A 115,343-nucleotide genomic window follows, 5' to 3' on the forward strand; every position below is an offset into this window, starting at 1 on the left:
CAGTCCTTATAATCAAAAATCTGTTGCGGTTATTTTATTTATATTTCTCAAAAAGCCTTAAAAAACAACGTATCTATCAAAGTATTTCGCTTTGCTATAAGCGGTAATACCAAAGTCTCATTTTTGTTTTGCTGATAAGGTCTATTGTATTGGTAACAGTATTTTTACACATTTGATATTTTTCAACGGAGGCAACTATCATGTCAGCCAGTAAAGTTTATCCGGTACCAGAATCTTACAAAAAGAATGGTTTACTCTCTCAAGAGCAATACAATGAAATGTATGCCCAGTCTATCAGTGATCCTGAAGGCTTTTGGAAAGAGCATATGTCGTCGGTCGACTGGTACAAGCAGCCAAGTATAATCAAAAATACATCGTTTGATTCCAGTAATTTATCGATTAAGTGGTTTGAAGATGGCGAGTTGAATGTAAGTTACAATTGTATCGACCGCCATTTAGCAACTCGTGCAAAGAAAACGGCATTATTTTGGGAAGGTGATAATCCCGAACACTCTGAAAAAGTGACTTATCAAGAGTTACACTACGAAGTATGCAAAATTGCAAATGGCCTCAAAAAGTTAGGTGTTAAAAAAGGTGACCGCGTCGCGCTGTATATGCCAATGGTACCGCATGCCGCGTATGCTATGTTGGCTTGTGCCCGTATCGGTGCTATCCACTCGGTAATCTTCGGTGGTTTTTCTCCTAATGCAATTGCGGATCGTATCAATGATAGTGAAGCTAAGGTCATTATCACGTGTGATGAAGGTCGTCGTGCAGGGAAAGCTGTTCCACTCAAAGCAAACGTTGATCAGGCGCTTGCTAATGGAGCCTGCCCATCAATTGAAGCAGTCGTCGTACATCGATTAACCGGTGGTGATGTAGCGTTTAACGAGGTAGATGTGTGGTGGCATGAGCTTATAGATGATTGTTCTGCTCAATGTGAGCCCGAAGTGATGAATGCTGAAGATCCGCTTTTCATTCTTTACACATCTGGTTCGACAGGTCAACCGAAGGGGGTTGTGCACACCACAGGCGGATACTTGTTGTATACCTCAATGACATTCAAATACGCGTTTGACTATCGTGAAGAGGATATCTATTGGTGTTCGGCTGATGTAGGGTGGATAACTGGCCATAGCTACATGGTTTATGGACCTCTTAGCAATGGTGCTTCACAGGTATTCTTTGAAGGTGTCCCAACATACCCGGACGTTCGTCGAATTGCACAGATAGTCGAAAAATACAGTGTGAATTCGCTTTACACTGCACCTACCGCAATAAGAGCATTAATGGCCCACGGCGATAAACCTGTTGAGGGATGTGACCTGAGTTCTTTGCGTGTATTAGGTTCAGTAGGTGAGCCGATCAACCCAGAAGCGTGGGAGTGGTATTATCGTGTAATTGGACAAAGTAAGTGCCCGATTATCGATACATGGTGGCAAACTGAAACTGGCGGCATGATGATTTGTCCTTTGCCATCGGTTACTGATTTGAAACCAGGTTCTGCTTCACGTCCAATGTTTGGAATTCAACCTGCTTTGTTCGATGCTGATGGCGATGAACTACAAGGCGCAGTTGATGGAAATCTAGTAATAAAGGATAGCTGGCCTAGCCAAGCTCGCACTGTTTACGGAGACCATAAACGCTTCATCGAAACTTACTTTAGTGCATATGAAGGCGTTTATTTTACTGGTGATGGCGCACGACGCGATGAAGATGATTATTTTTGGATCACTGGTCGTGTTGATGATGTGCTGAATGTATCCGGCCATAGATTGGGAACCGCCGAGATAGAAAGTGCGTTGGTTGCTCACAATAATGTCGCTGAGGCTGCAGTGGTTGGTTTTCCTCATGACATAAAAGGGCAGGGCATATACGTTTATGTAACCCCAAATGAGGGAGTTGAAACAGACGAAGAACTCACTGCTGAAATTCGCAAATGGGTGCGTACTGAGTTAAGTCCGATTGCGACACCAGACATGATCCAGTGGACGAGAGGTTTACCTAAAACGCGTTCAGGTAAAATCATGCGTCGTATACTGCGTAAAATAGCCGCAAACGAACATGATCAGCTTGGCGATACCTCTACATTGGCAGACCCCTCTGTTGTTGACGTATTGATTGAAGAAAGACTCAATAAGTAACTGACTTAGCTAGTTGCTTGTCTCTTGCAGGCAACTAGTAGTTATTGCTAAACTACGTTAATAAATTGTTAAATGAGTAAGTAAGGAAGCTAAATGGTCACGTTGCTAATAGCCGACGATCATCCTTTGTATCGAGATGCACTAAAAGGTGCATTGAATATGGCGTTTGATGAATTAAAGATACTTGAATCAGGTGATCTCAACACGACTGTTCAAGTGTTGGAATCTCATGATATTGACTTGCTTTTACTTGACCTTCATATGCCTGGCAGCAGTGACTTATTTGGCTTGTTACACATACAAAAAACCTTTCCTGATATTCCAATTGCCGTGGTATCTGGTACGGAAGATGCGGCTTTGATATCTAAAATAGTCGGTTTAGGCGCTATGGGATTTATTCCTAAAACGGCTGGAGCACAAGATATAAACGACGCAGTGCATGCGATGTTAGAAGGTGAGGTTTGGGTGCCTGAGTCCGTTCGTCAACAAATCGAACAAGTCGATGAGACTTTTTCAGAACTTGCAGAGAACGTTGCTTCACTTACGCCCTCGCAATACAAGGTGCTTTGTTTCATGCGGGATGGATTATTGAATAAGCAAATTGGATATAATCTGGATATCGCAGAGGCGACTGTAAAAGCACACGTGACCGCAATCTTCCGTAAATTAGGCATTAATAATCGCACTCAAGCTGTCTTAATCGCTTCAGAGTTACAACTAGAGCCACCACCAACAGAAAAAGCTTAATGATAATGATTGTTATTTAGCTTTGGGTGTTCTATAGTTGTGACGTCGAGTATCTGAAAGGCATTTATTTGACAACTGTGTGTTTAATGCGAGCTCTTGCCTGGGCTCGCATTTTTTATTCCATTGTTGAAAAAAATGCCATTTGTTTAGTCATTCCCTCTGCTTGCTCACTCAATTGGTGGCTCGATTCAGTTGCATGTTCAACCATGGCTGTATTTTGTTGATTGACTTGCTGCAATGAATCAACAGCTTTTTGCACTTCGGTAATTCCAGCACTCTGCTGCTCGGTAGCTGTTGAAATATCAGAAACGATAAGGCTCACGTTTTCAACTTGTTTAATTATATCGGTAAGGGTTTTACCTGAGTCACTAACCAATTGAGAACCCACTTTTACCTTCGTGACACTATCGTCAATAAGCGTTTTTATTTGTTTTGCTGCATTTGCACTTCGGCCGGCTAGATTCCTGACTTCACTTGCAACGACAGCAAAGCCTTTACCTTGCTCACCAGCTCTCGCTGCCTCGACAGCTGCGTTGAGTGCAAGTAGATTAGTTTGAAATGCAATTGCGTCAATCACACTAATGATGTCAGCTATTTTTTCACTCGATTGGTTAATTTCCCCCATTGCTTCAATTGCCTCATTGACAATCGCTCCCCCTTTTTGTGCTTCGTCGCGCGCACTTACTGCGATTTCTTTGGCATGACTGGCGTTATCGGCAGTATGCTTAACTGCTGTTGTCATTTCGTCCATGCTAGCAGCTGTTCTTTCTAGTTCTGTCGCTTGCTTTTCTGTGCGTTGATTCAACTCAAAGTTACCGTTTGTAATTTCATCGGTACTAACCCTGACCGACTGAGCAGCCTGTTGAATTTCATTTACGACTTGAGTCAATTTTGAAATAGTGGTGTTGACATTGACTTTTAATGCGTTGAAATTTCCTGGAAATTGTTTTGAAATGTTGTTGTACAACTGACCTTCGGCAAGGCTCTGGAGCACTACCTGAGTTTCCTCGAAAATCAGTTGAACAGCGCTGACAGAAGAGTTAATGTTGGCTTTGATACTGCCTAGTTGTCCAGGTAAATCGCTAGTGACACGCGCATCTAATTCACCACTTGCAAGCTTATACATGACTGTTTCTATTTCGGTTAATGCAATATCTATTGCATCTGTCGCTTGGTCTGCTTGTTTTACAATTTCGCCATATTCGCCAGGTAAATCACTCGGTGGTTTAAACTTAAAATCACCTTTCTTCATACTGCCCATTAAGTTTTGAATCGTTTGCAGAGAGGTGGCTATCGCCGTGACAGACTCATTCACACCCTGTTTAAGTGTTTCTAAGTCACCTTGCAAGTTTTTATCAATGCTTTGGTTAACATCACCTAATGCTATGGCATTGACGACACTTGTTACTGCTTGGATAGCTTCTTGAATTGACTCTGCTGAACGGTTTACTCCGAGCTTTAGCTCAAGTAAGTCACCTCTTAAATCAGATTTGATACGTTGACTAAAATCACCGTTTGACATAGCTGAGACGACAGTATTAGTCTCGTTTATTGACACTTCAACTCTGTCCAACAGTGTATTGAAACTTGTTATTGAATCACCAATTTCGTCATTTTTTTGCACCTCTACACGATAACTAAAATCAGTATTGTCAGCTACCTTGGCCATCCCAAGTCTCATCGATTCAATTGGGTTTAAAATTTTGTTGCTCATTTTCATTGCTGTATAAACCAGGATTGCTATCGCCAAAACACACACCAATAGCATGATTAATTGAAGCCTTTGCACCGATGCATAGGCTTCACTGGTTTCTAATTCAGCAATTAACGCCCACTTTAAGTTACCAAACTTGATTGGTATGAAACCGGACAGCACATTTTCGCCCATGTAGTTTTGAGACTCAATCACGCCTGACTCGCCGTTAAATGCATTTGCGACAGATTCGGTTTCAATTTTCTTATTATCTCTAAACGAGCGATTAACAGTGTAATGAGTGGGGTATTTATGTGAATCCGAGCGCAATAACATATCTTGGCCCACAAGGTAGCTTTCCCCTGTTTCACCAAGGCCACTTCGTTCAGACATTACTGTTGTAATAGCGTCCAAAGGCATCTGAAAAATTAATGCTCCCATTCTCTCTCCATTTCTAAAAATTGGAGAAGCAATAAAGCTAGCAGGCGCTTCATAAGAAGGCGAATACTGGGCAAAATCAATCAGTGCATATTCTTGGGGGGATACGCTTAAAGAGGCCTTAAAGGCATCGGCCAAACCTGTATTTGAATAGGGTCCTGAATAAAGGTTTGTCGCAAAATCTAGTTCTTTGTACACAGAATAGATGACGTCACCATTATTATTAACCAAAAATATGTCGTAATAGGCAAAGCGATTTAGAAAGTCACTTAAGGTGGCGTGAACCAATTCATGTGCATCATCATAAGTACTGTCTAATGATGAGCGCTCCATACTATCTTTATTTCCCAGTGGCGCGGGGTTTTCATATATATAGGCATGCTGAAGAACCACTGCGCTTTCTGATAATCCACTTAGTAGTTGACGTGTGTCGATCGTCTCACCATTATTGGAGGCTTGATACTGTTTTAAAAACTCTTGAGTATAGTAATTAGATAAACGTTTTCGTTGCTCATTTACAGAAAAGCTGTCTTCGTTGGACGTGACTGCTTCTGACAATATGGAATCAAAACCTGCGCTCAAGATTTGCAGATTGATCGCTAAGTTTGGGTCATTAGAACTGGTGACGACTTGATCCGCGATTTGCTTGCCATATGCTTCTATTGCAACCAATTTGTTGGCTTTGAGTGAGTTAAGGTTTTGGTTGACTAATTTAGTTGCCATATTGCTGGTCAACATAATGGAAATTAAACTTGCAACGGTGAGTGGAATTAGACCAACCGCTAAAAACGTGTAAGCAATTTGCCTTTTTAATGTTTCTTTATCACCAACAACTCTATTTAAAACTGATTGTACATTGCGCCAACGGTCTAACATCTTAATGCCTTTTGTTTTTATCCAACAACTGCGAGTGTGTTCCACACATTCCTTTATCAAGTCATCGGCAGGCCAATACTAATTTTTAGCGCTTACCAGTTTATTTATGCAAAGCTTTGGAAACACTAACTTAATAAAAAATGATAATAGTTCTCATTAAGAGTTAGATCTCAATCAATATTCATGTATACTTTCGCCAAAATTTAAAAACACAATTATTTGGATGTGTTGCTAGTAATTGATTGGATTTTTATAAAACTAACCAATTCAATGAATAAAGACACGCCTAATTAAGCACATAAATTGGAGACACCACGTTGAAGTTTAAACTCACTAACATTGCAAGCGCATTGCTGCTAAGCCAATTAACCTTAAGTCAAACAGCTTTAGCAGAAGATGTAGATGATATTGAAAGAATTGTTGTTGAATCTAAATACCTTTCAATTAGTGAATCGAACTCAGTTAAATCACCTACGCCAATCATTGATGTTCCACAGAGTTTATCGATCTTCACTGCCGAGCAAATTACAGCTCGAGGAATAACAAGTATTGGTCAAATGATTGACTACACGCCTGGAGTAAATACCTCGCAAGGCGAAGGTCACCGAGACTCAGTTGTTTTTCGTGGTGTACGTTCAACAGCTGATTTTTACTTAGACGGCAACCGCGATGATGTGCAGTACTATCGCAGCTTATACAATGTAGAACAGGTTGAAATTCTTCGAGGACCTAATGCGCTTTTATTCGGTCGTGGCGGAACAGGCGGCGTCCTTAACCGTGTATCGAAAAAAGCTGAGCTAGGTCAACAGTATACTGGTTACCAAGCATCATTGAATTCTTTTGGCGGATTTAATACGCAAATTGACAGTAATTTTGAAACTGGCGACGATTCAGCTGTGCGCATTAATGCTATGTATGAGAGCTTAGAAAATCATCGTGATTTCTACGACGGTGACCGTTACGGTTTTAATCCAACAGTACGCTTTGAATTGAATGAAGATAGTATCCTAGATTTGTCTTACGAATACGCCAATCACGAACGCTTCATCGACCGCGGTATCGTGACAGGCGCCAATCAAAAGCCAGTAGAAGCATTTGAAGACATAGTATTTGGCGACCCAGAAAACAACTTCCATACATTAGAAGCCCATGTGTTTAGAGCAACCCTACAGCAAACCTTCGGTGAGCATTTAAAAGGTAACTTTAATGCTTTCTATGGTGACTATGACAAGGTTTATTCAAACTTTTATGCAAGTGACTTCGACCAAGCTAATAATGAAGTTGAGTTAGACGGATATATCGACAACACCCAACGAGACAGTTTGATTCTTTCTGGAAACCTAGTTGGAGATTTCAAGACAGGTGAATTTGGACATACTTTGATCTTTGGTGCGGAATATATCAAAACTAACTCAGACCAAGACCGCTTCAATCCTGAGTTTGATGGTATTGCAGACCAAGATACTCAGTGGTTCGCGATTGATCGTCCACTTAACTTTAGTGGTTTAACAGGTGTCAGTGGCGCGATCAACTCTACTGGAGCGGCGACAACAACTGCATTTAGCGACATAAATGATGATACACACGTAAACTTAAGTGTATTTTCTTTTTATATCCAAGACGAAATCGAAATCTCTGAGCATTTAGACATCGTCATCGGTGCGCGTTTTGATAGTTTCGATATTGAAGTGTTTAATGTTGTCGCGCAAGAAACAAGAAGCCGTAAAGATTCAGAAGTTTCGCCTCGCGCGGGTATTGTGTATAAACCACAAGAAAACATCTCGTTGTATGCAAGTTACAGCGAATCATTTTTACCAAGAAGTGGTGAGCAGTATGCAAACATAAATGGTAATAACAACCAGCTAGATCCTGATACTTTTACCAACCAAGAAATTGGTTTGAAGTGGGACTTTGCACAAGACTTAAGCTTTACTGCGGCTATCTTTGAAAACGAACAGAGTTCACCGCAAGTTGCAGATAGCGATCCTTCAACGCTTGATGTGATTGATTCTGAAATTTCAGGTTATGAATTCCAACTGAAAGGCTATGTCACCGAAGACTGGTCTGTTTCTGTAAACTACAGCAATCTTGATGGTGAAATTGTTGATCGAAATGGCCCAACAGGCAGAACACCAAGAGAGTTACCAGAAAATACTTTCTCTATTTGGAATGCTTATCAAGTCAACGACGTGTTAGCGATTGGTATTGGTGCTACGTATCAAGATGAAAGCTTTATCAATACGTCTAATAGCGCAATCTTGCCAAGTTACACGCGCTTTGATGCATCAGCTTCGTACGATGTTTCAGATTCACTTCGTGTTCAGCTTAATATCGAAAACTTAACTGACGAGCTTTACTTCCCTAATGCTCATTCCACTCATCAAGCAACAGTGGCCGCGCCGCTTAATGCAATGTTGAGTGTGATTGGCTCTTTTTAGTTTGATAAAATAAATACCCTGCTTGCGCACAAGCAGGGTATTTTTGTTTACTCCGCTTTTGTTTTGACCTTAGCGTTTCTAATATACTTCGTCATACTTTGAATCAGCGTTCTGAGCTTGGCAGGTTTCAGTGGTTTGTTCATAAAGTTCACACCATGCTCTCGACACTGTGCGACTAAATCATCATCGCGTTTAGCGGTGACAAGACAGGCCGGCAAAATGGTATTTGATTGTTGTCTGAGCGCTTCGATAATATCGAGACCGTTCGGCCCTTTACCTAATTGATAATCAACCAATAGAATCTGTGGATCGAAGTCTTTTGCAACTTCCAGTGCACTTTCATAATTTGTGGCAGTATCTACTTCCACCCCCCATTTAGTTAATAGTATATACATAGCATCCAAGTTTTCTTGCTGATCATCTACGCATAATACTTTTAGGCCGCTAAACACAGAATGGCTAGCATTGACTATAACTTTAGGAGCCTCTGGCGGATCTACTCGGTCGATCAACAAGGTAAACGTACTGCCTTTTCCCTCTTCAGAATCGACCTTAACGCTGCAATCCATTTGTGCGGTCAGTCTTTTAACGACGCCCAGCCCGAGACCGATTCCTTGTTCTGAGTTATTGTCTACGCGATAAAAATCACTGAATATAGCTGCTTGTTGTATCTTGGGTATACCGATGCCCGTATCCCTCACTTGAATACTGGCTTTTCCCTTTTGCTTGCGAACGGTGAGTAGGACTTTTCCTTTCTCGGTGTATTTCACTGCATTGGAAACGAAGTTTTGCAATACTCGGTATAAATAAGTTCTATCTGCACTTACCCAAACGTCTTGAATGTAGCTTCTAAAAATAAGCCCCTTTTCGCTAGCTTTCATGCTCATTTCATTAATGATAGGGGTGGCTAACTCTCTGACATTAACTGTTTCTATAAATGGCTTTAACTCACCTTGGTCAAGACGGGATATATCTAAAATCGTGCTGATTAGTGCTTCACTTGATACGACCGAATCATTGAGCTTCTTGATAATATTAGCTGTGTCGGGTGCGTGCTCGCTTTCTTGGAGTGCTGAGAGGTATAACTTAGCTGCGTTTAAAGGCTGCAACACATCATGACTTGCTAGTGCTAGAAAACGCGTCTTACTGGCGTTGGCGTCTTCGGCTTCTCGACGCGCTCTTATCAGTTCTTTTTCAGCCCCGTTGCGTTTTTCTATTTCTAGACGAAGTTCTGCGTTGATCGAGTGAACTTCTTCAGTTCTTTTTCGAATCCTCTGCTCTAAGTCAATATTTGATTCTTCAAGCGCTTGTTGAATCTCGACGTGACCAGTGATGTCGTGAAAACTTGTCACAAAGCCCCCGCCGGGCAGTGGATTGCCTATCATTTCTATTACTCTTCCGTCATCACGCTGACGGATAAACTTATGGGGTGTTCCCTCGCGAAGATGGAGTAAGCGCTTTTGCACTTCGTTTTCGACTTCACCAGGCCCGCAATCGCCTCGTAAGACGTTATACCTAATAAGTGCTTCTATCGGCGAGCCAATGGTCACTAGTTCATCTGGAAAATTAAACAAATCGATGTATTTTTTGTTCCAAGCGACTAGATTGAGGTTTTTATCTACGACACTAATACCTTGATCAATATTTTCAAGTGAGGTCATCAACGCACTCATATTAAATTGCATAGCTTGCGCTGTGTCGTCAAAGAAATTAACGACCTCTGTAATATCCAATTTTTTACCGCGCACTACACTGTCTAACAATGCTTTACTGCTAGAAGAGCCAACCACACCGCCCAGAGCCCTTTCGCAAAAAGCGATAAACTGCTCATCTACACTGTCTTGGTGATTTATGACCACGTTATTCTGTGCTCCATATTCATTGAATAACTGGTCGCACCGTTGTTCTCCTGTGAATTTAGAAATTAAAGTGTGTAAATCCCCGACAACCACAGGGACATTCAGTTTTTCGCGAATATCAGACTGCCCCACATTTGGTGAGACAAAAGCTTCTGCTTGAATTCGATCTATTAGTCTGGACTGCGACAACCAAGAAAAACCGACAAACGCCAAGGTATTTGCGAACAGACTTATCATTGCTCCTTGGCTAATTAAATCAGTTTGCTGTAAACCGTTTGCGCTGCCACCTAAAACTGGCAACATCAACCACATTGTCCATGTGATGAGTCCAGCAACCAATCCAGCATACACACCATGAGCGTGAGCCTTTTTCCAATATAGTCCACCAACAATAGAGGGTAGCAGGTGTATCACTAACGAAAATGCTATCAATCCAATAGATGCTAAGGAAGTTTGATGCGCCATTTGTTGCTGATACAAAAAAGCCAATCCTAAAATACCCAATATCACTAATCGACGCGTGGTTTTGATGCGTAGGATTTTGTTCATTTGGTCGGGGGCTTTGTCAGTAATTAAGCGAGGCAAAATTACATCGTTGGTGATCATGGTACTCAATGTCAGTGTTGCGACGATTATCATGGCGATAGCAGCCGACAAACCGCCAAAGAAAACAATGATTTGCAGTAAAAAAGAGTCTGATAGCTTAGCTAAAGCAAGCACATAACTGTCTGGTTGAGTAGGCGTACCTTGAAAAATACTGTTACCTGCAGCCGCGATAATAGGAATGGTCATTGCCATGACGATCAAATACAAGGGAAACACCCAACGTGCGGTTTTGACATGATCCAAGCTTAAGTTATCCACAACCGCAACGTGAAACTGTCGTGGTAAACAAATTACAGCGGCGGCAGCCATAAGGGTCTGTGCCCAAAATGAAAATGAAGTAAAAGTAGAAAACGAGTTTGCAGCACTGTATGCATTAAAAAAAGAACGCTCACTGGTGCCTTGCCAATAAGTAAATGCGACGAGGGCGACGAGAATTAATGCGAATAGTTTGATAATCGATTCAAACGAAATAGCCAGCATTAGGCCTCTTCGATACTCGGTAACATCAGTGCTGCGAGTGCCAAAATACATCGCAAAAAACGCAACAAACAAAGAAGCGACAACCACAATAATTTGATTGTTTTCATGTTCTGTAACCGTTTCAAAAATAGACCCAATCGCTTTAAGTTGAAGCGCGATATAAGGAATAGTTGCTAGCAATGCGATAATGGTAACGAGTAATGCAACTACTTGGCGCTTGCCGTAGCGGGCGCTAATAAAGTCAGCAATAGTACTTATATGTTGCTTTTTACTGACATAAATCAGTTTGTAGATAAACTTGTAAAACAGTAAATAGACAAGGGCGGGGCCAAGTAGAATTGGCAGATACATCCAAGTATCACGACTTGCCTGACCTACTGCGCCGAAGAAGGTCCAGGCTGTGCAGTAGATACCCAGTGCCAAAGAGTAAACAAGTGGATGTGACGTTATCCAGCGTGAGGTAGGAGAGTTACGGTCTCCCCACTTGGCAACCCAAAACAAAAAACCTAAATATAAAAGGGCTAAAGCTAGCCATCCAAATGACATTTATTATCCTAACAAACTGTTTACATTCAATACTCTACCACACTATCAAAAAGGGTCTAAGACTACATACTCCTTCGTCGTAAGACCATGGTCTCATTTCCGATGCTTCGTGCACGCACTAAGCTATGTTACATCATTGTTAATGGATGCTTTCTTAGTTGTTGCACGTTGTTAAATTTTCAAAGTGAAAACCGATACAAAAGCAATTAAGAAAGCCTCCATCGACTTAATGAAATGTTAATAACATCTAAAAACACCTAACTGAGGACAAAAAGATGGCATTTAAAAACGAAGGAGACCAGAAGGCTTACTGGAATGAAAATCTTTCACTCTTGTTCAAACTTCTAATTGTATGGTTTGTTGTGTCTTTCGGCGCAGGGATCCTATTTGTTGAGCAACTTAACCAAATCCAATTTTTTGGCTTTAAGTTAGGTTTTTGGTTTGCGCAGCAAGGCGCAATATATGTGTTCGTAGCATTGATATTCATCTATATGAAATTAATGAACGACATGGACAAAAAATACGGCGTAGAAGAGGAGTAAGACCATGGATGTTCAAACGTTAACTTTTATCATCGTAGGTGCTTCTTTCCTACTTTATATCGGCATCGCCATTTGGGCGCGCGCCGGAACAACAAACGACTTTTACGTTGCTGGCGGTGGAGTTCCACCTGTTATGAATGGTATGGCAACTGCCGCCGATTGGATGTCAGCTGCATCATTTATTTCAATGGCGGGTCTTATTTCATTCATGGGCTATGACGGTGCGGTTTACCTATTAGGGTGGACTGGCGGTTACGTGCTACTAGCATTGTGTCTTGCGCCGTACTTACGCAAGTTTGGAAAGTTTACGGTTCCTGACTTTATTGGCGACCGTTACTACTCGCAAACTGCGCGCACGGTAGCTGTACTATGTGCAATTTTCGTTTGTTTCACTTACGTTGCGGGTCAAATGCGTGGTGTAGGTGTTGTATTCTCTCGTTTCTTAGAAGTTGATATCGTAACAGGTGTTGTCATCGGTATGTTCATCGTTTTCTTCTACACCGTATTAGGTGGAATGAAAGGGATTACGTATACACAAGTTGCTCAGTACTGCGTATTGATTTTTGCTTACCTTGTACCTGCAGTATTTATTTCAATGATGGTAACGGGTCACATCTTGCCGCAAACAGGCTTTGGTGCGACGCTTGTTGATGGCTCTGGGGTGTATCTGCTTGAAAAACTCGATGGCTTGTCCACCGAACTCGGGTTTAATCAATATACTGATGGCTCTAAGAGTATGATCGACGTATTCTGTATTACCTTTGCACTTATGGTCGGTACGGCAGGTCTTCCACACGTAATCGTGCGCTTCTTCACGGTACCTAAAGTACGTGATGCACGTAAGTCTGCTGGCTATGCGTTAGCGTTTATCGCTATTCTTTATACCACTGCTCCTTCGCTAGCTGCATTTGCTCGTGTCAACATGATTGAAACAATCAATGGCCCACAAGCAACGGGTACTTCGTATGCTGAAGCGCCAAGCTGGATTAAGAACTGGGAAAAAACAGGTCTCATTACGCATACAGATAAGAACGGCGACGGTAAAATGTTCTACTCTGGTGACGAGCGTAACGAGATGAAAATCGACCGCGACATCATGGTTCTTGCTAACCCAGAAATCGCTAACCTTCCTGCATGGGTGATTGCATTGGTCGCTGCCGGTGGTGTCGCTGCTGCATTATCAACATCTGCGGGTCTGTTATTAGTTGTTTCAACTTCTATTTCGCATGACTTGTTGAAGAAAACGCTGACGCCTGATATTTCAGATAAGGCCGAGTTGATGAGTGCCCGAGTAGCTGCTGCAGTAGCAATTGCAATTGCAGGTTACTTCGGTATCAATCCGCCCGGGTTTGTGGGGCAGGTAGTAGCATTTGCATTCGGCCTAGCCGCATCAAGCTTCTTCCCTGCAATCATCATGGGTATCTTTAGCAAGCGTATGAACGATAAAGGTGCTGTTGCCGGTATGATTTCTGGTATCGTATTCACAGCAGCGTATATTGTTTACTTCAAGTTTGTTAATCCTGCGGCTAACGTACCGGCTAACTGGTTCTTAGGTATATCGCCTGAAGGTATCGGTACAATTGGTATGGTGGTTAACTTTGCAGTTGCTTTCGCAGTGTTTAAAATGACTGACGAAGCACCAAAAGAAATCCAAGACTTAGTTGAAAGCATTCGTTTCCCTAAAGGTTCAGGCGAAGCATCTGCTCACTAAAATGAAATGCTAATTCAACCAATAGGCGCATCAACAATGAAGCGCATTGTTAGCCCGAACCTAGTTCGGGCTTTTTTATGTTAGGTAGTGCGTATGAACGTTATCCCAAATCAAATCATCGAATTTTTAAAGTCTTCCGGTCCATTTGATGAGCTTGAGCAAGAGGACTTACATGAAATAGCTCGGCACTCACGGATAGTGTATTTAACATCTGAAAATCAACAAGAAATGCTTGAGCAACATGCCAATTGTTTATATTTGATTCAAAGTGGGCAGTTTTCAGTAAAGGACTCAGATGGTGAATTACAGCATTTAAGTGAAGGCGATTATTTTAATTATGCAGCTCTACTGGATAAGGTGGCCTACAAGCTCGTCGTGACTGTCGAAAGCGCGGGTTTGATATTATGTCTACCTGCAAGAGAGTTTGAGTTGGCACTTACTAACTCTAAGGTTGCTCAGTTCTTTGCCGCTGCCAAAGAAAATGTATTACAACATGAAGCGGTAAATGACTCTAACTCAATGTGGCTACACAAACCATTGAGCGAAGTAGCTGAAATTAAACCCATCACTATTTCGCAAACCGACTCCATCCAGAGTGCAGGCGCGTTAATGAGTCAAAAGCGCATATCTTCAGTGTTGATCATCGAAAACAAACAATTATTAGGGATTGTGACTGACAGGGACTTGCGCAATAGAGTGGTTGCTCAAGGCCTGAATATGCAATTGCCCGTTAAACAAATAATGACTGAAACCCCGGCTTTTTTAACCAGCAACAGAACGCTGTTTGATGCAGTGTGTTTAATGAACGAGCGCACGATTAATCACTTACCAGTGCTTGATTTTAAAACCCGTGAGCCGGTTGGGATGATCACCGCAACTGATATTTTTAAGCAACAACGCAACAATGTTCTGTTCGTGATCAGTGATATTTCAAAAGCACAAAACCTTTATGAGTTGACTCGATGCGCATGGCAGTTACCGCACTACTTTGCATCAAGTGCAAAACGGTTGGGTGACTTTGATATCGTTGGCAAAGTGCTTTCTCAAGCAACTGATGTGATGACTCGTAGGTTGATTACTTTTTTTCAGCAACAACATGGCGAAGCCCCCATGCCTTATTGTTGGCTTGTGTATGGCTCGCAAGCGCGCGAAGACCAAACCATGGGGTCAGATCAAGATAACGCTTTATTACTTGCCTACAAACCTAATGAAGAGCAGGCTGAATATTTTGAAAAACTGGCTTCTTATGTCTGCTTGGGGTTGGGAAAATGCGGCATTAAATTGTGCGATGGCAATATAATGGCATCCAATCCAGAGTTGCGAAAAAGTGTCGATGAGGCGATAGACGAAGCAAAAGAATGGATACGGCAACCCACTCCCGAAGCAATTTTAAGCTTCAATATTTTCCTAGATGCTCGCGCAGCTGCAGGAGATAAAAGCTTATTCGAGCAACTTCAAAAAGCCCGACAATCAATGTTTAAGCAGTCTATGTTTTTAGCAGCTTTAGCAAGGGAAGCTAATCAAGTTAGCGTACCTTTGTCGATATTTCATAAATTTGTTTATGTCAAAGGCAGAAAAGAGAAGGATAGCATCGATATCAAAACAACCGCTGTCGCTATCGTGAATAGCCTTGTTCGTTTACATGCCCTGGCCAATGGCGTAAATGTACCTTCTACCGTTGCTCGTCTAAGGAACTTGCCCGAAGACTGCGGTATCAGTAAGGGTGATCGAAAGAATCTTGCTGATATTTGGATGTTTTTAAATCGTCTTAGGTGGCGTCATCAATTAAACAACAAAGTGCAAGATAACTTTGTTCGCATTAGCGATTTATCTTCTTTGGAGAAGCATCAACTAAAAGCGGCATTTAAAACAATTCATCGAGCGCAGCAAGCGGCAATATTGAAGTATTCAGGTGGAATCGGTTAATGAAGTCATTTATCTCAAAGTTGTTTAATCGCCCCATTTCACTTCCTCAAAAATGGCATCAGGTTGCTATTCAAGATATTGATCTTCTGTCGATTGACTTAGAGTTGACCTGCTTAGATCCTGCTATCTCAAAAGTGACCTCTGCTGGATGGGTACAAGGCAAAAATCAACAAATTAATATGAGTTCTTCTCGTTATTTTGTGACGCGGGCTGGTGGTGATTTACAGCAAAGTCCGGTAATTCATGGGCTAACAGAAAAAGACTTAGCCCAAGGTGCACATGTAAAAGAAGTGATAAATGAGCTTGTACCCTTAGTGCCTGACAATGTTTGGGTATTACATAATGCTAATTTAGATTTGGGTATTTTAAGCAGAGTAACAAAAGCACTCAATTTGCCAAAAATGACAGTCATCACTATTGATACCATGCAAATTGAGCTTTACTTGCAGCGAAAAGCCGATCAAGCAATTAAGCCCGATAGTGTCACCTTAGAAAACTGTCGACGCAGACATAAACTCCCACCTGTGCCCTGTCACAATGCTTTAGATGATGCAATGGCAACGCTTCAATTACTATTTGCGCAGTTGTATAGCTTAAGTAAAAAACAACCACTTATACTGAATGACTTATTGCATACTAATGCTGTTCAACAGTTCGAACTAGGCGAAAACGCGACGAATTAAGCGATAGTTTTTGCTTCCTTTAAAAACATTTATTAGCACTTAGAATGACGAACAATAATAAAAAGAGGTTGTTAATTTTGTGTTAATTAAGTTTGCGCGCTATTATTAAGGTTGGCAAAGGAGGCGACTATGCTTAAAAAGCCAATGTTATTAATATTCAGTATTTTAGGGCTAGCAGCGTGCAGCAGCACCCAAATTACAACTAACAAAATTGATCATGCTAGTTATTTATTGCCGACTGTTGCGGGTGATAAATCTACCCCTTTTCATCAAAGCAATCAGCATGCTCTCAACAAGGCGATTGAGATAGAAACCCCTGAACAAATCTTCGCTTTGAATGATGAAGCGATAGGATTTGTCACAAAAGTGGTTAATTCAGATCTCGATGATGACGGCAAAGTCAGAGCCTTAATTAATCATATTTTTGACCGGGCTGACCTAGAGATGCTCTATAGTGCAACTGCGAACACCAGTGCAGCAAAAACCTATGAAACAGGATATGCCAACTGTTTATCACTCACTATTTTGAGTTATGCAATGACGCAAAGAGCTGGGCTAAAAAGCCATTTTCAACGCGTAAATATCCCTGAGTTTTGGACCCGAAGAGAAGGAAGCTCACTGATAAATGGGCATATCAACCTGCGTGTCATGGTAGATAAGCAGTTTGGTATACAAAATATCCAGCAAAAAAATGTCATCGTTGATTTTGATACTCAGATTAGGCGACGAGGTTTTACAAGCACTGATGTGAGTAAAGAGCGCATTACCGCAATGTTTTACAACAACAAAGGGGCAGAGCTACTTTTAAAGAAAGATAACTACAATGCTTACCGGTTTTTAAGTGAGGCAGTAAAAACCGATACTATGTTCAGTGATGCATGGGTGAACTTAGGGCTTTTGTATCGGCGCTTGGGTGAATACAGTCTTGCTGAGTCTGTATATGAATTAGCTGCTCAACTCGATACAAAGAATTTAACTGCACTTGATAACCTTGCTTATTTATATGATTTTCAGGGTTTAAATAATAAGGCCGAAAAAGTCAGGTCTAAGTTACAATTTAGGCGGCAACGCAATCCGTTTTATCACATGATGTTGGGTGAAATAGCGTATGAAGAAAATCAATATGAACTAAGCATCAGACACTTTAATGATGCTATCTCAATAGACAGAGAGCAGCACTTGTTTTACTTCGGTTTGGCCAAAGCTCACTATGCCAGTGGAGATAAAAAGTTGGCGCAACGCTATTTGAAAAGGGCGAAGCGTAATTCGTTGGATGATGAGCTTAGTGATTTATATGCGAGCAAGCTACAGGCGATTAACTTAGGTACGCATTGATTCATATTGACTTCTTGGGTCGGTGCTTCGTAAGGTATATTCAGCTTTTGTCAGGGAAAGGCATTCTCTGACGCGCTGAATGTTCTTTAGTAATGTGTTCTCGATAGTTTGATTGAGTGTCTGAACAATCCACCCTTTACGAGTAAGTCCATTTCCGCTGATACCTTGATCACAGGTATTCCCTAACTAACCCTACAAAACGCCTAATTCAGTTAGTCTTTCATGCAAATATGTACCGGCTGTATGTCTTTCAGACAACTTAACGTCAGGGCGAGGGTGCAAAAACAGCGGTAATGAAATACGCGCTTTTGTTACATCGGTGCCTTCTGGGTTAATCACTCGGTGTGTAGTTGATGGGAAGTAATGACCAGAGGCTTCTTGCAGCATATCTCCGATATTAACGATCAAGTTACCGAAGTCACAAGGTACATCTAACCATGTTCCATCTTTTGCTTTTACTTGCAGACCGGGCTCGTTAGCTGCCGGTAGAAGGGTGATGAGATTTATATCTTCATGTGCTGCAGCGCGTATTGCATCTGGCTCTTCATCGCCCGCAAGCGGCGGATAATGCAGGACACGTAGGAGTGTTTGCTCACTGTCATCTATCATGCTTGAAAGCGGCATACTGTAATGCTTGCTAACTTCTTCTGGTGATTCGTTTTCAATCCATGAGAGTAATTCGGCAGCCAAGCTTGAGGTGTTTTTATAATACGTACTCAACTCTTCTCTAAGCGCATCTGGGCATTGACCCCATGGGTAATAGTGAAAATACTCTTTGATATCTTTTTTCTTAAAGCCTTTTGCTACTTCAGACACGCTTTGTGGAAAGAAGCCATCTTGTTTGTCTTTGTTATAGACAAACTTGTTCTTTTCATAGGTGTTAAAAAAGGCTTCCCAATTTTTATAGATACTGGCCACGCTTGACTGTTGTATCGGGTGGTTTTTTAATACACCAAAGCCTGTTTGTCTTAAAGACTCAACAAATTCTTGCGCCGCGTTAGGGGCATTGTAATCAACTGCTTTTAACTGCATAACACTCTCTTACTTCATTAATAATTTAATTAGCCAATGGATAAGAAGACGCCAGCCAGTGCTGCGCTCATTAAGTTCGCAAGCGTGGCTGCGAAAACGGCTTTTAAACCGAGTTTTGCAATCTCTTGCCTACGCGTGGGGGCAAGTGCGCCAATACCGCCAAGTAAGATGGCAATAGATGACAAGTTAGCAAACCCACATAAAGCAAACGTCACGATTGCCTGCGTTTGTGCTGATAAAGAATCTGCGTAATTAACAAAGTCTAAGTAAGCGACAAATTCATTGACCACAATTTTTTGTCCGATGAAGCTACCTGCTAAAAACGCTTCATCAAGCGGAATTCCGATTAACCAGGCTACAGGCATAAACACGTAGCCCAATATCATTTGAATCGACAGTTCGCTATATCCTGCAAGCCCGCCGAGATAACCTAATAAGCCGTTTAACAAAGCAATCAATGCGATAAAAGCAAGTAACATTGCACCTACATTTACCGCTAATTTCATACCTGAGGCGGCACCACTGGCTGCTGCGTCAAGTACGTTAGCATATTCTTCGGTATCAGCTTTGACGTCGGTCAAAGAATCGTTAGCTTTTTTTGTTTCAGGCTCTAACAGCTTTGCCATTAACAAACCGCCGGGTGCAGCCATAAAGCTTGCAGCCAATAAATATTTAAGTTCGACCCCAAGGCCTGCATATCCAGCCATTATCGAGCCTGCAATTGACGCGAGGCCGCCGACCATGACGGCAAAGAGTTCTGAACGTGTCATTTTAGGTAAAAACGGTTTGATGATAAGTGGGGCTTCAGTTTGACCAACAAATATATTAGCCGCTGCACTCATAGATTCGGGTTTGGACGTACCTAAAAGCTTTTGCAAGCCACCGCCGATAAATTTGATGACAACCGCCATAATGCCCAAATGATAGAGTACTGCAATCAAAGACGAGAAGAAGATAATGACAGGTAAAACATTGAAGGCAAATATAAAGCCTAATGACTGATTACCCACTTGCCCAAACAAAAAATCAATGCCTTGTTGGCTGTATGAGATTACTTCGCCGACAAATTCCGTTATCTTTAGTAAGACATGAGAACCCACGTCAGAATAGATAATGAACAAGCCAATAAGCGCTTGAATAGCAAACGCGCCACCCACAGTTCGCCAATTAATACTTTTTCTTGAGGAAGAGAATAGGTATCCTACCAGTAAAAGAAATGCAATTCCGAGAAGTCCAGTCATTGTTGTTTTTATTCGCTTATATTATGTTTAACTAATTTCTAGTATTCGACTAAAAATTGTAAATAGCTAGCTGCTGCTAGATAAATAGGAAAATACCACGTCTACCGCTAGGTGATTTTCACCGCCGTGAGGTACGATTAAATCTGCAAAGTTTTTACTTGGCTCGATAAACTTATGATACATCGGTTTGACGGTATTTTCATACTGAGTAGCAACGGACTCTATAGAACGCCCTCGCTCTTGTGTATCACGAAGCATTCTGCGCATCAAACATACGTCTAAAGGTGTATCGACAAAGACTTTTATATCAAATTGATCAAACATTTGAATCTGCGTGAGTAGCATGATTCCTTCTATGATAATAATTGGGGATGCTTCAAGTTGCTTTTTTTCTGCCAAACGAGTGTGCGTTTTGTAGCAATACTCAGGATATTCGATTGCCTTACCGGATAACAAATCAATGAGGTGTTGATTGAGTAAATCATGTTCAAATGCGTCAGGATGATCGTAATTGGTTTCTACGCGCTCAGCCATCGACAGATGATCTTGTGCTTTATAGTAGTGGTCTTCTTGTAAAACCAAAACCTCTCGCGCTTGCTGACGCAGTTTCAATGCAAGATTTTGAGTAAATAAAGATTTGCCTGAGCCCGAAGCACCAGAAATTGCCAAAATGATAGGTTTTGTCATAAAAATCGCGCCGTGAGACAGTCAAAAAACGTGCATACGATACCTTTTTGAGCGATTTCAATCAATTTAATAGTTTTATTGTCTTACTTTTGTGATGAATGTTTCGTTTTGTGTGTTTTGCATACGAAATATTAGGATATGGGCTCTCTTAAATTGGCTTATTAGACCAGTGAATGATTGTTTAATCGTAATGTGACAGTATTGTCATAAAACTGACACATAATGCGAGGACAATCTTTGCCCATAAAAAGTTCCATAAATTTCTCAAAAAAATAGACGATAGGAAACTTCCAATGTCAAAACTTAAGTTTAGCCGTGTCGCGTTAGCGGTTGCATTTGCTGCAGGTTTATCTACAGCCGCAATCGCTCAAACGACTACTTCATCAATTAGAGGTAACGTAGCTACCGAAGCTGGTACTACTTTTTCTAATGCAACAGTGAGAATCATTCACGTTCCTTCGGGCACAGTGTCTGTTGCAACGACTAACGATAATGGTACGTTTTCAGCTCGTGGTTTGCGTGTTGGTGGGCCATATACTGTTGAAATCAGTGGCGGTAACTTTGCGCCAGTGCGTGTTGAAGATGTATTCTTGTCACTAGACCAAACATTTTCACTTCCTGTAACAGTACAACCACAAGTTGAAACTGAAGTTATCCAAGTATTGGGTTCAGCGACAGCATTGGCTGGTTTCTCAAACGAAGGTTTGAGCACAAGTTTAGGTCTTGAGGCGCTAAATGAAGTATCTTCAATCGACCGTGATATCACTGATGCAGCAGAACTTGACCCATTTGTTGCGGTTAACGTTCAAAGTGGCGGTGCTAAAGAGCTTACAATTGCAGGTGCTAACAACCGCTTTAACTCTCTAACTATCGATGGTGTTGCACTAAACGACCGCTTTGGTCTTAACGCTAACGGTTTCCCAACTCAGCGTTCACCTATTTCTTTCGACGCAATTGAGTCACTTTCAATTCAAACAGCACCATTTGATGTTGAATACAATGGCTTTACTGGCGGCACAATAAACGCTGTTACAAAGTCTGGAACAAACGAGTTTCACGGTTCATTAGCGTACTATCACACAAGTGATTCATTAATCGGTGATTCAAACGGCGACAATGACTTCGACTTTACGTTCGAAGAAGACACGTTTGTTGCAACACTTGGTGGCCCAATTATTCAAGATAAGCTTTTCTTCTTTGTTTCTTATGACAAATTTGAAGAGATTGCTCCATTAAACAACGGTCCAGTGGGCTCTGGCGCACTCAACATTGAGCAAGACATTACTGCTGACGACGTTGCTCAAGTTAGCCAAATCGTTTCTGACGTATGGGGCTTCGATATTGGTGGTTTCAACAAAGATGCGGCACAAGATGAAAAAATTCTTGCAAACATTGACTGGAACATCAACGATGACCACCGCGCTAAGTTTACTTATATTAGCACTGACGGTAACACTATCCGTGAACAAAACGGTAATAACTTCTTGGCTTCTGATAACAGATTAGGTGCTTCATCGGCTTGGTATAATCGTTCAGAAAAAATCGAAAGTGTAATTGCTCACGTATTCTCTGATTGGACAGCTGATTTCTCTACTCAGTTTAAAATTGGTAAAACGACACAAGCAACCGGTCAAAATTCTTTGAACGGCGCTGAATTCCCATCATTTGCTGTATTTTTACGCGAAGTTGATGGCGACGAAAACTATTTAGTTGTTGGCCCAGACCGTTTCCGTCACGGTAACGAGTTAGACCAAGAGTTTTTGACGATTAAATTCTTAGCGGAATACGCTTGGGGCGATCATATCTTTAAAGCGGGCTACGAAAGAGAAGAAGTTGATGTAAATAACTTGTTCGCACAAAACTCTGAAGGTTCTTACTTATTCGACAGTATCGACGATCTTCGCAATGCTCAAGCATCTGCTCTACTTTACCAAAATGCAATCACAAACGACGAAAACGATTTACGCGCAATCTGGGGTTACAACTATAACTCTCTTTATGTTCAAGATTCGTGGGATGTAAATGCTTATTTGGTAGTTGATTATGGTATTCGTTATGACTGGTACGAGTCAGAAGGGTCGATTCGTGAAAATCAAAACTTTGTTGACCGTTATGGCTTTACCAATACGACTGATATTGATGGCTTAGATGTAATATTACCTCGCTTCTCATTTAAATGGTTGCCAACTGATGACTTAACAGTTCGTGGTGGTATCGGTCGTTTCTCTGGCGGTTCACCGGGCGTTTGGTTATCTAACAGCTATTCAAATGACGGCGTGATTTCTGACGACGTCAACGATTTTGGTAGTGGTAACACTTATAACGTGCCGACTACGCCAGATGCGGCAACTGGCCAGTATATCCCTGCTGATGTTCTTGCAACATTAGCGAACACTGCACCAGACGGTTCGGTAAACGCGTTAAGCCCTGATTTTGAAATTCCAACGACAACTAAATTCAGCTTAGGTGCTGCTTACTATGCTGACTTACCTGTGTTAGGTGAAGGTTGGTTGTTCTCTGCTGACGTTTTATACAACAAACTAGATAATGCCTCTTATTGGTACGATCAGCGTTGTGAAAACCCAGTAGAAGTTTCTCCAGACGGTCGTGGTGTTTATGATTGTAGTGAAGGCCCTGAAGCGCTTGTAGTTGGTTCTTTCGACGGTGGTGACAGTACACTTTATGCATTGTCAGCAAGCAACGATTGGGACACTGACTTTGGTCGTTTCGATATGTTTGCAAGCTATACACATGCAGACGTTAAAGACATCGGTTACGGTACTTCATCTACTGCAACTTCTAACTACTCAGATTTCGCAGCGTATGATCGTCAAGCTCCGCGCGTGGGTACTTCTAGCTTCCAAACTGAACACTTGTTCAAGTTGCGTTTCAACTGGAGAAAAGAGTTCGTAGAAGGTTACCAAACAAAAGTTTCGGTATTCGCAACACGCCGTACAGGTCAACCGTATAGCTATACATTCAATGAAAACAATGCGTGTGTACTTGATGTTGGTGGCGGTCGTTGTAGACGTGAAAGCCGTAATGATGATGCAGGTCACTTACTATATGTTCCATCTGGACCTAACGATCCATTGTTTGCAGCAACTTCATTTGACGGTGACGTAGCTCAACAACAAGCGTTCTTCGATTACATCAACAGTAGTGAGTTAGCTCAATATGCAGGTAGCATTGCTCCTCGTAATGGTGATAACTCAGCTTGGTCGACAATTGTTGACGTTCGTATCCAACAAGAATTACCAGCGTTTCATGAAGACCACAAGCTAACTGCTTTCTTCGACATTGAGAACTTCGGTAACTTGTTAAACAGTGATTGGGGACGCATTGAGCGTACTCGTTACGAGTATGAGCGTGCTGTAGTGGCTGCTCAGATTGTTGATGGTCAATATGAATACTCAAGCTTGAGAACTCCTAGTAGCATTGAGAACTTAGAAGTATTGTCTCAGTCAGTATGGCAAGTACAATTTGGTATTAAATACGAATTCTAATTCGACAAAATACCAAAGCTAAACCTAAAAAACCGAAGCCTAGTGCTTCGGTTTTTTGCTTTCTGAGCCTTTGTTCAGTTTCAGACTTCTGAGCAATAGCGCACTATAACCCTGTGGTCGCCATCAAGGATGACTGGCAACACGGAAGTGATTAAGTTTGGAACAAGTGAATCTGTCCGTGCAACTTGCTGAATTTGATCTGACAAACGGGATGTTTGTTTAAAAACCACATTGACTTGGGAGTAGCAAAGGATTGTTTCTTGCCCAAGTTTCCTTTTTAAGATAAGCGCGCTTTAAACTCTTCATAAGTAAAGCTTTTCACCAACTCAAACTCACCGCTTTTGCGTATAATTCCAATAGATGGATGCTCTACGCCATTAAAAAAGGTGGTTTTGACCATGGTGTAATGCAGCATGTCTTCAAAAACAAGCTTATCCCCGATATTCAGCGGCGCATCAAAGCTGTAAGGCTCTATGACATCACCTGCTAAACACGAGTTGCCGCCTATCTTATATGTATAGGCTTTTTCGTTTGGCTGCCCTGAATGTGTGATCATGGGGCGATATGGCATTTCTAGTACATCAGGCATGTGCGCAGTGGCTGAGATATCCAATATTAAAATTTGGTCTTGGTTTTCGACGATATCTACGACTTCACAAATTAAGTCACCCGCTTGCCAAGCGACTGCTGAACCGGGCTCCATGATGATTCTTAAATGAGGGAATTTTACTTTGAAAGCCTTCAACGAAGCGATTAAATGCTCAATATCATAACCTTTCTTAGTCATTAAATGACCGCCGCCAAGGTTGAGCCATTTTAGCTCACCAAGGTAATCTGCAAATTTTTCTTCGATAGCATCAAGTGTGCGAGCGGTCGCAAACGAATCACATTCACATAAATTGTGTACATGAAAACCTTCGACATCACTTAGGTCTTGGCCAGCTAGCTGCTCTTTTAAAATACCCAGTCGCGAACCGGGCGAGCAAGGGTCGTATAAAGGTGTATCGGCTTCTTGGTTTTCAGGGTTGACTCTTAAACCAATCGAAACCCCTTTCGCTTTTGCTTGTACTTTATAGGCATTAAACTGATTTAAGCTGTTAAAAGACAAGTGATGCACAATTTCGCAAAGTTCATCTATGTCTTTTTGCTTATATGCAGGTGAGTATGCATGTACTTCACCTTTAACTGCTTTCGCTAGTTTGGCTTCCCAAACTGAACTGGCAGTTGCTCCCTTGAGATACTGCGATACAAGGTCAAAAGTAGACCACATTGAATAGCCCTTTAGCGCAAGAATAATATCAACGCCTGCTTCTTCTTGTACGTGTTGCATTAATTGAAGATTTGCTTCAAGCAAAGCTTCATCACAGACGTAACATGGTGAAGGGATATCTAAATGCGAGTACTTTGTTTGCATCACAGCTCTCTTGGGTTCTTGATTTCGTTAAGCTTGTTCTTGTATCAATAGTTATTTTGCGAAAGGTGAGCTTTCACATTCCAGCACTTGCCAAGGCAATCCATGCTCGTTAAGCATGTCCATAAACGGATCAGGATCGAATTGTTCCATATTCCACACGCCCGGTTGCTTCCATTTGTTTTGAAGCATCAGCGCTGCGCCGATCATGGCTGGTACACCCGTCGTATAAGATACGGCTTGTGCCCCAACTTCTTCATTACACACGGCATGGTCGCAATTGTTGTAGATGAAGATAGTTTTTTCTTTGCCGTCTTTAACACCCGTGATATAGGTTCCGATACATGTCATGCCAGTGTATCCCTCGGCAAGTGAGCCCGGGTTTGGCAGTACTGCTTTTAAAAACTCAAGTGGCACAATTTGCTGACCTTGAAATTCAACGGGTTCAATGCTCGTCATGCCAATGCCTTCAAGCACGCGCAGATGATTTAAGTAAGCATCGCCAAAGGTCATCCAAAAACGTGCGCGTTTTAGGGTAGGGAAGTGCTTAACCAAAGACTCTAATTCTTCGTGGAACATCAAATAAGACGCACGTACGCCGATGTTTTGGTAATCCAAATCCTCTCGAACACTTAGCGGATCGGTTTCTTTCCACTCACCGTCTTGCCAAAAACGTCCACGCTGCGTAATTTCGCGAATATTAATTTCTGGATTGAAGTTAGTTGCAAAGGCTTGACCGTGATCGCCGCCATTACAATCAACGATGTCCAAGTAGTGAATTTCATCAAAATAATGCTTGGCTGCATATGCAGTGTAGACATTGGTTACGCCCGGATCGAATCCGCTACCTAACAAGGCCATGATGCCAGCTTCTTTAAATTTGTCTTGATACGCCCACTGCCAAGAGTACTCAAACTTTGCTTCGTCTTTTGGTTCGTAATTAGCGGTATCGAGGTAATCTGTTTTAGTTGCTAAACACGCATCCATGATCGGTAAGTCTTGATAAGGGAGCGCAAGGTTAATTACCAGATCAGGTTTAACCTGAGTAATCAGTGCTTCTAGTTCGTCGGCTTTATCTGCATCGACAGCAAAAATTGCTTTGACGCGATCTGCGCCTACTTCCTGTTGTAAGGCTTCACATTTTGATAGCGTGCGGCTAGCTAAGTAAATTTCGTCGAACATTTCTGGTAGACGAGCACATTTTTTTACAGTAACAGAGGCAACGCCACCTGCACCAATAATTAACACACGAGACATGAATTCTCCTTTAAATGACAGGAAGTAAAATTTCTGCGAATGCTAGCAGTAAATTTTCAATTAGCAAGATAATTGTTATAGACAATGATGGGGCAAATTGCACACGTTAATTAGAAAAATCACAGGTATATGGCTTGCCTATTGTGATGCCATTGTAATCATACTCATAAGGGTAAATGGTCATCGTGCTTGCGCCGCTCGAATCGCTAATGCTTAGCATCAGTCCATCAGAGTGATTGCCCTTTGGGGTGATGACAGTCACCGAGTAAACGAGTACCCCAATTGCGGTTTCTGCTTGGCAAGTTCGCAAGGCTATTTGAGTTTCAAGTTTTTCGATCATCGAAGAGGGGGCAGTGTCACATTCTTCTTCTAAGAACACAGATTGGACATCGTTTTCAATCGAAATGACAGCAAATGGATAAAGGCTGTTGGTATACGTTAATAGCACTTCGCTAAAGTCTAGTGCCTTAGTGATAAGGTCAGCGTAGCGCAAATTTTCTTGAAGTATCATTTTCATATTAAAGCCTAAGAATAAGTAGGGATAATGCGACTAGCAAGGCCTAGTCTTTTCCATTGTCCAATAACTACTTAAACGTGATTTTTATCATAATGGTTCAGATATACTGCGTCTGATTGTGCGTTTTCCTTGTAATCCGCCCGTGTGTAAAAATAAAATTTTCGAATTGGGTTTGATTATATCCCTCGTGATATAGCTATGAATTGCAAACATACACTTGGCTGAATAGACTTTTTCTACGTCAATCTCAGTCGTGTTTGAAAAGGCATTGATAAATTCATCAAGTTCAGGGCTTGTCTTTGCATAGCCGCCATGATGAAAATTGTGCTCGATTTGCCAGTGATTACGAGCTTCATCAATGACACCTTTAGGAAGAAGCTGCGAAACTAAGCTCTCCAAGTATCCTTCACCCTTTAAAACCGCGACACCTATCACTTTTTTACAAATTGGCTGCGAGTAATGAATCAGTCCTGCAAGTGTGGCACCACTTCCCACCGGTGCGTAAAGTACGTCGAAGTGTTGATTGGTCGCTTTGATCTCTTCAACGAGGGAATGCATGCCAAATACCGCGTCTTCACTTGAACCGCCCTCTGGAATGATCAGTTCAGCATTAAATTGCAGCTTGTACTTTTTGATTTGCTCTAGCTTATCGCGTGATTTGTATTCTTGACGCGTCACAAAGTGTAATTGAGTACCCCATGATTCAATGTCTGCGAGTGTCGGTGACAAGTTCGTTGGTCGTTCGCCCCTGATGATTGCGGTGAGCCTAATCCCGAGTTTATGGCAACAATATGCAAGTGCATGAAGGTGATTTGAGTATGCCCCTCCGAACGATAAACAGCTTTTCACATCGTTTAGTAAAGCCTTAGATAAGATCGGTTGAAGTTTTCGCCACTTGTTACCTGAAATAATGGGGTGCAGCAAATCGTCTCGTTTGCACCAAAGTGAAATATCGTTGGCGTAGCCCAGCGAGCTAGCATCAATTTGCTGTAAAGGTGAGGGCGTTTTAATACCCAAAGTATGCTTTAAAGCTTCGATGACTCGATTCTGCTCAGTACTCTTAGCAACAGTCTCTTTACCGTTAATCAAGCTATCTCCCAAAGATTAACTAAGTTTAACAAGTGGTTTTGATCTTGCACCTATATACTACTCGTTAAAATGCTGGGAACAAAAGGGTGAAGCATGACAAGTCTAAAAATTATTTTATTGAGTGCAGTGATATTTATGTCGGTAGGAAAGTCTGCAAACGCAAGTGAAAGCCAAAGCTTTATTGATAACTATCTACAAAGCCCCCAGGTGATTGGCGAAAGTAGGTTAAAGGTGCTTTTTTGGAATGTATACGATGCCAAACTTTATGCACCTCAAGGCGAGTTTTCAAGTGAAGGTGCCTATGCGCTCTCGTTGACATACTTGCGTGATTTTGAGGGTGAAAGTATTGCTAGCCGTTCTATCGATGAAATGAGAGACCAAGGTTTTAGTGATGAAGTCAAACTTGCCGAATGGTTTGAATTAATGAAAGGAATGTTTCCAGACGTTAAAGAAAAGCAAAACATAACGGGTGTAAGAAGTAGCGATGGCACGAGTCATTTTTACATCGACGGTGAAAAGCTTGGCAGTATCGAAGACAAAGAGTTTTCAGCGATGTTTTTTGGGATCTGGTTAAACGAAGAAACTTCTCAACCCAAAATGCGCAAGCAACTATTGGGTATGAACTAATGGTGATCGACGTGAATATATTTAAAAGAATAGGGCTTGCATTGACAGCGATGGTTGGTTTGAGTGCATGCGGTATTACCATCGACGGCAATCAATACAAAGCGCAATCCCCCGCATTTGAACTTGAAGCATTTTTTGACGGCAAAGTAACCGCTTGGGGCATTGTGCAAAATCGCAGTGGTGAAATTGTTCAACGCTTTATCGTCGATATTGACGGTTCGATGCAGGATGATGTTTTGGTGTTAGATGAAACCTTTACTTATCAACTGGGAGAAGGTCCCACTAAGCGAATTTGGCGACTAACTAAAAACGCAGATGGCACATACACTGGGCAGGCAGGCGATATTGCAGTGCCTGCGACAGGCACAAGTTTTGGTAACGCTTTTAATTTTGTATACGAAATGGATTTAGAAGTCGATGGTACAAGCTACCGAGTAAACTTTGACGATTGGTTTTGGGCCTTCGATGAAAACACAATGATGAATCGTTCCTATATCAAAAAATTTGGTATCGTGATGGCTGAAGTGACTATTTTTATGCAAAAGCAGTAATTGAATGGCGTGAGTTTTTGTCGGTACCTGAAAATTGCCTTTGAAGTTTAAACCGCTACAAAGGCAGTGCAATTATGCAGCCCAGCCCATGACCTCTTCTGAGTGGGTCGCTCACGAAGTTCACCTTGCCCCCATGCAGTTCAGCAACTGCCGCTACTAACGATAAGCCAAGACCATTGCCTTTGGTTGTGCGGCTTTTTTCAGCGCGATAAAACCGTTGTGTGAGTTTTTCAATATCGGCTGTGGTGACGCCTATACCTGTATCGAACACCGTAAAAATCAATGTGTTTTGAGTCGCGTCTATTGTGTCAGCGACTTTAAACATGCCCTCTGGCTTTTCTTTTGACTTTAATACTTCCGTTGTGAATAGCGCCATCTCAATTTCGCCGTATTCGAGCGTAAACTTCAAAGCATTGTCAATGACGTTTGCAAAGGCTTGAAATAATAAGTTTTTGTCGCAGGTAAATGTATTAATTTGAAGGTCTACATGCACCTCTAAGTCGATGTTTTTTGCTTCGATAACAGGCATATAAAGGTCAACAACATCGTCCAGCATGGTCTCGATATCATGTTCTTTAAATTGACTTTTCTTCCTCTCAGTTTCAATTTCTGCAATTCTCAATAAAGAGTTGAAAATCGACAGCAAGTTGTCTGACTCTTTTATTAACGCATATTTTTCTTCGCTATTTTCTAGCTTTTCAATATGCGTTTTAAGGCGTGTTAAAGGCGTACGTAGGTCGTGTGCAATGCTGTCAGACACAGAGCGGATATTCGCTACCGATTGTTCAAATTGCTCTAGCATTAAGTTGAGTGAAACACTTAGCTTACTTAGGTCATCCCAATCGCTATCGATGGGTAATCGCTTTGATAAATCACCGGTAGAAATAATGTTGTCAGCTTTATCTGATATGTCATTGATACGATTTACTACATAATAGGCAACCCAAATACTGGCGGCGGATATCAAGCATAAAAACAATATCATGACCCAGCCAAAGGTTTTGCCAATCCACTGTGCGAGTTGAATCTCTTCGATGTTTCGTCCAATCAATAACTTATGTTGGTTATCAAAGGTGACGATTTTTGCAATGACGTTTATATCATCTTCGTTTTGCGCTAGAGCAGGGATGGTGAGTTTAAGGATGCCATTTTTTAGAAAAGGGCTGTTAGGCTTTGGCCATTCGCTAATGTTACCTGCCAGCAAGCGATTATTTTGATCTTTAAAGTGATAGTAGAAATCAGTACTAGTATTGTTGATTCGGTTTGTGATTTCATTTGCAATATCTTTTGGTTTCGAAACTTTATGCAAAGAATGAAACCCCAGTATATCCGCGTTTATTGCTGCTTCTGACTCACGAACCAATAAGTCGTCATTAGCAATGACCATAATATACGTCACGAACAGCGCGGCCATCATCAACATGACCGTAAACACGATACTGAGTGTAAAGCTTGAGCTTTTTCTAAAAGCGGTGATGGCGCGCATTAGGACTCGGCGTTCACTATATAACCAGCTCCTCTTATTGTTTCGATGATTTGCTTATCGAACCCTTTGTCTATTTTATTGCGCAGACGTGAAATATGAACATCAATGACGTTTGTTTGCGGATCAAAGGTATATTCCCAGACGTTTTCAAGTAGCATCGTGCGGGTGATGACTTTATTTTGATTCCTCAACAAATATTCAAGCAGCTTAAATTCTTTAGACTGAAGTTCAATGACTTTGTCTTTTCGAGTGACGCTTCTATTTATCAAATCAAGGGTTAAATCTGCTACTTTTATTTCCGTGACTGTGGTTGCGGGAGTTTGCTGTCTGGCTGCTACGATTTCAACACGTGCAAGCAACTCTTCAAACGCAAAAGGTTTGGTCATGTAGTCATCAGCCCCTGAACGAAGCCCCTTTACACGATCTTCCACTTTGTTCTTGGCGCTTAAAATCACTGCAGGCGTATTATCACCGTTTTCGCGTAAGGTATTTAATACCGTGATGCCGTCTATCTGCGGCAGCATCCGGTCTAGTACAATCACGTCAAAGCGCTCTTGCGTGGCTTTTTCTAATCCTTGTTTTCCGTCATTGGCGACAACTGTCATGTGCCCTGAGTCTTCAAGGCCTTTGGCGATGTAGCTTGATACGGTTGGATCGTCTTCTACAATTAGTATTTTCATGACCATTACTTTAGTGCCTTAAGGCTTATTTGTCAGATTAAAACTTGTTAATATTTGCGTACACAAAATAAAAAGAAGCAGAAACTCGCATGACCATTGTTGTAATTTGTTTATTAATTGTCGTTTTAATGCCACTTGTTGCAAAGGTGCCATTGGCTATCATGATGCATCGCAGCGGACAGTACGACAATCGCCATCCGCGTGCACAACAAGCTGCACTGACTGGGTTTGGCGCAAGAACCCACGCTGCACACCAAAACTGTTTTGAAGCCACGACTTATTTCGCTCCTACCGTGTTATTAGTGCTCGCAGTTAACGCGACAGATCATATTACTGCTTATTTATCTATTGCTTTTGTCGTGTGCCGATTGGCTTATTTAGTGTGTTACTGGGCTGACTATCACATTGTGCGGAGTACTTTTTGGGTGATTGGTATGGCAACGGTGATTGCACATTATGTGCGTCTTTTATCTGCCTTTAGCTAGGGCCAACAGGCCCTAGTCTCTTTTAAATCGAACATTTTGTGGATAAGGCGTAAAGTTTTGAATGGTTTCTTGCGAAGCTGATTTTTGAATATTCTGCCAATACTGCGCGGTCATAATGTCGCCGTGTAGTTCTTTTAATATATCTTTAAACGTCTTTTTACCAATAATAAAATGCTCAAATTGCTCAGGAAATACGTCTGTTGGCCCGACCGATAGTGTGTCTATGGCATAAGGGTCGTCGTTCTTAGGCAACTCTCTAAAATTGCGTTCATTCATGTAACAAATCTCATCATAATCATAGAAAATCACGCGACCAGTTTTTGTCACCCCAAAGTTTTTATGCAGCATGTCACCCGGAAAAATATTGGCCATGGCTATTTGTTTAATACACATGCCCAACTCGTCAATCACAGCTCGTATTTTAGTAGGGTCTGAGGCTTGCTGAAGATATAGATTTAAAGGTGTCATTTTGCGCTCGATGTACAAATGAGAAATGACAAGTTCATCATTTTCAATCGAAACACTAGACGCACAGGTTTCTTGCAGGTGGTTTAGCAGTGTTTTGTCTACTCTGTCTAATGGCAACCTAAAGTTCACATATTCGTGAGTATCAGCCATGCGACCCACCCTGTCCGTCATCTTGACAAGCTTATAGCATTGCTTGACGTGCTCACGGGTAATTTTTTTACTCTCGGCAAACTCATCTCTTATTAGTTTAAAAACGACACCATAAGAAGGCAGATGAAATACGGCCATTACTAAGCCTTTAATACCGGGGGCAAGTTCAAACTTGTCATCTGAGTTTTCTAAATGCTGTAAGTAGTTGCGATAAAACACTGTTTTGCCATGTTTAAAAAAGCCAATAGACATGTACAGTTCAAAGTTTTTCTTATTTGGCAGTAGCTCTTGTAAAAAGGCGACCACTTCAGCGGGATATTGCGTATCTGTCATAAAATAGGAGCGCGCGAAACCAAAGATCACGCTCAAATGAGGGCGCGCAGTTAGCAAAGCATCCACCATTAAGGTGCCCTTGTCAGACATTTGCAATGCAATAACGAAGGGCAAGGTCTTATCAGGCATGCATATGCGCCCCACTAGATAGGCGGCTTTACCACGATAAAAAACAGGCTTTAAAATTTCTACAGTATGCACACTTGCTAGTTGCTCTCGGTTTAAGCGAGCGCGTAATGCCTTGTCCATGTGTTCCAAGTCGGCATTTAAATCCTCAAACGGTACTTTAAAGCGATAAGTATCAAAAATAGCTTCGTGCATTGCTCGCACAGTACCCGAGGTATCAAAGCTGTTTAAGACTTTACTGCGATCTTGTCCGGACAAAAAGCATCGACTTGGCAATACAAACATCAAGTCATCATCAATTTTCATATGTTTAAACAACCGGCCAATCACAGAATTGTAAAAGGTTTCGGCTAATTCAAACTGGGGATGTGTCTCAATAAGCTTGGCAAAGTGTGTTTTAGAAGCCACCCAAAACGCTTTGCTTTGAATACGTGGATTAATTTTTTCATACAACTCAAACACGACATCGTTCAGACTTTTCTCGTAAAGTTGAATTCGCTCTTTGTTGGCGATTGCAGACTCTTTCCACTGGCACTGCTCAAAACGCTTTTGCGCGCCTGCTGTAAAGCGAGTAAACCAACGAAACGAGCGATCAAAACCGTTAAGCGTTTGGTAGGCGAATTGTTTTGCGAGTTCAAGCTCTGTTGGTGAAATAGCGGTTTGTGTTTTCTTTGAAGACATGGCTGCCTGAATACGCTTTTATCAGTGTTTGAATTATTTGTATCGCAAAATATTAAGAATAACTAGTTAATCCCTTGGTTACTTCTTTGTATTTATTATTTTTTGGGTGAATGGTACTCACAGGAAGCGAATTTATCCCCAATAAACCAAATTCCTTATTGACATATAGACGTCTATACGGCAAATTGAACGTACTAAAAATATAAGAAGCACTATCGACATGTTAATCGTTCAAAAATCCGTAGTTTGTAACAGCACTACCATTATGATGACGATTACCACCCTTACATCGGGCGGCTGTTAGCTAGTGCAAGTAAACAAGTTAACAAAAGCCCGCTACTAGCGGGCTTTTTTGTTTTAAAGCGTAACAAAATGGCCTTGAGATAAAGTGCTAGAGAAAAATAATACTTATAGTGACCTGCATAGACAGTTACTGATAAGCAATAACAGGATTTGAAGGAGTCATACATGAAAGTTTTAAAGTTTGGTGGGTCTAGTCTAGCTGATGCGCAGCGTTATATGCGCGTATTAGAGATTAGTCAATCAACCCATCAAGCAGAAGGGGCAGCGGTTGTTTTGTCTGCGCCTAAAGGTGTGACTAACGCTTTATCCTTGCTGTGTGAGCAAGCTCAGAGCGGCGCGGATTATGGTGAACTCCTCGCCAAGCTGAACATGACCTTGCACGGTATAGCTGATGATTTAAATGCCAGCTTGAGTAACTTTGATTACGCTCCTTTAAGTGAGTTTATTAAAGAAAAATTAGCGGTTTTAGAAGCACAACTGAAAGGCATAAAATTACTTAAAACATGCCCCGATGAAGTCACTGCGGGTATCTTAAGTCTAGGTGAGTACGTGAGCGTGCGTATTTTCAGTGAAATTCTCAATGCAAAAGGGACGGCTAACCAAATCGTCGACCCTTTTGAATATGTACTTGCGCACGGGCCTTATTTAGACAGCCTTGCTGATCTTTCTGCAAGTAAAGCGAGATTTGCTGATGTAAATACTGACGGTAGCAAACTACTTATTATGCCTGGTTTTGTGGCTGTTAATGAGCTTGGCCAGAAGGTCACTTTAGGTCGCAACGGTTCAGACTATTCTGCTGCTATTCTTGCAGCCTGCATCGATGCTAGTTGTTGTGAAATTTGGACGGATGTAGACGGGGTTTATAACGCAGATCCTAACCAAGTCGACGGTGCAGTGTTACTTGATAAATTAACCTATCAAGAAGCCATGGAGCTATCTTATTTTGGTGCCAAAGTATTGCATCCTAAAACGATCGGCCCAATTGCTCAGTATTCCATTCCTTGTCTAATCCGCAATACTTTAAACCCTGCTGCACCAGGTACCTTGATTAGCCATGAGCCAAGCACGAAGTGGACGAGCGTGAAGGGGATTTCGCATCTAGAAAACGTGGTGATGCTGAATATCGCAGGGCCTGGAATGAAAGGCATGGTCGGCATGGCAAGTCGCATTTTCGATGTGATGTCATCCGGCAATATATCAATCAACTTAATCACTCAGTCTTCGTCAGAATACAGTATCAGTTTTTGTATTCCTGAAGTCGATGCCAATCGTGCGTTAGACTTACTCGAAGATGGCTTTGCGCTAGAACTCAGCAACAAGTTATTAGAACCCATAGAAGTCAGAAGAGACCTCGCCATCGTGACCTTAGTGGGTGACGGTATGCGAAAGGCTAAAGGAATGGCAGCAAAATTCTTTTCAGCATTGGCTCAAGCAAGGGTAAATAACGTGGCGATAGCACAAGGTTCATCAGAACGTTCGATATCAACCGTGATCGAAAATTCAAAAGCGAAAAAAGCGGTTAAAGTGATTCATCAAAACTTCTTCTCTCGTCTACATACTATCGATGCCTTTTTGATTGGTTGTGGAACGGTGGGTGAAGAATTGCTTCGTCAAATCCAAAGCCAGCAAGCTTCGCTACTCGAAAAAGATATTCGACTTAACGTTTATGGTGTTGCTAATAGTAAAAAGCAGTTGCTGGTGGACCAAGGCATTAACTTAGCCGGCGATTGGAAAACTCAGTTAACTAACAGTGAGCAGTCTTTTTCGGTTGAAGCATTAAAAGCCTTTGTGAATAAAAACTCTTTAGATAACCCAGTCATTATAGACTGCACAAGCAACCAGTCGATTGCCGATCAATATGTTGAAATGATGCAACAAGGCTTTCATGTCGTGACACCAAACAAAAAAGCCAATACGTCTTCAATAGAAATGTATGAACAGCTTAAAAAGACGGCTCAAGAAACCAGTCGTCAATATCTTTATGAAACAACCGTAGGCGCAGGCTTACCCGTTATCGATAATTTGCAAAAGCTACTTACTACGGGAGACGAACTTGAAAGCTTCGAAGGGATCTTATCTGGTTCTTTAAGTTACGTGTTTGGTAAACTCAGCGAAGGCATGAGTTTGTCAGAAGCTACGCAAACAGCAAAAGAAAACGGCTTTACAGAGCCTGATCCACGCGATGATTTAAGTGGTATGGACGTCGCTCGTAAATTATTGATCATGGCACGCGAAGCTGGCATGAACTTAGAGCTTAGCGACATCGATGTGCAGTCAGTTTTACCAAGTGATTTTGATGCAAGCGGCGATGTCGATACTTTTATGGCTAATTTACCGAGCTTAGACGCTAAGGTTCAGTCTCTAGTTGAAGAGGCTAGTGAAAAAGAAGAAGTCTTACGCTATGTCGGTTCAATCAAACAAGGCAAGTGCAAAGTATCGATACAATCAGTGCCTTATTCGCATCCGCTAGCGGCGGTCAAAGACGGAGAAAATGCACTTGCGATTCACAGTAAATACTATAACCCGATTCCATTTGTGATCAGAGGATATGGTGCAGGTGCAACGGTTACGGCTGCGGGTGTGTTTACCGACGTGTTACGTACGATGCCATGGACACAGGAACTCGCTTAAAAATGAACGAAGTAAAACGCACAAAAGCTTATGCTCCGGCTTCTATTGGTAATGTCAGCCTAGGGTTCGATTTATTGGGCGCCGCATTAAAACCAATCAGCGGTGAGTCACTAGGCGACTGGGTTGAGGTTGTCGATGCTGATAGTTTTGCGCTAAGTGTCGATGGCAAATTTGCACATAAGCTTCCCGGTGAAGCTAAAGACAATATCGTCACGCTTTGTTATGAGTATTTTAACAAAGCACTCGCCAATGCCAATGAAGCACAGTTAAGCGTCGCGATGCACTTGCACAAAGCGTTGCCGATTGGCAGCGGCTTAGGATCAAGCGCAAGCTCTATTGTAGCGGCTTTTGTTGCATTAAATGCCCATGCTGATAATGCGTTTGAGCAAGATGTGTTATTGCAAATGATGGGTGAACTTGAAGGTCAGATAAGCGGCAGTATTCACTACGACAATGTTGCACCTAGTTATGTCGGTGGTCTTGCACTTATGACGGGAGAAAACGCACCGGTCACGGTTAAACTGCCTTTATTCGAACATTGGTATTGGGTAGTGTGTTACTCTGGTATCTCGGTATCAACCGCTGCTGCACGTAAACTATTACCGAGCGAATTTAGCTTAAAAGACACGCTTAATTTTGGTCGTCAATTGAGTGTATTTGTGCACAGCTTATATGCCAAAGATGAAGCACTAGCAGCGAAAATGATGACCGATGTAATTGCCGAGCAACATCGAAAGGTCTTGCTGCCAAGGTTTGACGATGCTCGTCAAGCATGCGAGCAAGCGGGCGCTTTGGCGTTTGGTATTTCAGGCTCAGGTCCAACGGTATTTGCGGTTGCAGATAATTTAGAAGCGGCCGAAAAGATGCAAGCATGGCTTGCAAAAGAATATATTCAAAACGAAGATGGCTTTAGTCATATTTGTAAACTTGACGATGCTGGCGCAAGCGTCGTTTAAAAGAAAGGTTAAATGAAGTGGAATTAGTAAATTTAAAAGATGCAAGTGACGCAGTCACGTTTGCAGAAGCGGTTAAAAAAGGACTTGGAAAGCACCAAGGGCTTTATTTTCCAAAGAAAATTAAACCGATGGATAACATTGACGAACTGCTTGCATTGCCATTGGTTGAGCGCAGTATCAAAGTACTTTCACATTTGACCGAAAATGAGCTTCCAGCAGAAACCTTGGAAAGCATCGTTAAGACCGCGTTTTATTTTGAAGCACCGCTTGTGCAAGTAAAAGAGAATGTGTTTAACCTTGAGCTGTTTCATGGGCCAACTTTGGCGTTCAAAGATTTTGGTGGCCGTTTTATGGCACAAGTCTTATCCAAAATTACCGACGGTGCGCCAATTACCATTTTAACGGCAACCTCTGGTGATACAGGCGCCGCAGTTGCACATGCGTTTCATGGTATTGAAAACATCAACGTCGTGATTTTGTATCCGAAAGGTAAAATCAGTCAACTTCAAGAAAAACTATTTACTACTATTGGCGGCAACATTCACACCGTCGCTATTGATGCCGACTTTGATGCATGTCAGCAATTGGTTAAGACGGCTTTTGATGACCCAGATGTGCGCGATGGCTTGCATTTGAATTCTGCCAATTCAATTAATATCAGCCGTTTACTTGCGCAAGTGTGTTACTACTTTGAGGCGATGTCACAAGTGCCAGCTGAAAAGCGCAAGGATGTTGTGTTCTCGGTACCAAGTGGTAATTTTGGCAACCTAACTGCGGGTATGATTGCAAAAACACTTGGTCTACCAATCAAACGTTTTGTGGCTGCGACTAATCTTAATGATACGGTTCCACGCTACCTTAAAACGGGCGAGTGGGCACCTAATAAAACCGTCGCGACAATTTCTAATGCAATGGATGTTAGCCAACCTAATAACTGGCCGCGTATCGAAGCATTGATTGAACAAGGTTATTTGCCAAAAGAAATTCTACAAGGTGATGCTATTGACGAAGAGTATACCCAAGTAGCGATGAAACAGTTGGCTGCATTAGGTTATGTTTCAGAGCCGCACGCGGCGGTGGCTTATCGCTCACTCATGAAAGACTTACAAGATGATGAAGTAGGGATCTTTTTAGGCACAGCTCACCCTGCTAAATTCAGAGAGACTGTTGAAAATGTACTTGGACAACCGATTAGTCTACCGCAAGCATTGGCTGATGCTGTTGCGAAAGAGGCGTTTTCTGCTGACCTGCCTAACGATTATGAAGCGTTAAAGGCGCATATGATTAGTTTATTGCAAGACAAGCAATAAAGAGCATAGTTTTTCTGGTCAGTAATTGTTTGACTCATTCAACTTATGTTGAGTGAGTCAAGGATACATATGTTGTAAAAGTGACGTTTTCAATAGAGGTGTAATTTGAAGCATTGGCAAGCCTTGTTAGCTGAGCAAAAAGATAAAGCCTACTTCAAAGAGGCCCTTGCCTACATACAACAAAGACGCAGTGAGGGAGTGACTGTTTATCCTCCTGACGCAGATGTGTTTAATGCGTTTAAGTTCACTACACCAGAGAACTTGAAGGTGGTTATCCTAGGACAAGATCCTTATCACGGGCCCAATCAAGCCCATGGCTTATGTTTTTCGGTGCTGAAAGGAAATAAAATTCCGCCTTCTTTGCGCAATATATACAAAGAATTATCCAGCGATATAGACAATTTTATTACACCTACACATGGCGAACTGACGCACTGGGCCCAACAAGGTGTATTAATGCTCAATACAGTACTCACGGTTGAACAGGGACAAGCGAATGCTCATAAGGGAATTGGCTGGGAGAAGTTTACCGATGCTGTCATCATGCAAATAAGTGAAAAACTTAATGGTGTTATTTTTGTGCTTTGGGGGGCGCCAGCGCAAAAGAAAACTAAACTCATTGATACCGCTAAACACCATATTGTATGCGCACCACATCCTTCTCCGCTATCAGCCCACCGAGGTTTTTTAGGCTGCGGTCATTTTAGTGAGATCAACCGGATACTGCATGCTCAACAAAAGCCAGAGATTGATTGGCACATACCAAACTAAGCGCTCTTTCTCGCACTATTAGGAGCAGCACTTAATGTTTGGTTTTTAAAGCTATTTAGTAGTGTAATAGCAAAGTGTTGCGTGTCAGATGGCAGTTTTTCAACCACCAATTTTAGCGTAGACACCATTTCATCATAGTCTTGAGCGCTACTCTGTGTATCGACTTCTTGTGTATGGTTTGTGTTGCTATCAAGTGCCAAACTGACGTCCTCAAAGCTATCAAACGCCATCTGCCAGTCCGAGAAACTGCGCTCGTTAATTTCTTTATAAGAAAGTTTTTCGATTTCTCCATGCCTGGAATCACTAGCGATTTTTTGAAAGAGTGCGTCAATATCCTGCTTTTCCCCCTCTATAGCTTGGATAAACGTGCCTAAACGGTCATACAGCAACATACCGGTTATGTTGTTTGCTTTATTGTTTTCACGAGCAGCCGATAGCAAGGACTCTAAATCTGCGTCACTAAAGTCATGGTAGGCTTGACTCATGTAGATTAACTCAACCATATCTGTGATTCCTTAAAAAACCTCCATCCTCAAACATCCATTAAGGTTTACCTAACGAACGAGGATTGCATTTTCGGAGTAAATCACACTTGAGAAAAATATTAGGTACGCTAAACAAAATATTCGTATGAATTAGTAGACCTTATGATTTCTCAAAAAAAACGCCGCATTTTGATTAAATGCGGCGTTTCAGAGTTATCTTGTCATTTCGTCTAATTCGAACTCTAAGCTCATGTCCATCTCAGAAAGTTCTTTTTTGAGTTGATACTTATCTTTGATTGCTTCTATTTCTCTCCAGCGTCTTTTTTTGCTTTTTGTTTTGGTTGGGCGAGTTTCATTGTCAATGACTGAAAGTATATCTGCTCTTTCCACGGGGATCTCCTTCAAGGTTCCGTATACTGCTAACTACCGCTAGCATCCTTTGCTAACTTACGTTACGTGATTATTAATAGCACAGGCCCTATTAAAATAAAATACATCGATTAACTTTTTATTAACATGTTGTGTAGGTTTTGTGACAGATGCTCGTTTTTTACTTATTAGCCTATGAATTTACTGCTTTATTTTTATTTTTTAATTTTGTTACTTAAGTCATAGATCCAGTGAATGTTAAAATTGTGTTGCTTTTTGCTGGTGCATTATGCATTTAATTTGCACCAAGAAGAGGAGGGATACTCACGTTACTATATTCAAATGACTGCAAGTGTTAGCCTATATAAACTAAAAATGACTACGTTAAAAAGAGACTCGATAGATGTCCGAAGTTTATTCAACCATCGAGAAGAATAAAAACAGATTAAATTTAGATCCCAATCAAGCTATTTGGTTGTTTGGTTACGGTTCTATTATTTTTAAAGTCGACTTTGAGTATTTAGAAGCAAAGAAAGCCTATTTAAATGGATTCGAAAGAAGGTTTTGGATGGCCAGCGAAGATCATCGCGGCACGCCAGAATCACCAGGGAGAGTACTAACACTTCAAGAACGCCGACAAGCAAAATGTTTTGGCATGGCTTACAGAATAGACCACAAGGTATTGGATGCTCTAGATTTAAGAGAACAAAACGGCTATCTACGCTATTTGAAGTCAGTATCATTTGCCGATGGATCAGCACATGACGCCTTAGTTTACATCGGCGATAAAACAACGCGAATCTATCAAGAGGAGCATGACGTTAAGACCTTAGCTGAACTGATTTTTAATAGTGTTGGGCCAAGTGGGCAAAACAAAGACTATGTTTATGAGTTGGCGCAAGCCCTTCGTGATTTAAATGAGCCCGATGAATATATTTTTGAATTAGAGGCGTGTTTGAGAAAGTTGGAAGAAATCGAATAATCGTTAACCAAGTAGATGAATAAAAAAAGCCAAACAAAAGAATCAAAGAAAACAAGTCAAACCAAACCCCCGCTGTTACCTACCCAAAGAACATTCAGCGCAACCCAAGGCCACATCCTTTCTAGCAAAATTTCAAAACACACGGACGTGTTTTGCAAGCGGCCAGGACGGCGAAGAGCGCTTTTGCTAGAAAGGATGTGGGTTTGGGTTTAAAGCTGAATATGACTTACGAAGCGCGTTTAGATGTTTAAACAGCGTGATGTTCCAAGGAGATCACCGTTGTCACGGTGATGACGGTTAATTTAGTGATGATGGTAACTAGAGGAAACTCGGTTGTCATCTCGACAACCGAGTTTACGGCGTTTAGAGTTTAGGCGTTTTTAAACTTAGCCACCAAAGCCTGAGTTGATGCATCGGCTTGGGTGTCTATATCGCCATTGATCATATCCAACACTTTATTACCCAACACTTTACCTAATTCAACACCCCATTGGTCAAACGAATTCAAATCCCAAATAGCGCCTTGCACCAGTACCTTATGCTCATATAAAGCTATCAAAGCACCAAGGGTTTTAGGATCTAGCTGCTCGAATATCAAGGTGTTGCTTGGTTTGTTACCGGGCATTGTTTTATGCGCAGCAATGCGTTTTCTCTCTTCTTCAGGTAATCCAGCATCGGCGAGGTCGTCATAACAGGCTTCAAAATGCTTACCTTGCATCAATGCTTGAGTTTGCCCAAAGCAGTTTGAAGCTAGCATGGCATGGTGGGTATCGTCTTGATTCGGGACTTTAAGCGGAAACATAAAATCAGCTGGAATCGGCACATTACTTTGATGAATGAGTTGATGAAATGAGTGCTGTCCGTTGGTTCCTTCACTTCCCCAAATGATGGGACCTGTGCCATGTTCAACGAACTGGCCATCGGTCGTGCAGGTTTTGCCATTACTCTCCATATCGAGTTGTTGGACGTATGCTGGAAAACCTCTTAAGTAATGATAATAAGGCAGTAAAACATGAGATTGAGCGCCCATAAAGTTGCGATACCAAATACCCAACATCGCCATAATTACCGGCATATTTTTTTCAAAAGGCGCGGTCTGGAAATGAGTATCCATTTCAAACGCACCTTGCAAAATCTCTCTGAAATTGTCGTAACCTATTGATAAACAGATCGGCAAGCCTATTGCTGACCATAATGAATACCGCCCACCGACCCAATCCGCCATTGGGAATACGTTATTCGCGTCCATTCCAAATTCAGTAGCGGCTTTAACATTTGATGAGACAGCGACAAAGTGTTTGGCTATGTCTTTCTCTTCAGTGCCTTGCGCTAAGAACCAAGCCTTTGCAGTTAAGGTGTTTTGCAGTGTTTCTTGGGTACCAAATGACTTTGACGACATCACAAAAAGGGTGGTTTCATAATCAGTCTCGGCAAGTACATCGTGAATATGACACCCGTCGACGTTTGCGACAAACTTCACCTTACAGGCTTTATCTTGATAAGGTTTTAAGGCCTCGGTCACTATTTTGGGACCTAAGAAAGAGCCTCCAATGCCGATGGCAACCACATTTTTAATCGCTTTGCCTGTACAACCTTTATGTTCACCTGAGTGAATACTGGCTGTGAAAGCTTTCATCTTGGCAAGCGTATCTAAAACACCGGTCATCACGTCTTTATTATTGACCATCACTGGCTTACCAGAGAAGTTGCGCAAAGCCGTGTGTAATACAGCTCTATTTTCAGTATTGTTTATAGGTACACCTGAAAACATCTGTTCAATTTTTTCTGAAACTGCGCGTTCATTAGCTAACTCAAGTAGCGCGCTTAATACATCTTCAGTGACTCGGTTTTTTGAATAATCGAGGTGAATGCCACATGCATCTAAGCTCATTTTTTCGTAACGACTTTGGTCGGCTTCAAAGTAGTCTTTCATGTGTTGACGTTTAACAAGTGCGGCTAATTTGTCGAGCTTTTGCCAAGCAAGTGCATTGCGGATGCGGTCCATAGGATATCCTTTTTGAAGATGCGAGTTTCAACATGATAAGCTCAATATATGAATATTGAGTGACAAACTGCCTAGCTAAACTCAGACTAGGCATTTGTTTTAAAAACAACTTTTATTATAAAGCTTCTTTTAATAGTTTCTCTAGTTTTACTTGGTCAGCGGCAAAGTTGCGGATACCTTCAGAAAGCTTTTCGGTAGCCATTGCGCTTTGATTCATGTCCCATCTGAACTCTGCTTCTGTCAGTAACGCTGGCGTCTCTTTGGTTTTGCCGTTGTCTATTAAAAAGGTTTCGACTTCGCCTGTTGTGTTGGCAAGTTCTTCAAGCAATGCAGGACTGATAGTTAAACGGTCACAACCCGCTAGGTTAAGTATTTCATCCGTATTTCTGAAGCTTGCGCCCATTACGACTGTCTTGTAACCATGTTGTTTGTAATAGTTGTAGATGTCAGTAACAGAAATAACGCCTGGGTCTTCAGCACCTGTGTATTCTTTTTTCTCAGTATTGGCTTTGTACCAATCTAAAATGCGCCCTACGAAAGGAGAAATTAAGTAAACGCCTGCTTCGGCACACGCGCGTGCTTGCGCAAAACCAAACAACAGCGTTAAGTTACAGTTAATCCCTTCTTGCTCTAATTGTTCTGCTGCTTTGATGCCCTCCCAAGTAGATGCAATTTTGATCAGAATTCTTGATTTATCGATGCCTTGTTCTTCATACATGGCGATAAGTTTGCGCGCTTTATCAAGAGTTGCTTGCGTGTCGAACGAAAGCCTTGCGTCTACTTCTGTTGAGATGCGACCTGGGATAACGCCCACGATTTCTTTACCGATGAGCACAGATAGCTTATCGCCTGCATCAAGTACCTGCTGTTCAACATCATCAGATTGCGTTTTTGCCCATGCAATTGAGTTTGTGATTAGGTCAGCGTACTGGGGCAGTGATGCCGCTTTTAATAGCAGTGAAGGGTTAGTTGTGGCATCAACAGGTTGATACTTTTTGATTGCGTCGATGTCGCCGGTATCAGCAACAACGGTAGTAATTTTACGAAGTGATTCTAATTGGTTAGTCATAACTTATTTTGTATCCTCGTTACGTTTTTTACTATTGTATTCGTATTAATAAAGATTGCATTAGTTTTAACAGGGTTTAGTCGCTTTGTCTTTTTAGTCATGTCTTTTCTGCATTGCGAATATTGTTTTTCAAGAGGGTTTGAATAATCAGAATTGGAACATAAACGTTTTTATCGATTTGATTGATTACTTTTTTTCCTGCTCAATAGGTCTCAAAATCTAAGCTTATTTGTTACCATTACGTACATAAACTAAAGCATTTAAATTGAATAAAATAATAAGGATGACAGCGTAATGTTAATGGTCGTTTCACCTGCCAAAAATCTAGATTTTGAATCCAGTGCACCCACTGCCACATTTACCCAACCCGAGTTGATGCAAAAAACACTGGATTTGGTTGAACAATGCAAGACCCTAGCGCCCAGTGACTTAAGCTCGTTGATGAAGATAAGCGATAAATTGGCGATTCTTAACGCTGAGCGTTTTAATAGTTTTACTACGCCATTTACCGTGGACAACGCCAAACAAGCGATGTTTGCGTTTGACGGGGATGTCTATGCAGGTCTTGACGCAGAAACCTTAAGCGAAGAAGACATCGAATTCGCTCAAGAGCATTTGCGTATTTTGTCGGGTTTGTACGGTGTGCTAAAACCCTTAGATTTAATGCAGCCATACCGTTTAGAAATGGGCACCAAACTAGCCAACAAAAAAGGCAAAAACCTTTATGAGTATTGGGACAACAGTATCACTGAACACTTAAACGAAGCCCTTGAACAACAGTCAGAAAAAGCACTATTGAACTTGGCTTCTAATGAATACTTTTCAGCGGTTAAGAAGAAAGCGTTGAACGCTCAAATCGTTACTCCGCACTTTAAAGACGAAAAGAATGGGCAATATAAAATCATCAGCTTTTTCGCGAAGAAAGCGAGAGGGCTGATGGCGCGCTATGTGATTCAAAACAAAGTCACAAGCGCAGAAGCATTAAAAGCATTTGATGTGGCGGGGTATCGCTTTGATGAGGAAGCCAGTTCGGAGACGGATTTAGTGTTTACTAGAAGTGAAGCAGCGTTAATGGAGTATAAAGCGACATCTTAAGGATTGAACTAAGTACAACTTGCGAAAGCCTGATTTATTGCATAGTCTTTTTAACTAACGACTATTAGAACAACCAAGGTAAATGGGCGATATCACTAACCTGACGATGAACTGGCGATCCGCAATGATGTTGATCGTTTGTTTGCCTGTATTCATTGCAGCAATTACACTTTGGCGAAATAAAGTAGAACGTACACCAAGTCGCTATCTTTCAGCGGCTTTGGTTGTCACTATTTTATCCGTCATGCCGCAAATAATTGGATTCGCAGGCTTTTATAATGTTTGGCCAGGCTTGACGTTTTTTCCATTCTCAAATGATTTATGGCTTGGTCCTCTCTTATACCTCCATGCTTATTCGTTAATGACCGGCGCAAAACTCGGCTGGCGCCGATATTTATTGGTTCCAGGAATCATACAGACCACTTATTACAGTGCTTGCTTCTTGTTTTTAGGAGATTATCAAGCAAAGTGGGCCTACAACGATGCCTTGCACTACCCCTATATTTATCCTGTAGAAACCACCTTAAGTGTTGTTTTCTTGTTTGCTTCGCTTGTCTTTATTTGGAAGCTTTACGGTTCTTATTTGGCCTTTTTGAATACTACTCAATCCACATTGGCTGATTTTGATCCTGTTTGGATTAAACGCTCAGTGCAGATTTCTTTGCTGACGGCTTTACTGTTTTTCTTATTTGAAGTACTCAATGCGACAATGGGTTTATCCTATGTAGGTGGGTTTCCATTCCTAGTCGCAATCATGCTTTGTATTGCCTGGCTAAGCATTGAAGCCATTTGGGGATTAAAAGAGTCCTATCCAAAACCAAGCTACTCAAAACCATCCAGAGATAATGACGCACTGGCTGAAGAACCATCTAAGCCATCCCAACCATCTTCATTAAATGGCGAATTGATTAAACAGCAAGTGAAACAAAATGCTTGGTATTTACAAGCTCGGTTTTCCTTAAAAGACTTGTCAGCAAAATTGGGCACAAATGAAACATATGTATCAAGAGCAATCAATCAGGATTTGCACAAGAGTTTCAACGATTTTATCAATGATTTGCGCGTTGAACATGCACAACAACTCATCAATCAAAGTCTAACTCAAGAGGTAAAACTGGCTTTGTATCCACTTGCACTTGATAGTGGGTTTAATTCAAAAGCGACATTTAATCGCGTGTTTAAACAAACCACAGGCATCACGCCTTCTCAATACATAAAAAAGTCTCATATCTTGTAAACTAAGGCTCATTTGGCGTATTGAGGCGTCACTGGTGTACTTGTCCTCTATTCTTTTCTCATCCCATTTCAAACCTTTAACTTGAAGAGAATATGAATATGAACACATCAACATTTAAATCTTATTGTCTATGCTTTTGTCTGATTACACTTTGCTTTTGGACACCTACTTATGCTGCCGAACAAGATAATAAAACCCGTGCGATAGAAAACCCAAATATGATTCAATTAAGTTCAGAGATGATCGAACAAGATGTCGCGCTGCTAAAGGAGGCTTACTCAAGAATTCATCCTGGTTACACGCGTTATGCAAAACTCGAAGCGTTAGAGGCTGCATGGGACGAGATCATAATCAAGTCGAAGCGACAAGGTGGAATGACGCTTGCCAATTTTTATCTATATGTTCAGGATGCGCTGACAAAGATTCGTTGTGATCACACCAAAGCTAATTTACCTAAAAGCATTGCGCAACGTCGCAAACAGCAAGCAGTGTACTTGCCTTTTGAATGGAGGTGGTTAGAAAATCGCGCCATTGTCACTCAAGTACCTCAAGGTAGCCCGCTGGCAGTCAATGATGAAATTATGAGTATTGATGGCAGGAAAATATCTGAAATAGTCGCTGATGTAAGAGATTACACACCCGTCGACGGTTATACAGAATGGGCGAAAGATACTGGCGTGGGTGCTTCATACGAGTTTATGGGCGGGGCAGTCGATCATTTTGGTGATTTACTTTGGAATTATAAGGCACAAGCCACTATTGAGTTTGTTAATTCAGCCTCTACTTTACAAACTGCTCAAGTTAGCCGAGTCACTCACCCAGAATGGCTAGCAATCATAAGCACTAAGGATGAAACTGGCAAAGCGCTCAGTAACAACTTCAAAGATGCCGTTTATTTTGAGCAAATTGATGAGCGCACGGCACTGCTGCGTGTAGATACGTTTGTTAATTACCGAGAGCCTGTCAAACCAGAAGATATTTACACGCCCATTTTTAAAGCGCTTAAGCAAAATAACACACAAACCCTGATTCTAGATTTGCGCAACAATGGCGGAGGCTCTAGCGATGCCATGTTAGGTTTGTTTGCTAATTTGATTCAAAAGAAAACATCTTTTATCAAAGATATGACCGTTGCAACCTTGGACCACGATGGTTTAGAGGAGTATTTATGGTCTTGGGATAAACGCGTGATTAACCCTAACCGCTTAGGCTTTAGTAGCAATGATGATGGTACATATTCATTGCGTTCTTGGTTTTCTGACGAATTATCAATGATCAAGTCTGAACAATATGCTTTTAATGGCAAAGTGATAGCACTGACTAGCAACAGTAATGGTTCGGCAAGTACCAATTTACTTTCGGTTTTAAAAGCAAAAGGCAGAGTGACGATAGTCGGTGAAAAGACAGGTGGGAGTGCTCAAGGGCCAAATGGTGGAGTATTGATAACTCTACGCTTACCTAACTCAAACATTACCACGCGAATCCCCGTTTTTAAGTATAGTAATAATGTCAAATCGTTTGAATTTGGGATGGGTTTAACACCTGATGTTTATGCGCCAATGACGGTTAACGCATTAGTAAATAAACAGGATCCTGCGCTAGAAAGTGCGCTGTCTAGTCTTTGAATATGGTTTTGCAACCATTAAAAGCCTAGTCTTCATTCTCATACATCAGCTGCTGAAACTGCAGCTTTTGTGTGTTATTTCCTTGCTTGATGTCGATATCGAAGCGATAGGTTTCTTTATCATCGTGATTAAGGACAGCTAGGTAATAAATCGCTTTGCCTTCTTTGACTTCTTTAAACTCTAAGGGCTTGTTGTTGCCTAAAAGGTTTCGAGCGCGACCACTAATTTCGACTGATTGCGCCTCTTTCGTTCGCCGATCTAGCACTGAGATATTGATCAATGCATTTGACTTACTACGAACGATATTGTTCGCACGCGCTATTTCAGGTTGTAGGAAAGTCGTGCCAAAAGCAATGTAATGCACTTCCCATGGCCCAAGTGTTTTCTTTTGCTCTGCAAAGGTGTTTGCGCTTAAAAAAAGTAAGCAAAAACTCAATACACAAAATAACTTCTTAAACATCTGCGACGATTCCTTAGTATTTATTTTAAGTTTAAAACCCGTGTTCAATAAGCCTTGTTACGAAGTTTAATGCCAAAATGACTACCAATATAGAAAAGTCTAAGCCGCCCATTGGAGGAATTACTTTACGCACAGGCGCCAAAAACGGCTCTGTTAATTGAATCATGACTAACTCAACGGGGTTGTTACCCTGGCTAATAAAACTGAATATTGCGCGGATGATAAGCACATAGAAGACTAAGTTTAAAAATTGAATCAGCAGTGCTTTTAATGAGCCGATGGCAATGGCCAAAGCAGGCGCAAAAGCACCTCCACCGAATAAAGTTTGCAATACAAAGTATTTGATGACGATGACTGCAAGTGCAAATAAAAACAGCGATGTATCAAATCGCCCGATGGGAGGGATAAAGCGTCTCAGTGGTCCCACAACCGGTTGCGTGACTTTGACAACAAATTGGCTAAATGGGTTGTAGTAATCTGCTCTGACAAATTGCATCCACGTGCGCATCAAAATAATCATGATGTAGGCATCAAACAGAAAGTTAAGTAAGTAAAGTGACGCAACCATATTTTTGCTCTTTTATTTGTTGTTTATTGAATTGATGTAAAACGTTTTAAGACGTACTTCGATAACATGTCATTGATTCAAAGTGTAGCCTTGAATCAACCTAAAAGTCATTTAAAACTGTTTTGACATTTCTTTTGCACGAGCCACAGCAGCTCTCATTGACTTCGCAACAGTTTCTTCTAAACCACTTTTCCGAAAAGTCTCAATCGCTTCATGTGTCGTGCCACCTTTAGAGGTAACTTGGGCTCTTAACTCACTTAATTCAAGGCTTGAATTGTGACTAATCATTTCAGCACTGCCTTTCATTGCCTGTTGAACCAGTAATCGGGCATCGCTTTTGTTTAAGCCCATCTTCATAGCTTCGTCTTGCATAGCTTGTGCGAACAGAAAAAAGTAAGCTGGGCTGCTGCCTGCTGCTGCGATCACGGTGTTGATTTGCTCTTCTTCTTCAACCCACAATACTTCGCCGACCTGCTGCATAACATGGGCAACAAAGGCTTTATCTTCTTCGTTCACGCTCTCGTTTGCGAATAAACCTGTCATACCTAATCCCAAAGAAGAAGGTGTATTTGGCATTGTGCGAACGATATTTTTATGACCACCGAGCATTGCACTTAGTCTATCGCTGGTGATACCGGCGGCAATTGAAACAATAATTTTATCGCTGATATCCACTGATGAAATCAAATCTGCGCACACTTGTTCCATCAATTGTGGCTTAACGGACAACACGATTACTTGGGCAAACTCTGCTGCTTGGTGGTTGGATTGAGTTACTTGAATTGAAAAGTCTTTTTCTAATGCATCTAACTTGGGTGTTGACGGATTGCTAGCCATAACCAAGTCTGCTTGATATCCATTTGTAATTAAGCCTGAAATAATGCTGCGAGGCATATTGCCCGCGCCGATAAAACTAATCTTTCTTAACTGCATGAGACCTCTTTGTTTGAATTTATGTTAAGTGTTTGTTTTGACGCGTTGCCCAAAAATAGCGGTGCCCACTCTTACCATGGTCGAACCGCACTCAATGGCCACATCAATATCACCACTCATTCCGATGGATAGGGTATCAAAGTCAGAGAATTTTTGTTTGCATTGCTCAAATAGTGAGCGCATCTGATCGAAGCTATTTTTTTGTGTCGCTTTGTCATCACTGGCTTTTGGAATCGCCATCAAACCTCTTATTTTGATTTTTTCTAAAGTTTGCATCGATGCGACTAAATCAATGACTTCGCTGGGCAATACGCCTGCCTTGCTTTCTTCCTTATCTATGTTGACTTGGATGCAGCAATTTAAAGGGGCTTTAAAAACAGGCCTTTGCTCGTTAATGCGCTTTGCTATTTTTAGTCGGTCTAGTGAATGCATCCAATCAAAATTTTCAGCCACTAAACGACTCTTGTTTGACTGAAGTGGGCCGATAAAATGCCATATGATGCCTTGAAATGATTTCAGTTGTAACACTTTATCAACGCCCTCTTGGACGTAGTTTTCACCAAAGTGACGTTGTCCTGATTCATACGCAAGCACGATATCAGATACGGGTTTGGTTTTACTTACCGCTAATAAATTAATATCGTTTTCGTCTCGTCCTGCAGCTTTTGCATGCGATTTGATAAGGTCGCGAACCGTATTAAGGTTCTCAGCAATCGGGGCAGTGTTATCAAGCATCGTTATTTTCTCGTTGTGACAGCATTTAAATTTCTATCGAGCTTATAAGTGATGATTGCCAAGCTCGATCAATAAATATCAACTTAAGGTAGATAGCATGGATATTAACGAACTTTTGGCCTTCAGTGTTAGCAACAAAGCGTCAGATTTGCATTTAAGCGCAGGTCTTCCGCCTATTATTCGAGTTGATGGTGAAATGCGTCGACTAAACGTTGACCCACTTGATCACAAACAAGTGCATGGCCTCATATATGACATTATGAATGATATGCAACGCAAGGAATATGAAGAAAACTTAGAAGTTGATTTTTCGTTTGAAGTAAAGGATTTATCTCGTTTCCGTGTCAATGCATTTATGCAAAACCGCGGTGCAGCTGCCGTGTTAAGAACGATTCCTAGCGATGTACTTACGCTCGACCAACTAGGCGCTCCCGATATTTTTAAAGAAATCATCAATCAACCCACTGGCATTGTATTGGTCACCGGCGCGACCGGTTCTGGTAAAAGTACAACACTTGCGGCCATGGTTGATCATATTAATACGCACAAGCGTGAGCATATCTTAACGATCGAAGACCCTATTGAATTTGTGCATGATAACAAGCTTAGTGTAATGAATCAGCGCGAAGTTCATCGTGATACGCACAGCTTTAACAATGCATTACGCTCAGCATTACGCGAAGACCCAGATGTTATCTTAGTGGGTGAATTACGTGATTTAGAGACCATCCGCTTAGCTATCTCTGCTGCCGAAACAGGGCACTTGGTATTTGGTACTTTGCACACAAACTCTGCACCCAAAACCATCGATAGAATAATTGATGTCTTCCCAGCAGAAGAAAAATCAATGGTGCGATCAATGTTGTCAGAGTCTTTGCGCGCGGTTATTTCACAGACCTTACTGAAAAAAGTGGGCGGTGGTCGCGTGGCGGCGCATGAGATCATGGTCGGTATTCCTGCTATTCGAAATCTAATACGCGAAGACAAAGTACCGCAAATGTACTCAGTCATCCAAACAGGACAAGCACACGGTATGCAAACGATGGATCAGTGTTTACAAAAGCTTGTCGCAATGGGCGTGATTACTCAACAAGATGCCAATGCTAAATCAGTGGATAAACAACAAACCAGTTCAGGCTTTTAAGCATTTTAAAATTAATTACGACTGATATAGAAAGATGATAAAAAGAGAAGCGATAAAGAGAGAATACAGAAATGATGAATTTAGAGCAGTGCCTAGAAGACATGGTTGCGCATCAAGCTTCCGATTTATTCGTGACAGTGGGCATGCCAGTGAGTGCCAAAATCAATGGCCAACTAACACCTTTAACCTCTATGCCTTTAAATGAAGAGGATGCACTGGATCTGGTTCATCAAGCAATGACCGACAAACAGCAAACCAGCTTTGCAGAAGATAAAGAGTGTAACTTTGCGATTGCACGAGATGGTATTGGCCGTTTTCGTTGCAGTGCTTTTTGGCAGCGTGATCAAGCGGGGATGGTGGTCAGGCGCATCGTGACCGAGATCCCTCAAGTGGGTGATTTAGGCTTACCCAGCGTGCTCAAAGACATCATCATGGCAAAAAAAGGCTTGGTACTTTTTGTGGGCGGTACTGGAACAGGTAAATCAACTTCGCTTGCGGCGTTGATAGGGCATCGTAATGAAAATTCTCATGGCCATATTTTAACCATTGAAGACCCAATCGAATTCGTACACGAACACCGAAATTGTGTGGTTACTCAAAGAGAAGTCGGCATCGATACTTTATCTTTTGATGACGCACTAAAAAGCTCATTAAGACAAGCGCCTGACGTTATTTTAATTGGTGAAATTAGGTCGATGGAAACTATGGAATATGCAATGTCTTTTGCCGACACAGGCCATTTATGCGTTGCAACACTGCACGCCAATAATGCCAATCAGGCAATTGAGCGCATTATGCATCTTGCGCCAAAAGAATTACACAGTAAATTGCGTTTTGATCTTAGCCAAAACATCAGAGCCATTGTTGCACAACAATTAGTGCCAACAGTTGATGGAAACGGCCGAGTAGCGGCAATCGAAATCCTATTGAACTCACCCTTAGTCGCTGATTTAATCCAACGTAACGAAATCGGCAGCTTAAAAGAGGCCATGGTTAAAGGCAAAGAAAGCGGGATGCAAACCTTTGATATGGCGCTCTATGAGCTTTTCAAATCAGGTCGAATTACTGAAGAACAGGCCATGCATAATGCTGACTCTCCGAATGACTTACGATTGATGATTAAACTAGATAGTAATTCGGGCACTAATTTGGGGTCGCTATCCGGTGTATCAATTGACATGGATTGAGTTCGTTTTATTGAAACTGTTTACAGATTGTCAAAGCCTATCGCTTTGACAATCTGACTTGACTGATCTCGCAGCATTTCTGATCACCGTAGTAATTATTCGCAAAATTACACACCTTAATGTGTTCATCCTCTTTTATTAGTTTTAATCGCTGGCCTAATTCAATAATAATTTGGTTGATGCTTTGGTTTTTCATTTTGTCGCTCCATTAAAGTTGACGTTTCAATATGAAGCTTAGTTAATAATTACATTTGATTAAAATGATTAAAACAGATTGAGTTGATAGTATTTATGGATTAGCAATGTGCAATAGTTTGGTTGATAGCGGCTATGTTCATCTCAATAATAACGAAGGTTGACGGCTCAGCTTCGCGCAAGCCATTGTTTAACAATTGTTTAGCCTACAATGAGAGTAGCGCCGAACGAGTGCGCTTCACTGCTCTATTGCGTTTTGTAAATTGTCAATCCGTGAGGGGAAAGAGAATATAGCACTGGCTAGCGAGAGAGTGTAACCAGGGCCTTCGTTTTCGAGAGCTGACGTGGGAATATAGTAAAGTTGTTCAAAGTCATTGCCAAATAATGCCGCGTCCAAGATTTGCCATTTCTGCTGATGCAATACTTCGGTCCACGCGTGTCCAAAGGCTGCTAGTTTATTATCTTTGGCGTATATTACAAAACCAACCACGTAGCGAGCGGGAATGCCAAGGGCTCTTGTTAGAGCAGTCGTTAGCGCAGCGTATTCAGTGCAATCACCGCTGCGCTGTGACGCCACTCTTGATGCGATATTGAAACTATGAATGTAAGTAGGCTCTGTAATGTATTCACTTACATAATTAGCCAAACTTTCTATTTCAATGTCTTTTAACTCAGTATCTTGAACATTATTGAAGCCCTGAATGAAAACTTGGGTACTGGGCTCTTTAAAGTCGATGACAAAGCTATCTTTTAGTGTTTGTTGACCATGGATTTGATTAAAATGAGCTTGTCCATTCAAGCTGACTTTCAAAAGTGTATCGGACAATACCTCAGATTGAATATTGTCCCATTGACTAAGGGTACCCTTGAGTGATATCGCGTCATCCACATGCAAATCAAAGCTTATATTGTCTGTTAAGTCATCTAAGCTCGGCTTGGAAGAATATATTGGAATACTTGAGAGCAGAGACTCACTCTGAGCTTGAGTATTTGCACTAAAGGCTAACAAAAAGAATAAGATAAACTTGTTCATTAAAGTTTAGGCTCACCGCGTTGATATATCTTTGAAATATTGATCTGCACGGGGCCCTGTCGAATCGTACCTTGGTCAAATACGCCCAGTGCACTAGAGACATAATCCACGTTAATCGGCCCCATCTGCATCAATAAGTTGTTAGGCGTATCAGGTAAGGTTTTGCTAATTTTTAAGGGTAATGCAGCTGTAGGATCAGCTTCAGTCACCCAGGCATTATAGTCAAGTGAGGGGGCTTCTGAATTGAGTAAATGTGCACTGGCTAGGTATGCGCCAAACGCAGATAGAAGCCAGTCTTCATAAGCTAAAAATACATCGATTGTTTTCCCTTGCAACTGTCCGGTTACCTTCCACTTACCTTCTACTGGTTTTAATGCAAGTTGAGAGGTGTACTGACCGTTTTCTAACACATACTGGTCAGCATTGATAATTGATCCTGTTGGAGAGCTCCATTCTGTTTCTACCGAATCAGTTACCGACACATTACTTGCATCAACTGGAATCATCATTGATGATTCAATGTACGAATAGACATCGCCATCAACGTCAAGACTGTGCTTTTCTAATCCATATCCAATGGGGAGGTCATTCAGTGTCATTTTATATACCACTTCAAAAAAACTCTCAGTGGATTCGGATTCGACAAAGGCGTTGATAAATGATTCAAATACATTGAAGAACGTCTTGTGGTAGCCAATTTCATTATGGACGCAAATTTGTAAACTATTTTGTGTTTGGGATGAATAAGCTTTTAGAACGCCAGAAACAAGCAGTTCACCTTCGCCTAAACTGTAAAATGTATCCAATGATAAATAGGGAGTATCTCCAATAACGCCCACATTGAGTGCATAATTGTATTTACTAGCGAAGGGCTTTTTATTGAGTTTAGCCGCACCTTGTATACTTGCTTCGATGACATTCTTTAATGAGTTTGACGTGCCGTCAAATTCTTCAAACACATAGCACTCAATGGGACTATCTGTGCCGATATTTACATTGTAGTACCAGACACCATCGCTCTCGCTGATCAAACTAAATTCACCGATGACTTCACTATCAACTTTGAACTTAGGAATACTGATAGAGGAACTAGTCTCTAACACAAGTTCTCGCTGCGCAGCTTGTTGAAACCATTTAGGAAATTCGTTGAGATCAATTAGGTCTTTTGCCGACGAAAAGCTGCTTGCACAAAGAATTAAAATAACCGCGAAGATCGCTTTTTTAATTTGATTCACTATGGGGTCATCCTTGATATAACAATATTGAGTGTACTTAACGAAGTATACCGCTTAACTTTGCAAGAGCACAGCGATGTAGGTACAGTTTTTATTCCAGTAAATGATTCTGAGTAAGGTTATTGATGAAAAATAATGAAATAGATCCCCTCCTAATTACAGAGTTTATCGATAGATTTGGTTTTGGTACTTTGTTTTCTCAAGATTTACAAAGTACTCATTTACCTCTTCTGTATCAAAACGGCGTGATTACTGGACATATGGCAAGGAGCAATGGGCAGGCCAAATTACCCAACGGTGAACGAGTTAAGGTGGTTTTTAACGGACCTCATTCATATATTTCACCGACTTGGTATACCAGTAGACCTGCGGTATCGACGTGGAATTATGCTGCATTGCATTTTATTGGCCGATATGAGGCGCTAAATAGCAGCGATACATTAGCCATCATTAACGCATTAATAAGCAAATATGAGCCAGAAATTTTAGGTGACCAAACATTAAGTGATGATGCTTATATCCAGAAGCTTTTGAAAGCCGTGTGTGGATTTCAAATCATCATTGAGGAGGCTCAATTGATTGAAAAGCTGGGCCAACATAAAAAGTCAATAGATCAACAAGGCGTATTTGAAGCATTAATAGTAGCTGACACGAACAATTCCAGACAATTAGCGAATTACATGAAAGGAAGGGGGGTAGGCACTGGCCAACTGTGAAACTGCCTATTTCACGCCTACGACGTTTATCGCAGCCAGCCGTATTTCATCGCAAATAGTTTCAATTTTTTTGCGCAAGCGCATAACTTAACTACTCTGAACTAGCGAAAAAGAGAACATCGGCCATGCCTTCATTTACCTGTATCATTATTGATGATGAAAAATTAGCACGAACAAAGCTATTTGAGCTGCTTAAAATGTATCCTGAATGGGAAGTGATTGGTCAAGCGAGTGAATTCAACGAAGCGTTGGAATTAGTTGAAACATTAAGACCTGATGCATGCTTTGTCGATATCAACATTATTGGAGGCTCCGGTATTGAGTTAGTGAATCGACTGCACAATCGCGTTGATACTCAATTTGTATTTTCAACAGCCTATTCTGAGCACGCTATCACTGCGTTTGAATTAAATGCTACCGATTATTTACTCAAACCTTTTTCTCAAGAGCGCTTTGCCCAAGTACTAATGAAATTAGAGTCTCAGTTGGTTAAAACTGTGACAGCTCCACAATTGCATAAAAAATCGATACTAGCTGTGAAGTCCATTGGCTCCGTTCAATTTGTGGACGTGAAAGATCTTATTTGGATAAAAGGTGCAGCAAATTATGTTGAGCTGCATTTTAAAGATAAAATGCTACTACATAGAGAGACCTTGAGTAAGCTAGAAATGAAGCTCGATCAACAAAAGTTTGTAAGGGTACATCGAAGCGCCATGGTCAATCTCGAGAGTATTGATTCCCTTTCGAGTGAATTAGGCAGGCTAAGTTTGTTGCACCTGTCTAACGGCGACGAGGTGAAAATAAGTACCTCGCATAAAACTAAGTTGTTTGAATGTTTGGGTTTAGATGAGCACTAAATAAAAGGTTAGAAAAGTAGTATGACAACTAACAATATATTGCACGATAATGAACAAATTGAGCCCGTTAAGGACTTAAGAAAACCCTCATTTTGGTTGCTTCACTTGATAGGCTGGACGGTTTATTGGTTTTTGTTCGTAATAGAGAACACCATTATTACCGCGAAAGGGAGCTCAGGCTCTAGTTTTTTGATTGCATTGCCTTTATTTGTAAGTGCTTCGTTAGCGTTTGTACTGACAGTTCCACTTCGCTATGTGTATCAACGCAGTTGGCAGCTTTCAATGGGTAAGTTGCTAAGTGTTATCATCGCAGGTTGTGTCATCGTGTCATTAATTTGGACACCGACTAAAAACATGAGTATGTGGTTTTTTATGCATTATATCGAAGGTAAAGTACCCATGAGTGAAGCGGTCGAGGGGGGCGTCCCCTTCTTGTACCATTTCAATTCGATAGTCTATAGCTTAGCGATGATTCTGGCATGGAGTACGCTTTATTTTAGTATCAACTACTATTATCGACTTCAAGCTGAAAAGGAGTTGCATTTGGCGGCTGTTAGACTATCCCATAGCGCGCAAATAAAGATGCTGAGGTATCAAATTAATCCTCACTTTCTCTTCAATACATTAAATGCAATATCAACATTAGTGCTGACAGGGAATAAAGAAAAAGCAAATGGTATGTTGGTTAGACTATCCACTTTTTTGAGGTTCTCATTGGATAACGATCCTGAAAAGAAAGTGGCACTTTACGATGAATTAAAAGCCTTGATGTTGTATTTAGAAATTGAGAAAACCCGGTTTGATGATCGCCTTTCTGTTCACTTTGACGTGACACCAGAGGCTGAAAACTTATTAGTCCCCAGTCTTCTATTGCAACCTTTGGTCGAAAATAGTATCAAATATGCAATCGCTAAAATGGTGAAAGACGGTGAGATACAAATTAGTGCGCGGGTTGTCGGCAATCGCCTTTGTCTATCTGTTGCCGATAATGGACCTGACGCAAGTGAAATACTTGTCGATAATAAATTGGTTTTACAGGAAGATAGAAATGGAGTGGGGATACGCAATATAAAAGAGCGCTTGCGGGTGCTGTATCCCAACGTTCATAAATTTACAATGCGGCGTAACGAACTCAATGGACTTTGCGTGATGATAGAAATACCAACTGAGGCTAATTGATGCAACAAATTTCAGTCATTATTGTTGATGATGAACCTCTCGCACGCCAAGGGTTAGCATTGCGACTTAACGAATTTGATGAGTTCGAATTGATTGCGCAATGTGGTGATGGAGAAGATGCCCTTGAAGAGGTGAGCGTTCATCAACCCGATGTGATATTTGTTGATATTGAAATGCCAAGAATGAATGGAATTGAGCTTGCTAAGGCTTTACACGAGCGCTCAGTGAGCACGCAAACAAAACTGCCTAAAATAGTTTTTGTCACGGCATTCAAAGAATTTGCACTAGATGCATTTGAATTTAAAGCATTTGATTATTTACTAAAACCAATCTCAGATGAAAGAGTGACGAGCTGCCTTGCTAACTTAAAACACGAACTACAAGAAGAAAAAACGCTTGCTTTACATCAACAATTAGACAGCTTAATCACACAGAAGACGGGGGGATCGGTAAGCGGCTTCATTCGTCGTTTAGAAGATTTTGACTATCATGGCGTCAATGACTTAGCCCAACAAATAACACTTAAAAGTGGCAGTGATATTATTAGGATTGAGAGTGATAGTTTGTTTTGGATTGAAGCAGCGGGTGACTATATGTGCGTACATACAAGAGAAGGCACCCAGATTATTAGAAAAACCCTTAGTCAGTTTGAGCAAGAGTTAAACCCTAATATCTTTGCCAGAGTAAGCCGTTCTGTTATCTTAAATATAAGTAAGATTGTTAGACTGACGCCAAATTCTAATGGTGAATATGTTGCGACACTCTGCTCTGGAGATGAGGCAAAAGTCAGCCGAAACTACAAAGAAGCCTTATTTGAACGCGTTCATCCAAAGTAGCCTTTTATTCGAAAAGAGAGGACCTAATGCTTCGTCTATTCAGTCACCATGATCGATTCGAGGTCTATCGTATTTTCAATATGTTAGATGATGCGGGGATTCCTTGTTTTGTTAAAAATGAACTTATCCAAGGCGCAATAGGTGATATACCCCCTCAGGACTCTGAGCCAGAGGTTTGGCTGCATGATGTTCAGTGGGAGGATAAAGCTAAGCAACTGATTAGTGAATTTAATAGAGAGCAACAGTCGATGCAGAGCGAAAATAAAAGTCCCTGGATTTGTGTTAATTGTGACGAAAACAATGAGCCTAGTTTTAATGTGTGTTGGATGTGTCAGGCATCAAGATGAAGCTAGTCAAGCTGTGAAGTAAACCATGTCTCATAAATCAAGCATGCAGATACACTATCTACTTTTTCCTTTGTTAGCTTTTTAAAGCCACCCAGTTCAAAAAGTCTCTGTTTCGCATCTGCAGTACTAAGGCGTTCGTCGTAAGTATATACTTGCTTGCCAAACCTTCCATTGAGTCTATTCGCAAACTTTTTCGCCCGTTGAGTTATCTCCTGCTCCGTTCCATCCATATTTAATGGCAATCCGACAAGTAATGCGTGAGGCTGCCACTCTTCTATTGTGCGCTGGATCAACTCCCATCGAGGAATCCCGTCTACGGCTTTTAAAGCAGCCAAAGGAGAAGCCGTACCTGTGATACTTTGTCCGACAGCCACTCCAATACTCTTCAGACCATAATCAAATGCGATGATGGTTTGATTAGGCATGGCCAGCGTCTTGCGTGAGTTGCCAAACATCAATACCCAGTCTATTAACTGCTGCTTGCCAACGATTATGAATTGGAGTGTTAAACAAAAGGTCTAGATCAGCAGGGACCGTTAACCAAGCGTTTTCTTGTATTTCTTGTTCTAACTGGCCAGCTTCCCAACCGGCGTAACCAAGTGCAACAATAGACTTGTCTGGTCCTTTGTCATTACCGATGACGGAAAGTATATCCTTTGAAGTTGTCACCATTATTTCTGATGTAAGCTCAACGCTTGAGTTCCAACCCGGTTGACTACTATGTAGAATAAAGCCTCTATCTGGATGCACCGGGCCGCCGCACAAAACAATTGTTGACTTTTTATTATCGTCCACAACCGCTGTTTCGTCAGTTTGTGAAATCAACTCGTTAAAAGTCATTGTGGAGGGTTGGTTAATTACAATGCCCATTGCTCCGTTTTCATTGTGTTCACAAATATATGTCACCGAACGAGAGAAATACTTATCTGTTAGTGATGGCATCGCAATCAACAATTGATTTTCAAGCGTTTTTAGCTGTTGCATTCGTCTTCGCTTTATCCTTTTAATACTGCAATATGATAACTGCTAAGTGAAAAAGTATTGGTTTAAACTCGTTGAGTACTAGGCAATTCGTTTTTCGATTGCATCAAATAGCTTTGCGCATATGTTGATATCATAGGCGTTTTGTATTTCTTGTACGCATGTAGGGCTCGTGATATTTATTTCTGTCACTTTATCACCTATGACATCTAAGCCCACAAAAAGCAGCCCTTTTTCAGGCATTTCTTTCGCAATTTTGTTGGCAATTTCAAAATCAGATTCACTCAAAGGCTGAGGGCGGCCAGTGCCCCCAGCCGCTAAGTTACCTCTGGTTTCATTCTTTGCCGGCAATCTAGCCAAGCAATAAGGGATAACTTCACCATCGACAATTAATATTCGTTTATCGCCATCTTTAATTTCGGGCATGAATGCCTGAAACATAGCATAACGGGTGCCTAATTCAGTGAGCGTTTCGATTATCACTCCCAAATTATTGCCATCTTCTTTTACCTTAAAAATGGATGTACCACCCATTCCGTCAAGTGGCTTGCATATTATCGTGCCATGCTTGGCGTGGAACTCTTTGATAAGTTTACTGTTGCTGGTCACCAAAGTATCGGGTATCAAGTCTGGAAACCAAGATGTAAACAATTTTTCGTTGTAATCTCTAAGTGCTTGAGCTTTATTAACGACTAATGTTCCAGCTTGTTCTGCAAGTTCAAAAATTTGGGTAGCAAACAAAAACTCACTATCAAATGGCGGATCCTTACGCATCAATAGAGCATCTAAGTCAGACAGTATAATGTCCTGTTCGCTCTTAAATTCATACCACTTTGTTGGATCGTTCATTAGCTTGACAGTCTTTGTCATTGCTCTTGGTTGGCCATTATTAATGTATAGATCGGCCATTTCAATGTAGTGAATTTCATGACCACGCGCTTGCGCCTCAAGCATCATCGCAAAACTGGTGTCTTTTTTAATATTGATATTGCTAATGGGGTCCATCACGATGCCAAGTTTCAAGAGCATGTTCTCCAATAATTTGTTTGATACTTATTTGAACGCTAATAGTGGTGTTTGCTTTCACTAATTTCAAGTTCGGCAGTGTTATAGATCACCAAATAATGACTGTAATATCGCAATAGATGTAAGTGCGGCTGTTTCTGTTCGAAGTATTCGAGGGCCCATATTGGCCGAGAGAAACCCCGTTTGCTCACAGGTATAAACCTCTTGTTCACTTAAGCCACCTTCAGGTCCGATTAACAGTCTAACACCTCTCTTTGGCCTAGGCATGTGTGACAAGTATTGCCTAGCCTTTGGCGATAATATTACTTTCGTATCATCGGTTGTTTGTTTTTGCCAAGCTGAAAGGTCAATTGTTGGGTTAAGCAAAGGTATAACATTTCGGTTAGATTGTTCGCATGCCGAGATAATGATTTTTTTCCATTGCTCGTGTTTTTTCTGCCAACGGTCTTCAGATAGCTTCACTACGCAACGCTCTGTGATCACGGGGGTAATTTCTGAAACACCAAGTTCCACCGCTTTTTGAATTGCAAAGTCCATCCGGTCGCCTTTTGAGATGCCTTGGGCGAGATGAATGGCCAAAGGTGATTCGTTGGCTAGATTTAACTGGGAGTGAATTAAGACGAGCACGCTCGCCTTTGATAGCTCTAGAATTTCAGCCGGATAGTCACAACCGTCGCCATTAAATAAGACAAGAGGGTCACCAACTTTTAAACGAAGCACTCTTGACACATAATGACTGACATCACTTTCAAGCTGGACTTCATTGTCAACAACAAGATGAGAAGCTGTATAGAATCTTGATACACGCATATTTACAAGCTTTGTTTTTTCTAAATGCGTTTATGTTACCAGAGGTTTTGGTTCCCTAGAGAATTAGTTTTAGGTTGTTGTCGATTACGTGTGTTTATGAAGTACTAGTGTGCTAGGCAGCATTATTGGATGACTGCTCATTATCGACCATGCGTGTTTTAATTTGTTTTGGTACGCGCGGTTTAGACTTTCTGGCGTGAATAGTGTTCTTGCCTTTCGATTCGGTCATGCAAAAAACAAGTAATCCAAAAACGATAGCGGCGATGGTCAAAGAAAACAACATAATAACTTCCTTGCTAGAGGTATTTTAATCCTTAAAAAAACCACTGAAGAATATAGCAGGATTGTATATTTTGCAAGCAGTTAATAAAAAGTTCATAAAACGTCCTGTGTATAAAAAGTCTAGTATTTCTGGAGTGTAATTGTTATTTTACATTCGCTTTTCAGGCAAACCCAAGGCGATAAAAAGTTTGCTGAGGAAGCGCGTTATACAACAATTAAACTGGTGGATGGAGTAAGCATAATTTAACTACTCTACAACACCTAAAACAAAGGAAGTGTTCCATGTTCGATTTCTCTCAAGATGATGCGTCAAAATACTTAAATGATTACATCATTCCATTTGCAATTGATTTAGCAATGGCGATTATCATTTTTGTCATTGGTAAAATTGTTGTCAAAGTACTTGTTTCAGTATTGGGTAAACTGCTAAGCAAAGCTAACTATGACAATATGTTGGTTGAATTCTTAAAGTCAATTGCAAATGCAATATTGATGTTATTTGTAATTGTTGCTGCCTTAAACCAGTTAGGGGTGGATACGACGTCATTGGTCGCGATTTTGGGTGCTGCTGGTTTGGCCATCGGTTTATCTTTACAAGGCTCTCTGCAAAACTTTGCTGCTGGCGTCATGTTATTGGTGTTCAGACCGTTTAAAGCGGGAGATTATGTTGATGCTGGTGGTGTTGCTGGCACTGTGAAAAGTATCGGTGTTTTCTCAACTGTGATGAATACCCCTGACAACAAAGAAATTATTGTTCCAAACGGAAACATTTACGGCGGTAATATCATTAATTTCTCGGCTAAAGAAACACGTCGTGTAGACATGGTTTTTGGTATTGGATACGACGATGACTTGCGCAAAGCAAAAGCGCTGTTAGAAACCATGCTCAAGGAAGATGACAGGATTCTTCAAGATCCTGCCCCACAAGTCGCGGTCAGTGAACTTGGCGACAGCAGTGTGAATTTTGTTGTTCGTCCGTGGGTAAAATCGGCAGACTACTGGGGTGTGATGTTTGATTTCACAGAGGCAGTGAAGTTGCGTTTCGATGCTGAAGGTATTTCTATTCCGTTCCCTCAAATGGACGTGCACGTTCACAAAAACGAAGCATAATCATTAACGAACTTAAAGCGAGGAATAAGTAATTTCACTCGCACTAGCTATCTTATAAAAAACGCCCAATGCCAAATGGTTTGGGCGTTTTTTAAATACTGCTATCCCATTTTTGAAAGCCTCAAACGCCTTCAAAATCAAGAGGTGCCAGTTTGTAACGTTTATTTGCAAGTCGGCTTATTACTAACCTCGTCGTATATCGAAAGTGCACTGGACATATTGGCGTTTAGTTGTCTGATGCGTGTCTCCGATGAAGGGTGAGTGCTTGCCCATTCAGGCGGGGCTTTACCTTCATTTGCTGCTGACATATTTATCCATAATTGAACGGATTCACGAGGATCAAATCCCGCTCTTGCCATCAATTCTAACCCAATTAAATCTGATTCACTTTCGTGCTCTCGACTAAACGGTAGAATACCCAAATATTGAGCACCGATGCCAAATGCCTGCATAATTGTTGCTTTGTTTTCAACGTTATATGCATCTAGTGCGGCGGATGTCGCTTGAGCACCTGCACTTATAAGGGCGGAGCGAGACATTCTTTCATTGCCATGTTGTGCAATAACGTGACCTACTTCATGACCAATAACGGCTGCAACTTGATGTTGATTTGATGCTACTTCTAACAAGCCTGTATATACACCAATTTTTCCACCTGGCATTGCAAAAGCATTGGCTTGTGGGTCGTCAAAGACGACCACCTCCCAATTACCAGAAAAGACGGAATCTGGAAGTTGTTGAGTGATATGCTTGGCAATGCAAATGACATAATTATTCTCGATGCTTTTATTTGAAATCTTAATTTCTGACTTCATGGCGTTGAATGTTTGCTCACTCATTTGGCTCAATTGGTTATCAGAAAATAGCAAGATCTGCGAACGTCCCGTTGGAGATGTGGAGCAAGCAGATAATATAATGAATGCGAAAATGCCTAAGGTGAGGTGCTTGATTTTTGAGAGCATAATACTTCCAATGACAAATAAGATAGATGCTTTTTAACTAAAAAGCGCCTGTCAATTATGCATGATAGGCGCTTCGTTATCTATGGATGTTTTTACCCAAGCCTTACTTCGTTAACTTATATTTTTGCTTCTTTTTTTAGCTGTTCGGCTTTATCAGTTGCTTCCCATGGCAGGTTTTCGCGACCGAAATGTCCATAGGCAGCTGTCTGCTTATAAATTGGACGCTCCAAATCAAGCATCTTAATTAAACCATATGGACGCAAGTCAAAGTTAGCGCGTACGAGTTGAGTTAGTTGTTCATCGCTAATTACACCCGTTCCAAATGTTTCGATACTGATTGAGGTTGGCTCAGCAACACCAATCGCATAAGAAACTTGAATTTCACAGCGTTTAGCGAGGCCAGCAGCTACTATATTTTTAGCGACATATCGACCTGCATATGCTGCTGAGCGGTCAACTTTAGACGGATCTTTACCGGAAAATGCTCCACCGCCATGACGTGCCATGCCGCCGTATGTATCCACGATGATTTTTCTACCCGTTAAGCCGCAGTCACCCATTGGTCCGCCGATAACGAAACGACCAGTCGGATTAATATGAAATTGAGTGTCTGCGTCTAACCACTTTTGTGGTAGTACAGGCTTGATAATCTCTTCCATCACTGCTTCACGAATAATCTCGTTTGAAACACTGTCACAGTGTTGCGTGGACAATACTACTGCATCAATGCCGACAGGTTTGTTATTCTCATATTTAAACGTGACTTGGCTTTTTGCATCAGGACGCAACCAATCAAGCTTACCTGATTTTCTCATCTCTGCTTGGCGTTGCACTAAACGATGAGCATAAGTAACAGGTGCTGGCATTAACACATCGGTTTCGTCACTTGCGTAGCCAAACATTAAACCTTGGTCACCCGCACCTTGTTCTTCTGGAGAAGCACGGTCAACCCCTTGGTTAATATCACCCGATTGCTTACCTATTGCGTTTAATACTGCACAAGAATCAGCATCAAAGCCCATATCAGAATGCGTATAACCAATTTCTTTAACCGTTTTGCGAGTTAACTCTTCAATATCTACCCATGCTTTTGTATTTATTTCGCCGCCTACCAATACCATGCCTGTTTTGACAAAGGTTTCACAGGCTACACGCGCTTTCGGGTCTATTTCTAAAATGGCATCCAAAACGGCATCTGAAATTTGATCCGCGATTTTATCTGGATGGCCCTCTGATACTGATTCAGATGTGAATAAGTGTGCAGTCATTTATTATCCTGTATTCATAAAGGTGCATGCTGATACCAAGATTTATCGGCAGGCACGCGTTAAATAAGATTGAATTTTTATCATTCTTTACTTCTAGACGTCTAAAAGTCTATATGATTTAACCGTGTTTACGCAAATTTCTTTAACTAAGTTTAAAAATTGCTTAATAAATTTCATTAATACCTATTATTAAAATGGCTATCCTATTGAATAATATAAAGAAAATTTAATAATCTTGTTTATAGCAAAAAAATCAATAAACAAACTCTTATTAAGCATTGAACAAGTGTAGCGGCTATTAGAGAATAGGCGTCCAAATTTTGAGGCTGTTAGCCTTGATTGTCGCTATTTTAGACGTACTAAGGAGAATTCATGTCATCACGTCGTCATCTCGCCAACGCGGTTCGCGCGTTAAGTATGGACGCTGTTCAACAAGCTAAGTCAGGTCACCCAGGTGCCCCTATGGGTATGGCTGACATTGCACAAGTGCTTTGGACTGATTTCATGACGCATAATCCAAACAATCCAAATTGGTCTAACCGTGACCGCTTTGTTTTATCAAATGGCCATGGCTCCATGTTGTTGTACTCATTACTTCATCTAACAGGTTACGATTTAGCGATTGAAGAATTAAAAAACTTTAGGCAACTGCATTCTAAAACGCCAGGACACCCTGAATATGGGTACGCGCCAGGTGTTGAAACGACGACGGGACCTTTAGGTCAAGGTATCACAAACGCGGTCGGCATGGCGATTGCCGAAAAAGTATTAGCTGCTCAGTTTAACAAAGAAAACTTTGATGTAGTTGATCACAACACGTTTGCGTTCCTTGGTGACGGTTGTCTAATGGAAGGTATTTCTCACGAAGCGTGCTCACTAGCAGGTACTTTGGGCCTTGGTAAGCTTGTCGCATTTTGGGATGACAACGGAATTTCTATTGATGGTGAAGTACAAGGTTGGTTCAGCGACGACACACCTAAGCGCTTTGAAGCTTACGGTTGGCAGGTTATTACAGATGTCGATGGACATGATGCTGATCAAGTCGCTGCCGCAATCGACAAAGCTAAAGCTGAAACATCAAAGCCAACGCTTATCTGTTGTAAAACCACGATTGGGTTTGGTTCACCAAATAAAGAAGGCACTGAGTCATGCCACGGTGCGCCACTAGGCGAAGATGAAATCAAGCTCACTCGTGAAGCTTTAGGCTGGACACACGGTGCATTTGAAATTCCAGATGACGTTTATGCTGGTTGGGATATGAAAGCAAAAGGCAGTGAAGCAGAAGCCAAGTGGAATACTTTATTTGCCGAGTATCAAGCTGCATATCCAGAACTAGCTGCAGAGTTCACCCGACGTCAAGCAAATGAATTACCGGCTAATTGGTCAACAGAGGCAAACAAATATATTGCTGAGCTACAAGCTAATCCGAGCAACGTTGCGACGCGTAAGGCTTCTCAAAATGCACTAAACGCCTTTGGTCCTTTGTTACCTGAGTTATTGGGCGGTTCAGCAGATTTGGCGGGCTCTAATTTAACTATTTGGTCAGGCAGTAAAGGCGTAGAAGCCGATGATGCTTCAGGCAACTATTTGTACTATGGTGTGCGCGAGTTCGGTATGTCTGCAATGATGAACGGTATTTGCTTACACGGCGGTTTTAAAGCTTACGGCGCGACGTTCTTGATGTTCATGGAATACGCTCGTAACGCAGTGCGAATGGCTGCACTCATGAAGCAACCTGCAATATTTGTATATACACATGACTCAATTGGTCTGGGCGAAGATGGCCCGACTCACCAACCGGTTGAACAAGTGGTTGCGCTTCGTGCAACGCCAAATCTAGACAACTGGCGTCCATGTGACCAAGTAGAATCTGCTGTTTCTTGGAAAGCAGCGATCGAGCGCACTGATGGCCCAACAACACTTATCTTTACTCGCCAAGGTTTACCTCAGCAAGCAAGAACAGAGCAACAAGTTAAAGATATTGAAAAGGGCGCATATGTGCTTATCGAGCCAAGTTCTGCTCCTGAAGTAATTTTATTGGCAACCGGTTCAGAAGTTCACTTAGCTGTTGACGCTGCAGAAAAGCTTACTGCGGAAGGCAAAGCCACGCGCGTTGTATCAATGCCTTGCACTGATTTATTTGATCGTCAGTCAGCTGAATATAAAGCGTCTGTTTTACCGTCTAATGTCACCAAGCGCGTTGCCGTTGAAGCACTAGCTAAAGACACGTGGTACAAGTATGTCGGCCTTGACGGTGTTGTCATTGGCATGGATACTTTCGGTGAATCTGCACCTGCGGGTGAGTTATTCAAGCACTTCGGTATTACTGCAGATGCAGTTTACGAAGCAGCAAAAGGACTCTAATTAGTCTTGAAAAATCAGTCTAATCAACCTTCTGCGCGGTTCTTAGTATGCTAAGAATCGCCATTAACGGGTTCGGACGAATAGGACGAAATGTTTTACGTGCGCTCTATGAATCAGGCGCGCGCCAATCAATGCAAATCGTCGCCATCAATGAAGTCGCTGCACCTGAAGGTGTTGCGCATTTGCTTAAATACGATACCGCGCATGGCCGCTTTAAACAGGCAGTCAACTTAAATGGCAATTTGCTCAAAGTCGCAGAAGACGAAATCGAATTGCTTCAAGTCGACAACCTCGAAGACTTGGATTGGACCTCGTTTGATGTGGATATCGTGCTTGAATGCACGGGTGTCTATAGTGCAAGAGAAGATGCGCTGACGCATATAAAAAACGGTGCCCAAAAAGTATTGTTTTCTCAGCCTTGCGGTCAAGATATGGACGCGACTATTGTTTATGGTATTAACCATGAAAGCTTAAACGATAGCGATATAGTTGTGTCTAACGGTTCATGCACCACCAATTGTATTGTGCCGATTATTCAAGTACTCGATCAGGCTTTTGGCGTCGAGAGCGGCACGATTACTACGATTCATTCATCCATGCACGACCAACAAGTCATCGATGCTTACCATCCTGACTTGCGCAGAACACGCGCGGCCAGTCAGTCAATCATCCCAGTTGATACTAGGTTGGCTGTAGGGATAGAGCGCATCTTGCCTAGGTTTGCAGGAAAGTTTGAAGCTATCGCGGTAAGAGTGCCGACAATCAATGTTACTGCGATGGACTTAAGCGTAACGGTCTCTGCCAAAGTCGATATTGCAGATGTAAATCAAGCAATTCAACAGGCCGCAAACGGCTCGCTGTCACCTATCATCGACTACACCGAAGAACCTTTAGTGTCAGTCGACTTTAATCACGATCCTCATTCATCCATTGTCGATGGTACGCAAACACGGGTCAGCCACAAACAGCTGATCAAAACGCTCGTTTGGTGCGATAATGAATGGGGATTTGCTAATCGAATGCTCGATACTGCATTATATATGTATCGACTAAGTCATACTCAACACGCTTAATCAAGGAATTTACTATGCCTATCAGTTCAATGTCGCAAATCAGTCTTAACGAAAAACGAGTGCTGATTCGACAGGACTTAAACGTGCCTGTAAAAAATGGAAAAGTGACGTCTGATGCACGTATAAAAGCATCTATCCCAACTATCAAACAAGCTTTAGAAGCCGGTGCCGCCGTATTAGTGATGTCTCATCTTGGACGTCCAACTGAAGGCGAAGCTGATGAAGCATTTTCGCTAGCCCCTGTCGTTGATTACTTAAATGATGCGTTAGATACCAAAGTGACACTAGCCAAAGACTACTTAAATGGTGTTGACGCTAAATATGGCGAAGTAACTATTTTAGAAAATGTTCGCTTTAATAAAGGCGAAAAGAAAGATGATGAAGCATTGGCGAAGCAGTATGCTGCATTGTGTGACGTGTTTGTTATGGATGCTTTTGGCACCGCGCATCGTGCTCAGGCGTCTACACACGGCGTTGCTAAATTTGCTAAAGAGGCATGTGCGGGTCCGCTGTTAAGTGCAGAGCTAGATGCCTTGGGTAAAGCCCTAGACAATCCTAAGCGTCCGATGGTTGCCATAGTAGGTGGTTCAAAAGTATCAACAAAGCTGACTGTGCTAGAATCGTTGTCATCAAAAGTTGATCAATTAATTGTGGGGGGCGGCATCGCGAATACTTTTATTGCCGCTCAAGGACATAAAGTCGGTAAGTCATTGTATGAAGCTGATTTAATTGATGAGTCTTCAAGACTGATTAAGCAAGCGCAAGATAATGGTGGTGATATTCCTGTGCCGACTGATGTGGTAACAGGTAAAGAATTTTCTGAAAGTACGCCTGCCGAGTTAAAAGCGGTTAGTGAAATTAGCGATGACGACATGGTATTTGACATCGGACCTGAAACTGCCGAGACACTCGCGCAAATTCTGAAAAATGCAGGTACTATAGTATGGAATGGCCCAGTGGGCGTATTTGAGTTTGAACAGTTTGCAGCCGGAACAAAAGCAATTGCCATGGCGATTGCCGATAGTGACGCGTTTTCTATCGCTGGTGGAGGTGATACTTTAGCCGCAGTTGACCAATTTGGCATTGCAGACCGTGTATCATACATTTCTACAGGTGGTGGTGCATTCTTAGAGTTTTTAGAAGGGAAAACACTACCTGCGGTAGCTGTTTTAGATAGAGGGTAGTTGTATTAGGTCAACACACATTTTTAATACCTAGTACAGCATATTAAAGGAGAAGAAAATGGCGTCTCAGGCACAGCGAGATATGCTTCAAAAGATCCAGGATAAAGTGGGTTTTATTGCGGCATTGGACCAAAGTGGAGGCAGCACACCAAAAGCGCTTAAATTATACGGCGTTGATGAGTCTGCATATTCAAACGATGATGAAATGTTTGCATGCGTTCACCAAATGAGAACACGCATTATCACCAGCCCAGCATTTGAAGGGGAGCGAGTGCTAGGTGCGATACTGTTTGAAAATACTTTGGATCGCGACATAGAAGGTAAGTCTTCGGCTAACTATCTGTGGCAAGAAAAGAACGTAGTACCATTTTTGAAAGTGGATAAAGGCTTAGAAGATGAAGCTAATGGCGTTCAACTAATGAAGCCTATTCCAGGCTTAGATGAGCTATTAGCAAAAGCGAATGCACAAGACGTCTTCGGAACAAAGATGCGCTCTGTTGTTAAGCTAGCTAATCAACAAGGCATCGCCGACGTCGTTGCTCAGCAATTTGAAGTAGGCAAGCAAATCTTGGCCGCTGGTCTTGTACCCATTATCGAGCCAGAAGTTGATATCAACAGTGCAGAAAAAGCAGAAGCTGAGGCTATGCTTAAAGTTGAAATTATTAAGCAACTAGATGCTTTAGATGAAGGTCAAGACGTCATGCTTAAGCTGACGCTACCTGAAGCTGCTAATTTTTACTCAGAATGTGTTAAGCATCCACGCGTATTAAAAGTCGTTGCGCTTTCTGGTGGTTACAGCCGAGATGATGCGAATCAAAAACTGTCTGAAAACAACGGCATGATCGCTAGTTTTTCACGTGCATTGACACAAGGTGTTAGCTTTCAGCAAACAGATGATGAATTTAACGCCACGCTTAACGACGCTATTCAAGGTATTTACGACGCTTCAAATAGCTAGTTTATAAGCTTTCTAAAAGCGTATTTTATATCAAAGCCCCAATGAGATTACTCAATGGGGCTTTTTTGTGCTTTAGCTAATCAGATTTGGAGCATTCGACTGAACATCAAACAATGTCTAAAGTTATTCCCAATGTCTGCTGATACTCTGCTTCTGCATCTATATCAGCTAGCAACAAGGGAGAATTATCAAACCAGTCTTCTGGGAATATCAGAGAAATTTTGTTTTCTTTACAGCGAATTTGATACTCAGGGAGCATGGTTTCTTGTCGGTTTATATTCAACAGCACGCCCAAGCGTAAAACACTTAATAAATATTTAAGGCTTTGTTCATCATAATTTGCGAAGGTCGGTAAGTCTGCAAGCTTGATCTTCTTACGGTGATATCGAACCAGTGTTGCAATTAGTTTTTGTTGCTCTTGGTTGAAACCAGGCAAGTCTGATTGTTCAATAATATAGCTAGAATGACGCTGAACACCTCTTGAGTTGATCTGCAAACCGACCTCGTGAAGCAATGCAGACCATTCTAGAAGATGCTTAAGCTCTTCGTTATTAATAGCCCATTTATCTTTGACTGCCTCATAAATTGACAGACAGTTGGACCATACTTTCTGCGCATATTGTGTGTCGACGTCGTAGCGGGTTGCTAAACTGTGCGCGGTACGTTCACGAATATCGCTTCGGTTATCGTCGGTCTGAATTTCGTATAATACGCCTTCTCGTAGCGCGGCAGAGCTTGTTTGCATTTCTTTTAAATTAAGGCTTTTAAACACCGCAAACAGAATGCTTAGACCGGCTGCAAAAACAGGTCGCCGATCATCGGTTAGATTCAGGAAATCCAAGGCCTCTGCGGTACCTTTATCTATGCACTGTTTGATTAAGTCAGTTAAATCAGAGTAGGTGATAGGGACATCAATTTCAGATTCTTTTAAACCAGCAATAACGGCTGCAATGGCCCGAGCTGTGCCAGAGGAGCCGATTGATGTTCCCCATTCATGACGCTTTAAATTACCGACAACAAGTTCTATCTCTCTGCGTGCTGCAGTGATTGCTCGGTCGAAACGCTTACGTGTTATCACACCATCTTTAAAGTAGCGCTGCTGGTAGCTGACGCAGCCCATTTGCACGCTTTTGCAAAGCAAGGGAGAAAAATCCGCACCCAGCGCAAACTCTGTTGACCCCCCCCCGATATCTACGATCAAGCGTTTGCCAATGGTCTGTGTAGTATTAGCAACGCCCACGTATATTAACCGGGCTTCTTCTGGTCCCGAAATAACTTCGATACGATAAGGAAATACCGCTTTTGCTTTTCGCAAAAAGGCCCTGGCGTTTTTGGCTCTGCGAAGGGTGTGAGTAGCGACCACTCTTACGTGAGATGGATCGAGCCCTTGCATTGACTCTGCCATACTTTGCAAAGTGTTAAGGCCACGTGTCATGGCTTCTTCGCTTAGCATTTGATCGCTGTCTAAGCCGTCTGCTAAACGCACTTTGTGTTTCACTTTTTGTACAACTTGCATCGAACCCGCTAGCATGCGAGCTATCACTAGATGAAAGCTATTTGAACCGATATCCAGCGCCGCATATAAATTAGCATCACGACCCTCAACACCTGCAAATGCATGAGATAAAGTACTCACTTATAAAGCTTCCTTTCGAGTTAAAAAGCTGTGTGTTTCAATTTGAGAACGCAATTTTTTGCGATTTCCGCGCTGTACATAATTATTGATTTGATGTTCGTCTATGACTCTTGCTTTTAGCGTATCTTTAAACTGAAGTTCCACTAAATCTTCAATCAGTTGAATCGCATCACTGTCATAAACAGGGCAACCTACCTCAATACGATAGTCCATGTTTCGGGTCATCCAGTCGGCAGATGATATATACACGCGTTTGTCACCACCATTGTTAAAGATCATGATGCGCGGATGTTCAAGGTATCGATCGACGATGCTAATAACTTCAATATTTTCGCTCAGGCCTTTTTTACCTGGGATCAAAGAACACATTCCGCGAATAATCGCTCTGATTTTCACGCCAGATTGACTTGCTCGATACAAGTCGTCAATCAGTTCTTTGTCGACTAAATTGTTAATTTTCAGCGTGATTTGACCATCATGCCCTTCGGTTACACGCTGAATTTCTTGTCTGATCAATGACTGGATTTTGCTTCTGGCATTCACTGGCGAAAGCTGTAAGTGAGCAAACTTCTGTTTTTTGAAAGGGTTTTGAATCATATCAAAGACTTGAATACACTCTAGGGCCAGTTCTTGATGACACGTAAAAAGGCTCAAATCGGTGTAAATTTTGGCGGTTTTCTCGTTGAAGTTACCCGTCCCAAAATGACAGTAGTGTTTAATGTTGCCTCGCTCTTCACGAGTGACCACGCAAAGCTTGCTGTGAATCTTCACATTTGGGTTGCCCAATACCACTTTAATGCCTGCGTCGGTCATGCGTTTTGACCACTCAATATTCGCTTCTTCATCAAAGCGCGCACGTAACTCGACAACTACGGTCACACTTTTACCATTGTCGACCGCGTCGATCAGTGAGTTAATAATCCTAGACTGAGAGGCAACACGATAGATGTTGATGCGTATGTGTTTGACCAACGGATCAAATGCCGCTTGGCGCACAAATTCGGTAAAATGCAAAAACTTATGATAAGGGTAGTACAGCAAAATATCTTGCTTCGCGATGGCTTGAAAAACGGTATCGTGTTCTGCAAATGCTTTGTTTGAAATCTCTTCTAATTCATTGTGTTCTAAATAGGCTCTGCCTACGTTGGGAAAACCAATAAAGTCTTTAAAGTTGCGATAATGACCTGCAGATTGAATGGTATCCGTGGATGAAATACGAAGTCGTTTGCGCAGGTCCATCACCATATCTTCTGGCATGCCGTCATCGTGAATAATTCGGACAGGCTCGGCGATTAATCGTTGCTTCATACCCTCGGACATCTTATCAACGTAACTTTCGTCAATTTCATCATTGATTGAGTATTCGGCATCTCGTGTTATCTTAAATGAATAAGCATCTGCGGTATCAAATTTAACAAAACCTTTGAAAATATCATCCAAACAGAGTTTGATAAGATCATCAATCAGAATAATTTGTTTTATTTTTCGTGTCTTTTTAGGGGGGAGTAATATAAATCGACTAATTGCATTTGTGGGGACCTCTACCACCGCGTATTTGGTGTTACGCCCTTCGCGGCGAAGCGCCACATCTAAATATACTGAGCTGTCGTTCAAACGCTGAATCAGTTGAACTTTGTTATCTAACAGTATCGGGGCCACATGCAGTAATACTTTGTTTGTAAAATATTTTCGTGCCCATTTCAGTTGCTCTTCGTCTAAATCTCCGTGCCGCAGAATATGGATATTATATTTTTCGAGTGACCTAACCACGTTTCTGTGAGTTTGGTCAAACTTTGTCGACAGTGTTTTTACCTTAGTTTGAATTTGACGCAATAAGTTACTGTATGTTTCGGCTCGTTCGTCATCATCGTCGTTTTGGCTAATCGTAATTTGACGCTTCACATCAGCGACTCTTACTCGATAAAACTCATCGAGGTTATTTGAGTAAATACCCAAAAACCGCAACCGCTCAATGACAGGCGTGTTTTCATCTATTGCTTCTTGAAGAACCCGTTCATTGAACGCTAGCCAGCTTAATTCTTTCGGAAAGTATAATTCAGTATCATTCATAGTTTGCTTCAATCTCAACCATTAGATCGTCGCTGATGTTTTCTATCGCTTCTTGTACTTCATCAAGGTTAACTGAATCGGGTTGAGCGACACTGACTTCAGCATTAAATACAGGGTTCCCCCAATTGGGAGCGCTAGTGCACGTTGTATTCATTTCGATAATATTTATTTCAAATCGCTTTAATGCCGAGGTTATGTCACTGACAATACCCTTGCGGTCATTCGCCGTGACTTTAACAAGCGCAGTTTGCGTTTTTATGTCATCGAAAGAGTCAGAAGGGGAGAGCGTAATTGATAACTCTGCAATCTTTGCACAACTATCTTTTAATAGTTGTTGGTTTTCTTGCGGTAACATTACCTCTATGAAGCCAGCGAATTGTCCCGATAATTGACAGAAGCTGCTTCTTAACCAATTACCATCTGCATCGGTAATGCATTTGGCGATTGCGTCTACCAAGCCAGCGCGATCTTTGCCTATCAGTGTCAGTACCATAGCGTGCATTTAATATTCCTCTATACTATTGATTTGTGCGTCTGTTAATGCTGTAGTACGCGCAAAGAGTCCTTATATTTCGTTAGTTTAACCTCACTACATGAAGACGCAAGCACAGAACGCCTTTAATCGAAAGCGCACCAGATTAGACTGGATTGCTCGTCAAGTAATGACCGCATCAGGATGGTTAGTGCTGATGATGTTTTTGCTTTTAATCGGGCATATATTCTTTAATGTAGTGCCATTGTTTAAATCACCTCATTTGACCTTAGACTATCGAGTTGGGCTTCCTGAAGATATGATTCAGCCGAGAGTAATGGAGCTGATTTCAGGACCATCTTTGGTCGGCAAGCAGGGGTGTGACCTTGTTGTCGCTCCGGTGAAAAGCGATTCGGGAGACCGATTGGACGTTATCAAACGATTTCCTTTTGCGTGTGATGCGAATATTAAACTACATACTGTCAACAAAACCGTTTTTGTTAGCTCGTTTAAAACCAACGATATAATTGAAATATATGAGTTGGTTGACGAACAAGACGGCCTCGCCTTGATACTTAAGTCTTCAATAGCGATTCCCAGTATATTATTCAATCAGTTGACACAAACCTTATCCTCTGATTACCGCTTCAGTTTTGACTTTGTAGGTGAATTGGCGGTTATTATTGCTCAACCGACAGAAACTATTGCGCAAGTCGATGAAGTGAGTGGAGATAAGCAGCCGAAAACTGAACAGCGTGCGTTTCAAAGCTACGCAATCTGGTTTGAATTGGGTAAACCACAGAATCTTTTTGTTCAACGCATCCCGCGGGCAAAGCGAGTAGTCCCCGTTACAAAACTTCAACAACTGGTTTTGTTTGACGAAAAATCGGTTAGTTTCGTTGATAAGTATAACCAGCAACTTTCTGCTCAGGTATTAGACCAAGACCTCGAATCCATTGCCCTCAGTCCCAATTCTGGTTCTATTCTCGCGTTTGGTGAAAAACAAGTAATGTATCGTTGGGTTATGCTGAACCAAGCGGGTAAGTTTGTTTTCAAAAACGATAAATCAATTGATGAACGTGTTCATTCCCCAGTGATTGATATCGCCTTTGATGCAAATTCAAACAGCGCCGTTTTGTTTTATGAAGACGGTGCTTTTGGGTTCATGAATAGTATTAGTTCACAACTATTTGCTTGGCGAGCCTCTGACTTTAACGTAAGTAAAATCCAATGGATTGGGAATAAAATATATGGGTTCAACCGGGATTTAGTATTTGTTTTCACGCCCCAGAACCTTCAGGGTATCACTACCTTCAAGAGCGTATTAGGGCAAAATTGGTATGAAGGTTACGACGAACCAAGTTATGCCTGGCAAACAAGCAGCGCTGATCAGCATTATGATGCGAAATATAATTTAGTTCCGCTATTGATCGGCAGTCTTAAGGCATCTTTGTTGGCGCTAATAGTGGCTATTCCTCTAGCAATTGGAGCGGCGATTTATACCTCGTATTTCGCAACGCGTTCGGTTAAGACTTATTTGAAACCTAGCATTGAAATGCTCGAAGCCGTACCTTCCGTTATTATCGGTTTTATTGCTGCGGTTTGGTTGGCGCCACTTGCAGAACAATTTCTTTTGTCTATTTTGATTTTCATTATTTTACTGCCCTTTTTCTTAATCATTGCCGCTGTTATACAGCCAATTCTTTCGGTTTTCCTGAGCGACCGTTTTAATCGAAACTGGGAAGTGTTTTTCATTGTTATATCCACTACCTTTTTAGCGTTCTTTGCTTTCGCTTTAGGTGAAATATGGCAAATTTATCTAACAGAGATGAACTCGTCTTCAGCACTTCAATCAGTTCTATCAATATCCAAAACTACTTTAGTCGTGTCGGTAGCATTGGGGGTAGCAATTGCTCCTAGTATATATTCACTTGCCGATGATGCACTAAACGAGGTGCCCAAAGGGTTGATAAACGCCTCATTTGCGCTTGGCGCATCTCGACTACAAACCTTAAAAACAGTAGTTATCATGGTCGCACTCCCCAGTTTGATCTCTGCTGTAATGCTCGGTTTTGGGCGCGCCTTTGGTGAAACGATGATTGTATTAATGGTGACGGGAAATACACCCGTTAGTGAATGGAGTATTTTTGAGGGGCTGCGTTCGATGACAGCAAATCTAGCGATTGAGCTTCAAGAATCAGATTCTGGCAGTGCACACTTCAATCTCTTGTTTTCGACGGCCGCCATCTTATTTTTGTTTACATTTATTTTAAATACTGCAGCTGAGTTACTGAGAAATAGATTGAGAAAAGTGGTAGGCAATGGCAAAGACTAAACTCAATCATCAACAACTGCATGCTTTCAGTTCAATTACGTCGGGCTTCGCGGCCGCATTATTACTGATTACTTTGATAGCCCTTGTTATTTTTATTTCTATCAGGGGGAGTGCTTATTTTTGGCCAATGACTATTTATCAGGTTGATTTTACTGACACTTTTAAAAAACAGACTAGCACCTATCAGATCAGTGCTTGGGACAAAGAGGAACTACTGGCTAATTTGAATAGTCGAGTGCAATCACAATTTGTTAATCAACAAACTGAAGCGCCATACTTTCGAATAAATATTTCGCAAGATGTATTTCAGGTCATTTTGAAAGACGGAAAGGTAAAGTTAGGAAAGTTAGTTAGCCTTAATTCTCCCAATGGCGTAAGCAACAATTTCAAAGACTTTGAAGCCGTACAAGAAAACGTAAAGCTACTTTTAAGTTCGCTCGAAACAATACAATTTGAACAAATGGCGCCTCTGCATGAGCGTTTATCTCAGTACGATAAGAATCAAGTAGCCGAAGATGCCCCAGCGCGACTTAGGGTGCTAGATGCATTTTTCCTTGCGCAAGAAAAGTCTAACGACTTACAGATTGAATTAGAGAAGTACTTTATTTTATTTGAGGATGCCCAAAAGCACCAGTTTAGAATTGATATCCGAGATATCGAAGCGGTATACCAACCTAACGAGATGGAAATATTTGCAGAACTGGAATATATGTTGGAAAGAATTGTTCAGTTCTTGGGTGACTCACCAAAGCAAGCGGCCACGAGTGGTGGAGTATTTCCGGCGTTATTTGGTACGGTAATGATGGTGTTAATAATGGCGGTTTTAGTCGCGCCTTTAGGCATTATGGCGGCCATTTATCTTCATGAATATGCCCCAGAAACTGCGTTTACCTCGTTTATTAGAATCAGCGTTAGCAATATGGCGGGCGTCCCATCTGTAGTGTACGGGGTTTTTGGTTTAGGTTTTTTCGTCTATGTGGTTGGCGGTACAATTGATAGCCTTTTCTACACTGATAGTTTACCCAGCCCAACATTTGGTGCCCCGGGTTTATTTTGGGCAGCTCTGACAATGGCTTTATTGACATTACCCGTCGTAATTGTGTCAACAGAAGAAGGTTTGCGAAGAGTGCCTGGTGGCCTTAGAGCTGGGGCCTATGCTTTAGGGGCAACTAAATGGGAGACAGTGACAAAAACGGTCGTGCCTATTGCTAGCCCAGGAATGATTACAGGGTTGATACTGGCAATTGCTAGAGCTGCAGGTGAAGTCGCCCCCTTAATATTGGTAGGCGCGGTCAAGTTTGCACCCAGTTTGCCTGTTGATGGAGAGTTTCCGTTTCTACATTTAGAGCGTCAATTTATGCACCTTGGCGTTTTTATTTATGACGGGGCATTTCACAACCAAACTAACACTCAGGGTTCTGCAATGATGTTCGCGAGTTGTTTGTTATTGTTGATAATTGTGTTTGTGTTGAATCTTTTTGCTATTGTAGTTCGCAACAAATTACGAAACCGTTACACCCGTTAAGATGGTTAATTAGATGCTAAAGTTATTTGAATCTGAAATACAAGATATAGACTTGCTCAAGGATGACGAACTTGCAGTTGATATCAAAAATCTCAGTATAAAATTGAACGGTAAAAAAGTACTTAAAGACATTAGTATGCGTATTCCTAGGCATATGACTACAGCTATGATTGGGCAAAGTGGGTGTGGTAAGACTACTTTGTTAAACAGTCTCAATAGGATGAATGAACTCAACCAGCACTATTCTTTTTCTGGGGAAGTGTGGATTGAAGGACGCAACGTTTATAGTAAAAAAGAAAATGTCGCCCGTTTAAGAACCAAAGTAGGGATGGTTTTTCAACGACCTAATCCGTTCCCGATGAGTATATACGAAAACGTATGTTTTGGTTTGAAAATTCAGGGCATGAGTGAGCGTCGAAAGCTAGATGATGCTGTTGAAAAAGCACTTAGAAATGCAGCTCTATGGACAGAAGTTAAAGACCGTCTTTTTGATTCTGCACTTACATTGTCCGGCGGGCAACAACAGCGATTAATGATTGCTCGTGCACTCGCGCTTGAACCTGAAATTTTGCTTCTTGATGAGCCAACCTCAGCCCTTGATCCGCTCACCACGCTTCATATTGAAGAATTGATCAATGATTTGAAAAAAAGATGTACTATCATTATTGTGACGCACAACATGCAACAAGCCGCTAGAGTTTCTGACTATGCTGCTTTTCTGCATCAAGGTGAATTGATTGAGTATTCCGATAGTGACTCTTTGTTTACAATGCCAGCGAAGAAACAAACAGAAGACTATATTACTGGGCGCTATGGATAGTGAAACTCGCATGTGCTTTGTTTAGGGTAAAAAGGGGGCTCAATGAAAAGACATATCCAGTTAAACACGCATATTTCCGGCAAGTTTAATCAAGAATTGGAAAATTTGACAAACTCAGTATTGACCATGGGGGGCGAGGTAGAGCAGCAACTTCAAGATGCTATGGTCTCAATTAGAGAAAATAACGCTAAACTTGCCGAACGAATCGTGCTGAATGAATCACGCATTAATTCAATGGAAATGCAAATCGATGACGAATGCATGAGAATAATAGCAAAAAGAAACCCAACTGCAGGTGATTTGCGTCTGATTATGATCATTTCGAAAGCGGCAACTGATATCGAACGAATCGGAGACGAAATTCAACGTGTAGTAAGGCTGGTGACAAAAGATAAGTTGCCACCCTCAGAATTAATTCAAAGCGGTATGCTCATGCTAGCTGAAAAAATTGTTGTTATGATGCGTGGCTCCTTTGATGCATTTGCTAGACAAGATGAAAAATCTGCGATTTCAGTCTATAGTCAAGATAACTTGATTGATAAAAAGCATAAAGAATTATTAAAACAAACAGCTGCCGAAATGAGTCAAAAAGACGAAGTGATCGCAGATTGGTTTGAAGTGCTTTGGGCGATAAGAGCGTTAGAGAGAATTGGCGATCGTTGTAAAAATATCTGTGAATATATTTTGTATCTAAACTACGGTAGTGAGGTGCGTCATACATCTATGAAGAAAACCTTAAAAAAACTTAGTAAATAATCGTTAAAATCGCTAAACTTCTTCGCGGTTGCGTATCTTGCTGATTCTGGTATTTTATCGCTTTTTTCTATCAATCACCCCTGATTTTTTTACCTTTATTGTTTAGTGTTTATAGACGCTTGGTTTTGGGTCAGTCTTTGATGACAAGTAGTGCATTGATAAATTGTTTATTCAGATTTGGAAATAGTGAATGGATTTAATTCAAAGCTATGGGTTAATACTCATTGTTTTAGCCGCTACGTTCGGTTTCGTGATGGCTTGGGGGATTGGCGCCAACGACGTTGCCAATGCAATGGGAACATCGGTTGGTGCTAAAGCTATTACTCTCAAACAAGCAATACTTATTGCTATGGTATTTGAGTTCGCGGGCGCATATTTAGCGGGTGGAGAAGTCACCTCGACAATTCGAAAAGGTATTATCGATGCCGGCTATTTTATCGATACTCCAGATTACCTAGTTATTGGTATGATTGGTTCGTTGCTTGCTGCTGGTATTTGGCTCGCAATCGCATCATTTTATGGTTGGCCTGTTTCGACAACTCATTCAATCATCGGCGCAATTGTAGGGTTCACAGCTGTTGGTGTTAGTGTTGATGCTGTTCAATGGCTTAAAATTGGCGGTATTGTAGGAAGCTGGGTAGTTACCCCCGCAATATCTGGTGTCATCGCAATCTTGATATTTTTGAGTGCAAAAAAACTCATTTTTGATAGAGCTACTCCACTAGTTTATGCAATTAAATACGTACCGATTTATATGGGGCTTGCCGGCTTTATAATGGCTTTGGTCACGATTAAAAAAGGGCTAAAGCACGTTGGCCTCGGGTTGACACCTGAAATGGGTTATACGGTGGCCGTTTCAATTGGGGTAGTGGTCGGCGTTATTGGTATGGTAGTGATTAAAAGGCTGCATACTGAAAAGGCGCTGACATACGAAGAACAGCAATCCAGTATCGAGCGAGTTTTCGCGGTCTTAATGGTGCTAACTGCATGTTGTATGGCATTTGCGCACGGGTCAAACGATGTAGCTAACGCGATTGGGCCTTTGGCGGCCGTAGTAAGTGTAGTCAGTAACGGAGGCGAAATCGCGGCAGACGCTTCTTTAGCGTGGTGGATATTACCGCTAGGTGGAATTGGCATCGTTGCAGGGTTAGCACTATTTGGGCATCGAGTGATGAAAACGATCGGTCAAGGCATCACTCATTTGACGCCTAGCAAAGGTTTTGCTGCAGAATTGGCTGCTGCGACAACGGTGTTAATCGCTTCAGGAACCGGTTTACCGATCTCCACAACCCAAACATTAGTTGGTGCAGTACTCGGAGTCGGTATTATACAGGGAGTTGCGGCGTTAAATGGCAAGGTAGTTAAAAGCATTCTCGTTTCTTGGGTGGTTACGCTTCCTGCTGGTGCGACACTTTCTATTGTGTTTTTCTTCGCGCTTAAAGCTATATTTTCAGTGGCGTAACGTTTATGAAATTACCAAATTTAAAACATCTACATTACTTTTGCGTTCTTCATAAAGAACAGCATTTTCACAGAGCTGCTCAAAAATGTAATGTAAGCCAATCTACACTCAGTGCGGCGATACAGAATTTAGAAGAAACAGTTGGACAACAATTGTTGGAGCGAGAACATAAGGCGTTTGTATTCACTGATTTTGGTGAAGCATTAGTTGAAAAAAGCAAACAATTGCTGGGTCAAACTCATGAATGGATTGAATTTGCTGAATCTGCAGGAGATTGGAAAACGGGTACCTTGAGAATAGGTGTCATCCCTACCATAGCCCCATTTTTGTTTGAGGATCTTATTACCTCGGTGTCTTCGGACTTGCCAGACTTGCGATTACAGCTTCAAGAGGACACAACTGATAGACTATTAGAAAAACTAGGCGATGGCGAGGTAGACGTGCTTGTCTTAGCGTTGCCAATGCACACTCCAGGTTGTAAGCAAATGCGATTAGCACAAGACCCTTTCCACCTGATTGCGCATAAATCACAAGCACAAACTCTCAAAAATAGCTCAGACATTGATACTTTGCCAAAGGATAGTATTTTTTTATTGCAAAAAGAACATTGCCTAACCGAGCATGCTGTAAGTGCTTGTAGCCTTCAGCATAAAGAGCAAGTAAGCTCGCTAACGGCAAATAGTCTGTATACCCTAGTATCGCTAGTCAATAGCAGGATGGGTTACACATTTTTACCAGAGTTAGCACTTAATAAAGATATTCTAAAAGGCACAGAAGTGATTAGCATGCCAAACCATGATGCTGCTTGCCGTGAAATTGGATTGGTTTGGCGAACGGGGACTACACGTGTGCAACTGTTTAGACATATTGGTAAATTACTTGCACCCCTGCTACCTCTGCCGATAAGCTTAAGATAAGCGTGTGACAACAGAGTGGGACATTGAAGCAAATAGATAACGACATTTGGGAATTTATCACCACCAAAAGCAGCACAATGTTCTGTCATTGGGGGCCGTTACCTGACTTTAGCTTAATTTTTGTCTCCAGCAATATAGCCAAAATCTTGGGTTACAGGCATGATTTAATTGCAAGTGGGGCTATCTCTTTTTCCTCTCTTATCCTAGAAGATGATTTATCTAACTTTGAAGCAGAACTAGCTACTGCGTCAGAAGACACCACTTACGAAACAATCAAACACGAGCCATTTAGAGTCAAGGATGCCAACGGCGGGTTAGTTTGGATTCGTCAAACAACCACTATTAAACGAGACGAATTAGGCTATCCAACTTCATTTATGGCTGAGTTGGTTGTTGCTTCTGAGATCGTAAAAACTCAAGAAGAATTAAATAACATTTCTAGGCGTATGAAACTTGCGATGCAGACATCGGGAGTAGGGACATGGGAACTAAACGTTAAAACTGGTGCGGTATCATGCGACTCATTTTGGAGCATTATATTGGGTTTCGGAAGGGATTTACCGACTATTACAATTACGCGCCTGTTTGCGATGATAAACCCCGATGACCTCTTTGAGTTTAAAAATCAACTCGAGCAATTTTTAACGGGAAAAAAAGAGAGCTTTGATCTTGTCGTTCGTGTTCGCCATATTGATGGTTCCTGGCGCTACATGCTTACGAAAGGTGTTATCACCGATGTTGATTTTGACGGCAGTCCAATCACCTTTGTTGCTTCTCAGACCGATATCACTAAACAAAAACAATCAGAAATTGATGCGCTAGACGCCCTAGGCTCACGAAATCAATTTTTTGCAAGAGTCTCGCATGAAATACGAACACCGATGCATGGTATCTTGGGGATTTTGAATCTCTTGAAGCGAGAGCTTGACTCACAATCTGCACTTGAACAAGTCGAAAAAGTGATTGAAAACTCTGAACAACTGTTATTTTTGTTAAATGATGTTTTGGACTTAGCTAAACTCAATGAGACTCAATTGACGATCACTTCGGAACTTAGCTGCGTTATTGAGATCGCCGAAAGCGTTCACCGACTTTTCAAAGAAAAAGCAATTGATAAAGGCCTTGCGTTTACAATAACGAATAAGCTATCAGATAAACATTACATCGTCTGTGATAAAGCCAGGTTGATACAAATTCTAAGCAATATTATCTCTAATTCAATTAAGTTCACTCACGACGGGTTTGTCACGATTGAGTTGTTTCAGAAAGAACAAAATATCTATATAAGCGTGATCGACTCAGGTGTTGGGATCAAGGATGTCAGTTCCATTTTTGATGCTTATCAACAAGAGTCAAACACACAAACCGGGTTTGGAAAAGGCACAGGATTAGGGTTAGAAATAGTCCAACGTTTGTGCAAGTTGATGAAAATTGACATTAGTCTAGAGTCCAATGAAAGCGGTACGGAATTTTCTTTTGATTTAGGAGTGGCTAAGTCTCAGCCGCTAGACGTAGATGTATCAGATATCGCAGAACTAGCTGAGTTGTCACTTGAGAACTTTGATGGTCTCAAAATTTTAGTGGTAGATGACAGCGATATTAATCGTGAAATTGCAGAGCAGATGCTGGTAGAAAGAGGCGCAACCGTTTTATCTGCCGACAATGGTTACGAAGCAGTCAAAGAAGTCGCTAAGAATAATGATATCGACATTGTCTTGATGGACAAGCATATGCCTAAAATGAGTGGTATCGAAGCAACTGAACAAATTAAGGTTATGTTTGCTGAGAAGACGATGCCAATAGTGATAGCGTTGACTGCCGACGCGTTTGAAGTGGACAATGCTGTATGGTTTAAGCATGGGCTCTGTGAGTTATTAACTAAGCCCTTTGATGCAAAAGTATTGTGTACTGTTATTGCTAAAGCTCTTAAAAAAAGAAAGTTAGTAGCGAGTTAAGTATCTAAAAATTTCGCCCAAATGTTCAAATATTCATGTGAATGTCATATTTCGCACTAATAATGCGAATCTCAGCTTTGCGCTACTTCGTGATATCGCGTTAGTATGGCAAATGTACATTAAGAATTAAAAATAAAACGGTGCTCTGGCGCACATTTACACTATCTTATTTAAAGGGATATTTTATGAACCACTCTAAATTTAAACTCGCTTTGCTAGCCGTCGTTGTAGGGTTAGGCCTATCTGGTTGTGGCTTGGATGGGGATGACGGCGAAATCGGCGAAACTGGCGCGCAAGGCCCACAAGGGGATACGGGTTCAGATGGAGCACCTGGTTCAGATGGTCAGGATGGTCAGGACGCTTCAACCGGGGTATCGCTTGCGGTTGTAGCAAGAGCTTCATTGGGTGCGTCAGGTGCTGCAGAGATCGTACAATACCACGAAGCTAGCCAAACTATATACGCGACTAACTCAGCAACAAACTCTATTGCTATTATTGCTGCTGACGGTGTAACTAGTGTCGAAATGAGTGATCCTATTAACACAGCTAATTTGAGTGTTACTTCGCTGACTTTGCCATCAGAGGCTGCTGACGGTATTGCATTGGGCGGTCTAACTAGTATTGCGATTTCTGGCGATTTGTTGGCGGTTGCTGTTAGTGCAGCAGAGAAAACAGATAACGGGTATGTGCTGTTTTACAACGGTTTAGATAATGGTGCACCCGTTTTTATCGATAGCGTTGAAGTAGGAGCGCTGCCAGATTCTATTGCCTTTACTCCAAACGGTGGAAAGTTAGTAGTCGCAAATGAAGGTGAACCAAACAGCGATTATTCAATCGACCCTGAGGGCAGTATATCCGTAATTGATATACTTGCTAGCGGCGAACCTGAAGAAGTAGCTGATACGGTTAGCTTAGCTTCATTTAATGATCAACAATCAAGCTTAAGCGCCCAAGGCATGAGCTTTCCAAATCCAAGTGGTCGTACAATTAACGGCAACCTCATTGAAACAAGTGTTGCTCAAGATCTTGAACCTGAATATGTAACAACGACCGACAGTACAGCCTATATCACACTTCAGGAAAACAATGGCCTAGCCATCTTAAACTTAGACGACTTGAGCGTTAGTATCATTGGACTTGGCTTTAAAAATTGGTCAGGGCTCAATATTGATGCGCAAGAAGACGGAACGGTTAGCTTTGGTCAATATGAAGGTCTATATGGCGTGTATATGCCTGATACTATTGCCAATTTTGAGTGGAAAGATGCGACGTTTTTAATTACAGCGAATGAAGGTGATGCTAGAGAGTATTTCTTTGACGTTGAAGACGAAGCTGCATGTACGGCGGCTAATGGCCAAGATTTCGACGAAGACGACGGTTGTTTAGCGTTCACCGATGAAGTAAAGGTTGAGGATTTAAACGCAGAACCTGGTTCAGCTTTGGAAGCACTACAAGCAATTGGCGAGATAGATGATTTACGCGTGACCAATGCTTTAGGTGACGTAGATGGTGATGGCGAATATACAGAAGCCTATGCCTACGGTTCTCGTTCTTTCACCATTTGGGACCAAAACGGTTTGGTCGTCTTCGATTCTGGCGATGACTTAGAGCGCATCACCGCTTCGATTCATGGAGAAGCGTTCAATAATGGTGACGATGAGAATGAAGGTGACTCTCGCTCAGAAAACAAAGGGCCAGAACCGGAAGCGCTTACGGTAGGCATGGTAAATGATCGCATGTACGCATTTGTTGGCTTAGAGCGTATGGGAGGAATATTTGTTTACGATATTACCAACCCTTATAACGCATTTTTCGCTGATTACGTGATCAACCGAAACCTTACTGAAGGCTTAGATGCCGGTGATGTAATCGGAGACCTTGCGCCAGAAAGCCTTAAGTTCGTACCTGCTGAACAAAGTGCGAGTGGGAACGCTCTACTGGTTGTGGGTAATGAAGTCAGCGGTACGGTTACAGTTTGGGAAGTTATGCCTAACTAAAATAATTTTCCTCCTAATGCTAATTTAAAAGGGTACTATCAAGTACCCTTTTTCGTATTAAGACGCTACTAATCCATGACAAACTAATCATTAAAGGATAACCTTGTTGGCTAAACTAAAATAAGAGGATTTACTGCATGGCAGTCCAAGTTGTATTGAGTGGGTCAGGGCTTTGGACGCCCGATTTCAGCATTTCGAACGAAGAATTAGTTGACAGTTACAACGCATATGCGAAAAAGCATAACGAAGAGCATGCGTCTGAAATTGAAAGAGGCGAAATTCAAGCAAAGCCGTTATCGAGTGCAGATTTTGTTGAAAAGGCCTCAGGCATTAAAAGTCGGTATATTTATCAAAAGGAAGGCGTGTTAGATATTAATCGCATGCGTCCAATCATTCCTGAACGGGCTGACGACGAGCTTTCTCAGCAAGCGGAAATCGCAGTTTTAGCAGCAAACAAAGCCCTAAAGGCCGCCGGTAAAAAGGCTGATCAAATAGATGCAGTTATTGTTTCTTGTGCATATACACAACGTTCATACCCGGCGATTGCTATTGAAGTGCAAGAAGCCTTAGGTATTGAAGGTTTTGGCTTTGATATGCTGGTCGCTTGCTCCGCGGCAACATTTGGTATGCACCGTGGGTACGAGATGATAAAAGCGGGAACCGCAAATGCAGTATTAGTCATAAACCCTGAATTAGTATCGCCGCAAGTTAACTATAAAGATAGAGATAGCCACTTCATATTTGGTGATGTCGCAACGGCCGTGGTGCTTGAAAACGAAGAAACAGTAAACAGCGACAACGCTTATAACATACTAAGCACGAAGGCTTTCACTAAATTCTCAAATAATATTCGCTCTAATCACGGCTATATGAATAGAGCTCACGATAATGACCCTTATGCCGCTGATAAATTATTTCATCAAGAAGGGCGTAAAGTCTTTAAGGACGTTTGTCCCTTGGCCGCCGAACATATAAAAGAGCATTTGTTGAGTCACGATTTGACACCAAATGACTTAACGCGCTGGTGGCTGCATCAAGCGAATATCAATATGAATACACTAATTAGTAAACGGCTACTTGGCAGAGACGCCAGCAAAAAAGAAGCCCCAATTGTTTTAGATACCTACGCAAATACTGCTTCAGCAGGCTCCGTTATTGCTTTTAACCTGAATAATAAAGATTTACAAAGTGGTGATTACGGAATTTTGTGTTCCTTCGGGGCTGGCTATTCGATTGGTAGTCTATTAGTTCAAAAACGTTAGACAATGTTTTCTGACTTAGGTTACGCCCTCTCTGCCGTTTCGTATATTGGCTTATTTTTTCTGCTTTCTGTTACAGGCGTAAAAGGTGGATTAAACAAAGTATTATTAGTTTTAGTTGCCATCACGGGGGCAGCTTGGTCTGCTCTGCACTTAAGTCTGTTTCATGGGATTCAAAACTTATCCGCCGTTCTTTTTTACGATTCGGTGAAGCTTTTTGTGTTTGTGACTTTTTCTCTTTCATGCCTCAAACATAAAAATGATTCTGCTTTGTCATTTTTAGTAAGTCCTTTATCACTTTGCTTTTTAGGGCTAGCGACCATCCCATTTCTTCTTCTGTTTTTAATGCCGAGTTTCTTTTTATGGATGTATGTTGCATTGATGATTGTTGCCTTATCCATTTTAATACTCATGGAAATGCTTTATCGACAATCAGCAGAACAGAAGTGGCAAATGAAACCATTGGTTTTCTTTTTTGGTGCACTGGCGCTGTTTGATTTTGTAACCTATGCAAACGCAAGTATGGTCTCACAACTTGGCATTAGCTACGTTCAAGCGCGAGGTTACATTTATCTTCTTACCTTGCCTTTTTTAGTCTTAGCGATAAGGCGAATTGATACTTGGGGCGTGTCAATTTATATCAGTAGGGATATAGTCTTGCACAGCTCGCTATTAATGTTAGCTGGCGCTTATTTGTTTGTGATGGCGCTGATTGGCTACTTGGTAAAGTATCTAGGCGGAGAGTGGAGTTATTCCTTACAGCTGATATTGATTGTGATGTCAGCATTATTGCTAGTTGCAGTATTTATTTCTGAGCAATTTAGAACCAAGCTTCGGGTGTTTATTGCCAAGCATTTCTATGCTAATCAGTTCGACTATCGCGTTGAGTGGGTGAAGTTAAGTAATTTATTATCTGACGAACCTCTCTCAGAAAACTATGTTTACGATGCCGCCTTGTCAGGTTTTATACAAGCGTTAGGGCTAAAGTCAGGCGCTTTATATCAATATAAAAATAGTGTTTTAACACCGCTTACTACAAAAGGCATGGCTCCCTTATTTATCGACCTTAGCGCAAAGGAACAAAACGAATTACTGGCTTTTATTACAACGACTAGGTGGATAGTCGATACGCAAGAACTTAGGTACTTTCCTGCTCGCTATGAAGGTTTAGATACAATCAAACAGACTTTAAAAAAGGATGCAAATAAACTTTTTATACCGCTGTTCTATCAGCAGGAATTATGGGGAGTTGTCGAATTACAAACAGAAGAAGCTAAAAAGCCATTTTTGAATTGGGAAGTGCGGGATTATATAAGTGCGGTCACAAGTCAGATATCAAACTACATATTTCACTATCAAAATGCACAAGCGCTAGCAGAGAACGCACAGTTTGCAGCATTCAGTCGAATGTCAGCCTTCGTCCTTCATGATTTGAAAAATGTAATGGCACAAGTTGACCTTATTTTGACTAACGCGCAACAACATAAGCACAATCCAGAATTTATAGAAGACACCTTTGAAACACTCGAATATACTAAAATTCGAATAGGCAAAATGTTATCTCAGTTAACTGAAAAGAAAATTAGTCAGGGCGCGGGGATGAAGCAAGTCGAATTAAGTAAGCTAGTGCGTGAGGTGATTGATAAACAATGTCAAAACCTAAAACCGATACCCAGGCTCACGGTGTTAAATGAAGTAAAGCTCACAATTGATTCCGAAAAAATGAGTAATGTAATGTATCATCTTATTAGCAATGCACAGCAAGCGACTCCAAACGATGGAGACGTCAATGTTTTGATAAAAAACGACGAAGTTTCTTCACAAAACCAAGCGTTTGCCGTTATACAAGTGCAGGATTCCGGTGAGGGAATGAGTAAGCAGTTTATAGCAGAGCGACTTTTCAAGCCGTTTGATACTACAAAGGGTAATACAGGAATGGGCATTGGAGCATACGACGCAAGACATTTTGTTGAAGAAAATCAAGGTAGTATATCAGTCGAAAGTGAAGTCGATAACGGTAGTCAGTTTACAATAAAGTTGCCTATGAATTAGTAAAAGGAAGCACATGAACAAAGTATTAGTCGTCGACGACGACTTGGGTATTCAAAAACAATTAAAGTGGGCGCTTAGCGATTTTGATGTCGTCTTTGCCAGTGATAGGCAAAGTACTATCAGCCAACTTCGCCGCTTCGAACCAAGTGTTGTGACACTTGATTTGGGTTTACCACCTGATCCAGATAATGCATCTGAAGGTCTACAAGCACTCCAAGAAATTTTGTCGCTTGCACCATTAACCAAAGTTATTGTAGTGACGGGCAATAATGACAAAGATAATGCCCTTAAAGCTATTGCTATGGGGGCTTATGATTTCTATCAAAAGCCTATTGATTCTGACACGATTAATATCCTTATCCAACGCGCCCTAAACTTGACGCGTCTGGAAAATGAAAATCGCCTCTTGAGTGCATCGAAGCCTTCCATGGGGCGGATTATAGGTAACAGTGAGGCAATCCAAGGAATTAGTCGAAAAGCAGAAAAAATTGCTTCTACTGATATTACTACTTTATTGCTCGGTGAAAGTGGAACGGGTAAAGAGGTATTTGCGCGAAGTATTCACGAGCACAGTCAACGCAAAGACAAGAGCTTTGTCGCTATTAACTGTGCTTCTATCCCCGAAAACTTATTAGAAAGTGAGTTATTTGGTTACGAAAAAGGCGCATTTACGGGCGCTAATAAGACGACAATTGGTAAGGTCGAAACAGCTAAAGGCGGTACGCTATTCTTAGATGAAATTGGTGATATGCCGCTAGGTCTTCAGGCCAAAATGTTAAGGTTTTTACAAGAGCGCGTAATAGAAAGAGTCGGTGGGCGATCAGAAATATCAGTTGACGTTCGTGTAATCTGCGCAACGCATAGAGATTTGCCTGGTATGGTCAAAGATGAAACGTTTCGTGAGGATTTGTATTATCGTGTCGGTGAAATCAGCATCTTAATTCCGCCTCTTCGAGACCGTGATGAAGACGTTGTGCTTTTAGCCAGAACCTTTCTTAATCAATACAAAGAAGAATACGGAAACAAGGTCAAAGGCTTTAGTGACCAAGCGATAAAAGCCATGCTCGCTCATAAATGGCCAGGTAATATCAGGGAACTGCAGAATAAGCTTAAGTCTGCAGTTGTATTAGCTGAAGGTACTTTGATTGAAGCCGACGATTTAGGGCTTTCGTTATCAAATGATGAAACAGAACAAGTCACGCTTAATTTGCGTGAAGTTCGTGAATTAGCCGAAAGTAAAGCAATTAGACGTGCGTTTCATCAATCTGAGCAAAATATGTCAAGAACGGCAGAGTTGCTTGGGGTAACACGACCAACACTATATGCGCTTATTGACAAATATCGTCTAGACGATTTGAAGAGTAGTAATTAAGCCAAACAATCATTCGAGTTTTCTGGCTTATTAGCTACACTCTATTTTTTATTAAACACAAAGAGATATAAAATGGCAGACATTGAGTTACCAAATCAAGAAGGCAAAACGGTTCCACAAGTAACTTGGCCGGTTCGCGCGGGTGATGAATGGAAAGAACTTTCGACAAAGCAAATTTTTGAAAACAGAAAAGTTATCTTGTTCTCGCTTCCAGGTGCATTTACACCGACTTGCTCTTCGACGCATTTACCTCGTTACAATCAATTGGCGAGTACCTTTAAAAAACTCGGCGTTGATGAAATTTGCTGTATGTCAGTTAATGATACCTTTGTCATGAATGCTTGGTTAGCGGATCAAGAAGCTAGCAATATCACGGTCATTCCTGATGGTAACGGAACCTTCACAGATGCAATGCAGATGCTAGTTGATAAAAATGATATTGGTTTTGGTAAACGATCGTGGCGTTACTCAATGTTGGTCGATAACGGCGTTATTGAGAAAATGTTTATTGAACCAAACGTACCAGGTGACCCGTTTGAAGTATCTGACGCGGATACCATGCTCAAGTATCTTGCGCCCGAGATGGCCGCCCCTCAAGAGGTCTCTTTGTTCACCAAGCCAGGTTGTCCGTTTTGTGTTAAGGCTAAGGCGATGCTGTCTGATGCCGGTTTTGAGTATGAAGAAATTGTACTTGGACAAGATGCAACTTTAACTTCCCTTAAGGCTGTTTCTGGCAGAGAAACTGTCCCTCAAGTCTTTATCGGTGGTAAACATATTGGTGGAAGTGACGATTTAGAAGCTTTTTTGAGCTAAATCAGTACCCGCTATTTCTTCAGCACGGCATGTGTCATTGTCGTGCTTTTCGATAAGGAAAACGCCTTGAAACTATCTGTATTAACGACACTTTTGGTTGTGTTTGCTTTTGTACTCTCATTTTCATCACATGGTGAATCAAATAACGAGTCAATGCAAAGAGCAGTTTTCAATGACGGCTTTAAAGCATTATACAAGACTGAACTTGGCAGCATTCAAGCCTGCACTAAACAGATATCGGGAGAACTGAAAGTTTGTTCTAAAGTGTTGAAAAATGAAGGTAATGCTCCTTATGTTTTATATGCTGATAACTCAAAAGCGACAGTTGTACTTTTTCATGGCTTAAGCGACTCCCCCTTTTTTCTACGGTCTATCGCAGAGCACCTGCAACGACAAGGCTTTACGAGCATTGTGGGCTTAACGCCAGGTCACGGAAAATTCGATGCGGATGCTGATATGGAAGATCCTCATCTAAAACAACGTTGGTTAACTCACTCTCAAACACTAATTAATTTGGCGAAACAGTTGGGTGAACCTCTATTTATTGGTGGGTTTTCAACTGGTGGAGCTTTTGCTACTCATTACATGCTGAACAATCCAGATGATGTTGCCGGTTTGCTATTGTTTTCTGGCGCGCTTCAGTTGGCTGACAATGCCGAGTCAATGTCAAAAGTTTGGGGGATTAAATGGGTAGCGAAGTGGTTTGACGGAGAATATCAAAGTCAGGGGCCGAATCCATACAAGTATCCTGGAGTAGGCTTGTATAGCGCTTTGGTTTTAATGGATGTAATTAACGATATTCGCGACTTAATCGACCTCAAAAATCAGGATAATAGTGCGCTAAACGTCCCTATTTATGCCGCTCATTCCGCCTCCGATAAAACAACCTTGATTGAAGGAGTTGAATACTTGATGGAGAATGTGAGCGGTGAGCACAGTCTATTTAAAGTCGATGAGAGCTATGAACTATGCCATGCTGATCTTCCCATATCTTCAATTCAAATCGTAGCGATGAAGTTTAATAAATCAATGGTCAAGGAATACGAAAAATGTGCGATACCGGAAGCTAACCCCTTACATAGAAATATGCTCAACATGATGATGTACTTCTTGAATAGGCATACTAGCTAAGCCTGGTTACGATGATTCATGGGCGGTCTGCAAATGCTTCAACCGCTTTCCACACGCGCAATGCATTTCCGCTTAAAATGAGTTTGATGTCTGTTTCACTATACCCACGCGCTAACAAACCTTCTACTAAATTTGGAAACGTAGAAACGTCTTTAAGTCCAACAGGCAACGAGTCTCCCACGCCGTCATAATCTGAACCAATCCCAACATGCTCAATACCTACAAGTGCGACGACATGGTCAATATGATCAAGTACTGTCTCTAAAGTAGCAAAGGGATAAGGGCTGTCTTCATTATACTTAGTAATAAAGTCTTTAACTTCTCTACTATCAGCACCAAACACTGATGCTAAGTCGTTAGCTTGTTTAGTTCTTTCATCTCGCCATTTGCGAGCAATACCGCTAACAAAACCTGAACCGAAGTTGATCATAATCACGCCATCGTGCTCTGCCAGCTTTTTTATCATCTCGTCATCCATGTTTCTTTCAAATCCGGGGGTGAATTTTCGAATAGAGGAGTGAGAAGCAAACACAGGGGCTTGGCTTAACTCAACAGCTTGATAAAACGCTGCATCTGAAACATGAGAAATATCGACAATAATACCTAAGGAGTTCATTTCTTTGATCATTTCTTTACCAAACGGGCTCAAACCATTCCATTGCCGCCTAAGATCATATGAAGAGTCACTGATGTGGTTGCTTTGGCTATGAGCAAGTGTGATGTAACGAATTCCTCGGTCATAAAAATGTTTTAGCGTATCGAGACTTCCTTGCACAGGTGAGCCATTTTCCATACCCATTGGTAAAGAAATTTTACCAGCTTTAAAGTGCTGCTCGACATCTGTTACCCTGTAAGCTATCGCAAATTTATCTGGCGCCCTAGCGACGATAGCCTCTACGGAATCAATTAGTTGGTCCGCCAACTTGGTTGATTGAGGAGAGTTATCAAGGCTCGCGGGCACATAAATCGACATAAAAGGTGCATTTAAGCCCCCCTTAACTGCACGAGGATAGTCAAAATCTCCGCCTTTTGTCGCTTTTGTTACATCCACCCATTTATTGTTAACTCGATAGGGCACATCTATATGACCATCTAAAATGATAGTGTCTTGTGCGATCCTATTGGCTTTTTCTTTGATTGTTTCTTGTTCTTTAACAGTCGCAGTACAGGCGCTTAAAGCCAAAAACGAGCATATTAAAAACACAATCTTCTTTTTCTCTATCACTGAGTTATCCCTGGTCTTATTTAGTCGTATTTATTGTGAACAACTTTTATAAAAATTTTTATATTTTTAACTGATCTTACCCTTGAAAAAACTACTTAAGCTACCACTTCATAGTTGTTAAATAAAAGTTACAGGATGACGCCACCCCTTTTTTCGGTATAATCTGTTTAGCTTTGGTTTTCCAATTTTCGACTTATTTATTGTTGAACAATAAATAAGCTTTACCAAATATAAAACAAACGCGCAGGAAAGTCGCGATGCTTTATATTTTTCTAAATTACAGAGAAGTAAATACAACATGGCCATCAATTATATCCCCCTTGATAAAGACAAGCACAGTGCACTAAAGGTGCTTCCGAAAGTTAGTTTTGAATACGCTAAAGACACACACTTAGCCGCTGCAACTATCAGAGAGTTTGCACAACTTGCGACTACAATGCCTATCTTCTTTATCGAAGATCCCAACACAAAAAATACACATACAGTTGCAATGTTAGGTATCGAGCAAAGCAAAAACTTATTTTGGGCTGATGACAAATGGCAGGGGCCGCATGTGCCCTTGAATATCCAGCGTTACCCGTTCGATATTCGCCCAGATGGTGACAAACTAGGTGTATTTATCGACGAAAACAGTGACATGATTGGCGAGCAAGGTGAAACTTTGTTTACTAAAGAAGGTGAAGCATCAGAATTCTTAAAGAATCGTCAGCAGTTTTTGGCTGAACTGGCAAATAGCGAAATGCTAAACCAACGTTTTATAGCCAAAATTGTTGAGCTTGAATTACTTGAAGAAGTACAGATTGGTATTCAATATGAAAGTGGTCAAAGCCGCAATATTACTGGTATAAATGCAGTAAGCGAGAAAAAACTACACGCATTGTCCGATGAAGTGATACTCGATTTGCACAAGCAGGGTTTCCTTGGCGCTATTTATGCAATGCTTCTGTCTTTAGGTCAGTTGAATCGTTTAGTTGAGTTGTCGGTTAAAACAGACATGCCTGTTCGTTCTTTACAATTGCGTCCTGCGCAGGTGCAACAGAATGCTCAACCTGCATAATTAATCAGGTTTATATGTTAATACTAAAGCCACCCAATGGGTGGTTTTTTCTTTCCCCCTATACCTTACATTTCCATCTCTCTTCCAGCGTCACCATTTAATATGCCTTTTTTGCAACATGCTTCTTTGCAGACCCGAGAAACATGACCTGTTAGTTTAATTTCGATTAAACAGTTAGTTAGGCTCAACTATTAAGCTTTTGTATCTGCCTCATAAAATACTCGTCGAACAAAATTAGCAAAAAGTCGTAAATAAACTTGACAGTGGGGCATAAGGGTACATAAACTACAAAAAGTGGGTCAAAGTGGCGAAAAGTGGTTTTCGTTCAATATAACCAGCTAAACAGAAAAATAAAAATAACTATGAGCTAACAAGATCAATAACATAATAGGCTAGGGGAAATGTTCCGCGGCGCTAACGCAATCAATCTAGACAGCAAAGGTCGTCTAACGATACCAACGAAGTATCGCCAAACGCTGATGGATGATTGTCAGGGACAACTGGTATGTACTATTGATACGTTACAAAACTGTTTGCTACTTTACCCACTTCCCGAATGGGAAGAAATCGAACTTAAACTTCGCAAATTATCTAGCACAAATCCTCACGAAAGAAGACTACAACGTTTGCTACTTGGTTATGCAATGGAAGGCGAAATGGACAAGAGTGGCCGAATACTCCTTGCACCAACGCTTCGTCAACATGCCAACTTAGAAAAACCTATCATGCTGGTTGGACAGTTGAATAAATTTGAAATTTGGGATGCCGCTGAATGGCAGAAACAAATTGACGAAGACATTGCAACCGAAAAGCGCGGCGACTTTGAACTCACCGAGCGTTTGCTGGACTTCTCACTATGACCTCTCAGACATTCACACATCAACCGGTTTTACTTAATGAGACGGTTGAGGGGCTCAATATTCGTGCCGATGGAATTTACGTAGACGCAACGTTTGGTCGTGGCGGGCACAGTTTCGAAATATTAAAACGACTTTCTAATAAAGGGCGTTTAATTGCACTGGATAGAGACTTGACTGCGATTGAAGCCGCCGCTCGATTTAGGGACGACCCAAGGTTTGAGATTCATCACACCCCCTTTGCAAATATTGAGTCGGTGCTAACTGGGCTTGGTCTTAAACACAAGGTCGACGGCATTTTAATGGACATTGGTGTATCTTCCCCCCAATTGGACGACTCATCAAGAGGATTTAGTTTTCAGAAAGACGGTCCTTTAGACATGCGCATGGATACATCATCTGGAATCAGCGCAGCGCAGTGGCTCAACACAGCGGAACTTGACGATATTACACATGTCTTAAAGACTTACGGTGAAGAAAAATTTGGGAAAAGAATAGCAACGGCGGTTGTCGAATTCAGGGCGAACCAGCCTATCAAAACGACACAAGAGTTTGTTGATATTATTGATAAAGCAATGCCAGTAAAAGGTAAGCATAAGCATCCAGCAACACGCAGTTTTCAAGGTGTAAGGATTTTTATCAACGGCGAAATTGAACAGTTGGAGCAGGGGCTTCAAGGGGGAACCAATTGTCTTGCTCCCAATGGTCGATTAGCCATTATCAGCTTTCACTCACTCGAAGATCGCATTGTTAAACGTTTTATAAAATCGCAAAGCAGCGGGTTAAAAGTGCCTGCAGGTTTGCCTATTCCACAGTCTGAGATTGATGCTTCAAAAGTACTCAAGCCACTCAGCCGCGCTATTAAACCGTCACAAGACGAAATCGCAGTCAACCCTCGATCGCGAAGTTCTGTGCTTAGAATCGCGGCAAAGCTGTGAAAAGCCCAAAAACCAATTTCAATCTATTGATAATCATGCTAAGTGATTTGGGGCGCAATGTGGTTCCATTACTTCTGTTTTGCTTCGCGGTCTCTTCTGCGATTGCGGTTATATTAGCTGCTCATCACAATCGTCAATTATCAATTCAATACGAAACACTCATCCAAGAGAAAGATTCATTAGATGTTGAATGGCGACACCTAATTATTGAGCAAAGCGCATTGACTGAACATAACCGCATTGAACAGCTAGTCAAGCAGCAACTAGATATGCGTAGGCCAACACGTGATGATGAAGTGCTAGTGAGGGTTAAGTAAATGGCTACTTTGAATCCAAGAGCGCAAGCCAAACAGTCAAAATCTGCTGATTCAACGCGAAATGTTGCTGCAAAGCAATGGCGCTTTTGGCTGGTGATATTTATGATCGTTATCGTCTTTATGTCTTTGGTTGCGCGAGCGGCTTTCATCCAGGTGATTTCTCCCGACGATTTAATAAAACAGGGTGACAATAGAACGATCAGAGTACGGGATAATCCCTCATATCGTGGCTTGATTAGCGATCGTCACGGTCAACAACTCGCGGTCAGCGTACCTTCGGCTGCGATTTGGGCTGACCCGAAACACATACATGAACAGGGCGCATACAACGATACTCGACGCTGGAAAGCACTTGCTCAAGTACTAAATCGAGATGAAGAGGATTTGCTCAACCGCGTACGTAACCCAAAACGAAGGTTTGTTTACTTACAACGCCAAATTACCCCCGCCATGGCGAATTACGTTGAACAGCTTGGTATTCCTGGCGTTTACTTAAGAAACGAGTCAAAACGTTACTATCCAAGTGGAGAGGTCTCTTCGCACGTCATCGGGTTTACTAACGTCGATGATGATGGTCAAGAAGGTATTGAAAAGCTCTACAATGAATGGCTAACAGGAACCCCGGATAAGCGCACCATAAGAAGAGATGCTAAAGGGCGTCAAATTGAAATTTTGGAGCAAAAGAAAGGCGAAAAAGCAAAAGACCTGACGCTTACTATTGATCAGCGTATTCAAGCTTTAGCATACCGCGAAATAAAAGAGGCAACTTTGTTTTATCAAGCGACTTCCGCTTCGGTCATTATTGTTGATGTGCATACCGGAGAGGTCTTAGCTTTAGCAAATACGCCGTCTTTCAACCCTAATGACCGCTCTACTGTTTCTGCGCATCGTATGCGTAATCGCGCAATAACAGATGCTTTTGAGCCTGGCTCTGTATTAAAGCCACTCGCTGTCTTAGCTGCCTTGGAGTTTGGTTCAATCAATGTAGAAGATTCGATAGATACCTCCCCAGGGTGGATGCGTCTGGGCGGCAGTAGAGTGGAGGACCCGCGTAATTATGGTGAGCTATCACTCGCTGGAGTCATTCAAAAATCCAGTAACATGGGAACCTCAAAACTAGCTCTTTCTGTCAAACCTGGCTTCTTTGTTGATACTTACTACAACATGGGATTAATGAGTGATACTGGTTTAAATATGATCGGTGAGTCAGATGGCATATTTCATGAGCGAAATCGCTGGTCTGAGCATGAATTATCTGCATTGTCGTTCGGTTACAATATCTCCGTCACGGCTGCCCAACTCGCTCGGATGTATTCGACAATTGCGAATGGAGGTATAAAGGTACCTTTATCTATTATTAAAACAGAAAACTTCTTGGAAGAGCCCGAACGAGTACTGTCGGAGTCCAATGCCAGAGCTGTCTTGGAAATGATGGAGAGTGTCACACTTGAAGGTGGCTCAGGTATGAAAGCTGCAGTACCAGGATACCGCGTTGCTGGGAAAACCGGAACAAGCATAAAGGCGGTTGCAGGTGGGTACGGAGAAGAATATGTCAACATATTCGCAGGCATTGCCCCCGTATCTGACCCCAAAATTGCAGTGGTCGTTTTGATAAATGAACCCGGTGGTGATTTGTATCATGCTGGTGATACCGCTGCGCCTACCTTTTCAGCAATCGTTTCAGATACCTTACAAATGCTAAATATTGCTCCTGATTCACAACAGATCGCTGATGCAAAAACGGGGGTGATCTATGCCAATCGGTAGTTTACCACCCTCGCATGCTTCAATTTCAATCATATTGGCTGAGTATGATATCGAGATAAAAGAAGTTGAAACAAACAAATTTACACTGGACAGTCGCTCTCTAGAAAATGGCGATGTATTTATCGCTTTAAAAGGAGAGATGTCTGATGGCAGAGACTACATTAACAAGGCAATAACTAAAGGCGCGAGTTTAGTTATTGTTGATACGGAAGATGTCGATGCACACGGCAAAATAACGCTCAATCAAGGCATTCAAGTAATTTGTTTTTACGAGTTAACCAAACATCTAGGTCAACTCGTTGCACGTTATTATCTCGGCCTTTCCAGAAAGCTATTTGGAATCGCGGTGACAGGAACAAACGGCAAAACGTCAGTTGCGCAACTTGTTGCTAGCCTATCGTCCCTAGTCGGGACAAAAGCAGGTGCTATTGGGACAATGGGTGTGCAGTTTTTTGATGGAACACAGCACAATGAAAAAATTGGCGAGACCATCAATACCACGCCTGACGTAATTTCAGCTCATTCATTTTGCTGCGCTTTGAAAAATAAAGGGGCAGAGCGATTTTGCATTGAAGCCTCGTCTCATGGCCTACATCAAAATAGGCTGCAAGGCCTCAATATAACGACAGGTATATTTACCAACCTCACACAAGACCACTTAGACTATCACCAAACCATGGATAAGTATGCCGCCGCTAAGCGCCGATTGATGGCTCAGCATGGCTTGAATTCATTGGTTGTCAACATTGACGATCAAGAAGGTCTGACATGGATAGAAGCCTCGGGCGGTCAAAAACAAGTATGTGTTTACTCATGTGCGGCAGAGCGTCCTTCACTCTGCGGGGAACATGTGTATTTGTGGGCGAGTAACCTACGATATATGCACAGCGGATGTACATTTTTGCTAGATAGCAGTTGGGGTAATTACGATATAAATCTACCTTTAATAGGCAACTTCAATATCTATAACTTACTAGCAGCACTTGGTGCATTAGTGCTTCAAGGAGAACACTTACAGGAGTTAGTGAATAAAATTGGCCAATTGAGGGGCGTGCCGGGACGAATGGAATTATTCGAGTCACCACAACACGCCAATATTATTGTTGATTATGCTCATACACCTGATGCGTTAAAGCAGGCCCTTATTTCTGCAAAACAACATACTATGAGCAACTTAATTGTTGTTTTTGGTTGCGGTGGTGATCGAGACGCTTCGAAAAGGTCGGTAATGGGGGAAGTCTCAGAAAAATGGGCTGATATTGTATATTTGACCCAAGATAACTCTCGCAGTGAATCGCCAGATAAAATAATAAATGACATTGAGCTTGGCATCACTGACAAAACGAAGGTGCATAAATACATCGATAGGGAAACTGCTATTAAACAAGCATATCTAGGAAGTAAGAACGGAGATCTGATAGTGGTTGCTGGCAAAGGACATGAAGAGTATCTCGAAATAAATGGCGTACGTGAGTACTACAACGAACGAGATTATGTGAATAAACTAACATCGGGGAATATACTATGATTTCCGTTTCATTATCTTGGATTGCGAGCAAAGTAGAAGGTAAGCTGAATACACAAAGTGTTGCAGACCTTATGGTTAAAGGTGTCAGTACTGATACTCGAACGATGCAAGCGGGTGATTTATTCATCGCTTTGGTAGGGCCTAACCACAACGCTCATGAGCATCTTCATAAAGCGCTAGAAAAAGGCGCATGCGCAATCGTTGTCAGCCAAGCTGTAGATTGTCCTTTACCTCTGATAACGGTTGATGATACCAAGCTCGCACTAGGCCGTTTGGGGGCGGCAGTGAAAGAAAAAGTTGCACCTAAAACGGTTGGAATTACAGGGAGTTCAGGTAAGACAACCGTGAAAGAAATGGTCGCTTCAATTTTGTCCGTAAAAGGAAAAGTATTAGCGACTAAAGGCAATTTCAACAATGATATTGGTGTCCCTCTTACCTTACTTCGTTTGAACGAAAGCCATGAATATGCAGTCATTGAAATGGGCGCAAATCATTTAGGAGAGATTGCTTACACCACACGTTTATCAAAACCTGATGTCGCAACTATTGTAAATGCTGCGGCCAGTCACCTCGAAGGATTTGGCAGCCTATTTGGCGTAGCTCGTGCGAAAAGCGAGATTTTTAAAGGCCTCGGAGACGCCGGTACGGCGATATTGAATAGTGATAGTCAATTCTATGAATTTTGGAAAGGCAAAACGTCTCATATTAACATGCTGACGTTTTCACCAGAATCGGACTCAGGCGATTTCAAAGCTGAGGACATTGCGATGGGGATGGACGGATGTGCAGAGTTTGAACTCGTTTGCCCGATGGGGAAGGCAGCCATTCGTTTAAGTATTCCGGGTACACACAACGTGGGCAATGCACTATTGGCGGCAGCATTATCATTAGAAGTCGGCGCCAGTCTCGAGGACGTCCAGCTCGGTTTGTTTAACATGAAAGAAGTATCGGGCAGGTTGAACGTCAAGCAACTAACGCAACAGGTCAGAATTTTAGACGATACATACAATGCAAATGTTGCGTCAGTAAACGCCGCAATTGATTTATTAAGCACTTATTCTGGTAAGAAAGTACTGGTGCTTGGCGATATGGCAGAGTTAGGTGACCAAGCTCGATATTACCACGAGCAAGTAGGTGAATATGCATTAGCCAAGGGTATTAATCTAGCATATACAACAGGTGTGTTGAGTCAGTGTGCAAGTGCAGTATTTGATAAAATGGGACAACATTTTGATAGCCACGAAGGCTTAGTCGAGGCGCTAGAAATGTCGTTGTCAAATGAACAACAAGACATCACAATTCTGGTAAAAGGATCGCGTAGTTCTAAAATGGAATTAGTCGTAAAAGGAATAGAGGACTCATGCTTGGGAAAGCTTGAGCGCCGTAGGGAGCGAATAGCATGCTAATATGGCTGGCTGAATGGTTAACGCAATTTGAATCCGCATTTAATGTGTTTTCATATCTTACCCTACGTGCGATTTTAAGCACGTTAACTGCATTACTTATTGCAATACTGATAGGTCCAAGCATGATTCGATGGTTGCAAAACATGCAAATTGGGCAAACAGTTAGAGACGATGGTCCACAATCGCACTTATCAAAATCGGGCACGCCGACAATGGGAGGTGTGTTGATATTAAGTGCGATTTTAACAAGTGTATTACTCTGGGCGGACCTCACGAATAAATACGTTTTGGTTACTATATTCGTCTTAAGTACGTATGGCATTGTTGGCTTTGTAGATGATTATCGCAAGGTAGTTAGAAAAGACTCAAAGGGGCTTATCGCTAGGTGGAAGTATTTTTGGCAATCTGTAATTGCCCTAGCAGTTGCTATCTTCCTGTATGTAAATGCAAACCCTGACGTCGCGGCAGAAACGTCGCTAATCGTTCCATTCTTTAAAGACGTTATGCCTCAATTAGGTATTTTTTATATCGTTATCGCATACTTTGCTATTGTTGGAACGAGCAATGCTGTCAACTTAACTGACGGGCTCGATGGTCTTGCTATTGTGCCAACTATATTAGTCGCCGGTGCTTTTGCTATCTTCGCCTATGTGACGGGTAATGTTAACTTTTCAAGTTACTTAAATATTCCTCATATCCCGCTCACTAGTGAGCTTGTGATAGTTTGTACGGCAATGGTCGGCGCAGGATTGGGCTTCCTTTGGTTTAATACTTACCCAGCTCAAGTGTTCATGGGAGACGTTGGCTCACTAGCCTTGGGCGGTACTCTGGGTATTTTAGCAGTGCTGGTACGGCAAGAAATTGTGCTCATTATTATGGGGGGGATTTTTGTCGCCGAAACGCTTTCAGTGATCCTACAAGTCGGCTCGTTTAAGTTAAGAGGAAAACGAATATTTCGTATGGCACCGATACATCACCATTACGAGCTGAAAGGCTGGCCAGAACCACGCGTAATAGTGAGGTTTTGGATTATTTCATTAATTTTAGTATTAGTTGGCCTAGCGACCCTTAAACTGAGATAAATATGTTTCAAGAACTGACAAAATTAAAAGTAGCAGTTGTCGGTTATGGCGTCACGGGAAAAGCATGTTCAGAATTTTTGAAACAAAGAAATGCATGTGTTAGCGTTTTTGATAGTCGTTCGCAAAGCATTGAATCAAATGATGTTCGAATGTGTCATTTCGATGAATACACTGATTTTTCAGACTTTGAGTTTGTGGTTGTTAGCCCGGGGATTAATCCTTTACTCAATTCGCTTGCAGACTATCAAGCAAATGGCGGATTATTGATAAGCGAAATTGAATTGTTTGCTTGGTTCAATGATATCCCAACTATCGGGATTACGGGCTCAAATGGAAAGAGCACCGTTACTGAAATGTTAGGGCATGTCCTAAATTCATCAGGTTACAAGGCCGCGGTCGGTGGCAATCTTGGTCAAAGCGCGATTACTTTTATTGATGGCGCTTTCGACTTTATCATTTTGGAGTTATCCAGTTTTCAATTACAACTTACCCAGTCTTTAAATTTACGTCTTGCAGTACTTCTTAATATTTCAGCTGACCATTTAGACCGACACGGTGATATGGACAGTTACTTGGCGTGTAAGCAAAGAATATTTTCACATGCACAAACGGCCATATGTATTGATAATATTGAAGAGAGTTTTCCGCTTAAATCAACGTCAGAGATTGAAAACTTCATTATAGCGACGCAGTCAAAAAGCACTACGCAGTCAAAAAGTACTGAAACGCCATCGTTGTTTATAGATGAGCAAGAAAATACTATTGAGTACAAAGGTCGCACACTGTTGAAACTTGAGCGCTTAAAAGTGATGGGCCAACACAACCACCTAAACAGCTTAGTCTGCTGTGCAATGGCACTGAAACTTGGTTTACAAGAAGATGCCATCGCGAAGGGGCTCTATAGTTTTAATGGTCTTGCTCATCGAACTCAGCTAGTCAAACAGGGTGACATTACTTGGATAAATGATTCAAAAGCAACCAATTTAGGTGCCACTATTGCAGCTCTCAAGGGCATAGACGAGCGCACTACAGCGCTGGTGTTAATTGTTGGCGGAGATGCTAAAGGCGCTGATATACAGGGCCTTTCAGAGTATATTGGAAGCAAGATAAAAGGGATGGTTGGCATGGGTAAAGATGCACATTTATTTGAGTCTCTTTTGCCCAATTCATTGTCTCTAAATGGTCTTACTTGTGATTATTCATACGTTAATGATATGCAAGCAGCTGTTGAACAATCAGTAAAAATGTGTGAACGATTATCACAACGGTTTCCTGACTTAAATTTAGTTGTAATGCTTTCGCCTGCATGCGCGAGTATCGATATGTTTGCGAACTATCGCGCTAGAGGCGATGCATTTATTGCAGCGGCCTTGGCTCAGGAGGCTTAAATGCAGCAGAGTATAAATTTAAGAGAAATGTTTGCACAACGACACGATTCAGAACATGAAAAAACCCCTTATGATGTTGGTTTAGTGCTCATTGCAATTTGCCTCTTTACAATTGGTTTCGTAATCGTTACCAGCGCATCCATTCCTATTGCAACGCGTATTCATGACAACCCGTTTTACTTTTCGATAAGACATGCGATTTATATAGGGATTGCCTTGGTAGCCTCCATTGTCGTGATTAATCTCCCAATGCAGTTTTGGCGAAAATCCAATCCGTATCTTTTGTTTGTTGCCATTGCGCTGCTGATTGCCGTGTTATTCATTGGACGAACAGTCAATGGAAGTACGCGGTGGATTGTTGTGGGCCCCATTACTATTCAAGCTGCAGAACCTGCAAAATTATTCTTTTTTTGCTATCTAGCGGGTTATCTCGTGCGCCGAAAAGACGAGGTGACAGAACAATTTAAAGGTTTTTTCAAGCCCTTAATTATCTTTTTCTTACTGGGTTTTTTATTACTAAACCAACCTGACCTTGGAACTGCTGTTGTTATGTTTGTCACCACGATCGCGCTGCTCTTTTTAGCGGGTGCGAAATTATGGCAATTTTTTGCAATGTTCTTTTCAGGTTTGGCAGCTGTGGTAGGTTTGATCGTAGTTTCTGAATACAGAATGCGAAGAATTACGGCATTTCTTGACCCTTGGGCAGACCCGTTCGGTAGTGGTTATCAGTTAACGCAGTCGCTAATGGCTTTTGGCAGGGGAAGCTGGTTTGGACAAGGACTGGGCAACAGTGTTCAAAAGCTAGAGTTTTTACCCGAAGCTCATACAGATTTTATCGCTGCTATTTTGGCAGAAGAATTGGGGTTTATTGGCGTGTTGGTGGTTTTAACATTAATTCTATTGATGATTATTAAGGCATTGCGAATTGGCCATGCTGCGATGGCACAAGACAAATCCTATGATGCATTTTTAGCCTATGCAATCGGGGTTTGGTTTAGCTTTCAAACAGCGATAAATATCGGTGCTAGTTCTGGTATTTTGCCCACTAAAGGATTGACACTCCCACTTGTTAGTTATGGTGGCTCTTCGTTAATTGTGATGAGTGTTGCCGTCGCTATTCTGCTTCGAATTGATTTTGAATTGCGTGTTGAAGGTGTTCAAGCGATTAAAAAGAACCTCAATAAGACTAAGAAACGCAAAGGTCGTTCTAGAAAACAAACACTTGATGAAGATGCTGAAATGAAGAATCGTACTGCGGAAGATGCTCATGCCTAGCATAGTTATAATGGCCGGTGGAACTGGAGGGCATGTATTTCCCGGCGTGGCTGTCGCTGACGAGTTGAAGGCGCGTGGCTGGACCGTAGAGTGGATTGGTACAGCCGATAGGATGGAAGCACAAGCTGTTCCTAAAGCAGGTTACCCTATTCATTTTTTAGATATAAAAGGGGTCAGGGGAAAAGGTTTTCTGGGCAAGCTTACAGCGCCGTTTATGTTGTTAAAAGCCGTTTTTCAAGCTTACAAAATATTAAAGAATTTACAACCTAGTCTAGTCTTGGGGATGGGCGGATATGCAAGCGGGCCGGGTGGTATTGCGGCTCGTTTGTTAAGTATACCGATTGTCGTGCACGAGCAAAACGCAGTGTTCGGACTAACAAACCGGTGGTTAGCTAAGGTCGCGAACAGAGTTCTATGTGGTTTCGATATTACAAAACTCACAAAATTAAATAATATTCCAACTAATGTTGAGTTTGTGGGTAACCCTGTCAGACAATACGAAGACAGGAATATTATTAAAGATAGCGAGCAAACATTTAAGATCCTTGTTCTTGGCGGAAGTCTTGGCGCGCTTGCACTTAATGAGATCGTGCCAAAGGCGCTGAATAGCCTTGCAGATGATTACCAAATATCAGTTGTCCATCAAGCAGGAAAAGGCAAGTCGACACCTGTCCACACTGCTTACAGTCAAAAGGTCGACTCGACAGTTAGCGAGTTTATCGATGATGTGTTTTATGAATTAACAAACGCTGATCTCATTATATGTAGGGCAGGTGCTTTAACAGTTGCTGAAATCTCGAGTGTTGGAAAAGCTGCGATTTTTGTGCCTTTACCTATCGCAGTTGATGATCATCAGACATATAATGCGCTATCGTTAACCAACCATGGAGCAGGTATTTTGATTCCCCAAACCGAGCTCGAGGCAACGTTGCCGTCAACGCTTCGCAGTTTAATCGAAGACCCGCAATTATTAGCACAAATGGCAATTAAATCAAAAGAATTAAGCCCACAATTTGCCGGTAAAAAGGTTGCGGATATTTGTGAATCTGAAGTAGGAAAAAAGTATGGCTAAGATAACAACACCAGGAGTAGCTAACTTTCATAAAATGAGACGTGTTTCTCATCTTCATTTTGTCGGTGTGGGCGGTGCTGGAATGGGGGGGATTGCTGAAGTAATGCTCAATCTTGGATATCAAGTCAGTGGTTCTGATTTAAAGTCCGGCAGTATGACGAAGCGCCTTTCTGAGCTTGGTGTAAAGGTTTTCATTGGTCACGCACAAGAAAACATCAAAGACGCAGATGTCGTTGTAGTATCAAGTGCAATCGACGCAAGTAACCCTGAAATTGAGACCGCGCAAGCAAGACGTATCCCGATTATTCGAAGAGCACAGATGTTGGCCGAATTGATGAGGTTTCGTTATGGGATCGCAGTCGCTGGAACCCATGGGAAAACAACGACGACTAGTTTAATTTCCACTATTTTTACGCATGCTGGGCTAGATCCAACCTATGTTATAGGTGGATTGTTAAATAGTGCAGGAACCAATGCCAAGCTAGGTGAGAGCAAATACTTGATTGCCGAAGCAGATGAAAGTGATGCGTCATTTTTACATTTACAACCCACTTTGTCAGTCATCACAAATATAGAAGCCGATCACCTAGAGGCATATCAAGGTGACTTCACAAATATGCAGACCGCATATGTTGAATTTCTTCACAATTTGCCTTTCTATGGCCTAGCGGTTGTTTGCGGTGATGATGATGTAGTCATGAATTTGATTCCAAGAATCGAGAGAAAACTGATCACTTATGGTGTTAAATCACATAACGACTACCAAATTTCAGACATCGTTTTTGAGTCTAAAAAAAGTACTTTTGTTTTGCGGAAGCCAAACGGTGAAACATCTCAATATTGTGTAAACTTGCCAGGAATACACAACGTGTTAAATGCAACAGCTGCAATTGCAGTTGCAAGTGACGAAAATATTGCTGAACAAACGATACAACAAGCTTTGAATAGCTTTGAAGGGATCGGTAGGCGTTTTCAAGTGCTAGGTGATTTTCAGAATAATGAGGGTATAGCTACCTTGGTTGATGATTATGGGCATCACCCTACTGAAGTATCAATGACGATTAAAGCGGCAAGGAACACATGGCCCAAACGTCGATTAGTGATGATTTATCAACCACATCGATTTACAAGGACTCGTGATTTGTATGAAGAATTTGTTGACGTCTTAGGCGGTGTGGATGTCCTGATTTTGTTGGATGTGTATTCAGCAGGAGAAGAGCCAATTGACGGTGCAGATAGTAAATCAATCTGCAGAAGCATTAGACTGCGCGGAGCACTAGAACCTATCTATGCCAGTTCTGCTGCGAACATGTTTGAAATTTTAAGCAATGTAATTCAAGGAAATGATGTTGTGTTTGCGCAAGGTGCTGGCACGATTGGCGAACTCGCTCAACAACTCGCAGCGACAAAATTAGACAAAACCTTATTAGCTGAAAAAGCAGGAATTCAACAACCATGAAGCATATTCAAGCAGGAGACTTTGGGAAGGTTGCGGTGCTTTATGGAGGAGACTCTCAAGAGCGTGAAGTGAGTATGGCCTCCGGAAAGGCGGTTCACCAAGGATTGATTAATAGCGGAATAGATGCACATTTATTTGATCCGTCTACGCGACCTTTAGAAGACTTAGTCACTGATAACTATGCCCGAGCATTTATCGTACTACACGGAAGAGGCGGTGAAGATGGCACTATTCAAGGGGCATTGCAGCATCTAAAGTTACCGTACACAGGAAGTAATGTTCAAGGATCAGCCATTGCGATGGACAAGCTCGTCAGCAAACAAATATGGCAGGCTCTGGGGTTGCCAACTGCTAAATATCGTGTTGTAGACGCGCAAGATGTTGAAAAAACAGATTATCAAAAGGTATTAGACGATCTTAATGGAATCGTTATGGTAAAACCGATAAAAGAAGGATCAAGTATCGGTATGGCAAAAGTGAACAACGCGGATGAATTAAAAAGTGCCGTTCAAACAGCGCTTGGATTTGATAATCAAGTATTAATCGAGGCATATATTTCTGGACTAGAATATACAGTCTCGATATTAGATGGAGAGGCCTTACCTTCGATTCGTATGTCAACGCCACATACTTTTTATGATTATGATGCAAAGTACAAAGACTCTACAACAGAATACTTTTGCCCGAGTGGTCTTCCCGCTAGCATCGAAGAGCAGTTGAGCAAGCTCGCAATCAAGGCATTCAGGGCGCTTAAAGGTAGTGGGTGGGGTAGAGTTGACGTTATGCAGGATGCGAAGGGTGATTTTTACTTATTGGAATCCAATACGGTTCCCGGAATGACAAAAACCAGTTTGGTCCCGAAAGCGGCTAAACAAGCAGGCATAAGCTTTGAAGAGCTTGTTTGGCGTATTTTATTACCAACTATATAAGCGCTAGATATGAACAAACAAGCAATCAGCACAGTTGAGCAGGAGCGTGAAAAACCAAACTTCTGGATAGGCTTGAGTGTGTTTGTTTGCGTGATAATATTGCTTGTAATTGGTATTTTTAAAGTAAATGAATGGTTGCAGGATGAGCAAAGGCTACCTGTTCAAAAGGTGGTGTTTTCAGGCGTTAGAAACGTTTTGGATGACCAACGCTTAGAAAACATCATTCGACAAGAACAAACTGGCAGCTTTTTTGCTTTAGATGTCAATGATGTGCACGCTCTACTTGAGGGCTTGCCATGGGTGTACCGAGCAAGTGTTCGCAAGCGGTGGCCAAATAGCTTGCATGTGTATCTGGTAGAGCAAACACCGGCAGCGACTTGGAATGATGATTTACTGCTTAACGAGGCTGGTGAGCCCTTTGATGGTGCTGCACTGTATTCTCTGGGGTACACTAAAAAGTTGCCGAGCATATTTGGTCCGGGAGGGAGCGAAAAAACTGCATTAGCAGGGTTATCAGCTATGCAACTGATTTTGAGTAATACTGGCCTGAGAGTTGAACAGTTATTTTTAAGTGAAAGGTTCGCTTGGCGAGTGGAGTTAAACAATAACATTCAACTTAACTTAGGCCGTAAAGAGTTTATAGACCGATTACAACGTTTTATTGATGTATATCCGTTACTTAGAGAACAAAATAAGCAGATAAATTACATTGATTTACGTTATGATACTGGACTTGCAGTGGGTTGGGGAGAATCAATCGATAGCGCTCCCGAAAACAGCTGAAAAAAATTATAATAATTAACTAAGATCACGAGAGAAAAAAATAAAAAGCATGTCTAAATCTATGGAACGAAATCTCATTGTTGGCTTGGATATCGGAACTAGTGTTATCAAGGCTGTCGTGGGAGAGATACTAGATGATGATGGTATAAGTATCGTCGGTATTGGCACGCATAAAGCTCGAGGAATGGAAAAGGGCGGCGTTAACGATCTTAATTTAGTTGTTCAATCAGTTAGGCAAGCTGTTAACGAGATGGAGTTGATGGCCGATTGTCATGTTTCCTCAGTGTTCATGTCTATTTCTGGTCGTCATGTTCAGTGTCAAAATGAAAGTGGAATGGTACCCATCAACAATCAAGAGGTGACGCAGGATGATGTCGATAACGTCATTCATGCGGCGCGCTCCGTGCCTATGCCGGCTGAACGTAAACTTTTGCATGTACTTCCTCAAGAGTTTGTAATTGATGTACAAGACGGGATAAAAAACCCGATTGGAATGTCCGGTGTAAGAATGGAGGCTGCGGCTCATATCATTACTTGCGCCGATGATATGGCAAAAAACCTCGTTAAATGCGTTGAAAGCTGTGAGTTGAGCGTCGATCAAACGATCTTCTCAGCACTTGCATCAAGTTATGCTGTGTTAACGGACGACGAGCGAGAATTAGGGGTATGTGTTATTGATATTGGTGGCGGAACCATCGACATAATAATATATACCGATGGCGCAATTAGACACAGTGCTGTTATTCCTTTAGCAGGAAATCAAATCACGAGTGACATTGCTAAAATCTTTCGAACGCCGATGAGCAATGCAGAAGATATTAAAATTAAACATGCTTGCGCCTTAAAAGATATGGTTAGCATGGAAGAGAACATTGAAGTACCTAGCGTTGGGGGAAGGCCTTCAAGAGCAATGTCTAGGCATACATTAGCTGAAGTAATCGAACCCAGATACCAAGAACTATTTGAATTGGCGTATGAGCAAATACAAGCCAGTGGTTTAGAAGAGCAAATCGCTGCAGGCATGGTTATTACTGGTGGAACAGCTAATATGGATGGTGCCGTCGAGTTCGCTGAAGAAATTTTTCAGATGCCAGTGAGAGTCGGAAAACCACATTCAATTAAAGGTTTAGCAGAATATGTTGACGATCCTAGTTTTGCTACGGCCGTTGGTCTGCTACAGTATGGAAAACAGAATAATATTAATAATAAAAGAACGTCCTTATCAAAGGACGCGCCAAGCGCATTTAATAATGCTGTAATGCGTATACAAAGCTGGTTTAAGGGCAATTTTTAGGGGGCCTTTAAAAAGCGCTAAACAATCGAAGCCAGAAAATAAAAATAACTCGGCTTCACATATTATCGGAGAATGATAATGTTCGAACTTATGGACAATCATAGCGATGAAGCGGTCATCAAAGTCGTTGGTGTTGGCGGTGGTGGCGGTAACGCTGTAGAATATATGGTTCAGCAAGTGATCGAAGGCGTAGATTTTATCGCCATGAACACTGATGCCCAAGTGCTCAAGAACTCAAATGCTGATATTAAATTACAAATTGGTAACCAAGTGACGAAAGGGCTTGGTGCAGGTGCTGATCCTAACGTTGGTTGCGAAGCTGCGAGAGAAGATCGCGAACAAATACGCCAAACACTTGAAGGCGCTGATATGATTTTTATCACTGCCGGAATGGGTGGCGGGACAGGTACTGGTGCAGCACCTGAAGTCGCTAAAATCGCGAAAGAACTTGGTATACTAACTGTTGCAGTTGTGACGAAACCGTTCCCTTTTGAAGGGCGCAAGCGCTCCGATTTCGCAAACACTGGTATTGCAGAGCTTCAAAAGCAAGTTGACTCTTTAATTACTATCCCCAACGAAAAACTATTGAAAGTAATGGGTAAAGGAACACCTTTACTTCAAGCCTTTAGTGCTGCGAACGATGTACTGCGTGGCGCGGTGCAAGGTATTGCTGAACTCATTACTCGTCCAGGTCTAATCAATGTAGATTTTGCGGATGTAAAAACCGTTATGTCAGAAATGGGCACAGCGATGATGGGAACCGGTGTTGGTAAGGGTGAAGATCGAGCAGAAGAAGCAGCAGAAGCAGCTATCGCATGCCCACTATTGGAAGATATCGACCTATCTGGTGCTCGTGGGATTTTAGTTAATATTACAGCTGGTTTAGATTTCGCTATCGATGAATATGAAATTGTCGGTAACGCTGTAAAAGCTTTTGCTTCAGAAAACGCAACAGTTGTTGTTGGAACAGTGATAGACCCTGAATTAACGGATGAAGTTCGCGTAACCGTTGTTGCAACAGGCATCGGCGCAGAGAAAAAACCAGATATTACCTTAGTGAGTGAACCAACCCGTACTTCTGCTGTCACAGGTGGGATAGTCAGCGAGCAAAGAGCTGCCGGCGGAAGCTTAGAAGGTTCTCATGCGGTTAAATTGGAAGACGAGAGTCAGCCAGATAATGAACATTACTTGGATATTCCGGCGTTTTTGCGAAAACAAGCTGATTAGCCCTCTGGTCTGAACAGTTGTTTTTAGCAAAAAAACACTTGAAATTTTTGAAGTGATTGACTTTATTGGCTTTGTCGTGTAATTTACACGACCCTTTTTTAACTTAGCTAGGTGCTTTTGCAGAATGATAAAGCAAAGAACTATCAAACAATCGGTCAAAGAAACCGGTATAGGATTGCACAAAGGACGGAAGGTTACGATGACCATGCGTCCTGCACCTGCTAATACTGGTATTGTCTTCCGCAGAATGGATCTTTCTCCTCCTCAGAACATTCACGCGCGTGCTCAGTCGGTTGGCGACACGATGTTGTGCACGTGTATTACTAACGAGGAAGGGCACTCGATTCACACTGTTGAGCATTTAGCATCCGCTTTATCTGGCCTTGGCATTGACAACATTATTGTTGAGGTTGATAGTCACGAGTTGCCGATTATGGATGGAAGCGCTAGTCCATTTATTTTTTTGCTTCAAAGCGCTGGCATTCAAGAACTTGACGCGCCAAAAAAATTCATAAAGATCACCAAAACCGTGCGC

The 115,343-nt window shown here is 41.7% G+C and carries 95 protein-coding genes (1 of these 95 running past the window's edge); 62 read left to right on the top strand and 33 right to left on the bottom strand.

Features of this window, described 5'->3' with window-relative positions; translation table 11 throughout:
• Positions 1 to 200: 200 nt before the first annotated feature.
• Positions 201 to 2,144 carry an acetate--CoA ligase gene (acs, locus tag KUL10_RS14225; RefSeq protein ID WP_110429615.1) on the top strand — a complete coding sequence of 648 codons (1,944 nt, stop codon included), beginning with the start codon at positions 201 to 203 and terminating at the stop codon, positions 2,142 to 2,144.
• A 93-nt stretch (positions 2,145 to 2,237) separates the two neighbouring features.
• Positions 2,238 to 2,891, top strand: a complete 654-nt coding sequence (locus KUL10_RS14230) for a response regulator transcription factor (protein ID WP_110429616.1) — start codon at positions 2,238 to 2,240, stop codon at positions 2,889 to 2,891.
• 115 nt (positions 2,892 to 3,006) lie between these two features.
• Here KUL10_RS14230 and KUL10_RS14235 read toward each other — a convergent pair whose 3' ends face one another.
• Positions 3,007 to 5,943, bottom strand: coding sequence for a methyl-accepting chemotaxis protein (locus KUL10_RS14235; RefSeq protein ID WP_146216787.1), 2,937 nt, complete (start codon positions 5,941 to 5,943; stop codon positions 3,007 to 3,009).
• A gap of 272 nt (positions 5,944 to 6,215) precedes the next feature.
• On the opposite strand from KUL10_RS14235, the gene KUL10_RS14240 reads away from it, so the two are divergent.
• Positions 6,216 to 8,336 carry a TonB-dependent siderophore receptor gene (locus tag KUL10_RS14240; protein ID WP_110429618.1) on the top strand — a complete coding sequence of 707 codons (2,121 nt, stop codon included), beginning with the start codon at positions 6,216 to 6,218 and terminating at the stop codon, positions 8,334 to 8,336.
• A 47-nt stretch (positions 8,337 to 8,383) separates the two neighbouring features.
• Here the strand turns inward: KUL10_RS14240 and KUL10_RS14245 are convergent, their stop codons facing one another.
• Positions 8,384 to 11,827, bottom strand: coding sequence for a PAS domain-containing hybrid sensor histidine kinase/response regulator (locus tag KUL10_RS14245; RefSeq protein WP_110429619.1), 3,444 nt, complete (start codon positions 11,825 to 11,827; stop codon positions 8,384 to 8,386).
• A gap of 275 nt (positions 11,828 to 12,102) precedes the next feature.
• On the opposite strand from KUL10_RS14245, the gene KUL10_RS14250 reads away from it, so the two are divergent.
• The 5 genes from KUL10_RS14250 (at position 12,103) to KUL10_RS14270 (ending at position 18,024) form a co-directional block, all read left to right on the top strand.
• Complete coding sequence (locus KUL10_RS14250) at positions 12,103 to 12,369, top strand: DUF4212 domain-containing protein (RefSeq protein ID WP_110429620.1); 267 nt, start codon at positions 12,103 to 12,105, stop codon at positions 12,367 to 12,369.
• Between the two features lie 4 nt (positions 12,370 to 12,373).
• Positions 12,374 to 14,080, top strand: coding sequence for a sodium:solute symporter family protein (locus KUL10_RS14255; protein WP_110429621.1), 1,707 nt, complete (start codon positions 12,374 to 12,376; stop codon positions 14,078 to 14,080).
• 93 nt (positions 14,081 to 14,173) lie between these two features.
• Positions 14,174 to 16,006 (top strand): DUF294 nucleotidyltransferase-like domain-containing protein, encoded by a 1,833-nt coding sequence (locus tag KUL10_RS14260; RefSeq protein WP_110429622.1) that lies wholly within the window; start codon positions 14,174 to 14,176, stop codon positions 16,004 to 16,006.
• Positions 16,006 to 16,689 (top strand): exonuclease domain-containing protein, encoded by a 684-nt coding sequence (locus tag KUL10_RS14265; protein ID WP_110429623.1) that lies wholly within the window; start codon positions 16,006 to 16,008, stop codon positions 16,687 to 16,689. Before KUL10_RS14260 ends, KUL10_RS14265 begins: the two co-directional genes overlap by 1 nt.
• A gap of 129 nt (positions 16,690 to 16,818) precedes the next feature.
• Positions 16,819 to 18,024 carry a lipopolysaccharide assembly protein LapB gene (locus tag KUL10_RS14270; RefSeq protein WP_110429624.1) on the top strand — a complete coding sequence of 402 codons (1,206 nt, stop codon included), beginning with the start codon at positions 16,819 to 16,821 and terminating at the stop codon, positions 18,022 to 18,024.
• 192 nt (positions 18,025 to 18,216) lie between these two features.
• Here KUL10_RS14270 and KUL10_RS14275 read toward each other — a convergent pair whose 3' ends face one another.
• The 3 genes from KUL10_RS14275 to udk all read right to left on the bottom strand — a co-directional run bounded on the left by KUL10_RS14275 (position 18,217) and on the right by udk (position 20,984).
• Positions 18,217 to 19,056, bottom strand: coding sequence for a 2OG-Fe(II) oxygenase family protein (locus tag KUL10_RS14275; RefSeq protein WP_110429625.1), 840 nt, complete (start codon positions 19,054 to 19,056; stop codon positions 18,217 to 18,219).
• Positions 19,057 to 19,085: 29 nt separating this feature from the next.
• Complete coding sequence (locus KUL10_RS14280) at positions 19,086 to 20,297, bottom strand: NupC/NupG family nucleoside CNT transporter (RefSeq protein WP_110429626.1); 1,212 nt, start codon at positions 20,295 to 20,297, stop codon at positions 19,086 to 19,088.
• Between the two features lie 66 nt (positions 20,298 to 20,363).
• Positions 20,364 to 20,984: a uridine kinase gene (udk, locus tag KUL10_RS14285; protein ID WP_110429627.1), complete on the bottom strand. Its 621-nt coding sequence runs from the start codon at positions 20,982 to 20,984 to the stop codon at positions 20,364 to 20,366.
• 293 nt (positions 20,985 to 21,277) lie between these two features.
• Here udk and KUL10_RS14290 point away from each other — a divergent pair, with 293 nt between their 5' ends.
• Positions 21,278 to 24,490, top strand: coding sequence for a TonB-dependent receptor (locus KUL10_RS14290; protein ID WP_110429628.1), 3,213 nt, complete (start codon positions 21,278 to 21,280; stop codon positions 24,488 to 24,490).
• Between the two features lie 277 nt (positions 24,491 to 24,767).
• Here KUL10_RS14290 and nspC read toward each other — a convergent pair whose 3' ends face one another.
• From nspC to KUL10_RS14310, 4 genes are all read right to left on the bottom strand, one after another.
• Positions 24,768 to 25,904 (bottom strand): carboxynorspermidine decarboxylase, encoded by a 1,137-nt coding sequence (gene nspC, locus KUL10_RS14295; RefSeq protein ID WP_110429629.1) that lies wholly within the window; start codon positions 25,902 to 25,904, stop codon positions 24,768 to 24,770.
• Between the two features lie 51 nt (positions 25,905 to 25,955).
• On the bottom strand, positions 25,956 to 27,158 hold the full coding sequence (locus tag KUL10_RS14300) for a saccharopine dehydrogenase family protein (RefSeq protein WP_110429630.1): 1,203 nt from the start codon (positions 27,156 to 27,158) through the stop codon (positions 25,956 to 25,958).
• 106 nt (positions 27,159 to 27,264) lie between these two features.
• Complete coding sequence (locus KUL10_RS14305; protein WP_110429631.1) at positions 27,265 to 27,675, bottom strand: hypothetical protein; 411 nt, start codon at positions 27,673 to 27,675, stop codon at positions 27,265 to 27,267.
• A gap of 87 nt (positions 27,676 to 27,762) precedes the next feature.
• Positions 27,763 to 28,764, bottom strand: coding sequence for a 1-aminocyclopropane-1-carboxylate deaminase/D-cysteine desulfhydrase (locus tag KUL10_RS14310; protein WP_158525398.1), 1,002 nt, complete (start codon positions 28,762 to 28,764; stop codon positions 27,763 to 27,765).
• A 93-nt stretch (positions 28,765 to 28,857) separates the two neighbouring features.
• Between KUL10_RS14310 and KUL10_RS14315 the strand changes: the two genes are divergently transcribed.
• Complete coding sequence (locus KUL10_RS14315; protein ID WP_110429633.1) at positions 28,858 to 29,391, top strand: chalcone isomerase family protein; 534 nt, start codon at positions 28,858 to 28,860, stop codon at positions 29,389 to 29,391.
• Between the two features lie 50 nt (positions 29,392 to 29,441).
• Positions 29,442 to 29,942 carry a DUF3833 domain-containing protein gene (locus tag KUL10_RS14320; protein ID WP_233499848.1) on the top strand — a complete coding sequence of 167 codons (501 nt, stop codon included), beginning with the start codon at positions 29,442 to 29,444 and terminating at the stop codon, positions 29,940 to 29,942.
• A 55-nt stretch (positions 29,943 to 29,997) separates the two neighbouring features.
• Here KUL10_RS14320 and KUL10_RS14325 read toward each other — a convergent pair whose 3' ends face one another.
• Both KUL10_RS14325 and KUL10_RS14330 read right to left on the bottom strand, forming a co-directional pair.
• Positions 29,998 to 31,428, bottom strand: a complete 1,431-nt coding sequence (locus KUL10_RS14325) for a HAMP domain-containing sensor histidine kinase (protein ID WP_110429635.1) — start codon at positions 31,426 to 31,428, stop codon at positions 29,998 to 30,000.
• Positions 31,428 to 32,108, bottom strand: coding sequence for a response regulator transcription factor (locus tag KUL10_RS14330; RefSeq protein WP_110429751.1), 681 nt, complete (start codon positions 32,106 to 32,108; stop codon positions 31,428 to 31,430). The genes KUL10_RS14325 and KUL10_RS14330 overlap by 1 nt, the downstream gene beginning before the upstream one ends.
• A gap of 89 nt (positions 32,109 to 32,197) precedes the next feature.
• Between KUL10_RS14330 and KUL10_RS14335 the strand changes: the two genes are divergently transcribed.
• Positions 32,198 to 32,593, top strand: coding sequence for an MAPEG family protein (locus KUL10_RS14335; RefSeq protein ID WP_110429636.1), 396 nt, complete (start codon positions 32,198 to 32,200; stop codon positions 32,591 to 32,593).
• A gap of 12 nt (positions 32,594 to 32,605) precedes the next feature.
• On the opposite strand, the gene aceK is transcribed toward KUL10_RS14335, so the two are convergent.
• Positions 32,606 to 34,351, bottom strand: coding sequence for a bifunctional isocitrate dehydrogenase kinase/phosphatase (gene aceK, locus KUL10_RS14340; protein WP_110429637.1), 1,746 nt, complete (start codon positions 34,349 to 34,351; stop codon positions 32,606 to 32,608).
• A 468-nt stretch (positions 34,352 to 34,819) separates the two neighbouring features.
• Here aceK and thrA point away from each other — a divergent pair, with 468 nt between their 5' ends.
• The 4 genes from thrA (at position 34,820) to ung (ending at position 40,322) form a co-directional block, all read left to right on the top strand.
• Positions 34,820 to 37,285 (top strand): bifunctional aspartate kinase/homoserine dehydrogenase I, encoded by a 2,466-nt coding sequence (gene thrA, locus KUL10_RS14345; protein WP_110429638.1) that lies wholly within the window; start codon positions 34,820 to 34,822, stop codon positions 37,283 to 37,285.
• Between the two features lie 2 nt (positions 37,286 to 37,287).
• The gene (gene thrB, locus KUL10_RS14350; RefSeq protein ID WP_110429639.1) at positions 37,288 to 38,241 is read left to right on the top strand and encodes a homoserine kinase; all 954 of its coding nucleotides are present in this window, start codon (positions 37,288 to 37,290) and stop codon (positions 38,239 to 38,241) included.
• Positions 38,242 to 38,258: 17 nt separating this feature from the next.
• The gene (gene thrC / locus KUL10_RS14355) at positions 38,259 to 39,551 is read left to right on the top strand and encodes a threonine synthase (RefSeq protein WP_110429640.1); all 1,293 of its coding nucleotides are present in this window, start codon (positions 38,259 to 38,261) and stop codon (positions 39,549 to 39,551) included.
• 105 nt (positions 39,552 to 39,656) lie between these two features.
• Complete coding sequence (ung, locus tag KUL10_RS14360) at positions 39,657 to 40,322, top strand: uracil-DNA glycosylase (protein ID WP_110429641.1); 666 nt, start codon at positions 39,657 to 39,659, stop codon at positions 40,320 to 40,322.
• Here the strand turns inward: ung and KUL10_RS14365 are convergent.
• Positions 40,319 to 40,825 (bottom strand): BLUF domain-containing protein, encoded by a 507-nt coding sequence (locus KUL10_RS14365; RefSeq protein ID WP_110429642.1) that lies wholly within the window; start codon positions 40,823 to 40,825, stop codon positions 40,319 to 40,321. The genes ung and KUL10_RS14365 overlap by 4 nt on opposite strands.
• Positions 40,826 to 41,020: 195 nt before the next feature.
• Positions 41,021 to 41,197, bottom strand: a complete 177-nt coding sequence (locus tag KUL10_RS14370; protein ID WP_110429643.1) for a DUF3545 family protein — start codon at positions 41,195 to 41,197, stop codon at positions 41,021 to 41,023.
• Between the two features lie 382 nt (positions 41,198 to 41,579).
• On the opposite strand from KUL10_RS14370, the gene KUL10_RS14375 reads away from it, so the two are divergent.
• The gene (locus KUL10_RS14375) at positions 41,580 to 42,158 is read left to right on the top strand and encodes a gamma-glutamylcyclotransferase (RefSeq protein WP_110429644.1); all 579 of its coding nucleotides are present in this window, start codon (positions 41,580 to 41,582) and stop codon (positions 42,156 to 42,158) included.
• 370 nt (positions 42,159 to 42,528) lie between these two features.
• Here the strand turns inward: KUL10_RS14375 and pgi are convergent, their stop codons facing one another.
• Both pgi and tal read right to left on the bottom strand, forming a co-directional pair.
• Positions 42,529 to 44,163, bottom strand: a complete 1,635-nt coding sequence (gene pgi, locus KUL10_RS14380; protein ID WP_110429645.1) for a glucose-6-phosphate isomerase — start codon at positions 44,161 to 44,163, stop codon at positions 42,529 to 42,531.
• 115 nt (positions 44,164 to 44,278) lie between these two features.
• The gene (gene tal, locus KUL10_RS14385; protein WP_110429646.1) at positions 44,279 to 45,232 is read right to left on the bottom strand and encodes a transaldolase; all 954 of its coding nucleotides are present in this window, start codon (positions 45,230 to 45,232) and stop codon (positions 44,279 to 44,281) included.
• A 294-nt stretch (positions 45,233 to 45,526) separates the two neighbouring features.
• On the opposite strand from tal, the gene yaaA reads away from it, so the two are divergent.
• The 3 genes from yaaA to KUL10_RS14400 all read left to right on the top strand — a co-directional run bounded on the left by yaaA (position 45,527) and on the right by KUL10_RS14400 (position 49,189).
• Complete coding sequence (gene yaaA, locus KUL10_RS14390; protein WP_110429647.1) at positions 45,527 to 46,327, top strand: peroxide stress protein YaaA; 801 nt, start codon at positions 45,527 to 45,529, stop codon at positions 46,325 to 46,327.
• 82 nt (positions 46,328 to 46,409) lie between these two features.
• Positions 46,410 to 47,564 (top strand): AraC family transcriptional regulator, encoded by a 1,155-nt coding sequence (locus tag KUL10_RS14395; RefSeq protein ID WP_110429648.1) that lies wholly within the window; start codon positions 46,410 to 46,412, stop codon positions 47,562 to 47,564.
• Between the two features lie 98 nt (positions 47,565 to 47,662).
• On the top strand, positions 47,663 to 49,189 hold the full coding sequence (locus KUL10_RS14400; protein WP_158525399.1) for a S41 family peptidase: 1,527 nt from the start codon (positions 47,663 to 47,665) through the stop codon (positions 49,187 to 49,189).
• Between the two features lie 25 nt (positions 49,190 to 49,214).
• On the opposite strand, the gene KUL10_RS14405 is transcribed toward KUL10_RS14400, so the two are convergent.
• The 4 genes from KUL10_RS14405 to KUL10_RS14420 form a co-directional block, all read right to left on the bottom strand.
• Positions 49,215 to 49,649, bottom strand: a complete 435-nt coding sequence (locus KUL10_RS14405; protein WP_110429650.1) for a DUF4426 domain-containing protein — start codon at positions 49,647 to 49,649, stop codon at positions 49,215 to 49,217.
• Positions 49,650 to 49,680: 31 nt separating this feature from the next.
• The gene (locus tag KUL10_RS14410) at positions 49,681 to 50,217 is read right to left on the bottom strand and encodes a YggT family protein (protein ID WP_110429651.1); all 537 of its coding nucleotides are present in this window, start codon (positions 50,215 to 50,217) and stop codon (positions 49,681 to 49,683) included.
• A gap of 111 nt (positions 50,218 to 50,328) precedes the next feature.
• Positions 50,329 to 51,150, bottom strand: a complete 822-nt coding sequence (proC, locus tag KUL10_RS14415; protein ID WP_110429652.1) for a pyrroline-5-carboxylate reductase — start codon at positions 51,148 to 51,150, stop codon at positions 50,329 to 50,331.
• A gap of 24 nt (positions 51,151 to 51,174) precedes the next feature.
• Entirely contained in the window at positions 51,175 to 51,885 is a 711-nt protein-coding gene (locus KUL10_RS14420; protein WP_110429653.1) for a YggS family pyridoxal phosphate-dependent enzyme, read from the bottom strand.
• 97 nt (positions 51,886 to 51,982) lie between these two features.
• Between KUL10_RS14420 and KUL10_RS14425 the strand changes: the two genes are divergently transcribed.
• Entirely contained in the window at positions 51,983 to 53,029 is a 1,047-nt protein-coding gene (locus KUL10_RS14425) for a type IV pilus twitching motility protein PilT (RefSeq protein WP_110429654.1), read from the top strand.
• 74 nt (positions 53,030 to 53,103) lie between these two features.
• The gene (locus KUL10_RS14430; protein ID WP_110429752.1) at positions 53,104 to 54,216 is read left to right on the top strand and encodes a PilT/PilU family type 4a pilus ATPase; all 1,113 of its coding nucleotides are present in this window, start codon (positions 53,104 to 53,106) and stop codon (positions 54,214 to 54,216) included.
• 433 nt (positions 54,217 to 54,649) lie between these two features.
• Here the strand turns inward: KUL10_RS14430 and KUL10_RS14435 are convergent, their stop codons facing one another.
• Both KUL10_RS14435 and KUL10_RS14440 read right to left on the bottom strand, forming a co-directional pair.
• On the bottom strand, positions 54,650 to 55,444 hold the full coding sequence (locus tag KUL10_RS14435) for a transglutaminase-like domain-containing protein (RefSeq protein WP_110429655.1): 795 nt from the start codon (positions 55,442 to 55,444) through the stop codon (positions 54,650 to 54,652).
• Positions 55,444 to 56,679: a hypothetical protein gene (locus KUL10_RS14440; protein ID WP_110429656.1), complete on the bottom strand. Its 1,236-nt coding sequence runs from the start codon at positions 56,677 to 56,679 to the stop codon at positions 55,444 to 55,446. The genes KUL10_RS14435 and KUL10_RS14440 overlap by 1 nt, the downstream gene beginning before the upstream one ends.
• A 125-nt stretch (positions 56,680 to 56,804) precedes the next feature.
• Here KUL10_RS14440 and KUL10_RS14445 point away from each other — a divergent pair, with 125 nt between their 5' ends.
• From KUL10_RS14445 to KUL10_RS14465, 5 genes are all read left to right on the top strand, one after another.
• A complete protein-coding gene (locus tag KUL10_RS14445) occupies positions 56,805 to 57,395 on the top strand; it encodes an FMN-binding negative transcriptional regulator (RefSeq protein WP_110429657.1) in 591 nt (196 codons plus the stop codon).
• 125 nt (positions 57,396 to 57,520) lie between these two features.
• Positions 57,521 to 58,252 carry a LytTR family DNA-binding domain-containing protein gene (locus KUL10_RS14450; RefSeq protein WP_110429658.1) on the top strand — a complete coding sequence of 244 codons (732 nt, stop codon included), beginning with the start codon at positions 57,521 to 57,523 and terminating at the stop codon, positions 58,250 to 58,252.
• Between the two features lie 21 nt (positions 58,253 to 58,273).
• Complete coding sequence (locus tag KUL10_RS14455) at positions 58,274 to 59,431, top strand: sensor histidine kinase (protein ID WP_110429659.1); 1,158 nt, start codon at positions 58,274 to 58,276, stop codon at positions 59,429 to 59,431.
• Positions 59,431 to 60,267 carry a LytTR family DNA-binding domain-containing protein gene (locus KUL10_RS14460; protein WP_110429660.1) on the top strand — a complete coding sequence of 279 codons (837 nt, stop codon included), beginning with the start codon at positions 59,431 to 59,433 and terminating at the stop codon, positions 60,265 to 60,267. The genes KUL10_RS14455 and KUL10_RS14460 overlap by 1 nt, the downstream gene beginning before the upstream one ends.
• A gap of 26 nt (positions 60,268 to 60,293) precedes the next feature.
• Positions 60,294 to 60,614, top strand: coding sequence for a DUF2007 domain-containing protein (locus KUL10_RS14465; protein WP_110429661.1), 321 nt, complete (start codon positions 60,294 to 60,296; stop codon positions 60,612 to 60,614).
• Positions 60,615 to 60,616: 2 nt separating this feature from the next.
• Here the strand turns inward: KUL10_RS14465 and ruvX are convergent, their stop codons facing one another.
• The 5 genes from ruvX to KUL10_RS18670 form a co-directional block, all read right to left on the bottom strand.
• Positions 60,617 to 61,039, bottom strand: a complete 423-nt coding sequence (gene ruvX, locus KUL10_RS14470) for a Holliday junction resolvase RuvX (protein ID WP_110429662.1) — start codon at positions 61,037 to 61,039, stop codon at positions 60,617 to 60,619.
• Positions 61,032 to 61,598 carry a YqgE/AlgH family protein gene (locus tag KUL10_RS14475; RefSeq protein ID WP_110429663.1) on the bottom strand — a complete coding sequence of 189 codons (567 nt, stop codon included), beginning with the start codon at positions 61,596 to 61,598 and terminating at the stop codon, positions 61,032 to 61,034. The genes ruvX and KUL10_RS14475 overlap by 8 nt, the downstream gene beginning before the upstream one ends.
• Positions 61,599 to 61,676: 78 nt before the next feature.
• Complete coding sequence (gene gshB / locus KUL10_RS14480; protein ID WP_110429664.1) at positions 61,677 to 62,624, bottom strand: glutathione synthase; 948 nt, start codon at positions 62,622 to 62,624, stop codon at positions 61,677 to 61,679.
• A gap of 78 nt (positions 62,625 to 62,702) precedes the next feature.
• Positions 62,703 to 63,431 carry a 16S rRNA (uracil(1498)-N(3))-methyltransferase gene (locus tag KUL10_RS14485; protein ID WP_110429665.1) on the bottom strand — a complete coding sequence of 243 codons (729 nt, stop codon included), beginning with the start codon at positions 63,429 to 63,431 and terminating at the stop codon, positions 62,703 to 62,705.
• A 112-nt stretch (positions 63,432 to 63,543) separates the two neighbouring features.
• Positions 63,544 to 63,714 (bottom strand): hypothetical protein, encoded by a 171-nt coding sequence (locus tag KUL10_RS18670; protein WP_158525400.1) that lies wholly within the window; start codon positions 63,712 to 63,714, stop codon positions 63,544 to 63,546.
• 281 nt (positions 63,715 to 63,995) lie between these two features.
• Here KUL10_RS18670 and KUL10_RS14490 point away from each other — a divergent pair, with 281 nt between their 5' ends.
• Complete coding sequence (locus KUL10_RS14490) at positions 63,996 to 64,823, top strand: mechanosensitive ion channel family protein (protein ID WP_110429666.1); 828 nt, start codon at positions 63,996 to 63,998, stop codon at positions 64,821 to 64,823.
• Positions 64,824 to 64,984: 161 nt separating this feature from the next.
• Here KUL10_RS14490 and KUL10_RS14495 read toward each other — a convergent pair whose 3' ends face one another.
• Together KUL10_RS14495 and metK are read right to left on the bottom strand one after the other, a co-directional pair.
• On the bottom strand, positions 64,985 to 65,785 hold the full coding sequence (locus tag KUL10_RS14495; RefSeq protein WP_110429667.1) for a M48 family metallopeptidase: 801 nt from the start codon (positions 65,783 to 65,785) through the stop codon (positions 64,985 to 64,987).
• A 116-nt stretch (positions 65,786 to 65,901) separates the two neighbouring features.
• Positions 65,902 to 67,053 carry a methionine adenosyltransferase gene (metK, locus tag KUL10_RS14500; RefSeq protein WP_110429668.1) on the bottom strand — a complete coding sequence of 384 codons (1,152 nt, stop codon included), beginning with the start codon at positions 67,051 to 67,053 and terminating at the stop codon, positions 65,902 to 65,904.
• 372 nt (positions 67,054 to 67,425) lie between these two features.
• On the opposite strand from metK, the gene tkt reads away from it, so the two are divergent.
• From tkt to KUL10_RS14520, 4 genes are read left to right on the top strand one after another with little or no spacing between them, the layout of a single operon-like run.
• Entirely contained in the window at positions 67,426 to 69,417 is a 1,992-nt protein-coding gene (gene tkt, locus KUL10_RS14505) for a transketolase (RefSeq protein WP_110429669.1), read from the top strand.
• Between the two features lie 47 nt (positions 69,418 to 69,464).
• On the top strand, positions 69,465 to 70,490 hold the full coding sequence (gene epd / locus KUL10_RS14510) for an erythrose-4-phosphate dehydrogenase (RefSeq protein WP_110429670.1): 1,026 nt from the start codon (positions 69,465 to 69,467) through the stop codon (positions 70,488 to 70,490).
• Between the two features lie 14 nt (positions 70,491 to 70,504).
• On the top strand, positions 70,505 to 71,674 hold the full coding sequence (locus tag KUL10_RS14515) for a phosphoglycerate kinase (RefSeq protein WP_110429671.1): 1,170 nt from the start codon (positions 70,505 to 70,507) through the stop codon (positions 71,672 to 71,674).
• Between the two features lie 58 nt (positions 71,675 to 71,732).
• A complete protein-coding gene (locus KUL10_RS14520; protein WP_110429672.1) occupies positions 71,733 to 72,632 on the top strand; it encodes a fructose bisphosphate aldolase in 900 nt (299 codons plus the stop codon).
• Positions 72,633 to 72,738: 106 nt separating this feature from the next.
• Here the strand turns inward: KUL10_RS14520 and ppx are convergent, their stop codons facing one another.
• The 3 genes from ppx to KUL10_RS14535 are packed head-to-tail and all read right to left on the bottom strand — an operon-like array spanning position 72,739 to position 76,840.
• On the bottom strand, positions 72,739 to 74,268 hold the full coding sequence (ppx, locus tag KUL10_RS14525) for an exopolyphosphatase (RefSeq protein ID WP_110429673.1): 1,530 nt from the start codon (positions 74,266 to 74,268) through the stop codon (positions 72,739 to 72,741).
• Entirely contained in the window at positions 74,269 to 76,338 is a 2,070-nt protein-coding gene (gene ppk1 / locus KUL10_RS14530) for a polyphosphate kinase 1 (protein WP_110429674.1), read from the bottom strand.
• The gene (locus KUL10_RS14535; protein ID WP_110429675.1) at positions 76,331 to 76,840 is read right to left on the bottom strand and encodes a glycine cleavage system protein R; all 510 of its coding nucleotides are present in this window, start codon (positions 76,838 to 76,840) and stop codon (positions 76,331 to 76,333) included. The genes ppk1 and KUL10_RS14535 overlap by 8 nt, the downstream gene beginning before the upstream one ends.
• A gap of 91 nt (positions 76,841 to 76,931) precedes the next feature.
• Here KUL10_RS14535 and KUL10_RS14540 point away from each other — a divergent pair, with 91 nt between their 5' ends.
• The 13 genes from KUL10_RS14540 (at position 76,932) to KUL10_RS14600 (ending at position 95,204) form a co-directional block, all read left to right on the top strand.
• Positions 76,932 to 79,145 (top strand): ABC transporter permease subunit, encoded by a 2,214-nt coding sequence (locus KUL10_RS14540; protein ID WP_110429676.1) that lies wholly within the window; start codon positions 76,932 to 76,934, stop codon positions 79,143 to 79,145.
• Positions 79,132 to 80,670, top strand: a complete 1,539-nt coding sequence (pstA, locus tag KUL10_RS14545) for a phosphate ABC transporter permease PstA (RefSeq protein WP_110429677.1) — start codon at positions 79,132 to 79,134, stop codon at positions 80,668 to 80,670. The genes KUL10_RS14540 and pstA overlap by 14 nt, the downstream gene beginning before the upstream one ends.
• 13 nt (positions 80,671 to 80,683) lie before the next feature.
• Positions 80,684 to 81,490, top strand: a complete 807-nt coding sequence (pstB, locus tag KUL10_RS14550; protein ID WP_110429678.1) for a phosphate ABC transporter ATP-binding protein PstB — start codon at positions 80,684 to 80,686, stop codon at positions 81,488 to 81,490.
• Between the two features lie 42 nt (positions 81,491 to 81,532).
• Positions 81,533 to 82,246 (top strand): phosphate signaling complex protein PhoU, encoded by a 714-nt coding sequence (gene phoU, locus KUL10_RS14555; protein ID WP_110429679.1) that lies wholly within the window; start codon positions 81,533 to 81,535, stop codon positions 82,244 to 82,246.
• A 190-nt stretch (positions 82,247 to 82,436) separates the two neighbouring features.
• Positions 82,437 to 83,708 (top strand): inorganic phosphate transporter, encoded by a 1,272-nt coding sequence (locus KUL10_RS14560; RefSeq protein ID WP_110429680.1) that lies wholly within the window; start codon positions 82,437 to 82,439, stop codon positions 83,706 to 83,708.
• 5 nt (positions 83,709 to 83,713) lie between these two features.
• Positions 83,714 to 84,625, top strand: coding sequence for a hydrogen peroxide-inducible genes activator (locus KUL10_RS14565; protein WP_110429681.1), 912 nt, complete (start codon positions 83,714 to 83,716; stop codon positions 84,623 to 84,625).
• Between the two features lie 23 nt (positions 84,626 to 84,648).
• On the top strand, positions 84,649 to 86,580 hold the full coding sequence (locus KUL10_RS14570; RefSeq protein ID WP_110429682.1) for a PAS domain-containing hybrid sensor histidine kinase/response regulator: 1,932 nt from the start codon (positions 84,649 to 84,651) through the stop codon (positions 86,578 to 86,580).
• Positions 86,581 to 86,765: 185 nt separating this feature from the next.
• Complete coding sequence (locus KUL10_RS14575) at positions 86,766 to 88,577, top strand: choice-of-anchor I family protein (protein ID WP_110429683.1); 1,812 nt, start codon at positions 86,766 to 86,768, stop codon at positions 88,575 to 88,577.
• 137 nt (positions 88,578 to 88,714) lie between these two features.
• Positions 88,715 to 89,839: a beta-ketoacyl-ACP synthase III gene (locus KUL10_RS14580; protein WP_110429684.1), complete on the top strand. Its 1,125-nt coding sequence runs from the start codon at positions 88,715 to 88,717 to the stop codon at positions 89,837 to 89,839.
• A gap of 3 nt (positions 89,840 to 89,842) precedes the next feature.
• Positions 89,843 to 91,888, top strand: a complete 2,046-nt coding sequence (prsK, locus tag KUL10_RS14585) for an XrtA/PEP-CTERM system histidine kinase PrsK (protein ID WP_110429685.1) — start codon at positions 89,843 to 89,845, stop codon at positions 91,886 to 91,888.
• 13 nt (positions 91,889 to 91,901) lie between these two features.
• Positions 91,902 to 93,260, top strand: a complete 1,359-nt coding sequence (prsR, locus tag KUL10_RS14590) for a PEP-CTERM-box response regulator transcription factor (protein ID WP_110429686.1) — start codon at positions 91,902 to 91,904, stop codon at positions 93,258 to 93,260.
• A gap of 72 nt (positions 93,261 to 93,332) precedes the next feature.
• Positions 93,333 to 94,073 (top strand): glutathione peroxidase, encoded by a 741-nt coding sequence (locus tag KUL10_RS14595; protein ID WP_110429687.1) that lies wholly within the window; start codon positions 93,333 to 93,335, stop codon positions 94,071 to 94,073.
• 66 nt (positions 94,074 to 94,139) lie between these two features.
• The gene (locus tag KUL10_RS14600; protein ID WP_110429688.1) at positions 94,140 to 95,204 is read left to right on the top strand and encodes a carboxylesterase; all 1,065 of its coding nucleotides are present in this window, start codon (positions 94,140 to 94,142) and stop codon (positions 95,202 to 95,204) included.
• 16 nt (positions 95,205 to 95,220) lie between these two features.
• On the opposite strand, the gene KUL10_RS14605 is transcribed toward KUL10_RS14600, so the two are convergent.
• Positions 95,221 to 96,429, bottom strand: a complete 1,209-nt coding sequence (locus tag KUL10_RS14605; protein ID WP_373415191.1) for a dipeptidase — start codon at positions 96,427 to 96,429, stop codon at positions 95,221 to 95,223.
• Positions 96,430 to 96,727: 298 nt separating this feature from the next.
• On the opposite strand from KUL10_RS14605, the gene KUL10_RS14610 reads away from it, so the two are divergent.
• From KUL10_RS14610 to lpxC, 17 genes are all read left to right on the top strand, one after another.
• Complete coding sequence (locus tag KUL10_RS14610) at positions 96,728 to 97,486, top strand: SapC family protein (protein WP_110429689.1); 759 nt, start codon at positions 96,728 to 96,730, stop codon at positions 97,484 to 97,486.
• Positions 97,487 to 97,887: 401 nt separating this feature from the next.
• Positions 97,888 to 98,346, top strand: coding sequence for a division/cell wall cluster transcriptional repressor MraZ (mraZ, locus tag KUL10_RS14615; RefSeq protein WP_110429690.1), 459 nt, complete (start codon positions 97,888 to 97,890; stop codon positions 98,344 to 98,346).
• Positions 98,343 to 99,281 carry a 16S rRNA (cytosine(1402)-N(4))-methyltransferase RsmH gene (gene rsmH / locus KUL10_RS14620; protein WP_110429691.1) on the top strand — a complete coding sequence of 313 codons (939 nt, stop codon included), beginning with the start codon at positions 98,343 to 98,345 and terminating at the stop codon, positions 99,279 to 99,281. The genes mraZ and rsmH overlap by 4 nt, the downstream gene beginning before the upstream one ends.
• Positions 99,278 to 99,598, top strand: coding sequence for a cell division protein FtsL (gene ftsL, locus KUL10_RS14625; RefSeq protein ID WP_110429692.1), 321 nt, complete (start codon positions 99,278 to 99,280; stop codon positions 99,596 to 99,598). Before rsmH ends, ftsL begins: the two co-directional genes overlap by 4 nt.
• Positions 99,599 to 101,365: a penicillin-binding transpeptidase domain-containing protein gene (locus KUL10_RS14630; protein ID WP_110429693.1), complete on the top strand. Its 1,767-nt coding sequence runs from the start codon at positions 99,599 to 99,601 to the stop codon at positions 101,363 to 101,365.
• Positions 101,352 to 102,893 carry a UDP-N-acetylmuramoyl-L-alanyl-D-glutamate--2,6-diaminopimelate ligase gene (locus KUL10_RS14635; RefSeq protein ID WP_110429694.1) on the top strand — a complete coding sequence of 514 codons (1,542 nt, stop codon included), beginning with the start codon at positions 101,352 to 101,354 and terminating at the stop codon, positions 102,891 to 102,893. Before KUL10_RS14630 ends, KUL10_RS14635 begins: the two co-directional genes overlap by 14 nt.
• Positions 102,890 to 104,299, top strand: coding sequence for a UDP-N-acetylmuramoyl-tripeptide--D-alanyl-D-alanine ligase (gene murF / locus KUL10_RS14640; RefSeq protein WP_110429695.1), 1,410 nt, complete (start codon positions 102,890 to 102,892; stop codon positions 104,297 to 104,299). The genes KUL10_RS14635 and murF overlap by 4 nt, the downstream gene beginning before the upstream one ends.
• Positions 104,293 to 105,381, top strand: a complete 1,089-nt coding sequence (mraY, locus tag KUL10_RS14645; RefSeq protein WP_110429696.1) for a phospho-N-acetylmuramoyl-pentapeptide-transferase — start codon at positions 104,293 to 104,295, stop codon at positions 105,379 to 105,381. The genes murF and mraY overlap by 7 nt, the downstream gene beginning before the upstream one ends.
• Positions 105,382 to 105,383: 2 nt before the next feature.
• Positions 105,384 to 106,769 carry a UDP-N-acetylmuramoyl-L-alanine--D-glutamate ligase gene (gene murD / locus KUL10_RS14650; protein ID WP_110429697.1) on the top strand — a complete coding sequence of 462 codons (1,386 nt, stop codon included), beginning with the start codon at positions 105,384 to 105,386 and terminating at the stop codon, positions 106,767 to 106,769.
• Positions 106,770 to 108,044, top strand: coding sequence for a cell division protein FtsW (ftsW, locus tag KUL10_RS14655; RefSeq protein ID WP_110429698.1), 1,275 nt, complete (start codon positions 106,770 to 106,772; stop codon positions 108,042 to 108,044).
• Positions 108,037 to 109,116 carry an undecaprenyldiphospho-muramoylpentapeptide beta-N-acetylglucosaminyltransferase gene (murG, locus tag KUL10_RS14660; RefSeq protein WP_233499844.1) on the top strand — a complete coding sequence of 360 codons (1,080 nt, stop codon included), beginning with the start codon at positions 108,037 to 108,039 and terminating at the stop codon, positions 109,114 to 109,116. Before ftsW ends, murG begins: the two co-directional genes overlap by 8 nt.
• 1 nt (position 109,117) lies before the next feature.
• On the top strand, positions 109,118 to 110,575 hold the full coding sequence (gene murC, locus KUL10_RS14665) for a UDP-N-acetylmuramate--L-alanine ligase (RefSeq protein ID WP_373415193.1): 1,458 nt from the start codon (positions 109,118 to 109,120) through the stop codon (positions 110,573 to 110,575).
• Entirely contained in the window at positions 110,572 to 111,504 is a 933-nt protein-coding gene (locus KUL10_RS14670; protein WP_110429700.1) for a D-alanine--D-alanine ligase, read from the top strand. Before murC ends, KUL10_RS14670 begins: the two co-directional genes overlap by 4 nt.
• A 9-nt stretch (positions 111,505 to 111,513) precedes the next feature.
• Positions 111,514 to 112,287: a cell division protein FtsQ/DivIB gene (locus tag KUL10_RS14675; protein WP_110429701.1), complete on the top strand. Its 774-nt coding sequence runs from the start codon at positions 111,514 to 111,516 to the stop codon at positions 112,285 to 112,287.
• A 49-nt stretch (positions 112,288 to 112,336) separates the two neighbouring features.
• Positions 112,337 to 113,581 (top strand): cell division protein FtsA, encoded by a 1,245-nt coding sequence (ftsA, locus tag KUL10_RS14680; RefSeq protein WP_110429702.1) that lies wholly within the window; start codon positions 112,337 to 112,339, stop codon positions 113,579 to 113,581.
• Positions 113,582 to 113,659: 78 nt separating this feature from the next.
• Entirely contained in the window at positions 113,660 to 114,808 is a 1,149-nt protein-coding gene (ftsZ, locus tag KUL10_RS14685; protein ID WP_110429703.1) for a cell division protein FtsZ, read from the top strand.
• Positions 114,809 to 114,932: 124 nt separating this feature from the next.
• Positions 114,933 to 115,343, top strand: the beginning of a protein-coding gene (lpxC, locus tag KUL10_RS14690) for a UDP-3-O-acyl-N-acetylglucosamine deacetylase (RefSeq protein ID WP_110429704.1). 504 nt of this gene lie beyond the right edge of the window; only the first 411 of its 915 coding nucleotides appear in the window; its start codon is at positions 114,933 to 114,935; its stop codon lies off the right edge, out of view.

The sequence above is a fragment of the Glaciecola sp. KUL10 genome, from assembly GCF_003203515.1.
In the GTDB taxonomy this organism is placed as follows: domain Bacteria; phylum Pseudomonadota; class Gammaproteobacteria; order Enterobacterales; family Alteromonadaceae; genus Glaciecola.

Excerpts from the sequence above, each read along its gene's own strand:
- KUL10_RS14430 (WP_110429752.1), top strand. The coding sequence starts at position 53,104 with ATGAATTTAGAGCAGTGCCTAGAAGACATGGTTGCGCATCAAGCTTCC.
- prsR (WP_110429686.1), top strand. The coding sequence starts at position 91,902 with ATGAACAAAGTATTAGTCGTCGACGACGACTTGGGTATTCAAAAACAA.
- KUL10_RS14405 (WP_110429650.1), bottom strand. The coding sequence starts at position 49,649 with ATGTTTAAGAAGTTATTTTGTGTATTGAGTTTTTGCTTACTTTTTTTA.
- proC (WP_110429652.1), bottom strand. The coding sequence starts at position 51,150 with ATGCAGTTAAGAAAGATTAGTTTTATCGGCGCGGGCAATATGCCTCGC.
- yaaA (WP_110429647.1), top strand. The coding sequence starts at position 45,527 with ATGTTAATGGTCGTTTCACCTGCCAAAAATCTAGATTTTGAATCCAGT.
- KUL10_RS14280 (WP_110429626.1), bottom strand. The coding sequence starts at position 20,297 with ATGACTGGACTTCTCGGAATTGCATTTCTTTTACTGGTAGGATACCTA.
- KUL10_RS14580 (WP_110429684.1), top strand. The coding sequence starts at position 88,715 with ATGGCAGTCCAAGTTGTATTGAGTGGGTCAGGGCTTTGGACGCCCGAT.
- acs (WP_110429615.1), top strand. The coding sequence starts at position 201 with ATGTCAGCCAGTAAAGTTTATCCGGTACCAGAATCTTACAAAAAGAAT.
- KUL10_RS18670 (WP_158525400.1), bottom strand. The coding sequence starts at position 63,714 with ATGTTGTTTTCTTTGACCATCGCCGCTATCGTTTTTGGATTACTTGTT.
- KUL10_RS14675 (WP_110429701.1), top strand. The coding sequence starts at position 111,514 with ATGAACAAACAAGCAATCAGCACAGTTGAGCAGGAGCGTGAAAAACCA.
- thrA (WP_110429638.1), top strand. The coding sequence starts at position 34,820 with ATGAAAGTTTTAAAGTTTGGTGGGTCTAGTCTAGCTGATGCGCAGCGT.
- KUL10_RS14445 (WP_110429657.1), top strand. The coding sequence starts at position 56,805 with ATGAAAAATAATGAAATAGATCCCCTCCTAATTACAGAGTTTATCGAT.
- phoU (WP_110429679.1), top strand. The coding sequence starts at position 81,533 with ATGAAAAGACATATCCAGTTAAACACGCATATTTCCGGCAAGTTTAAT.
- thrB (WP_110429639.1), top strand. The coding sequence starts at position 37,288 with ATGAACGAAGTAAAACGCACAAAAGCTTATGCTCCGGCTTCTATTGGT.
- KUL10_RS14275 (WP_110429625.1), bottom strand. The coding sequence starts at position 19,056 with ATGCAGTTAAAAGCAGTTGATTACAATGCCCCTAACGCGGCGCAAGAA.
- rsmH (WP_110429691.1), top strand. The coding sequence starts at position 98,343 with ATGACCTCTCAGACATTCACACATCAACCGGTTTTACTTAATGAGACG.
- KUL10_RS14475 (WP_110429663.1), bottom strand. The coding sequence starts at position 61,598 with ATGCAACAGCTAAAAACGCTTGAAAATCAATTGTTGATTGCGATGCCA.
- KUL10_RS14630 (WP_110429693.1), top strand. The coding sequence starts at position 99,599 with ATGGCTACTTTGAATCCAAGAGCGCAAGCCAAACAGTCAAAATCTGCT.
- aceK (WP_110429637.1), bottom strand. The coding sequence starts at position 34,351 with ATGTCTTCAAAGAAAACACAAACCGCTATTTCACCAACAGAGCTTGAA.
- KUL10_RS14290 (WP_110429628.1), top strand. The coding sequence starts at position 21,278 with ATGTCAAAACTTAAGTTTAGCCGTGTCGCGTTAGCGGTTGCATTTGCT.
- KUL10_RS14375 (WP_110429644.1), top strand. The coding sequence starts at position 41,580 with ATGTCCGAAGTTTATTCAACCATCGAGAAGAATAAAAACAGATTAAAT.
- KUL10_RS14330 (WP_110429751.1), bottom strand. The coding sequence starts at position 32,108 with ATGAAAATACTAATTGTAGAAGACGATCCAACCGTATCAAGCTACATC.
- tal (WP_110429646.1), bottom strand. The coding sequence starts at position 45,232 with ATGACTAACCAATTAGAATCACTTCGTAAAATTACTACCGTTGTTGCT.
- ruvX (WP_110429662.1), bottom strand. The coding sequence starts at position 61,039 with ATGCCTAATCAAACCATCATCGCATTTGATTATGGTCTGAAGAGTATT.
- nspC (WP_110429629.1), bottom strand. The coding sequence starts at position 25,904 with ATGCAAACAAAGTACTCGCATTTAGATATCCCTTCACCATGTTACGTC.
- KUL10_RS14400 (WP_158525399.1), top strand. The coding sequence starts at position 47,663 with ATGAACACATCAACATTTAAATCTTATTGTCTATGCTTTTGTCTGATT.
- KUL10_RS14425 (WP_110429654.1), top strand. The coding sequence starts at position 51,983 with ATGGATATTAACGAACTTTTGGCCTTCAGTGTTAGCAACAAAGCGTCA.
- murF (WP_110429695.1), top strand. The coding sequence starts at position 102,890 with ATGATTTCCGTTTCATTATCTTGGATTGCGAGCAAAGTAGAAGGTAAG.
- gshB (WP_110429664.1), bottom strand. The coding sequence starts at position 62,624 with ATGCTCTTGAAACTTGGCATCGTGATGGACCCCATTAGCAATATCAAT.
- KUL10_RS14435 (WP_110429655.1), bottom strand. The coding sequence starts at position 55,444 with ATGAACAAGTTTATCTTATTCTTTTTGTTAGCCTTTAGTGCAAATACT.
- KUL10_RS14670 (WP_110429700.1), top strand. The coding sequence starts at position 110,572 with ATGAAGCATATTCAAGCAGGAGACTTTGGGAAGGTTGCGGTGCTTTAT.
- KUL10_RS14320 (WP_233499848.1), top strand. The coding sequence starts at position 29,442 with ATGGTTGGTTTGAGTGCATGCGGTATTACCATCGACGGCAATCAATAC.
- KUL10_RS14265 (WP_110429623.1), top strand. The coding sequence starts at position 16,006 with ATGAAGTCATTTATCTCAAAGTTGTTTAATCGCCCCATTTCACTTCCT.
- KUL10_RS14260 (WP_110429622.1), top strand. The coding sequence starts at position 14,174 with ATGAACGTTATCCCAAATCAAATCATCGAATTTTTAAAGTCTTCCGGT.
- KUL10_RS14610 (WP_110429689.1), top strand. The coding sequence starts at position 96,728 with ATGGCCATCAATTATATCCCCCTTGATAAAGACAAGCACAGTGCACTA.
- KUL10_RS14255 (WP_110429621.1), top strand. The coding sequence starts at position 12,374 with ATGGATGTTCAAACGTTAACTTTTATCATCGTAGGTGCTTCTTTCCTA.
- pstB (WP_110429678.1), top strand. The coding sequence starts at position 80,684 with ATGCTAAAGTTATTTGAATCTGAAATACAAGATATAGACTTGCTCAAG.
- KUL10_RS14515 (WP_110429671.1), top strand. The coding sequence starts at position 70,505 with ATGCCTATCAGTTCAATGTCGCAAATCAGTCTTAACGAAAAACGAGTG.
- ppk1 (WP_110429674.1), bottom strand. The coding sequence starts at position 76,338 with ATGAATGATACTGAATTATACTTTCCGAAAGAATTAAGCTGGCTAGCG.
- KUL10_RS14565 (WP_110429681.1), top strand. The coding sequence starts at position 83,714 with ATGAAATTACCAAATTTAAAACATCTACATTACTTTTGCGTTCTTCAT.
- KUL10_RS14560 (WP_110429680.1), top strand. The coding sequence starts at position 82,437 with ATGGATTTAATTCAAAGCTATGGGTTAATACTCATTGTTTTAGCCGCT.
- mraZ (WP_110429690.1), top strand. The coding sequence starts at position 97,888 with ATGTTCCGCGGCGCTAACGCAATCAATCTAGACAGCAAAGGTCGTCTA.
- prsK (WP_110429685.1), top strand. The coding sequence starts at position 89,843 with ATGTTTTCTGACTTAGGTTACGCCCTCTCTGCCGTTTCGTATATTGGC.
- KUL10_RS14305 (WP_110429631.1), bottom strand. The coding sequence starts at position 27,675 with ATGAAAATGATACTTCAAGAAAATTTGCGCTACGCTGACCTTATCACT.
- KUL10_RS14465 (WP_110429661.1), top strand. The coding sequence starts at position 60,294 with ATGCTTCGTCTATTCAGTCACCATGATCGATTCGAGGTCTATCGTATT.
- KUL10_RS14410 (WP_110429651.1), bottom strand. The coding sequence starts at position 50,217 with ATGGTTGCGTCACTTTACTTACTTAACTTTCTGTTTGATGCCTACATC.
- KUL10_RS14540 (WP_110429676.1), top strand. The coding sequence starts at position 76,932 with ATGAAGACGCAAGCACAGAACGCCTTTAATCGAAAGCGCACCAGATTA.
- ftsZ (WP_110429703.1), top strand. The coding sequence starts at position 113,660 with ATGTTCGAACTTATGGACAATCATAGCGATGAAGCGGTCATCAAAGTC.
- KUL10_RS14420 (WP_110429653.1), bottom strand. The coding sequence starts at position 51,885 with ATGCTTGATAACACTGCCCCGATTGCTGAGAACCTTAATACGGTTCGC.
- KUL10_RS14485 (WP_110429665.1), bottom strand. The coding sequence starts at position 63,431 with ATGCGTGTATCAAGATTCTATACAGCTTCTCATCTTGTTGTTGACAAT.
- KUL10_RS14490 (WP_110429666.1), top strand. The coding sequence starts at position 63,996 with ATGTTCGATTTCTCTCAAGATGATGCGTCAAAATACTTAAATGATTAC.
- KUL10_RS14535 (WP_110429675.1), bottom strand. The coding sequence starts at position 76,840 with ATGCACGCTATGGTACTGACACTGATAGGCAAAGATCGCGCTGGCTTG.
- KUL10_RS14455 (WP_110429659.1), top strand. The coding sequence starts at position 58,274 with ATGACAACTAACAATATATTGCACGATAATGAACAAATTGAGCCCGTT.
- KUL10_RS14450 (WP_110429658.1), top strand. The coding sequence starts at position 57,521 with ATGCCTTCATTTACCTGTATCATTATTGATGATGAAAAATTAGCACGA.
- mraY (WP_110429696.1), top strand. The coding sequence starts at position 104,293 with ATGCTAATATGGCTGGCTGAATGGTTAACGCAATTTGAATCCGCATTT.
- KUL10_RS14270 (WP_110429624.1), top strand. The coding sequence starts at position 16,819 with ATGCTTAAAAAGCCAATGTTATTAATATTCAGTATTTTAGGGCTAGCA.
- KUL10_RS14635 (WP_110429694.1), top strand. The coding sequence starts at position 101,352 with ATGCCAATCGGTAGTTTACCACCCTCGCATGCTTCAATTTCAATCATA.
- KUL10_RS14245 (WP_110429619.1), bottom strand. The coding sequence starts at position 11,827 with ATGTCATTTGGATGGCTAGCTTTAGCCCTTTTATATTTAGGTTTTTTG.
- KUL10_RS14315 (WP_110429633.1), top strand. The coding sequence starts at position 28,858 with ATGACAAGTCTAAAAATTATTTTATTGAGTGCAGTGATATTTATGTCG.
- pgi (WP_110429645.1), bottom strand. The coding sequence starts at position 44,163 with ATGGACCGCATCCGCAATGCACTTGCTTGGCAAAAGCTCGACAAATTA.
- udk (WP_110429627.1), bottom strand. The coding sequence starts at position 20,984 with ATGACAAAACCTATCATTTTGGCAATTTCTGGTGCTTCGGGCTCAGGC.
- KUL10_RS14495 (WP_110429667.1), bottom strand. The coding sequence starts at position 65,785 with ATGCTCTCAAAAATCAAGCACCTCACCTTAGGCATTTTCGCATTCATT.
- KUL10_RS14520 (WP_110429672.1), top strand. The coding sequence starts at position 71,733 with ATGGCGTCTCAGGCACAGCGAGATATGCTTCAAAAGATCCAGGATAAA.
- pstA (WP_110429677.1), top strand. The coding sequence starts at position 79,132 with ATGGCAAAGACTAAACTCAATCATCAACAACTGCATGCTTTCAGTTCA.
- KUL10_RS14335 (WP_110429636.1), top strand. The coding sequence starts at position 32,198 with ATGACCATTGTTGTAATTTGTTTATTAATTGTCGTTTTAATGCCACTT.
- KUL10_RS14250 (WP_110429620.1), top strand. The coding sequence starts at position 12,103 with ATGGCATTTAAAAACGAAGGAGACCAGAAGGCTTACTGGAATGAAAAT.
- KUL10_RS14460 (WP_110429660.1), top strand. The coding sequence starts at position 59,431 with ATGCAACAAATTTCAGTCATTATTGTTGATGATGAACCTCTCGCACGC.
- KUL10_RS14300 (WP_110429630.1), bottom strand. The coding sequence starts at position 27,158 with ATGTCTCGTGTGTTAATTATTGGTGCAGGTGGCGTTGCCTCTGTTACT.
- KUL10_RS14325 (WP_110429635.1), bottom strand. The coding sequence starts at position 31,428 with ATGCGCGCCATCACCGCTTTTAGAAAAAGCTCAAGCTTTACACTCAGT.
- KUL10_RS14575 (WP_110429683.1), top strand. The coding sequence starts at position 86,766 with ATGAACCACTCTAAATTTAAACTCGCTTTGCTAGCCGTCGTTGTAGGG.
- murD (WP_110429697.1), top strand. The coding sequence starts at position 105,384 with ATGTTTCAAGAACTGACAAAATTAAAAGTAGCAGTTGTCGGTTATGGC.
- KUL10_RS14230 (WP_110429616.1), top strand. The coding sequence starts at position 2,238 with ATGGTCACGTTGCTAATAGCCGACGATCATCCTTTGTATCGAGATGCA.
- tkt (WP_110429669.1), top strand. The coding sequence starts at position 67,426 with ATGTCATCACGTCGTCATCTCGCCAACGCGGTTCGCGCGTTAAGTATG.
- KUL10_RS14595 (WP_110429687.1), top strand. The coding sequence starts at position 93,333 with ATGGCAGACATTGAGTTACCAAATCAAGAAGGCAAAACGGTTCCACAA.
- ftsA (WP_110429702.1), top strand. The coding sequence starts at position 112,337 with ATGTCTAAATCTATGGAACGAAATCTCATTGTTGGCTTGGATATCGGA.
- KUL10_RS14395 (WP_110429648.1), top strand. The coding sequence starts at position 46,410 with ATGGGCGATATCACTAACCTGACGATGAACTGGCGATCCGCAATGATG.
- ftsW (WP_110429698.1), top strand. The coding sequence starts at position 106,770 with ATGCAGCAGAGTATAAATTTAAGAGAAATGTTTGCACAACGACACGAT.
- murG (WP_233499844.1), top strand. The coding sequence starts at position 108,037 with ATGCCTAGCATAGTTATAATGGCCGGTGGAACTGGAGGGCATGTATTT.
- KUL10_RS14365 (WP_110429642.1), bottom strand. The coding sequence starts at position 40,825 with ATGGTTGAGTTAATCTACATGAGTCAAGCCTACCATGACTTTAGTGAC.
- epd (WP_110429670.1), top strand. The coding sequence starts at position 69,465 with ATGCTAAGAATCGCCATTAACGGGTTCGGACGAATAGGACGAAATGTT.
- metK (WP_110429668.1), bottom strand. The coding sequence starts at position 67,053 with ATGACTGCACACTTATTCACATCTGAATCAGTATCAGAGGGCCATCCA.